The sequence below is a fragment of the Streptomyces sp. NPDC107765 genome, from assembly GCF_055657085.1.
The window spans coordinates 1-114945 of record NZ_JBVKBL010000002.1 but is presented as its reverse complement, the minus strand read 5'-3'; the positions used below and the strand labels follow the sequence as shown (position 1 = coordinate 114945).

General features: G+C 71.0%; 95 protein-coding genes, 1 tRNA gene and 2 pseudogenes. 60 read left to right on the top strand and 38 right to left on the bottom strand.

Features of this window, described 5'->3' with window-relative positions; translation table 11 throughout:
• The first annotated feature begins 31 nt into the window (after positions 1-31).
• A complete protein-coding gene (locus tag ACZ7MX_RS04980; protein ID WP_472130553.1) occupies positions 32-898 on the top strand; it encodes a rhomboid-like protein in 867 nt (288 codons plus the stop codon).
• Between the two features lie 307 nt (positions 899-1205).
• Here ACZ7MX_RS04980 and ACZ7MX_RS04975 read toward each other — a convergent pair whose 3' ends face one another.
• Complete coding sequence (locus ACZ7MX_RS04975) at positions 1206-1760, bottom strand: hypothetical protein (RefSeq protein WP_472129451.1); 555 nt, start codon at positions 1758-1760, stop codon at positions 1206-1208.
• 143 nt (positions 1761-1903) lie between these two features.
• A complete protein-coding gene (locus ACZ7MX_RS04970) occupies positions 1904-2407 on the bottom strand; it encodes a YfbM family protein (protein ID WP_472129449.1) in 504 nt (167 codons plus the stop codon).
• Between the two features lie 218 nt (positions 2408-2625).
• Here ACZ7MX_RS04970 and ACZ7MX_RS04965 point away from each other — a divergent pair, with 218 nt between their 5' ends.
• Both ACZ7MX_RS04965 and lon read left to right on the top strand, forming a co-directional pair.
• Positions 2626-3450: a pentapeptide repeat-containing protein gene (locus ACZ7MX_RS04965; RefSeq protein ID WP_472130551.1), complete on the top strand. Its 825-nt coding sequence runs from the start codon at positions 2626-2628 to the stop codon at positions 3448-3450.
• An 89-nt stretch (positions 3451-3539) separates the two neighbouring features.
• The gene (lon, locus tag ACZ7MX_RS04960) at positions 3540-5948 is read left to right on the top strand and encodes an endopeptidase La (protein WP_472129447.1); all 2409 of its coding nucleotides are present in this window, start codon (positions 3540-3542) and stop codon (positions 5946-5948) included.
• A 104-nt stretch (positions 5949-6052) separates the two neighbouring features.
• On the opposite strand, the gene ACZ7MX_RS04955 is transcribed toward lon, so the two are convergent.
• Positions 6053-6916, bottom strand: a complete 864-nt coding sequence (locus ACZ7MX_RS04955; RefSeq protein ID WP_472129446.1) for a lysozyme — start codon at positions 6914-6916, stop codon at positions 6053-6055.
• A gap of 335 nt (positions 6917-7251) precedes the next feature.
• Between ACZ7MX_RS04955 and ACZ7MX_RS04950 the strand changes: the two genes are divergently transcribed.
• Positions 7252-7719, top strand: a complete 468-nt coding sequence (locus ACZ7MX_RS04950) for a MarR family winged helix-turn-helix transcriptional regulator (protein ID WP_472130549.1) — start codon at positions 7252-7254, stop codon at positions 7717-7719.
• A 33-nt stretch (positions 7720-7752) separates the two neighbouring features.
• Here ACZ7MX_RS04950 and ACZ7MX_RS04945 read toward each other — a convergent pair whose 3' ends face one another.
• On the bottom strand, positions 7753-8598 hold the full coding sequence (locus tag ACZ7MX_RS04945; RefSeq protein ID WP_472129444.1) for a protein phosphatase 2C domain-containing protein: 846 nt from the start codon (positions 8596-8598) through the stop codon (positions 7753-7755).
• Between the two features lie 633 nt (positions 8599-9231).
• Here ACZ7MX_RS04945 and ACZ7MX_RS04940 point away from each other — a divergent pair.
• The 5 genes from ACZ7MX_RS04940 to ACZ7MX_RS04920 all read left to right on the top strand — a co-directional run bounded on the left by ACZ7MX_RS04940 (position 9232) and on the right by ACZ7MX_RS04920 (position 15189).
• Entirely contained in the window at positions 9232-12270 is a 3039-nt protein-coding gene (locus ACZ7MX_RS04940) for a sensor histidine kinase (protein WP_472129443.1), read from the top strand.
• Entirely contained in the window at positions 12267-12761 is a 495-nt protein-coding gene (locus tag ACZ7MX_RS04935) for a roadblock/LC7 domain-containing protein (RefSeq protein WP_472129441.1), read from the top strand. The genes ACZ7MX_RS04940 and ACZ7MX_RS04935 overlap by 4 nt, the downstream gene beginning before the upstream one ends.
• 2 nt (positions 12762-12763) lie before the next feature.
• Positions 12764-13159, top strand: coding sequence for a DUF742 domain-containing protein (locus ACZ7MX_RS04930; protein WP_472130547.1), 396 nt, complete (start codon positions 12764-12766; stop codon positions 13157-13159).
• A gap of 37 nt (positions 13160-13196) precedes the next feature.
• Entirely contained in the window at positions 13197-13814 is a 618-nt protein-coding gene (locus ACZ7MX_RS04925) for a GTP-binding protein (protein WP_472129439.1), read from the top strand.
• Between the two features lie 124 nt (positions 13815-13938).
• Entirely contained in the window at positions 13939-15189 is a 1251-nt protein-coding gene (locus tag ACZ7MX_RS04920; protein ID WP_472129437.1) for a styrene monooxygenase/indole monooxygenase family protein, read from the top strand.
• Positions 15190-15806: 617 nt separating this feature from the next.
• Here the strand turns inward: ACZ7MX_RS04920 and ACZ7MX_RS04915 are convergent.
• From ACZ7MX_RS04915 to ACZ7MX_RS04905, 3 genes are all read right to left on the bottom strand, one after another.
• The gene (locus ACZ7MX_RS04915; protein WP_472129436.1) at positions 15807-16034 is read right to left on the bottom strand and encodes a hypothetical protein; all 228 of its coding nucleotides are present in this window, start codon (positions 16032-16034) and stop codon (positions 15807-15809) included.
• A gap of 36 nt (positions 16035-16070) precedes the next feature.
• Positions 16071-16811: a TetR/AcrR family transcriptional regulator gene (locus tag ACZ7MX_RS04910; RefSeq protein ID WP_472129434.1), complete on the bottom strand. Its 741-nt coding sequence runs from the start codon at positions 16809-16811 to the stop codon at positions 16071-16073.
• A 74-nt stretch (positions 16812-16885) separates the two neighbouring features.
• Positions 16886-17833: an AurF N-oxygenase family protein gene (locus ACZ7MX_RS04905; protein WP_472129432.1), complete on the bottom strand. Its 948-nt coding sequence runs from the start codon at positions 17831-17833 to the stop codon at positions 16886-16888.
• 171 nt (positions 17834-18004) lie between these two features.
• Here ACZ7MX_RS04905 and ACZ7MX_RS04900 point away from each other — a divergent pair, with 171 nt between their 5' ends.
• Both ACZ7MX_RS04900 and ACZ7MX_RS04895 read left to right on the top strand, forming a co-directional pair.
• Positions 18005-19114 carry a ferritin-like domain-containing protein gene (locus tag ACZ7MX_RS04900; RefSeq protein ID WP_472129430.1) on the top strand — a complete coding sequence of 370 codons (1110 nt, stop codon included), beginning with the start codon at positions 18005-18007 and terminating at the stop codon, positions 19112-19114.
• Between the two features lie 46 nt (positions 19115-19160).
• The gene (locus ACZ7MX_RS04895) at positions 19161-20087 is read left to right on the top strand and encodes an ADP-ribosylglycohydrolase family protein (protein WP_472129428.1); all 927 of its coding nucleotides are present in this window, start codon (positions 19161-19163) and stop codon (positions 20085-20087) included.
• Here ACZ7MX_RS04895 and ACZ7MX_RS04890 read toward each other — a convergent pair.
• Entirely contained in the window at positions 19999-20919 is a 921-nt protein-coding gene (locus ACZ7MX_RS04890; RefSeq protein ID WP_472129427.1) for an alpha/beta fold hydrolase, read from the bottom strand. The two genes, ACZ7MX_RS04895 and ACZ7MX_RS04890, sit on opposite strands and share 89 nt — an antisense overlap.
• Before the next feature lie 97 nt (positions 20920-21016).
• Between ACZ7MX_RS04890 and ACZ7MX_RS04885 the strand changes: the two genes are divergently transcribed.
• The gene (locus tag ACZ7MX_RS04885; protein WP_472129425.1) at positions 21017-21469 is read left to right on the top strand and encodes a MarR family winged helix-turn-helix transcriptional regulator; all 453 of its coding nucleotides are present in this window, start codon (positions 21017-21019) and stop codon (positions 21467-21469) included.
• Positions 21470-21480: 11 nt separating this feature from the next.
• Here ACZ7MX_RS04885 and ACZ7MX_RS04880 read toward each other — a convergent pair whose 3' ends face one another.
• The 5 genes from ACZ7MX_RS04880 to ACZ7MX_RS04860 all read right to left on the bottom strand — a co-directional run bounded on the left by ACZ7MX_RS04880 (position 21481) and on the right by ACZ7MX_RS04860 (position 26383).
• Positions 21481-22311, bottom strand: coding sequence for an ABC transporter ATP-binding protein (locus tag ACZ7MX_RS04880; protein ID WP_472129423.1), 831 nt, complete (start codon positions 22309-22311; stop codon positions 21481-21483).
• A gap of 93 nt (positions 22312-22404) precedes the next feature.
• Positions 22405-22893, bottom strand: a complete 489-nt coding sequence (locus ACZ7MX_RS04875; protein WP_472129421.1) for an HD domain-containing protein — start codon at positions 22891-22893, stop codon at positions 22405-22407.
• Between the two features lie 62 nt (positions 22894-22955).
• A complete protein-coding gene (locus ACZ7MX_RS04870; RefSeq protein ID WP_472129419.1) occupies positions 22956-24407 on the bottom strand; it encodes a penicillin-binding transpeptidase domain-containing protein in 1452 nt (483 codons plus the stop codon).
• The gene (locus ACZ7MX_RS04865; RefSeq protein WP_472129417.1) at positions 24404-25867 is read right to left on the bottom strand and encodes an FtsW/RodA/SpoVE family cell cycle protein; all 1464 of its coding nucleotides are present in this window, start codon (positions 25865-25867) and stop codon (positions 24404-24406) included. Before ACZ7MX_RS04865 ends, ACZ7MX_RS04870 begins: the two co-directional genes overlap by 4 nt.
• Before the next feature lie 171 nt (positions 25868-26038).
• A complete protein-coding gene (locus ACZ7MX_RS04860; protein ID WP_472129415.1) occupies positions 26039-26383 on the bottom strand; it encodes a hypothetical protein in 345 nt (114 codons plus the stop codon).
• A gap of 980 nt (positions 26384-27363) precedes the next feature.
• Between ACZ7MX_RS04860 and ACZ7MX_RS04855 the strand changes: the two genes are divergently transcribed.
• The gene (locus ACZ7MX_RS04855; protein WP_472129413.1) at positions 27364-28650 is read left to right on the top strand and encodes a cytochrome P450; all 1287 of its coding nucleotides are present in this window, start codon (positions 27364-27366) and stop codon (positions 28648-28650) included.
• A 293-nt stretch (positions 28651-28943) separates the two neighbouring features.
• On the opposite strand, the gene ACZ7MX_RS04850 is transcribed toward ACZ7MX_RS04855, so the two are convergent.
• The 4 genes from ACZ7MX_RS04850 to ACZ7MX_RS04835 form a co-directional block, all read right to left on the bottom strand.
• Positions 28944-31037, bottom strand: a complete 2094-nt coding sequence (locus tag ACZ7MX_RS04850) for an Hsp70 family protein (protein ID WP_472129411.1) — start codon at positions 31035-31037, stop codon at positions 28944-28946.
• Positions 31034-31690, bottom strand: coding sequence for a hypothetical protein (locus tag ACZ7MX_RS04845; RefSeq protein WP_472129409.1), 657 nt, complete (start codon positions 31688-31690; stop codon positions 31034-31036). The genes ACZ7MX_RS04850 and ACZ7MX_RS04845 overlap by 4 nt, the downstream gene beginning before the upstream one ends.
• A gap of 65 nt (positions 31691-31755) precedes the next feature.
• The gene (locus ACZ7MX_RS04840) at positions 31756-33426 is read right to left on the bottom strand and encodes a hypothetical protein (RefSeq protein ID WP_472129408.1); all 1671 of its coding nucleotides are present in this window, start codon (positions 33424-33426) and stop codon (positions 31756-31758) included.
• A 116-nt stretch (positions 33427-33542) separates the two neighbouring features.
• Positions 33543-35225, bottom strand: coding sequence for a DUF6119 family protein (locus tag ACZ7MX_RS04835; RefSeq protein WP_472129407.1), 1683 nt, complete (start codon positions 35223-35225; stop codon positions 33543-33545).
• 146 nt (positions 35226-35371) lie between these two features.
• On the opposite strand from ACZ7MX_RS04835, the gene ACZ7MX_RS04830 reads away from it, so the two are divergent.
• The 4 genes from ACZ7MX_RS04830 (at position 35372) to ACZ7MX_RS04815 (ending at position 44098) form a co-directional block, all read left to right on the top strand.
• The gene (locus ACZ7MX_RS04830) at positions 35372-37525 is read left to right on the top strand and encodes an N-6 DNA methylase (RefSeq protein ID WP_472129405.1); all 2154 of its coding nucleotides are present in this window, start codon (positions 35372-35374) and stop codon (positions 37523-37525) included.
• Between the two features lie 89 nt (positions 37526-37614).
• Positions 37615-39606: a type I restriction-modification system subunit M gene (locus ACZ7MX_RS04825; RefSeq protein ID WP_472129404.1), complete on the top strand. Its 1992-nt coding sequence runs from the start codon at positions 37615-37617 to the stop codon at positions 39604-39606.
• The gene (locus ACZ7MX_RS04820; protein ID WP_472129402.1) at positions 39603-40898 is read left to right on the top strand and encodes a restriction endonuclease subunit S; all 1296 of its coding nucleotides are present in this window, start codon (positions 39603-39605) and stop codon (positions 40896-40898) included. Before ACZ7MX_RS04825 ends, ACZ7MX_RS04820 begins: the two co-directional genes overlap by 4 nt.
• On the top strand, positions 40895-44098 hold the full coding sequence (locus ACZ7MX_RS04815) for a type I restriction endonuclease subunit R (protein WP_472129400.1): 3204 nt from the start codon (positions 40895-40897) through the stop codon (positions 44096-44098). Before ACZ7MX_RS04820 ends, ACZ7MX_RS04815 begins: the two co-directional genes overlap by 4 nt.
• A 59-nt stretch (positions 44099-44157) precedes the next feature.
• Here ACZ7MX_RS04815 and ACZ7MX_RS04810 read toward each other — a convergent pair.
• Positions 44158-44298: pseudogene (locus ACZ7MX_RS04810) on the bottom strand (DUF397 domain-containing protein); the annotation flags it as partial.
• Between the two features lie 279 nt (positions 44299-44577).
• Between ACZ7MX_RS04810 and ACZ7MX_RS04805 the strand changes: the two are divergent.
• From ACZ7MX_RS04805 to ACZ7MX_RS04785, 5 genes and pseudogenes are all read left to right on the top strand, one after another.
• Positions 44578-45060 (top strand): annotated as a pseudogene (locus ACZ7MX_RS04805) (ATP-binding protein).
• A gap of 145 nt (positions 45061-45205) precedes the next feature.
• Positions 45206-46783 (top strand): serine/threonine-protein kinase, encoded by a 1578-nt coding sequence (locus ACZ7MX_RS04800; protein ID WP_472129398.1) that lies wholly within the window; start codon positions 45206-45208, stop codon positions 46781-46783.
• Positions 46784-46863: 80 nt separating this feature from the next.
• The gene (locus ACZ7MX_RS04795; RefSeq protein WP_472129396.1) at positions 46864-49062 is read left to right on the top strand and encodes an AIPR family protein; all 2199 of its coding nucleotides are present in this window, start codon (positions 46864-46866) and stop codon (positions 49060-49062) included.
• A 24-nt stretch (positions 49063-49086) separates the two neighbouring features.
• Positions 49087-51219 (top strand): UvrD-helicase domain-containing protein, encoded by a 2133-nt coding sequence (locus tag ACZ7MX_RS04790; protein ID WP_472129395.1) that lies wholly within the window; start codon positions 49087-49089, stop codon positions 51217-51219.
• A 1056-nt stretch (positions 51220-52275) separates the two neighbouring features.
• Positions 52276-52971 carry a hypothetical protein gene (locus ACZ7MX_RS04785; protein WP_472129394.1) on the top strand — a complete coding sequence of 232 codons (696 nt, stop codon included), beginning with the start codon at positions 52276-52278 and terminating at the stop codon, positions 52969-52971.
• Between the two features lie 345 nt (positions 52972-53316).
• Here the strand turns inward: ACZ7MX_RS04785 and ACZ7MX_RS04780 are convergent.
• Positions 53317-53388: transfer RNA gene (locus ACZ7MX_RS04780), tRNA-Arg, on the bottom strand.
• Positions 53389-53654: 266 nt separating this feature from the next.
• On the opposite strand from ACZ7MX_RS04780, the gene ACZ7MX_RS04775 reads away from it, so the two are divergent.
• The 25 genes from ACZ7MX_RS04775 to ACZ7MX_RS04655 all read left to right on the top strand — a co-directional run bounded on the left by ACZ7MX_RS04775 (position 53655) and on the right by ACZ7MX_RS04655 (position 80325).
• Positions 53655-54227 carry a response regulator gene (locus ACZ7MX_RS04775; RefSeq protein WP_472129392.1) on the top strand — a complete coding sequence of 191 codons (573 nt, stop codon included), beginning with the start codon at positions 53655-53657 and terminating at the stop codon, positions 54225-54227.
• A gap of 126 nt (positions 54228-54353) precedes the next feature.
• Complete coding sequence (gene nrtL / locus ACZ7MX_RS04770) at positions 54354-55424, top strand: ArgS-related anticodon-binding protein NrtL (RefSeq protein ID WP_472129390.1); 1071 nt, start codon at positions 54354-54356, stop codon at positions 55422-55424.
• Between the two features lie 31 nt (positions 55425-55455).
• Positions 55456-56847 carry a diaminopimelate decarboxylase gene (gene lysA, locus ACZ7MX_RS04765; protein WP_472129389.1) on the top strand — a complete coding sequence of 464 codons (1392 nt, stop codon included), beginning with the start codon at positions 55456-55458 and terminating at the stop codon, positions 56845-56847.
• A 149-nt stretch (positions 56848-56996) separates the two neighbouring features.
• A complete protein-coding gene (locus tag ACZ7MX_RS04760; RefSeq protein WP_030414154.1) occupies positions 56997-58289 on the top strand; it encodes a homoserine dehydrogenase in 1293 nt (430 codons plus the stop codon).
• Between the two features lie 8 nt (positions 58290-58297).
• Positions 58298-59383: a threonine synthase gene (thrC, locus tag ACZ7MX_RS04755; protein ID WP_472129388.1), complete on the top strand. Its 1086-nt coding sequence runs from the start codon at positions 58298-58300 to the stop codon at positions 59381-59383.
• Positions 59384-59720: 337 nt separating this feature from the next.
• Positions 59721-60638: a homoserine kinase gene (thrB, locus tag ACZ7MX_RS04750; RefSeq protein WP_472129386.1), complete on the top strand. Its 918-nt coding sequence runs from the start codon at positions 59721-59723 to the stop codon at positions 60636-60638.
• A 375-nt stretch (positions 60639-61013) separates the two neighbouring features.
• A complete protein-coding gene (gene rho / locus ACZ7MX_RS04745; RefSeq protein ID WP_472129384.1) occupies positions 61014-63080 on the top strand; it encodes a transcription termination factor Rho in 2067 nt (688 codons plus the stop codon).
• A 433-nt stretch (positions 63081-63513) separates the two neighbouring features.
• The gene (locus ACZ7MX_RS04740) at positions 63514-64641 is read left to right on the top strand and encodes an LCP family protein (RefSeq protein WP_472129383.1); all 1128 of its coding nucleotides are present in this window, start codon (positions 63514-63516) and stop codon (positions 64639-64641) included.
• A 175-nt stretch (positions 64642-64816) separates the two neighbouring features.
• Entirely contained in the window at positions 64817-65041 is a 225-nt protein-coding gene (gene rpmE / locus ACZ7MX_RS04735) for a 50S ribosomal protein L31 (protein WP_030414149.1), read from the top strand.
• Between the two features lie 120 nt (positions 65042-65161).
• Positions 65162-66241 (top strand): peptide chain release factor 1, encoded by a 1080-nt coding sequence (gene prfA, locus ACZ7MX_RS04730; protein ID WP_472129381.1) that lies wholly within the window; start codon positions 65162-65164, stop codon positions 66239-66241.
• 39 nt (positions 66242-66280) lie between these two features.
• A complete protein-coding gene (gene prmC / locus ACZ7MX_RS04725) occupies positions 66281-67126 on the top strand; it encodes a peptide chain release factor N(5)-glutamine methyltransferase (RefSeq protein WP_472129379.1) in 846 nt (281 codons plus the stop codon).
• A gap of 52 nt (positions 67127-67178) precedes the next feature.
• A complete protein-coding gene (locus ACZ7MX_RS04720) occupies positions 67179-67826 on the top strand; it encodes an L-threonylcarbamoyladenylate synthase (protein WP_030811023.1) in 648 nt (215 codons plus the stop codon).
• Positions 67823-68506, top strand: coding sequence for an arsenate reductase/protein-tyrosine-phosphatase family protein (locus ACZ7MX_RS04715; RefSeq protein WP_472129377.1), 684 nt, complete (start codon positions 67823-67825; stop codon positions 68504-68506). Before ACZ7MX_RS04720 ends, ACZ7MX_RS04715 begins: the two co-directional genes overlap by 4 nt.
• A gap of 144 nt (positions 68507-68650) precedes the next feature.
• On the top strand, positions 68651-70042 hold the full coding sequence (locus ACZ7MX_RS04710) for a serine hydroxymethyltransferase (protein WP_472129375.1): 1392 nt from the start codon (positions 68651-68653) through the stop codon (positions 70040-70042).
• A gap of 111 nt (positions 70043-70153) precedes the next feature.
• The gene (locus tag ACZ7MX_RS04705; protein ID WP_472129373.1) at positions 70154-71485 is read left to right on the top strand and encodes an MraY family glycosyltransferase; all 1332 of its coding nucleotides are present in this window, start codon (positions 70154-70156) and stop codon (positions 71483-71485) included.
• Positions 71486-71773: 288 nt separating this feature from the next.
• The gene (locus tag ACZ7MX_RS04700; RefSeq protein ID WP_030811005.1) at positions 71774-72211 is read left to right on the top strand and encodes a hypothetical protein; all 438 of its coding nucleotides are present in this window, start codon (positions 71774-71776) and stop codon (positions 72209-72211) included.
• A gap of 279 nt (positions 72212-72490) precedes the next feature.
• Positions 72491-73285 (top strand): F0F1 ATP synthase subunit A, encoded by a 795-nt coding sequence (atpB, locus tag ACZ7MX_RS04695; RefSeq protein WP_472130545.1) that lies wholly within the window; start codon positions 72491-72493, stop codon positions 73283-73285.
• A gap of 76 nt (positions 73286-73361) precedes the next feature.
• On the top strand, positions 73362-73613 hold the full coding sequence (atpE, locus tag ACZ7MX_RS04690; protein WP_030414140.1) for an ATP synthase F0 subunit C: 252 nt from the start codon (positions 73362-73364) through the stop codon (positions 73611-73613).
• Positions 73614-73652: 39 nt separating this feature from the next.
• Positions 73653-74219 carry a F0F1 ATP synthase subunit B gene (locus ACZ7MX_RS04685; RefSeq protein WP_472129371.1) on the top strand — a complete coding sequence of 189 codons (567 nt, stop codon included), beginning with the start codon at positions 73653-73655 and terminating at the stop codon, positions 74217-74219.
• On the top strand, positions 74216-75031 hold the full coding sequence (locus tag ACZ7MX_RS04680) for a F0F1 ATP synthase subunit delta (protein ID WP_472129369.1): 816 nt from the start codon (positions 74216-74218) through the stop codon (positions 75029-75031). The genes ACZ7MX_RS04685 and ACZ7MX_RS04680 overlap by 4 nt, the downstream gene beginning before the upstream one ends.
• A 210-nt stretch (positions 75032-75241) precedes the next feature.
• Entirely contained in the window at positions 75242-76834 is a 1593-nt protein-coding gene (gene atpA / locus ACZ7MX_RS04675) for a F0F1 ATP synthase subunit alpha (RefSeq protein ID WP_472129367.1), read from the top strand.
• 20 nt (positions 76835-76854) lie between these two features.
• Positions 76855-77775 carry a F0F1 ATP synthase subunit gamma gene (locus ACZ7MX_RS04670; RefSeq protein WP_472129365.1) on the top strand — a complete coding sequence of 307 codons (921 nt, stop codon included), beginning with the start codon at positions 76855-76857 and terminating at the stop codon, positions 77773-77775.
• Between the two features lie 5 nt (positions 77776-77780).
• A complete protein-coding gene (gene atpD / locus ACZ7MX_RS04665; protein WP_472129363.1) occupies positions 77781-79223 on the top strand; it encodes a F0F1 ATP synthase subunit beta in 1443 nt (480 codons plus the stop codon).
• 108 nt (positions 79224-79331) lie between these two features.
• Positions 79332-79715, top strand: coding sequence for a F0F1 ATP synthase subunit epsilon (locus ACZ7MX_RS04660; RefSeq protein ID WP_261955682.1), 384 nt, complete (start codon positions 79332-79334; stop codon positions 79713-79715).
• Positions 79716-79881: 166 nt separating this feature from the next.
• Positions 79882-80325, top strand: a complete 444-nt coding sequence (locus tag ACZ7MX_RS04655) for a DUF2550 domain-containing protein (RefSeq protein ID WP_030414133.1) — start codon at positions 79882-79884, stop codon at positions 80323-80325.
• 370 nt (positions 80326-80695) lie between these two features.
• Here ACZ7MX_RS04655 and ACZ7MX_RS04650 read toward each other — a convergent pair whose 3' ends face one another.
• Both ACZ7MX_RS04650 and ACZ7MX_RS04645 read right to left on the bottom strand, forming a co-directional pair.
• Positions 80696-81385: a response regulator gene (locus ACZ7MX_RS04650; protein ID WP_472129362.1), complete on the bottom strand. Its 690-nt coding sequence runs from the start codon at positions 81383-81385 to the stop codon at positions 80696-80698.
• Entirely contained in the window at positions 81382-82620 is a 1239-nt protein-coding gene (locus tag ACZ7MX_RS04645) for a sensor histidine kinase (protein ID WP_472129360.1), read from the bottom strand. The genes ACZ7MX_RS04650 and ACZ7MX_RS04645 overlap by 4 nt, the downstream gene beginning before the upstream one ends.
• Before the next feature lie 172 nt (positions 82621-82792).
• Here ACZ7MX_RS04645 and ACZ7MX_RS04640 point away from each other — a divergent pair, with 172 nt between their 5' ends.
• On the top strand, positions 82793-83386 hold the full coding sequence (locus tag ACZ7MX_RS04640) for a hypothetical protein (protein ID WP_472129358.1): 594 nt from the start codon (positions 82793-82795) through the stop codon (positions 83384-83386).
• A 209-nt stretch (positions 83387-83595) separates the two neighbouring features.
• Here the strand turns inward: ACZ7MX_RS04640 and ACZ7MX_RS04635 are convergent, their stop codons facing one another.
• From ACZ7MX_RS04635 to ACZ7MX_RS04625, 3 genes are read right to left on the bottom strand one after another with little or no spacing between them, the layout of a single operon-like run.
• Positions 83596-84168: a cob(I)yrinic acid a,c-diamide adenosyltransferase gene (locus ACZ7MX_RS04635; protein ID WP_472129357.1), complete on the bottom strand. Its 573-nt coding sequence runs from the start codon at positions 84166-84168 to the stop codon at positions 83596-83598.
• 10 nt (positions 84169-84178) lie between these two features.
• Positions 84179-84934 (bottom strand): ABC transporter permease, encoded by a 756-nt coding sequence (locus ACZ7MX_RS04630; RefSeq protein WP_472129355.1) that lies wholly within the window; start codon positions 84932-84934, stop codon positions 84179-84181.
• Between the two features lie 11 nt (positions 84935-84945).
• Positions 84946-85731, bottom strand: a complete 786-nt coding sequence (locus ACZ7MX_RS04625; RefSeq protein WP_472129354.1) for an ABC transporter ATP-binding protein — start codon at positions 85729-85731, stop codon at positions 84946-84948.
• A gap of 80 nt (positions 85732-85811) precedes the next feature.
• Between ACZ7MX_RS04625 and ACZ7MX_RS04620 the strand changes: the two genes are divergently transcribed.
• From ACZ7MX_RS04620 to ACZ7MX_RS04605, 4 genes are all read left to right on the top strand, one after another.
• Positions 85812-86453, top strand: a complete 642-nt coding sequence (locus ACZ7MX_RS04620) for a TetR/AcrR family transcriptional regulator (RefSeq protein ID WP_472129353.1) — start codon at positions 85812-85814, stop codon at positions 86451-86453.
• A 153-nt stretch (positions 86454-86606) separates the two neighbouring features.
• On the top strand, positions 86607-87455 hold the full coding sequence (locus tag ACZ7MX_RS04615) for a 3-hydroxyacyl-CoA dehydrogenase family protein (protein WP_472129352.1): 849 nt from the start codon (positions 86607-86609) through the stop codon (positions 87453-87455).
• 145 nt (positions 87456-87600) lie between these two features.
• Complete coding sequence (locus ACZ7MX_RS04610; protein WP_451110754.1) at positions 87601-87924, top strand: STAS domain-containing protein; 324 nt, start codon at positions 87601-87603, stop codon at positions 87922-87924.
• Positions 87925-88255: 331 nt separating this feature from the next.
• Positions 88256-90844 carry an ATP-binding protein gene (locus tag ACZ7MX_RS04605; RefSeq protein ID WP_472129351.1) on the top strand — a complete coding sequence of 863 codons (2589 nt, stop codon included), beginning with the start codon at positions 88256-88258 and terminating at the stop codon, positions 90842-90844.
• 94 nt (positions 90845-90938) lie between these two features.
• Here the strand turns inward: ACZ7MX_RS04605 and nucS are convergent, their stop codons facing one another.
• A complete protein-coding gene (nucS, locus tag ACZ7MX_RS04600; protein WP_030414122.1) occupies positions 90939-91601 on the bottom strand; it encodes an endonuclease NucS in 663 nt (220 codons plus the stop codon).
• 249 nt (positions 91602-91850) lie between these two features.
• On the opposite strand from nucS, the gene ACZ7MX_RS04595 reads away from it, so the two are divergent.
• Positions 91851-92243 carry an SCO5389 family protein gene (locus ACZ7MX_RS04595; protein ID WP_030414121.1) on the top strand — a complete coding sequence of 131 codons (393 nt, stop codon included), beginning with the start codon at positions 91851-91853 and terminating at the stop codon, positions 92241-92243.
• A 109-nt stretch (positions 92244-92352) separates the two neighbouring features.
• Here ACZ7MX_RS04595 and ACZ7MX_RS04590 read toward each other — a convergent pair whose 3' ends face one another.
• Positions 92353-93402: an LLM class flavin-dependent oxidoreductase gene (locus ACZ7MX_RS04590; RefSeq protein ID WP_472129350.1), complete on the bottom strand. Its 1050-nt coding sequence runs from the start codon at positions 93400-93402 to the stop codon at positions 92353-92355.
• A 192-nt stretch (positions 93403-93594) separates the two neighbouring features.
• Between ACZ7MX_RS04590 and ACZ7MX_RS04585 the strand changes: the two genes are divergently transcribed.
• On the top strand, positions 93595-93912 hold the full coding sequence (locus ACZ7MX_RS04585; protein WP_472129348.1) for an ATP/GTP-binding protein: 318 nt from the start codon (positions 93595-93597) through the stop codon (positions 93910-93912).
• Positions 93913-93944: 32 nt separating this feature from the next.
• On the opposite strand, the gene ACZ7MX_RS04580 is transcribed toward ACZ7MX_RS04585, so the two are convergent.
• From ACZ7MX_RS04580 to mce, 7 genes are all read right to left on the bottom strand, one after another.
• A complete protein-coding gene (locus ACZ7MX_RS04580; protein ID WP_472130543.1) occupies positions 93945-94982 on the bottom strand; it encodes an ABC transporter permease in 1038 nt (345 codons plus the stop codon).
• A gap of 284 nt (positions 94983-95266) precedes the next feature.
• Positions 95267-96463 (bottom strand): ABC transporter ATP-binding protein, encoded by a 1197-nt coding sequence (locus tag ACZ7MX_RS04575; protein WP_472129346.1) that lies wholly within the window; start codon positions 96461-96463, stop codon positions 95267-95269.
• 882 nt (positions 96464-97345) lie between these two features.
• The gene (locus ACZ7MX_RS04570; RefSeq protein WP_472129344.1) at positions 97346-98119 is read right to left on the bottom strand and encodes an ABC transporter permease; all 774 of its coding nucleotides are present in this window, start codon (positions 98117-98119) and stop codon (positions 97346-97348) included.
• Positions 98120-98121: 2 nt separating this feature from the next.
• Positions 98122-99144, bottom strand: a complete 1023-nt coding sequence (locus ACZ7MX_RS04565) for an ABC transporter ATP-binding protein (RefSeq protein ID WP_472129342.1) — start codon at positions 99142-99144, stop codon at positions 98122-98124.
• Between the two features lie 145 nt (positions 99145-99289).
• Positions 99290-100228 (bottom strand): cellulose-binding protein, encoded by a 939-nt coding sequence (locus tag ACZ7MX_RS04560; protein ID WP_472129341.1) that lies wholly within the window; start codon positions 100226-100228, stop codon positions 99290-99292.
• Positions 100229-100341: 113 nt separating this feature from the next.
• Positions 100342-104604: a polarized growth protein Scy gene (scy, locus tag ACZ7MX_RS04555; RefSeq protein WP_472129339.1), complete on the bottom strand. Its 4263-nt coding sequence runs from the start codon at positions 104602-104604 to the stop codon at positions 100342-100344.
• Positions 104605-104814: 210 nt separating this feature from the next.
• Entirely contained in the window at positions 104815-105255 is a 441-nt protein-coding gene (mce, locus tag ACZ7MX_RS04550; protein WP_472129337.1) for a methylmalonyl-CoA epimerase, read from the bottom strand.
• Positions 105256-105392: 137 nt separating this feature from the next.
• Here mce and ACZ7MX_RS04545 point away from each other — a divergent pair, with 137 nt between their 5' ends.
• Positions 105393-106604, top strand: a complete 1212-nt coding sequence (locus ACZ7MX_RS04545; RefSeq protein WP_472129335.1) for an acetyl-CoA C-acetyltransferase — start codon at positions 105393-105395, stop codon at positions 106602-106604.
• Positions 106605-106675: 71 nt separating this feature from the next.
• On the top strand, positions 106676-107635 hold the full coding sequence (gene meaB, locus ACZ7MX_RS04540; RefSeq protein WP_030815435.1) for a methylmalonyl Co-A mutase-associated GTPase MeaB: 960 nt from the start codon (positions 106676-106678) through the stop codon (positions 107633-107635).
• Between the two features lie 130 nt (positions 107636-107765).
• Here the strand turns inward: meaB and ACZ7MX_RS04535 are convergent, their stop codons facing one another.
• Positions 107766-108386: a PepSY domain-containing protein gene (locus ACZ7MX_RS04535; RefSeq protein ID WP_472129333.1), complete on the bottom strand. Its 621-nt coding sequence runs from the start codon at positions 108384-108386 to the stop codon at positions 107766-107768.
• 112 nt (positions 108387-108498) lie between these two features.
• Here ACZ7MX_RS04535 and ACZ7MX_RS04530 point away from each other — a divergent pair, with 112 nt between their 5' ends.
• Both ACZ7MX_RS04530 and ACZ7MX_RS04525 read left to right on the top strand, forming a co-directional pair.
• Entirely contained in the window at positions 108499-109215 is a 717-nt protein-coding gene (locus tag ACZ7MX_RS04530) for a response regulator transcription factor (protein ID WP_472129331.1), read from the top strand.
• Between the two features lie 16 nt (positions 109216-109231).
• Positions 109232-110647 (top strand): sensor histidine kinase, encoded by a 1416-nt coding sequence (locus ACZ7MX_RS04525; protein WP_472130541.1) that lies wholly within the window; start codon positions 109232-109234, stop codon positions 110645-110647.
• Positions 110648-110689: 42 nt separating this feature from the next.
• Here ACZ7MX_RS04525 and ACZ7MX_RS04520 read toward each other — a convergent pair whose 3' ends face one another.
• The 4 genes from ACZ7MX_RS04520 to ACZ7MX_RS04505 form a co-directional block, all read right to left on the bottom strand.
• Positions 110690-111166, bottom strand: a complete 477-nt coding sequence (locus tag ACZ7MX_RS04520; RefSeq protein ID WP_472129329.1) for a MarR family winged helix-turn-helix transcriptional regulator — start codon at positions 111164-111166, stop codon at positions 110690-110692.
• Positions 111167-111281: 115 nt separating this feature from the next.
• Entirely contained in the window at positions 111282-112055 is a 774-nt protein-coding gene (locus ACZ7MX_RS04515) for an AIM24 family protein (protein WP_030815426.1), read from the bottom strand.
• Positions 112052-112702, bottom strand: a complete 651-nt coding sequence (locus ACZ7MX_RS04510) for an AIM24 family protein (protein ID WP_472129327.1) — start codon at positions 112700-112702, stop codon at positions 112052-112054. The genes ACZ7MX_RS04515 and ACZ7MX_RS04510 overlap by 4 nt, the downstream gene beginning before the upstream one ends.
• Positions 112702-113340, bottom strand: coding sequence for an AIM24 family protein (locus tag ACZ7MX_RS04505; protein ID WP_472129325.1), 639 nt, complete (start codon positions 113338-113340; stop codon positions 112702-112704). Before ACZ7MX_RS04505 ends, ACZ7MX_RS04510 begins: the two co-directional genes overlap by 1 nt.
• A 429-nt stretch (positions 113341-113769) precedes the next feature.
• Here ACZ7MX_RS04505 and ACZ7MX_RS04500 point away from each other — a divergent pair, with 429 nt between their 5' ends.
• Positions 113770-114120, top strand: coding sequence for a DUF3817 domain-containing protein (locus tag ACZ7MX_RS04500; protein ID WP_472129323.1), 351 nt, complete (start codon positions 113770-113772; stop codon positions 114118-114120).
• On the top strand, positions 114117-114413 hold the full coding sequence (locus ACZ7MX_RS04495; RefSeq protein WP_030815414.1) for an MTH1187 family thiamine-binding protein: 297 nt from the start codon (positions 114117-114119) through the stop codon (positions 114411-114413). Before ACZ7MX_RS04500 ends, ACZ7MX_RS04495 begins: the two co-directional genes overlap by 4 nt.
• Positions 114414-114945 lie beyond the last annotated feature (532 nt).

Below are 114945 nucleotides of genomic sequence, written 5' to 3'. Positions count from 1 at the left end.
GATCGTGGGCAGGCTGGGAACCGTCGGGGGAATGCAGGGGGAGCGGACGTCGGGTGGCCGGGCGCCGGGGACGGCGGGGCGCCGGGCGCCGGCCGGGAGAACGGGAGCGGACGGACCGCCCGCCGTCCTGCCGGGCATCCCCCGGCAGCGCACCGGTCGGGAGGCCGCGGTACCTGTGGCCGCTGTACCCGTGGCCGCGGCGGAGTCCGGGCCCGGTCCGTCGCCCGCCCGCCCGCGGCCCTGGCGGCTGCTGCTCGGCACCCCTTTCTCCGTCGGCTACGGCCTGCTGCTCGTGGCCACCTCCCTCTTCGCCGAGCACGCCGACCCGACCCTGGTCTCCCAACTGCTCCAGGGCTCCAGCACGGACGTGGTGCACCTCGCGCAGGCCCCGCTGCTGGTGCTGGTCGCCAGCGCGTTGTGGGTCGCCGGCGGACTGACCTCCGGTTACGCCCTCGGTTTCCTCGTCGTCCTGCCCACGCTGGAACGGCGGATCGGCGGCCTGCGCACCGCCGCGGTCTTCTTCGGCGGGCACGCGCTGGCCACCCTCGCCACCGAGGTGCCGGTCGCCTTCACCGTCGCCGTCGGCGGACTGCCGGAGAGCTCGCTGCACCGCCTCGACTACGGCATCAGCTTCGGCGTGATGACCTGCATCGGCGCACTCGCCGGGGTGCTGCCGGCCTGGCTGCGCTGGCCGCTGCTGGGCGGCGTCGGCTGGCTCGCCGGCACCGCCCTGCTCGCCTACGCCGACCCGATGACGGACTGGGGCCATCTGCTCTCGCTCACCCTGGGCGTGGCGAGCTGGCCACTGCTCCGCCGCTGGCGGGCCGTGCGCACCGGCCCCACCCCGCTCCCCGGCGACCTGGGCCACCCGGCCCTGCGGGGCGCGGGCACCGTCTGAACGCCGGGGCGTGGGCACTGTCTGAGCCGGGGGCGTGGGCGCGTCTTGGACCGCGGGACGCGGGGGTGCCCTGAACTGCGGGACGTGGGCGCACCTTGCGTCGCGGGGTGCCGGCATGCCTTGTATCGCAGGGTGTCGGCACACCTGAACCGGCGGCGCGGGACACCCGTGCCGAACTCGGGGCGTGCGACCGCGACGAGCGGAGAGACGAACGGGGCTACGCCGTCCGCCGGGGCGCGACCACGCACCGGCGCGCCGTGCGCCTACCGCACCGCCTACCGCCCGGCCCCCGTCCGCCGGAGAACAACTACGGCCGTACGGTGGACCGGTAGGTCTGCGCGATGGCGTAGGCGCAGCCGCCCAGCAGGGCGACGCCGGACAGGACGCCGCTGACGAACGGCACCCACACCACGGCACGGGTCGCGGCCATACCGAGACCGGTCACGCCGAGCGCGGTCAGCGCCGTGCCCGGGACGGCGATCGAGCGCCGCTGCCAGACCGCGGCCAGCGCCATGAAGTGCAGGCCGACGATGAGCGCGATCCAGGCCACGGCGGTCTCGTCGGGGGCGCCGGCCGCACGCAGTGCGAGCCGGCCGCCGATCAGCAGCACCGCCTCGGCCGCCACCACGAACCCGAACTTCCCGCGGAACCAGTCCGCCCGGGGAGCCCCGTCCCCGTCCACCACGGCCCGGCCCCGGCGGCCCGCCAGCAGCGCCAGCGCCAGCAGGCCGGCGAAGGTGAGCACCGCGACCACGCGCAGGGTGACGCCGACGGCGGGGCTCAGCGGATCGTGTGCGTTGGCGACCACGAAAACCGTGCCGAACAGTGCACCGATGAACACCCCGGACATCCGCTGCAACATGCCGCGAACCTAGCATTCCTGACGGGCCGTGAGGACCGTCCGGGCCGGAGCCGAGGGGCCGTTGCGGCGGCCGTGGCTCCTGCCCCGTCGCGGCACGACCGGGCAGTCGCGGCGGCGAACCGTCTCCCTGGCTTCCGGTCCCCCTACCCCAGCCACATCAGCATCGCGTCCCCCTTCTCCGCCGCCGCGCCGAAGAACGGCCGCAGGAGTGCGTAGTAATCGGTGACGTAGTCCAGTGCTTCCCCCCGGTCCCACACGATCGTCGGGTAGACCTCCGCCTTGGCCAGGTCCTCCGGGCCGACACCGGCCGTCAGGCTCGCCGCGGGTATCTCCGCGAGCGCCTCGGCCGCCATCCGCACCCGCTCGGGGGTGAGGTAGCGCGGCGGGCCGTAGCCCCAGTCCTCGGCGTCCGGGACGGCTTCCTCGCCGTGCACGACATCCACCGGGAAGCCCGCGCGGCGCAGCAGGAATCCCAGCGCGTCCCAGCTCTTGTCGACGTCCAGGCAGCGCGCCTTCGCCGGCCCGGGCGCCGCTTGGGCCTCCGCCTCGCGCCGCCGGGCGACGAGCGTGAGCCCCCACTCCGGATCGCCCAGGACACGGGTGAGTTCGGCAGGTGTCACACGTGCGTACTCTCCGATCATGCTCATGTGACCGAGATTAGGGGCGACCACTGACAACGTCCCTGACCTCGCTGCCGGGTAGAGCCCGGAGCGCGGCCTGGAAGAATGGAACTCCTCTCCGGGCGCCGCCGCGTACCGCGCCCGCCGGCCGCAGGAGTACCCGCATCGTGTCCCGAGACCGCACCGCCCGTCCGCTTCCCGACGCCGACGCCGACGTCGTCGCCCCTGGCCGGCAGACCGCCGACCTGGGCCTCACACCTGCCGACCGCGGCCTGACCGCCGACTGTGGCAGCTGCTTCGGGCTCTGTTGCGTCGCGCTGCCGTTCGCGCGCTCGGCGGACTTCGCGATCGACAAGGACGCCGGCCGGCCCTGCCCCAACCTCCAGCGCGACTTCCGCTGCGGCATCCACCGCGACCTGCGGGACCGCGGCTTCTCCGGCTGCACGGTCTTCGACTGCTTCGGTGCCGGGCAGAAGGTCTCCCAGGTCACCTTCGGCGGCGAGGACTGGCGGCAGGCGCCCGGTACGGCCCGGCAGATGTTCGACGTCTTCCCCGTCATGCGGCAGCTGCACGAACTCCTCTGGTACCTGTCCGAGGCGCTGACCCTCCCGGCTGCCCGCCCGGCCCACGAGGACCTGCGCGCCGCGCTGGAGAAGACCGAGGCCCTCACCCGCGGCAGCGCGGAGGAGCTCGGCGCGCTGGACGTGGCCGCCCACCGGGCCGAGGTCAACGTCCTGCTGCTGCGCACCAGCGAGCTCGTCCGGGCCCAGGTGCCCGGCCGGAAGAAGGAGCGGCGCGGCGCCGACCTGATGGGGGCCCGCCTCAAGGGCGCGCGGCTCCAGGGCGCCAACCTCCGCGGGGCGTACCTGATCGCCGCCGACCTCACCGGGGCGGACCTGCGCCGGGCCGACCTGATCGGCGCCGACCTGCGGGACGCCGACCTCAGCGGCGCCGATCTGACGGGCGCGCTCTTCCTGACCCAGTCCCAACTGAACGCGGCCAAGGGCGATGCCGCCACCAAGCTCCCGTCCGGTCTGGCCCGCCCCGGCCACTGGCGGCCCGCCGCCTGATCGCTCACAGCGAACGCGCGGCGGGGAACATCTCCCCGGCTTCCAGCATTGAGTGGGTAAAGCTCAACTTGCTTGCCGAAGGGGAGATCATGGCTTCGACGTCCACACCGCTCACTCTGCCCGTGCTGCCCCTCGATGACGAGGTGGTGCTCCCCGGCATGGTGGTGCCCCTGGACCTGTCCGACACGGAGGTGCGCGCCGCGGTGGAGGCCGCGCAGGCCGCCGCCTCCTCGGGCAACAAACCGCGGGTGCTCCTTGTGCCCCGCGTCGACGGGAACTACGCCGGCATCGGCACGCTCGGGCGGATCGAGCAGGTCGGACGGCTGTCCGACGGCGATCCCGGAGCGCTGATCCGGGGCCTCGGCCGGGTGCGGATCGGCTCCGGCACGACCGGGCCCGGTGCCGCGCTGTGGGTGCAGGGCACCGCCGTCGAGGAGAAGGTCCCCGATCCCCTGCCCGGGGCCGTCACCGAACTCGTCACGGAATACAAGGCGCTGGCCACCAGCTGGCTGCGCAAGCGCGGCGCCTGGCAGGTCGTCGACCGCGTCCAGGGCATCGACGACGTCGGGACGCTGGCGGACAACTCCGGCTACTCGCCGTTCCTGACCACCGAGCAGAAGGTGCGCCTGCTGGAGACCACCGACCCGGTCGCCCGGCTGAAGCTCGCCACCGAGGCGCTGCGGGACCACCTCGCCGAGCAGGACGTCGCCGAGTCCATCGCCAAGGACGTCCAGGAGGGCGTCGACAAGCAGCAGCGGGAGTTCCTGCTGCGGCGCCAGCTGGAGGCGGTCCGCAAGGAGCTCGCCGAGCTCAACGGCGACCCCGAGGACGAGAGCGACGACTACCGCGCCCGGGTCGAGGCCGCCGACCTGCCCGAGGACGTCCGCAAGGCCGCCCTCAAGGAGGTCGACAAGCTGGAGCGGGCCAGCGACCAGAGCCCCGAGGGCTCCTGGATCCGCACCTGGCTCGACACCGTCCTGGAACTGCCGTGGAACGAACGGACCGAGGACGCCTACGACATCGCCGGCGCCAAGGAGGTCCTGGACGCCGACCACGCGGGCCTGGCGGACGTGAAGGAACGGATCACGGAATACCTGGCCGTCCGCAAGCGGCGGGCCGAGCGCGGCCTGGGCCTGGTCGGTGGCCGCCGGGGAGGCGCGGTGCTCGCGCTGGTCGGGCCGCCCGGTGTGGGCAAGACCTCACTGGGCGAGTCCGTGGCGCGCGCGATGGGCCGCAAGTTCGTCCGGGTCGCGCTCGGCGGCGTCCGGGACGAGGCGGAGATCCGCGGCCACCGCCGTACGTACGTCGGCGCGCTGCCGGGCCGTATCGTCCGGGCGATCAAGGAAGCCGGTTCGATGAATCCGGTCGTCCTGCTCGACGAGATCGACAAGGTGGGCTCCGACTTCCGGGGCGACCCGGCCGCGGCCCTCCTGGAGGTCCTGGACCCGGCACAGAACCACACCTTCCGCGACCACTACCTGGAGGTCGAACTCGACCTGAGCGATGTGGTCTTCCTGGCCACCGCCAACGTCCTGGAAGCCATCCCCGAGCCGCTGCTCGACCGTATGGAGCTGGTCCGGCTCGACGGCTACACCGAGGACGAGAAGGTCGTCATCGCCCGGGACCACCTGCTGCCGCGTCAGCTGGAACGGGCCGGTCTGGAGGCCGGCGAGGTGACGCTGGAGGAGGACGCGCTGCGCAAGCTGGCGGGCGAGTACACCCGCGAGGCGGGCGTGCGGAATCTGGAGCGGTCGATCGCCCGGCTGCTCCGCAAGATCGCCGCACAGCACGAAATCGGCGAGCGGGAGCTGCCGTTCGGCGTCGGAGCGGAGCAGCTGCGCCCGCTGATCGGGCGGCCGCACCACACCCCCGAGTCGGCCCAGGACCCGGCCGAGCGGCGGACGGCCGTGCCGGGCGTGGTGACGGGTCTCGCGGTCACCGGCGCGGGCGGTGACGTCCTCTACGTGGAGGCGTCGCTCGCCGATCCGGAAACCGGGGCCTCCGGTCTGACGCTGACCGGCCAGCTCGGCGACGTGATGAAGGAGTCGGCGCACATCGCGCTGTCGTTCCTGCGCTCGCACGGCGCGGAGCTGGAGCTTCCGGTCGGCGACCTGAAGGAGCGCGGGGTGCATCTGCACGTACCGGCCGGTGCGGTCCCCAAGGACGGGCCGAGCGCGGGCGTGACGATGACGACGGCGCTGGCCTCGCTGCTGTCGGGCCGGCAGGTCCGGCCGGACGTGGCGATGACCGGTGAGGTCTCGCTGACCGGGCGGGTGCTGCCGATCGGCGGCGTCAAGCAGAAGCTGCTCGCGGCGCACCGCGCGGGGATCACCACCGTGATCATCCCCAAGCGCAACGAACCGGACCTGGACGACGTGCCCGCCGAGGTCCTGGCGGCCCTGGAGGTGCACCCGGTCTCGGACGTCCGCCAGGTGCTGGAGCTCGCGCTGACCCCGGCCCGCAGCGGCGCGGCACCGGAGGTTCCGGTCGCGGCGTGACGGTCACGCGACCGGAGCGGAAGACCCCTCCCGCGGCAGGCGGGAGGGGTCTCGGGGTGCGGGCGGGCCGTCCGCCCGCCGGGCCGTCGGCGGCCGGCTGAGCGCTAGCCGTTGGCCAGCGCCTGGAGCCGGTCCATCGCCCCGTTGAAGCGGTTGTGGTCACCGACCGTGGGACCGGTCGAGGTGTACTGCCAGATGGTGTGGAAGCCCCAGCCGGCCGGGAGTTCGCCGACCGAGGAGCCGTAGCGCGGGACCCACAGCGGGTTGACCGCGCCGAAGGCGGACGCATTGCCGGTGCACTGCTTCCACCAGCTGGTCGAGGTGTAGATGACCGCGTCCCGGCCGGTGCGCGCCTTGTAGGTGGCGAACCAGTCCTTCATCCAGTTGACCAGGCCGGCCGCGCTGAGCCCGTAACAGGTCGCGCCGTAGGGGTTGTACTCCATGTCCAGCGCGCCGGGCAGCGTCCTGCCGTCCCGGGACCAGCCGCCGCCGTGGTCGACGAAGTAGTTGGCCTGGGCGGCGCCGCTGGAGGTGTTGGGCGTCGCGAAGTGGTAGGAGCCGCGGATCATGCCGGCGTTGTAGGAGCCGTTGTACTGCTGCGCGAAGTACGGGTTGGTGTAGCTGGTGGACTCCGTCGCCTTGACGTAGGCGAACCGGACGCCGCTGTTCCAGAGCGTCGACCAGGCGACGTTGCCGTTGTGACTGCTGACGTCCACGCCTTCGACGGACGCCGCGAGCGAGCCGGCCGGCGGGGCGGTGCGGCCGGCCGCGGTGCCCTCGTGCCGGGCGATCTGCGAGCCGGCCCAGTCCTGGCCGGGGTGGCTCGGCTCGGGTGCGCGCCGCACGGCCGTGGCACCGGCCGTGGCGGGCAGCGCCAGGAGCAGGGCGAGGAGGGTGAGGAGGGCCCCGGACACGGTCGCGAGCGAGCGTGCGGGGCGATGGGGGGAGCCGGATCTGAGCACGGACATACGTGTCTCCGGAGATCTCGGTGTGACCTGAGGGGGGATGCGTGCTGATCTGCGGGGGGTGAGGTGCCGGCATGGCGCGGGCGTGGCGGACACGGAGGTGCGGTGTGCGGGACGCGCGGCGGAACCTTTGGCGAACGGCCCGCCGTTTGGTGTGGCCATGCCATAAATGACGATACGCGCGTAGACCGGCGGGACAAAAGAGGGTCCCTGGGCTGCCGTTGGTCTATTCCTGCGAAATACTGGCCGAGCTGCGGCTTCGGCCGACGGGGGCGGAAACTTTCAGACCAGGAAATGCGGGAAGGGGCGCTGACGTGCACAACACCGGGGCCGACGGGATGGCGGCGGACGGCGAGCCGGCCGGTGTGGACCACGTATTCCTCGCCCTGGAACGCGAGTTGGCGGTGTTCCTCCGCCGGGCCCGGGCCTCGTCCGGCGAACTGGCCCGGGAGGTGCACCCCGACCTGGAGCCGTCCGCCTACGGCCTGCTGGTCCGGCTGGCCGACGCCGGCGCGCAGCGCGCCACCGACCTCGCCGGCTTCTTCGGCGTCGGCAAGGCCACGATGAGCCGCCAGCTGCACGCCCTGGAGCGGCTGGGCCTGGTCGCCCGGGCGCCGGACCCGGCCGACGGCCGCGCCGTCCTGGTGCGCCTGACCGACGAGGGCCGGGAGCGCTTCACCCGCGTCCGCAACGCCCGCCGCGCCCAGTACGCCCGCCGTCTCGCCGCCTGGGACCGCCACGAGGTGGCCGAACTCGCCCGGCTGCTGCACCGCTTGAACGCGGAGCAAGAGGGTGAAGAGGGGTGAAAGCCGCGTCGTGGGACGCCGCGGCCGGGTCCGTCACGGCATGACGAAGACCACCGCGGCGTCGTCCCGGACCTTGCCCCGCGGGTAGGCCGCGCACTCCGGGTCCGCCGCCTCCGCGGCCCGCACCCGGTCGATCAGGGCCTGCGGCCCGTGCTTGGCCACCAGGCCCGCGCAGTCCGCCCAGGAGCCCTCCCCGAAGACCTCGACCCAGCGGCCCGCGCCGTCGCTGAGGGCGGTCAGTGAACGGACCGCGGCCCGCGGGGTGGTGCCGGTGACCGCGCGGGCCGCCACCGCCGGATCCGCGGCCGCCGTGAAGAAGCCGCCCTCCACGTTGCGCAGCGCCTCGACGGCACGGACGTACTCCCGGCCCGCCGCGGCCCGTTCCGTCGACCCGCGGGGCAGCGCCCGTACGGCGGCCCGCTGGGCCCGGACCTCGGGCGGCAGTTCGTCCAGCCGCGGGTCCAGCACGGGGTGCACCGACCCGTCGGCGTGTTCCAGCAGGAGCACCGAATCGGACAGCACGAGGTGCTCGACGGTGTCCGTGGACCACCTGACGGCCACCACAGTTGCCTGCGGAGTGCGGGCGTGAGAAAGGTCACAGGTACCCCGGTGAACGGCGGCGGTCCGGGAGATGGCCGCCGCGAGCGCCTCAGTCAGCGTCATATCCCGGTGTGAAACCGACAGTTCGAGCATTGCGCCGCCCAGTCGCGCGGTGAACCACGGCACCGTGTGACGGCATCCGTGGTCCGCCTCGGGCGGGGTCACGCCGTCCAGCAGGACCAGGACACCGCCCTGGCCGGAGGCCGGCAGGGCGACCGATGCGTAGTCCTCGTTGGGGCGTTGGGGGTCGCCCGGCTCGGTGGCGAGTTCGATGCGCATGCCGGCAAGTCTGCCGGAGGGCGCGGAGGCGGCCGGGTGACCGGACACAGCGGGTCACGTGCGGTGTACGGGCAGGTCAGCGCCGTACGGAAGGTACGGACCGGCGCTCCGGCAGGGTGCGGGCGCGCATCCTGCCAGGACGGCGCGGCATCTCCAAACCCGTCCGGGCGGTGCGCGGGGGTGCGGCGAAAATCGATGCCGCGCGGAAGTTGATGGTCAAACTCCGATTGATGTTCACTCGTTCAGGTGGCCGGGCATGTGATGCCGAGCCACTGCGCGGGGCCGGTGGAATGGTCGTTGCCCGGATCACGGGGGGCCAGGACATTCGTCGCGACGCGCAGAGCCGGACCGTTCCCCCTCGCGGAAGTATGCGCTGCTGCGGAGTGCGCGCAGGTCCGCCCGCGAGCGGAGAGCGAGCCGGGTCCGCGACGCCATACGGCGTGGGCAGGCGAGACAGGAATGCGAGCAGCGGTGCGGAAGATACGGCTTCGGGGCGGCGCAGGGAAGCCGGGTTCACCGGCCGGTTCGGTCTCCGGACCGGGTACGGGTTCGGGTCCTGGCAAGAGCTCCGGTTCCGGTGCGGGACCGGGCGCGACCGGCGGTGCGGACCTCGCGGGGCACCGTCCCGCACGGGTGCGCAACCGGCTGGTCGGAGCGGTGGCCGTCGTCGCCGTCGCGGTCCTCGGAGCCGGCGCCCCCGGCCTGCTCGGCACGGCGGACGACGCCGGCAACAGCCAGCACCTGGTCGACCTGGCCGAACTCAACGCCCGTGCCATCGCGCTGGCGCACTCCCTCGCCGACGAGCGCGACGGGATGACCGGGTACGCCGCCGCGGGACGCAACGGCCGTACGGGCACCGGCAACAACGGCGTGGCCCCGGGGGCGCGCACGGGCTCCGCGAACGGCACGGCCGACGGAACCGGCGGCAGCGCGGGCACCGGCACGGTCAACGGCACCCGCACCGGCGGCGCGACCGGGACCGGCGGAAGGGCATCAACCGGCGGAACCCGCACGACCGGTGGAAGCGGAACGACCAGTACCACAACGGGCGGAACCGGAACCGGAGCGGGAACCAGCCTCCCCGGCGTCAACGGCACCCGGACGAACACCGCCGCGGCCGGCGCCGCCGTCACCAGCGGCCCCGGTGCCGACAACGCCGCCGTCGCCCGCCCCCAGCGCGCCCGCGTGGACCGGCAGATCGACGACCTGCGCACCGAGGCCCAGGACGCCTCCGGTGACAGCACGGTCTACGCGACCGCCGCCAAGCTGCTCAAGACCCTCCCGGAAACCCGTCAAAAGGCGCTGGCCCGGACGGAACCGGCCGAGCAGGTCTACCGCGCGTACACCGACATCATCCAGGCACTCGGGGCGATCAGCGACGACATCGCCCGCGGGCTGCCCGCCCGGGCGGACGCAGCGGACGCCGACACCCGGGCGCTGCCCGCGCTCGCCCGCGCCACCGACCAGGCGGCCGGCACCCGCGCCCTGCTGCTCGCCGGGCTCAACGCGGGCGGCAGCCAGCCCACGCTGACCGGCCTCGCACAGGTCGCGCGGGTCCGTGAGCAGGGCGCCCTGGGCGACTTCCGGGAGACCGCGGGCCAGGGCGCCCGGGACCGCTACGACCGCACCGTCACCGGCGGGGACGTCAGCACCGCCGAGCGCTATCTGACCCGGCTCACCGACCAGCCGCGCCTGGACGCCGCCGATCTGCGGCTCAGCCGCCAGCGGGTGGAGAACGCCCTCACCACCCGGATCGGCCTGATGCGGGGCGTCGAATCGGCCATGGCCACCGCCGACATCCAGCGTCTCGGCCAACTGCGCGACGACGACGTCACGGAGCTGGAGATCCGGATCGGCCTGGAGGGCCTCTGCCTGCTGCTGGCCGTCGGCGCCGGCATCTGGGCCGCCCGCTCGATGACCCAGCCGCTGGCCGCGCTGCGCATCGGCGCCCGCCGGCTGGCCGCCGACCCGGCGCACGAGGACCCCATCACGTACAAGGGCCGCAACGACGAATTCGCCGCCACCGTACGGTCGGTGAACGCGCTGCACACCCAGGTGGGCGAGCTGTCGCGGCGCACCACCGAACTGGAGGGCGAGCGCAAGCGGCTGATCGGCGGCCGGCAGCGGCTGGTCGCCGAGCGCGAGGTGCTCCAGGAGCAGGGCGAGGCGCTCAAGGAGGAGATCGCCGACCTCACCGAGCGGCTCAAGGCCGCCCACACCGGCGTACAGGGCCGGTTCGTCAACCTCGCGCTGCGCACCCTCGGCCTGGTGGAGCGCCAGCTCGGCGTCATCGAGGCGCTGGAGGAGACCGAGCAGGACCCGGAGCGGCTGGACACCCTCTTCAAGCTGGACCACTTCGCCGCGCGGATGCGCCGCAACAGCGAGAACCTCCTGGTCCTGGCGGGCGCCGAACAGCACGGCAACAACCACCCGGGCCCGGTCCCGCTGCTGGACGTGCTGCGCGCCGCGGTCAGTGAGATCGAACGCTACGACCGGGTGCGCATCGAGTCGCTCCCGCCGCACTCCCAGGTCGCCGGGTTCGCCGCGGACGATCTGAGCCACCTGATCGCCGAACTCCTGGAGAACGCCACCGCGTTCTCGCCGCCGGATGCCCACGTCGAGCTGTCCGGCTGGCTGCTGGAGAGCGGTGAGATCATGCTCTCCGTCCAGGACCAGGGCATCGGGATGACCGCGGAGCGGATGGCCGAGCTCAACGAGCGGCTGACGGACGCGGAGGCGGCCTCGACCGCCGAGAACATCGACGAGGCGCTCGGCCTCGGGCTGTACGTGGTCGTACGGCTGGCCGCCCGGCACGGCGTCCGGGTCCAGCTGCGGGACGCGAAGCAGGGCGGGGTCACCGCCGTCATCGTGCTGCCCGGCTCGATCCTGCCGACCCGTCCCGGCCCGGCGACCGCGCGGCCCGTCCCGCACGACGCGCACACCCCGGGGCTCCCCGGCTCGGTGGCCGAGGCGAACTCCAACGCCCTGCAGACGCGGGTGCCGCGGGTGGACCCGGCGGCGGCCCGCGGCGCGGTGGCGGCCGCACCGGCACCGGAACGGCCCGCCGATCCGGCACCCGGCCAGGACGGCCCCGCCGGCGGCCCGGAGGGCGACCCGTTCGTCGCCGCCGCGGAGCGCGCGATCGACGCGGCCGGGATCCCGGCCGGCGGGACCACCGAGCACACCCGGCCCCAGGACACGCCGGAGGAGCCCGCGCCGGCCACCGCCCCGGCCGCGCCGGACCCGTACGCCATCGGCCCCGACCAGCACGCCCGCGCCGAGGCGGCCACTACGGCCACGACCCCGGCACCCACGGCCACCACACCCGCGGAACAGGCGCCTTCCGGGACGGCGCCCGACGGCGGGGCGCCCGACGACGCGGCGCCCGCGGGCACCGAGGAGAAGCAGCGGACCAGCCTGGGCCTGCCCAAGCGCACACCCAAGATCGTGGCGCAGCAGCAGGCGCCCACCGCCCCGCGCAAGAGCGGCGCGGCCAACGCCGAGGCGCTGCGGCGCCGGCTCGGCGGATTCCAGCAGGGGGCACGGACCGGCCGGCGCGACGTGGCGGCCGAACTCGGCGAAGGCACGACGGAACAGACCACCCCACAGAACGACACCGACGGAGCGGGGGCCCCGGAAGAGAGCCACATTGTCGAGGAGGCACGCGAGTGAAGGCGCAAGCGCCCACTGCTTACGGACATGGACTGAGCAGCCAGGCCCGCAATCTCCACTGGTTGCTGAGCAACTTGGTGGAGGAGGTGCCGGGCATCCGCTCGGTCGCGGTGGTCTCCTCCGATGGACTGCTGCTGCTCAGCTCCGACCCTGACCAGGCGGACGAGGCGGCCCGCCCCGGCGGAGCCGGCGGGCCCCGCGGGTCCAGCGCCGACCTGGCCACCATCGTGTCCGGCCTCGGCAGCCTCACCCAGGGTGCCGCGAAGCTGATGGACGGCGGGGCCGTCAAGCAGACGATGATCACGATGGACGAGGCCAGCGTGTTCGTGATGTCGATCAGCGACGGTTCGCTGCTCGGCGTGCACGCCGCACCGGATTGCGACATGAACGTCATCGCCTATCACATGGCGCTGTTCGTCGGCCGGGCCGGCCATGTCCTCACCCCCGAACTCCGCACCGAACTCCGCAAGTCGATGGAGAGCGCCCAGTGAGTATGACCCCGAAACTCCCCGTGCGCGGCGGGGATCGCAAACCCTCGCGCGTACGGCCGTATTCGCTCACCGGCGGCCGCACGCGATTCGGCCACGTACTGCTCGTCGAGACCTTCGTGGCCGCGCTGGAAGCCCCCGAAGAACGGCGTGAGCTCACGTCCGGCGGCTGGGGTGACCGGGTGATGCCGGAGATGCGGGCGATCGTCGAGCTCTGCCGCCGGATGCGCTCGGTGGCGGAGATCTCCGCCCTCCTCAAGATGCCGCTGGGCGTGGTCCGCGTCCTGCTCAGCGACCTCGCCGACCAGGGAAAGATTCGCGTCTACGGCACCGGGCACGGCACCGGCCGGCCCGACCGCGCGCTGCTCGAAAGGGTGCTGAGTGGACTTCACAGGCTCTGACACGATATCGGCCGGGCCGACGGCGACCGCCGGTTCCGTGGGTCAGGCCGGCCCGGCGGCCACGGCCGCCGACGCGGGGCTGCAGAGCTGGCAGACGGACCGGTCGCGGGCGCCGATCGCCACCAAGATCGTGGTGGCCGGCGGCTTCGGCGTCGGCAAGACCACCTTCGTCGGTTCGGTCTCGGAGATCACCCCGCTGCAGACCGAGGCGGTGATGACCCAGGCCAGCGAGGGCACCGACGATCTGACCGCCACCCCGGAGAAGACCACGACCACGGTCGCGATGGACTTCGGGCGGATCACCCTCGACCAGGAACTGGTCCTGTACCTGTTCGGCACGCCCGGGCAGCAGCGGTTCTGGTTCATGTGGGACGACCTGGTGCGCGGCGCGATCGGCGCGATCGTCATGGCCGACACCCGGCGGCTGGAGGACTGCTTCCCGGCGCTCGACTACTTCGAGAGCTGCGGGCTGCCCTACATCGTCGCGGTCAACCACTTCGAGGGCACCGACAGTTACCAGGCCGAGGACGTCCGGGAGGCGCTGACCGTACCGGCGGAGGTGCCGATCGTGATCATGGACGCGCGCAAGCGGACCACCGTGATCCAGTCGCTGCTCGCCCTGGTCGGCCACGCCCTGGAAGCCGCGCCGGAATAACGGGCCGGCCCTCCGAGCCGGTCCTCCTACGGGCCCGCCCCCACGGGCCCGCCCCCTGAGGGGACACCCCTCGCACGACCCCACCCCTCACCCGAACATCGCAGTAGCAGAGAAGAGCACCGCCATGCGGAAGATACTCATCATCGGAGCCGGCCAGTCCGGTCTCCAGCTCGCCCTGGGCCTGCAGTCCAAGGGCTACGAGGTCACCCTCATGTCCAACCGCACCGCCGACGAGATCCGCTCCGGCCGGGTCATGTCGACGCAGTGCATGTTCCACACCGCCCTCCAGCACGAGCGCGACCTCGGCATCAACTTCTGGGAGAGCCAGGCCCCGCGCATCGAGGGCCTCGGCGTCTCCGTCGCCGCCCCCGGCAGCCACGAGAGCCCCGACGGCTCCCAGCGCGCCATCGACTGGGTCGGCATGCTCGACGGCTACGCCCAGTCCGTCGACCAGCGGGTGAAGATGGCCGGCTGGATGGAGACCTTCGCACAGCGCGGCGGCCAGCTCATCATCCACGGCGCCGCCGTCTCCGACCTGGACTTCTTCGCCAGCCGCTACGACCTGACGCTGGTCTCGGCCGGCAAGGGCGAGCTGGTCTCCATGTTCGGCCGGGACGCCTCCCGCTCGCCGTACGACGCCCCGCAGCGGGCCCTGGCCGTCTCCTACGTGCACGGCATGGGCCCGCGCCCCGAACACCCCGACTTCGACGCGGTGCGCTGCAACCTCGTCCCCGGTGTCGGCGAGCTCTTCGTGATGCCGACGCTCACCACCTCCGGCCGGGCCGACATCCTCTTCTGGGAGGGCATCCCCGGCGGCCCGCTGGACGCCTTCGGCACCATCAAGGACCCCGCCGAGCACCTGGCGGTCACCCTCGACCTGATGAAGACGTTCCTGCCGTGGGAGTACGACCGCTGCGCCAAGGTCGAACTGACCGACGCCAACGGCACGCTGGCCGGCCGCTACGCACCCACCGTGCGCAACCCGATCGGCCGGCTGCCCTCCGGCGGCCTGGTCCTCGGCGTCGCCGACGTGGTCGTCGCCAACGACCCGATCACCGGCCAGGGCTCCAACTCGGCCTCCAAGTGCGCCGCTGCCTACCTCGCCTCCATCGTGGAGCGCGGCGAGGAGCCGTTCGACGAGGCATGGATGCAGGCCACGTTCGACCGCTACTGGGACACCGCCCAGCACGTCACCAAGTGGACCAACGCGATGCTGGCCCCGCCGCCGGAGCACGTCCTGAACCTCATCGGCGCCGCCGGCCAGCTCCAGCCCGTCGCCGACCGCTTCGCCAACGGCTTCGACGACCCGTCCGACTTCGAAAACTTCTTCTTCGACCCGGACAAGACGACGGCGTACCTGGCGTCCCTGGGGTGAGCCCCACGTAGCTGGCCGTCCCGCCGCGGGGCTCGCTCGCCGTTGCGCTTTGCGGCGCCTCCCACGTACCTGTGCTTCCCGCCGCGGGTGTTGCTCGCCGTTGCGCCTGCGGCGGGCTGGGTGGGTGTCGGGTGCGGTGACAGCCCTACAGACTTCGTCCTCCGGTCTGTCCCCTCCCGTTGGGGGAGGGGAATGCGGTGGTGGGGGCGGGCGTTGGGGCATGCAAGGGGGCCTGGGTACCCCTACGGGACGGTCGAACAGAACCCGTAAGGGTCGCAAGGGCCCCCTGCAGGGCCACAACTGGAGGCGCGGGGCGAGGTATTCCCAACAGCCCACAACACCAGGTGCTCACTCAACGACGCGCGCCCCCACACACCCGCACACTCCCCCAACGGGAGGGGACGGGCCGGAGGGGCCTTGTTCGTGGACGTAAAGCGTCAGCAGTCCACGAACAAGGCCCCGGAGGTCCGTCACCGCACCCACCACAAACCCAGCCCGCCGCAGGCGCAACGGCGAGCGAGCCCCGCGGCGCGAGAGACGGGTACGTGCGGCGGCGCCGCAAAGCGCAACGGCGAGCGAGCCCCGCGGCGCGAGAGACGGGTACGTGGGGGAAAGAGCTACCGCAACCGCGTACCGTCGTACTCGTAGCGCCAGCCCCGTGGCAGGCCCAGGCGGCTCACGCGGTCCGGGGCCCGTCGGTAGACATGCAGCGTCGGGGGGCGGCCGTCGTCGTTCGGGACCGGGATCTCGTAGGTCTTCGGCGGCTGGCCGGTCATCCCGACCAGCACGGGCAGCACCCGGCCGTCGAGGGGCCCGCCGACGAAGGGCGTGTTCTCGCTTCGCACGTCCCCAGTCTCACACCACGGGGGTCGCCGTGCAGGTCACAGCAGGTGCCCGGCGTCACTCACGACCGGCAGGATGCGGCGGGCCAGATCGCCTACCGGGCCTTCGGCGGCCTCCATCCGCAGCGCTCCCCGGGTCACCCGCGCGGTCTGCGGATCGCGCGCCGCGGTCGCGGTGAGCAGGGCGACGAAGTGGTCGACCAGCCAGTCGCGCAGCTCGTCGAGCGGTGGCCGCTTGCCCTCGTCGAGCCAGATCAGCGAGGCGCCCTCGACGGCGGTGATCCACATCCGGACGGTCATCCGCAGCCGCAGTCCCGGTTCCGGTTCGCCCAGGTGGCGCAGGATCTGGTCGGCCGCGGCGCGCCGCACCTCGTCCACGATCGCGCTCGTACGGGACGTCTCCACGACGCTGCCGCCCTGGAGCAGCGCGCTGAAGCCGGCGTCGTGCTCGTCGACGAACGCCAGGTAGCGGTCCAGCGCACGGGACAGCCGCTGGGTGAGTGGCCCGGTCTCCGGCTCGGCGAAGCAGCGCTCCAGGATGTCCGCGGCACTGCGCAGCGCGGCCTCGTACAACTGCTGTTTGCCGCCGGGGAAGTAGCGGTAGACCAGCGGCCGTGAGACCTGGGCGGCGGTGGCCACGTCGTCCAGCGAGACGTCCTCCGGCGCGTGCTGGGCGAACAGCCCGAGGGCCGCCGCGAGCAGTTGGCTGCGGCGCTGCTCGACGCTCAGCCTGCGGTAGGCGGGTCGGGGTACTGCTGGGGCGGTGCCGCTGCCGTTCATGGGCAGCAGCGTAACCGTCCCGGATTCCGGCTCGTACAGGTGCTCGCCCCCAACGGTCGTCGCGGGCGGCCGCTTCACGCCAGCAGGCCCGAGCTGCGCCACAGCCGGCGGCCCACGCCGCGCAGTACGCCGATCTCGTCGAGGAAGTCGGTCAGCCGCCGGGCGCCGGACTGCATCACCTCGCGGCGGTGGCCGCTGGCCTTCACCTGGGCCACCGCCTCCCGCTTGTCCAGCCCGACATTGCGGTACACGTCCGGATTGACGAACGCCACGGAGAACACCCGGGCCGCCTCACCGCAGCTGACGCGGGTCAACTCGCGCTCCCAGCGCGGGGCGGTGACCATCTGGCGGCGCAGCTCCTCGCGGGCGTAGCGGACGTGCCGGGCCTCCTCGACGACGTGGATCCGGGTCACCCCGCGGACCAGGCTCTGCACCCGCTCGTCCGGGAAGGTCAGCCGCTGCATCCAGTCCAGGATCTCCTCGCCGAGCAGGGTGCAGGCGAACGAACCGGGGGTGGTGGAGACCGTCTTGAGGATCCGGGCGAGGTGGTGGTTGAGCCGCGAGACCGGGTACGCGGGCGCCCCGCCGCACTGGATCATGCGCGCGAACATCTTGGAGTGCCGGCACTCGTCGGCGATCTCGGTGAGTGCGTACCGGACGTGGGCGCTGGTCACCGGCTTGTCGTAGATGTGCCGGACCAGCAGCTGCATCAGGATGATCTCGAACCAGATGCCCAGCGAGGCGAGCGAGGCCGCCTCGTGGCGGGCGAGGTCCTGCTGCTGCTCCAGCGACATCTTCTTCCACAGGGGGGTGTCGTAGAGCGAGACCAGCTCCGGCGGCCAGAACCACTTGCCCTCTTCGAGGGGCGCGTCCCAGTCGAGTTCGGTGTCGGGGTCGAAGGAGTGCTTGGCGGAGGAGTCGAGCAGTCGCTCGGCGACCTGTTCCCGGTCCTTGAGCAGACCGAGGGCGTCCCGCAGGACTTCGGTGTCCGTCACGGTCAGTGCGGTGGGCGCGCTCGTCATGGCTGTGGCTACCTCGCTAGTGGCGTGTTACCCGCGGTCAGCTCTTATGAGACTGCTTGTCAGTAAGCTCGTCAATCCCTCCCGCACGAGTTATTGACCCGCCGGTAAGAAACGTGTGAGCCTGCCAACCACCGCCCATGACACGGCGGTTGGCGAGCGGAGGAGGCGTCCGTGTCCACCCGAGACCTGTACGTGCGCAACCCGGGCGACGACCTGTGGGCGGTGCCGGCCACCGGCGCGGCCCGGTTCAACTGGGAGTACGACGACGGGCGCGACCGGCTGCTCGCGCTCTACCAGAAGGGCAAGGACAAGCAGTGGGACGCCACCCTCCGGATCGACTGGGACCTGGAGGTCGACCCCAAGGACCCGCTCGGCACCCCTGACGAGTCGATGTCCCTGTACGGCACGAAGTACTGGGACAAGATGACCGAGAAGGACCGCGGTGATCTGCGCCAGCACTACACCGCCTGGCAGTTCAGCCAGTTCCTGCACGGCGAACAGGGCGCCATGGTCTGCGCGGCCCGGATCGTGGAATCCGTTCCGGACCTCGACGCGAAGTTCTATTCGGCGACCCAGACCATGGACGAGGCCCGGCACGCCGAGATATACAGCCGGTTCCTCCAGGAGAAGATCGGGATGCTCTACCCGATCAACGACAATCTCCAGGCGCTGCTCGCCGACACCCTGAGGGATTCCCGCTGGGACATGCCCTACCTCGGCATGCAGGTGCTGATCGAGGGCCTGGCGCTGGCCGCCTTCGGCATGATCCGGGACACCACCGACAAGCCGCTGCCCAAGCAGATCCTGGCCTACGTCATGCAGGACGAGGCCCGGCACGTGGCCTTCGGCCGGATGGCGCTGCGCGACTACTACCAGCAGCTCACCGACGCCGAACTGCGCGAACGCGAGGATTTCGTCATCGAGGGCTGCTATTTGATGCGCGACCGGCTGCGCGGCCTCGAAGTCCTGGAGAACTTCGGCATTCCGCCCAAGGAGGCCGCCGAATTCACCGAACGCTCCGAATTCCTGCACCTCTTCCGGAAACTGCTGTTCAGCCGGATCGTCCCGTGCGTCAAGGACATCGGCCTGTGGGGCGAGCGGCTCCAGCGCGCCTACGTGGACCTGGGCGTCTTCGAGCTGGGTGACGCCAACCTCGATCTGCTGATGGCCCAGGACGAGGAACTCGCCGAGAAACTGGACGCCGAGCGGTTCGCCGCCGAGGAGGCGGCCCGTACGGCCGAGGTCGCGGCGGCCATCGCACAGGGCGAGGCGGCCGGCTGACCGGGGCGCCGCCCACGGCGCGGGGACCGGGTGGCAGGATCCCGGCATGGACACGGACGACCGCCGGCGGGCCGCCCGCACCGCCCTCGAAGGGCTGGCGTACGGCGACGCCTTCGGGGAGCGCTTCTTCGGCCTCTTCCGCCCGCCGGAAGTGGCCCGGCAGCTGATCGCCACCCGCACCCCGCCCCCGGACCCGCGCTGGCACTGGACCGACGACACCGCCATGGCGCTCGACCTGCTCGCCGTCCTGGAGGAGCACGGCGAGGTCGTGGAGCGGCCGCTGGCCGAGCGGTTCGCCGCCACCTACCGGGCCGACCCCGGGCGGGGCTACGGCTCCGGCATGCACGCGCTGCTGCCCCGCGTCGCCGCCACCCCCGAGCAGTGGGAGGAACTCGCGGGCCTCCTCTTCGGCGGCGAGGGCAGTCTCGGCAACGGCGCGGCGATGCGCGTGGCCCCGCTCGGTGCCTGGTTCCACGACGACCTCGACCGCGCCGCCGACCAGGCCGCGCGCTCCGCCCGGGTCACCCACGCCCATCCGGAGGGCATCGCGGGCGCGGTCGCGGTGGCCGTCGCGGCCGCGCTCTCCGCCCGCGGCGAGGTGCCGTCCCTCGCCGCCGTCGCGGCCCGCACCCCCGACGGCCCGGTCCGCCGGGGCCTGCTCCGCGCCGCCGCCCTGCCGCCCGGGACGACCCCCGAAGAAGCCGCCGCCGCACTCGGCAGCGGCCGGCGCATCCGCGCCGACGACACCGTCCCGTTCGCCCTGTGGTGTGCGGCCGTCCCCCACGCTCCCGAAGGGCAGGGCGGGGCCCCCGCCTGCGACGACCTGGAATCCGCCCTCTGGGCCACCGCCGCCGGCTTCGGTGACGTGGACACCACCTGCGCCATCACGGGCGGTGTGGTGGCGGCCCGTACGGGTGTGGCGGCGCTGCCTGCGGAGTGGCGGGCGCGCCGGGAACCGCTGCCAGGAAACTGAGCACCCGCCGGGCGACTTCACCGTCCCCGTTCTCCGGCAGGGAGTGGTGGGCGGCGCCGGCCACGGTCTCGATCCGCGCGCCCGGCAGCGCCCGTGCGGCCCCGGCCGCCACCCGCCGGAGGTCGTGCGCCCGGCTGCGCCCCGCCAGCAGCACCAGCGCCGGCAGTCCGGCCGCCGCCGGCCCGGACAGGTCGGGCCGCGGACCCGTCACCACCTTCGCGCCCCGGAAGGCGACCGCGCCCACACCCTTCAGCCGCACCAACTCCGGCGCCGGCGGCGCGCCACCGGTCTCCCACTCCAGGAACCTGCGGGTGCTCCGCTCCCCGGGCCGTACGAACAGCGGGACCGCCCGCGCCAGATAGGACGGCCGGTAGGGGGCGAAACATCCGGTCGGATCGAGCAGCACCAGCCGGTCCACCCGCCGCGGCGCCCGGGCCGCGTAAGCCGCCGCGACCCAGCCGCCGTACGAGTGCCCGAGCAGCGTGGCCGAGGTCAGCCCGAGGTCGCCCCGCACCCCGTCGAGCCAGGCCATCAGGTCCGCCGGCCGCCGCACCGGGCGGCCGCCGGGCACGCTCAGTCCCGGGGTGCCCATCTGGTCCACCGCGTAGACCCGGTGCGTGTCGGCGAGCGCCGGGGCGAGCGCGTACCAGACGGCCGAGGTGTCCCCGCCGCCGTGCAGCAGCACCACCGGCGGGCCGTCGGCGGGCCCGCAGGCGTGGACGCGGGTGGTGCCGAACTCCGAGGGCAGGTCGAGTGGTTCCACGGCGATCGGCCAGCGCGCCATGGCCTGCGCGTAGGCGGCGGGAAAGGTGCTGGGGTCGGTGGTTGCCAATGCGGCCGTCCTCTCGGTCACCAAGTGCCTCGCTGGGCAAGTATCTCGCTCAGCGAGATATTAGAATACGGTGCGGGAACGGAAAGGCGGTTCGGACATGGTGCAGCGGCAGGAACCGGCGGAGATGGAGCTGATCCATCTGTTGCGCGAGGTGACCCTCCAACTCGACCTCGCGGGCGCCCGGTTCGCCGGCCGCAACGGTCTGCACCCCACCGACCTGCGGGCCCTGATCGGCCTGCTGGACGCGGCCCGGGCCGGCGTCCCCTCGACCCCCGGCCGGCTCGGCGCGCACCTCGGTCTGAACTCCGCCGGCACCACCGCGCTCGTCGACCGCCTGGAGCGGCTCGGCCTGATCCGCCGGGTCCGGGACACCGAGGACCGGCGCCGGGTCCTGCTGGAGGTGGACGAGCGGGCGGTCGCCCTGGGCCAGTCGTTCTTCGGCCCGCTGATCGACCGCACGCTCACCCTGCTCGCCACCTTCGACCCCGGCGAACGGGCCGCGATCCGGCGGTTCCTCGACGGCGTCCGCGAGGCGGCGGAGAACCCGTAGCGGAGCCTTGGTCAGCGGCGGCCCGAGCGGGCCAGCCAGCGGCCCTCGTGGCGGGACACCTCGATCGGGCGCCCGAAGCAGGCCGTCATCCGCTCCCCGGTCAGCACCTCGTCCACCGGCCCGCGCGCCTGCACCCGGCCGTCCCGCAGCAGCACCGCATGCCCGACGGCCGGGGACAGCTCCTCCAGATGATGGGTGACCGTCACCGTCGCCAACTCCGGCCGCCCGGTGGCGAGTCGGTGCAGGGCGTCGATCAGGTCCTCGCGGGACGGCAGGTCCAGCGCGTTGAACGGCTCGTCGAGCAGCAGCAGCGAAGGCTCGGCCATCAGGGCCCGGGCGATCAGCAGCCGGGCCCGCTGCCCGCCCGAACACACGCCGTACGGCCGGTCCGCCAGCTCCTTGCAGTCCAGCTCGGCGAGCAGGGCGTGGGCGCGCTCGCGGGTGGCCTCGTCGTACTTGCGCCACAGCGGCTGCACGGTCCCGGTCGCGCCGGTCAGCACGACGGTGTGCCCGGTGGCATCCTGCGGGACCTTCTGGGCGCCGGAGACCAGCCCGATCACCGCCCGCAGTTCCCGGACGTCCACCGAGCCGAGCCGGTGCCCGAGCACCTCGACGCTGCCGACCGTCGGGAACATCAGCGCACCGATGAGACGCAGCACGGTGGTCTTGCCGGCGCCGTTCGCGCCGAGCAGCGCCCAGTGCTCACCGGACCGCACGGTCCAGTCGATGCCGTCGAGGATGACCTGTCCGGTGGTGCAGCGGCGGACGCCGACGCCCTCCAGGGCGGCGATCACGCGCGCCGCCCGCGGGGCCGTGGGGTCCGAAGGCTGGGTGGGAGTCATCGCCGCAGACTAGCTGTGCATACCACCTTTCCGTGCGGGCGTCCGGGGTGTGGACCGGGGGAGCGGGACCCGGCCGAGGCCGGGGCCCCGCGCTCACGCCAGGCCCAACAGCCCCCGCACCCGCGCGTACTTCGCGGTCAGCCGCTCCCGGGTGGCCGCGTCCAGCACGGCCAGCCGGGCCGGATCGGCGTTGTGCGCCAGGTCCGCCTCCTTGACCAGCAGCGCACCCGGTGTGGCCAGGATGCGCGCGGTGTACTCCTCGACCGGCTCACCCGGCCGCTTGGTGACCGCCCGCACCATCGCCTTGGTCGCCCCGGTCAGTGCCGCCCCGGCCAGCCACTCCTCGCTCAGCGCCGCGTCCTCGACCGCGTCGTGCAGCCAGGCCGCCGCGATCTGCTCGTCGCTGCCGCCCCGTGCGCGGACGCCCGCGGCCACCGCGGCCAGGTGCTCGGCATACGGGCGGCCCGCCTTGTCGGTCTGCCCCTCGTGCGCGCGCCGGGCCAGCGCCTCCACTTCGGCGAGCGACAGGGGCGGACGGGACGGGGGACGGGACGAGGAAGGGGACGCGGTCGGATCAGCCATGCGGCCATTGTGGCCCGGGCCCGGCCGCGGTGGCGGGGGAGCGGTTCACCGCGCGACCGCCCTCACCGCGCGACCGCCATCACCGCCCGGGCGATCGGTGCGGCATGCCCCCCGCCGCTGATGTCCGCGCGCTCGGCCGCCGCGTCCTCGACGACCACGGCCACCGCCACCGTCGGTTCGTAGGTCTCCTTCGTCCGCGCCCAGGAGATGAACCAGGCGTACGGCGTGCCCTCGTTGTGCACCCCGTGCTGCGCGGTGCCCGTCTTGCCGCCGACGGTGAGGCCCTTGACGGCGGCGCGCCGGCCGCCGCCGTGCTCGACCACGTCGATCATCATCTCCTGGAGCTGCTCGGCGGTGCCCGGGTCGAGCACCTGGCGGGTGGCCGGATGCGGACCGGCCGAGACCATCACCCCGTCCGCGTCGGTCACCTCGTCGACGAGGTACGGCGGCGTCAGCTGCCCCCCGTTGGCGACCGCCGCCGAGACCATCGCCATCTGGAGCGGGGTCGCCGCGGTGTCGTACTGCCCGATGGCCGACAGCGCGACCTGCGCCGGATCCATGCGGGTGTCGAAACGGCTGGGAGCGACCGGCGACGGAATGCGCAGCCCGCGGTCGTTGAAGCCGAACCGCCGCGCCATCGCGGCCATCCCGTGCAGCCCGACGTCGACGCCCAGCCGCGCGAACACGGTGTTGCAGGAGGCCCGGAACGCCTCCCTCAGCGAGGCGTCCGCACAGTCCTTCGCCGCATTGCCGAGCCGGGTGGCGGTCCCCGGCAGGACGTACGGATCCGGAGAGTCCGTCGGCGCGTCGATGTCGGTGACCCGGCCGCTCTCCAGCGCGGCGGCCGCGGTGACGACCTTGAAGGTCGAACCGGGCGGATAGGTCTCCGCCAGCGCCCGGTTGAGCATCGGCCGGTCCGCGGCGGCGTTCAGGCGGCGCCAGGCATCGTCGACCGCGGGCCCGTTGCCGGACAGCACCCCCGGTTCGTACGACGGGGAGCTGACCAGCGCCAGGATCCGCCCGGTGCGCGGCTCGATCGCGGCCACCGCGCCCTTCCGGCCGCCCAGCCCGGCGAACGCGGCGCGCTGCATCCGCGGATCGATGGTGGTGTGGACCTGGCCGCCCGGTTGGTGCGACCGGGTCAGCCGGTCCCACCAGGGGAAGGTGGCGAGCCGCGGGTCCGTGCCGGCGAGCACGGCGTCCTCGGCGCGTTCCAGCAGCGACGTCCCGTAGGTCTGCGAGGAGTAGCCGGTGACCGGTGCGTACAGCGGCCCGTCGGCATACGCGCGCTCGTAGCGCAGCCGCCCACCGCTGTCCCGCGAGCCGGTCACCGGCCGGCCCGCGACGAGTACGGCGCCCCGCGGCTGCGCGTACCGGGCGATCGCCGCGCGCCGGTTGGCCGGGCTCGCGTCGTACCTCCCGGCCTCGTACACCTGCACCCGGGCGGCGTTGACCAGCAGCGCGACGAGGAGCAGGAAGGAGAACGCGGCGGTGTGCCGGATACCGCGGATCAACGCCCGGCCTCCGGGGCGGGCGCGCCACCGGCCGCGTCCCGGGCCCGCACCGGCGTCATGAACCCCACCACCCAGCTCCCGCCCCCGGCCGGCAGCCGCCCCGCCGGCCGCGGCGCCCGCGCCCGGTCGCTGACCTTCAGCAGCAGCGCGACGATGATCCAGTTCGTCACCACCGACGACCCTCCCTGGGCGAGGAACGGCATCGCCATCCCGGTCAGCGGGATCAGCCCCATCACCCCGCCCGCGATGACGAACACCTGGATCGCCGGCAGCGCCGCCAGCCCCACGGCCAGCAGACTGCCGAACGGATCGGGCTGCCCCAGCGCGGCCCGGTAACCGCGGCCCACCAGCAGCGCGTACAGCACGAACAGCGCCGACAGCCCGGCCAGCCCCAGCTCCTCACCGCACGTCGCCAGGATGAAGTCGGACTTCATGGCGAACCCGATCAGATACGAGTGGCCCTGCCCGAGACCGGTGCCGAACATCCCGCCCGCGGCGAACGCGAACAGCGACTGGGCGAGCTGCCCGGCCCCCTTCCCGGCCGCGATCCCGGCGAACGGATGCTGCCAGTCCTCGACCCGGCTGTGCACATGCGGCTCCAACGTCCCCACCGCGGCCGCCCCGACGGCCGCGAGCAGCAGCCCGACCGCGATCCAGCCGGTCCGCCCGGTCGCCACGTACAGCAGCACCACGAAGATCCCGAAGAACAGCAGCGAGGTGCCCAGATCGCGTTCGAGGACCAGCACGGCCACGCTGACCAGCCAGACCGCCACCACCGGCCCCAGCACCCGCCCGGCCGGCAGCCGCAGCCGCCCCACCGTGCGGCCGGTGTGCGCCAGCGCGCCGCCGTTGGCGGCCAGGTACGCCGCGAAGAACACCGTGATCAGCACCTTGGCGAACTCACCGGGCTGAAGGGAAAAACCGGCCAGCCGGATCCAGATCTTCGCGCCGTTCACGGCGGGGAACAGGATCGGCGCGACCATCAGCAGCAGCGCGAGCGCCGCACACACATACGCGTACCGCTGCAGCACGCGGTGGTCGCGCAGCAGCAGCACCACCGCGATGCACAGCGCCACCCCGACCGTCGACCACATCAGCTGGGCGGGCGCGGCCCGGTCCCCGGGCGTCTCCAGATCGAGCCGGAAGATCAGCACCAGCCCGAGCCCGTTGAGCAGCACGGCCGTGGGCAGCAGCAGGGGATCGGCGTACGGCGCGCGGAAGCGCACCACGAGATGCGCGAGCAGCGCCAGCCCGCCGAGCCCCGCGCCGTACCGGACCGCCCCGCCCGGCACCGCATGCCAACGCGCCAGACCGACGACGACGTACCCGCAGACGCTGATCAGCACGGCGCCTACGAGGAGGGCCAGTTCGACACCGCGCTGCTTGGCCCCCGGCGGCAGCACGGGCGAAGGGTCCGCCGGATACCGTCCGGCGGCGCCCGCCCTTGCCCTCGCCGTCATGCCTGGCAACGTAGCAAGCAGCGGCCGTTATTTCCGTTATGTCGGATGTGGCGGCCGGGAGGTCCGCACGTCCGGGGGCGGACGGGCGTGCTTGCGGGGGTGGGCGGCTGTGGGTGCGGGGTGCGAGTGCGGGGTGTGCGACGTCGGGTCGTCCGGGGGTGGTGCCGCCGATCAGCACCAGCGGGGGTTCATCCCCTCGCTCACGATCCCGCGCTCCGAAGACCAGGCGTACGAGGCGTCGCTGAGCCGGTACCAGACCGGGTTCCCCCTGACCCGCTGCCCGTTGACCCGGCAGGCGATCCCCACCACGGTCCCGTACCGCTTCGCCCCGACGGCCCGGTACCGGTCGCTCGGCCCCGTCCGCACCACCAGCCCCTCCTTGGCCACCACCCGCCCAGTCGGCCGGGCCGGGCTGCCCGGGTGGTCGCCCGCCGCAGCCACGGCCGGTTCCGCCAGGGATATCGGCCCCGCCACGACGGCCCCACCCACCGCACCGGAAACGACCCAGAGACCCACCCGGCCGGCCTTCCTCCGCCACGCACGCGAATCCCACGCACGCGAATGCCGAGCGGGCGAATGCCGTGCGAGCGAATGCCAGGAGCGCGAATGCCACGAGTGCGAACGCTGCGGAAACATGCGCTTCCTCCCACGGAGAAGAGATCCCGAGCAAGACCGCGAACAAGCCCCCCGAGCGAGACGCCGGGCAATATCCCGAATCCCGAGCAAGACCCCCGAGAACCTCTTCCTCACGCTAAGGAGACCCCGTAGCGTCCGCAACCGCTTACGCTACGTAGCGTAAATGCCTCCCCCTTACTCGCCGGCTCCCGCAAAACCTCCGGACGTCGACCGGCCGAACGTCGCCGCAGGCACGCGTTTTCACGGCATCGACGCCGTCCTCACCTACTGGAGGCGTCAGTTCGCCGTGGCCCACCCCCTCGTACGGATGGAGGGCATGGCCCGCGGAGCCCGACGGCCGGATCGCCGTCCGCGTACGCACCGGCCTGCGGGACGCCACCGGTGACCACTGGTCCGACACCACCCTCCACCACGTCCACGCCTTCGCCTGCCGCCCGACTCCCGAAGGCTGTCGCCGACCAAGGCCCCGAAGGGCGTACCCCGCACCCGGTGCGGGACGGTGCAGGGTGGCGCGGGGGCTCATCCCGCCCCACTCCGGCCTACCCCTAAGGGAAGAATCACCGAGACCTCAGGGTCATCCCAGGGGCTTCCCGGGTTGTTCCGCGAACGCACCCAATGACAGTTTGTAAACTCCTCTCGAACGAACAGACCGAAAAGCAGAAGGCCGAGCTCGTCACGCTGAAGCGGACGACCGAACACCGGTCGACGGCATGGACCCGCGCCATGACCACCGCGAGCGAGGGGCTATGGCGTACGTCACCTCCGAGCACGCCGAGTGGAGGGTCCGCGCTGCTCCGGCCGCCCTGTGCGGCCGGGCGCGCGGGTGACCGTCCCCCTCGACGAAAGGCAGTATTAGCGTCATGACGACTCTCCGTTCCCGGATCATCGCCTGGGCCGGCCGTATGTATCTGTCGAGAACGCGCAAGAAGGGATTCGATCTGTCTCGAATGTCTTTCTTGCCCGAGTCCGTCCTGATGCCGCTGCGGCGCGAAGGGCTCGACCCCGTAGGCGATTTGGCGGCTGTCCGTGAACGCGAGCCCATCAGCAAGCTCCCGGTGCCGATAGCCGCCAACGTATGGCTGGTGACGGGTTACGACGAGGCCAAGGCCGTGCTCGGAAAGGCCAACGCCTTCAGCTCGGACTTCACCAATCTCGTCGGCAAGGCGGGCGCCGGCGCCGAACAGAACCCGGGTGGCCTGGGATTCGCGGACCCGCCGGTCCACACCCGCCTCCGCCGCCTCCTCACGCCCGAATTCACCATGCGCCGCCTTGGCCGGCTCACCCCGCGCATCCACGAAATCGTCGAAGAACGCCTCGACGCGATGGAAGCCGCGGGCAAAAACGGCGACCCGGTCGACATCGTCCACGCCTTCGCCCTGCCCATTCCGTCGCTCGTCATTTGCGAACTCCTCGGCGTCCCTTACGAGGACCGCGAAGACTTCGAACGACTCAGCGCCGCCCGCTTCGACCTTTTCAGCGGAGCGAACGCGTCCTTCGGCGCCATATCCGAATCCCTTTCCTACTTCCGGGACATCGTCAAGAAGCAGCGGGAAAACCCGGGCGACGGTCTCCTCGGCATGATCGTCAAGGAACACGGCGACACGGTCAGCGACGAAGAACTGGCGGGCCTGGCCGACGGCGTCCTCACCGGCGGCTTCGAAACCACCGCCAGCATGCTGGCGCTCGGCGCCCTGGTCCTCCTCCAGGACCCGAAGCACTTCGCCGCCCTCAACGACGGCGACGACGCGGTCGACCGCTACGTCGAGGAACTCCTGCGTTATCTCACCGTCGTCCAGGTCGCCTTCCCGCGCTTCGCCCGCGAGGACCTGGAAATCGCCGGCGTCCAGATCAGTGCGGGTGACGTCGTCCTCTGCTCCCTCAGCGGCGCCGACCGCGACGGCAATCTGGGCCCGGACATGGAGGTCTTCGACCCCTCCCGCAACGTCCCCTCCCACCTGGCCTTCGGCTACGGAATCCACCGCTGCGTAGGCGCCGAACTCGCCCGCATGGAACTCCGCACCGCCTACCCGGCCCTGGCCCGCCGCTTCCCCCACATGCGCCTCGCCACCACCCCCGACACCCTCGACTTCCGCAAACTCTCCATCGTCTACGGCGTCGAGTCCTTGCCGGTGTACCTGAACGGCTGACGCCTACGTGAACCGCTGAGACCGAACGCCTCGCCCGCGCCACTGGGCACTTGACTTCTGCCAAGTGCCCAGGAGGGTTGCCCGCCGCCTGGCGCGACCGGCACTTCTCCGCCTCGACAAGGTTCTAACCTGCGCACAGGGCTTCGGTGGCCAGGCCGTTCCCAGAGGTTTCCGCAGGTCATACGCTTTGTCGGCCACTACGTCAGCATTTCCCCTGCCAGGCCGTTGCCCACCGCATTCAATGTCAAGGAGTGCACAGGTGGCCGTGGCGCAGCCACGGTGGAGGTATGTCCTTATCGCCGGCGGGCCATGGAAGGTGCCAGGTTCGGGGTCCTCGGGGTGAAGACCCAGATGCCCTGTGAGCGGGTGGCCCCGATCACACGGCCGGGACTCCGCAGCCACGGGTTGGCCTTTTGGAAAGGGGCGAAGTTGTCGTTCGAGACGATGATGCCGCCCAGTTCCTCAGCGAGGGTGATGACCAGAGTGTCGCCACGCCCCTCCGTACCGGCGGGAGGCTGGACCACGGTGTTCGATGCGATGGCGGCCTCCACGAGTGACCGCTCGGCGTCCGACACGTCATGGCGCAGTGTCGCATCGATGACCACGTGGATGTCCCGGTCGCGGTGTTTGAACCTCAACGACTTGATGGCGGCCTCAAGGGCAGCGAAGCTCGGCTTTCCGCCTGCCGTGCGTGGTGGGCATCCGTTCCAGGCCAGGTTCGAACCGTCGACGACCAGCGGCGCCGCTGGTGCCCGTACCCCAGCCTGCTTGGGCATATCTGAAGGCTTCGGCCCGGCTGCTCGGTTGGCCGTGTGGCCGCTTTCCGGACGCAAGGTCTTGTCAGCGCGCTGTAGCTGGGGATGCGTCGGCTTCGGCGGGTACTGCGTCGTAGTGCTCAGTGAGATCAGGCGCTCAAGTTCCCGGCGCAGTTCCGGTGGGGCCGTTCCATCGCCGAAGACCTTGACCTCACCGTCGAGTATCACCTGCCCGGTACTCTGCAGGGTGGCTCGGACGGCCAGCAGGCCCTCCTTGCTGTAGGAGTACTCCAGATCGAAAATCCCGTCCTTCACCGCACACCGCTCGGGGTACTTGAGGACCAGCTCAGTGAGCTTGACGTTGTCAGGATGGTCCACCGGGCGGTCCGGATCGCCTTCCCATACTTCGACGGTCAGCTGTGACACCCGGTCCTGGGTGGGCTGGTACGACTTCGTACGCTGCTGCGGCAGCCGCTGATTCCGGTCGATGAGCGAGCTGAACCGGCGATTCCCGTGCTGATCCTTGGTCACCGTACCGAGGGCGTGAGTGTTCACCACTCGGATGATGCTTTCCAGCTCGCCGTTCATCGCTGCGGCGCTGATCGCCGCGCCCTTGGCGACCGCGGTCAGCGGGTCGCACAGAGCGGTACCGACGAGTTCGCAGTCGAGCGCCTCGGCCACGGCTGCCCGGACGGCGGGGATCTGGCTGCATCCCCCGATCATCAGTACCGCAGTCAGATCCTCGGGGTCGATCCTGGCTTGATCGAGGCACTCCTCGACCGGATCGAGTGCCTGGTTGATCAGGTCCTGGATCTCCGCGGAGAACTCCCGCTGGCTGATCTCGACGAGGACGGAGTCCGGGGTGAGGATCTCCGCGGAGTCCTCCAGGGAGAGCCGGATCTTGTTGCGCTCGATCTCCAGACGGAACTGCCGCTCCTCGGACTCGCTCCACCTGCGGCGTGCCGGGGCCCGGTCCAGCACCATGCGACGCAGCCGGTCGTCGATCTCCAGGCCGCCCAATCGGCTGACTCCCCGGCTCGCCTTTTCGTCGAAGAAACCGTCCTCGTGCAACAGCAGGGTGGCGTCCATCGTGCCGCCGCCCCAGTCGAATACCAGGAACTCGCCGTCGATCTTCGTCGCGTGCGCATAGGCGATCGCCGCGGCGGTCGGTTCGTTGAGCAAGGTCTTCACCTTGATCCCGGCAGCGCGAGCGGCCTCACGAGTACGGAAGCGGGCCGCGCCGGTCGCGTTGGCCGGAACGGTGATGACCGCCTCGTTGATCTCCGTGGCCGCTTCCTCCTCGGCAGCGCCGGCCATGGCACGGAACACCCCGGCGGCGGCCGTGGTCGCAGCGAACCTCTCGCCGCCGATCTTGACCAGGGGCTGGTCGCGCAGCATCCGCTTGCACGCGTCCACGGCATGCTCGGAGCGCAGCTTGGCTTCCCATCCGAAGAGTGTTCCCGAACGCAGGGAGCTTGTGCCGACCACCGACGGGTAGAGGCACGTGAAGCCTGGCCGCAACCAGTCCGCTTCGAGCCCCTGGCCGCCGATCTCCAGCACTTCGACATAATCGCCGTTCCATTGGGCGGCTACGGAGTTCGTCGTACCGAAGTCAATGCCCGTCGCGGTCATGATCGACCCTCCTCCGTCGTGTGCCTGGGCCGATCCACGCGCCTGAGCTGTCCTGACAGGACGGTCTTCCCGGTCAGTTCGTCGATGTAGCCGGGGCGCAGCAGTTCGAACAGCTCACCCTCGCCCTCGGTCACCACGAATCGATCGTTCTCCTCGGGTTCCGTGAGCCTGAGCAACCGCAGTTCGCGCAGGTGCGTTTCCACGGCCGCGCTCACCACGTCACCTCGGTGCTCGGGCTGCGACCAGAGCAATGCATCGATCTCGGCCAGTCGGCCGACGAACTGAGCGCGAGTGCGGAACTCCTCCAGGACTGCCTTGCGTACCGCGGTGTTCAGGGCCGAGGTGGGCGGGGCATCGGTTCGGGAGGCGCTTTCCAGGCCCTCTTGTATCCGTTCGACGATCCCCTTGATGACCGTCACGGCGTCGAGGGGAGCGGGTGTCGCCTCGTCGGCCGCGGCCGACGAGGCTGTCGGCGTGTCGGGCTCCGGGCGCTTCGCTCTGCGGCGCTTCAATCCTCCCGGTCTGTGCGGGGGCTGGTCCGCGCCGTGCTTGACGTGACCACAGTGCGGGCAGGGCCGGTGCGCGCGGGAACCTTTCGGGATCTTGGCGGGCTTCTTGGCCCGGGAATGGGGCTTTGCCTTCTTCGGTGTCATGGGATCGCTCAGCCTCGTGCTGCGGTCGGGTGGGAACGGGCGGTGCCCCTGCTGTCTCGGCGTCGTCAGAGGGCTGTGCTGTGCCGATCCAGGTGGGGGGCAGTGGTCCGGAAGTCGTCGAGAAGTTCCACGGCCGCCCGGGCACGGATGGATTCCAGATCCGCCCTGCTCGTCAGGTGTGTTCGACGCGGTAGCGGCTCCAGAGGCGGGACGAGTTTCCGCGGAACCGCTTTCGGCATCGTGAACCGGGAATGGTCGAGCGGGATGCGGAAAAAGACGTCGAAGCCCGCGTCATGGCGTTGAGCTGCGCGGATTCGGTCCTCGGCGAGGTTGAGCCGGGACTGTCCTTCGAAATCTCCCTGGCACAGCCTGAAGACCTCGCGGCAGTGCGGTTCCCACGCCGTCGATCCGTGGTCCAGGCCTACTTCGAGGAAGGGATTGGTGACGGGGCCGCGGTTGTTGCGCGTCGCTCCTTGCCAAGCACGGACGAGGCGAAGGTTGCGCTGGGCCACGCCGTCCGAGGTGGTTGCCGCCTCGGCGGCGTACTCCTCCGCCGTGTCGAGCTTTCCGTTCACGGCGGCCACGTAGGCGGCGATGGTGTACGCCTCCGGGACCAGCGGTGCGGGGATGGCACGTCGTCGGCCAGTGCCGGGGAGGAAGGACATGGCCTGCCGGGCGGACGCCTCCAGGTCGCCTGCTTTCAGCAGGTCGTACGCGCGGTTCAGAGCCATCAGTGCGTGGAATTCGCTGCGTCCTGGATCGACTTGCTCACGGGGCGGCCATAACTCGGACATCAGCACCCACAGCCCGCGGTCCTCAAGGGTGCCCGGTGCCCACTGCCCGCTCAGCGCCCCCGACCTGAGATCGCGGAGCTCGATCTGTTGAGTACGGGGAAGAGCCGAGTCGAGGGCCTCGATGGAGGACAGGTCACCGTCCACGAGTACGTCGTAAAGCAGGTCCCAGACGTCCTCTGGCTCCCGCCTCAGAAGGGTGCCGCCTTCGAGGAAGGCATGTCTCCGGAGGTAGAACTCCCAGCCCAGTTGCTCGGCCTCGGCTGGTGTGACGCTTTCCGGAACCATGCGCGCCCTGAGGTACGTGCTCTCCGCCGCGACCCGAGCCGCCCACGGCTCGTCGTCAGGGAGCAGGCCCCCGTGATCGACGAGGTCGTCCAGGACGGAGAGAGGTGCCCAGGGCAGTAGGTCAGGCAGGAACCTGGTGGGCACGGGTATGGCGCCGCGCGTGGCCGCCGAGGTGAAGAGGGAGAAGGCGGGCCCTCCGGAAACCGCATGGGAGCGTCCCGCGACCAGCTCCATGCCAGGGGCGGTCGAGCACAGTATCCGGCACCTGTCGAGCCCTGCCGCAGTGAGCCACCGCACCCCTGCGAACCACAGCTCCCGCAGATGAAGGAGAACGGTGTCGGCGGGAAGCCTGCTTAGTCCCGCCTGAACCGCAGGGAGGAGAGCCTCCCGGTCGGGGGAGTCTTCCAATGCTCGCTCGACCGTGGTGTGTTGTTCCTCGGTGAGCCGGCCGGTCGTGACGAGGTCCGTCAGCAGGCTGCGTACCGCTTCGATTGCCTCGTCGCCGCCTACGCCGAGCCAGCGCCACTTGCGTCGGGCGAAGCCGCTTGCGGCACCGGACCCGCGGTTGCGTCGTTGCTCTTCCTGACGCGCCAGACGTTCGTTCTCGGCGGCTATCGCCGCCTGTTCGGCGGCGACCGGATCCGTCACTTCGTACACCCCTCAAAGATTAACTGCGTTGTGCGGTACAGCCGTTGCGTATGGCCGATCCACCTGACGGAAAGTTGTGGCGGGGGTCGTGCGTGGTGCGAGTGCACGGGCGTCACTGACGCGACTCAGAGGCCGTAACGGACGGACGGAACGCCCACCACCGCCACGTCGATGCCCTGCGCACGCAGGGCGCGGGCTGCCTGGAGGAGAGACACCTGGGCGAAGGTGAACAGGTTCTTCGTCGTCAGGGCCTTGCCGCTCCTGAGCGAGATCGCGTAGACGACCTTGCGCGGGGTGAAGTCCTCGCCCACCGGGTGTCCCGGATGCTGTTCGCGCACGCGCCGGAAGAATTCGGTGCGCGCCTCTGCATCAAAGCGCAAGGCCTCGGCGGAGACCCTGCCCTGGGCGAAGAGGTGGCTCAGCGGCGCGGAGGAGGCGGCCCGCTTCACGTGAACCAGGGTCCCGTCCTCGGCGAGGAGGTCTGCGGCCTCGAAACCGTGCGGATGCTGGGCGGTCTTGATCAGCCGACGGTCCAGGCAGAGGTAACCGTGCTTCGCCGCCTCCCGGTTGTAGTCCTCTTCCGCCGCGAGGCCGGCCGTCCAGGGCGGCAGCGGACAGCCGGCCGGTGTGGTGAGCAAGGCGTCGACCTCGTTCCGGATGCCCTCCAGGTACTGGTCCCCGATCTCGAACCAGCGCCCCTCGTGGTGGAAGTAGCGGCTGGCGTCGAGCGGGATCTCGGCCGTGACCCACTTGTGGGCCTTTACCCGGGGGCTCACCGGGTCGGTGCCCTCCTCGTCCCGGTGCATCTGTATGTAGCCCGCGGACAGGGCTTCGAGGCGCCTGCCGGGCGGGACACCGTCGAGCAATGCCGTGACGTCGTCGATCGTCGGAGAGGACATGAGGCGGCGGACGGATCCGAGTTTCACTCGGTAGGAGAGCGCGGCGTCCTCCTGATCGAGGTAGGCCGTGGGGACGGCCAGCGCCAGGGTTCCGGTGTCCGCCGAGGCCCCCAGTAGATCGTCAAGTCGCGCTTCCAGGACGCTGCGTCGAGGGCCGCTCTTGAGCGGCCGGACACGGGCGATGGCCTCGAACTCCGGCGCAGGGGACCGGCGGGCAAGGATCGCCCGGATCTGCATGAGGTCTTGGAGCAGGTCCTCCGGCTGCGCACCGAGATGGATCTTCAGCGCGTCCGTACCCGCCACCTGCGCCGTTCGCCGGCGGCGCTTCCCGATCGTGAGTTCCGTCGAGCCCAGGATGCCGACCAGTCGGCTCACCACTTCTCCGTACTCCTCGATGGGGAACGCCCGGATGTGCTGTCCTTGGGCGGCGGAGCTCCGATCCGTGCGGCCTCGGGCGTCCATCAGGCTGTGCGTGACCTGGCGGATGGCATCGGGCTGTGCGGCCCGCAGGACGAAGTCGAAGCCGAAGCCGGGGGAGATCCTGTTCTGATCGAGCAGGAGGTGTCCCATGCCGAAGGTGAGGGCGAAGACCTCGTCGGCGACGGGAAGAAGCAGGACGCACGCCGATGTGCGGTTCTTCACGGGCAGCTTCCGCCCGGTGAGGGTGTTCACGGTCGAGGTCCAGTCGGGCGGCCGGTGGCGGCCGATCACACCGTGACACAGGAGCGCGGGCGTGCCCCTGGTTGTCACGTCCTCGACGACGAAGGCGTGATCGCGTTCGTACCGGGGGTTGAGCGCGGCGCGCAGGTCCGCAGGGGACGGGCCGGTGTCCCGGAGCAGGTACAGAGTGCTGCGCCGGGTCTTGGGGCCGGTGGCGGGAGGACGGGCGGCTGTCGGGGCGAGCGCCATGGGGACTCCTTGGGGTGGTGAGATGACCGGACGATGAAAGCGATACTCAGTAAATGCTTGCGTGAAAGCGTTGTCAAACAGGATTCGCGAGATGAGGTATGGTCTACGGTGTTAACCACATCTCAAGGGGGAGGGGGCGCCCGGTCATGCCCGAGCTCACCGCCCATGTGACAGCCGCGGAGATTTCCCGCATCGCCGGCGTCACTCGGGCCACCGTCAGCAACTGGCGCCGACGGCACGCGGACTTCCCCGCCCCGTCCGGCGGCACCGAGACCAGCCCGCTCTACGACCTCGGGGCCGTTCAGACCTGGCTCGGCTCGCGCGGCCGCGCGCAGGTCGCCGATCCTCGGGAGGAACTGCGCACAGCGGTCCGTTTTCAGGCGCCCGATCCGAGCCGGGCAACCGTTCGCATCGGATTCGTCCTCGCGCTCGCCCGCCGCTCTCCCGACGAGATGGCGGCGCTGGCCGACCTCTCGGACGCCGGGCTCGTCGCCCGGGCCACCGAAGAGGTGGCCGAGCTCCTGGCATCCCTCCCTGGACAGGCGCCCTCGCACCCCCTGTTCTCGGCCGCTGACGGCACCACACTGCGCGCGCTGCTCCGCTGTGTACGTGAGGAAGGCGGGCCGGCCGCGCTCGCGGTACTCGCGGAACGGGAACTGGAGGACAGTGCCGCGACCGGCGTCTACGGGACTCCCGAACCCTTGGCGCAGCTCGTCGCGAGGCTGCTTCCGGCCGGGGCCGCGCGGGTGCTGGACCCGGCCTGCGGCAGCGGTGCGCTGCTGGCCGCCGCCGCCGGGCGCGGCGCCACCACGCTCCTCGGCCAGGACTCCGTGCCCGTACAGGCCCAGCGCGCCGCGGTCGGTCTGCGCCTCGCCGCACCACGGGCAGAGGTCACCGTACGCATCGGGGACAGCCTGCGCGCGGACGCCTTCCCCGGACGAACGGTGGACGTGGTGCTGTGCAACCCCCCGTACGGAGACCGTGACTGGGGCCACGATGAGCTCGCCTACGACCCGCGCTGGGCGTACGGCGTACCCGGGCGGGCCGAGTCCGAGCTCGCCTGGACGCAGCACTGCCTCGCGCACCTCGCCCCGGCAGGCTGGGCCGTGTTGATCCTGCCGCCCGCCACCTCGTCCCGCCCCTCCGGGCGCCGCGTCCGGGCGGAGCTGGTGCGCAGCGGCGCCGTACGGGCCGTACTGGCCCTGCCGGCCGGGGCTGCGCCGCCGCTGCACGTGGGCCTGCAGCTCTGGGTCCTGCAACGGCCCGAGCCGGGCGGCCCGGAGCGCAAGTCGGTGCTGTTCGTCGACGCGACCGGGTCGCTCTCGCCGGGGGCCGGGAAGCAGGAGACGGGCTCGCCGCGTACCGGCTCCTCCCGCGCCCCGCTCGACTGGGCCGACTTGACGGCTCGGACTCTCGCCCACTGGGATGCCTTCACCGCAGATCCGGACGGATTCGTTGCAGAGCCCGGCGCCGCACGCACCGTGCCGGTCGTCGACCTTCTCGACGATCTCGTCGACCTCACCCCGGCCCGACAGGTCCGCATCTCCCGGGCGGACGTCGACCCCGCCGAGCTGTCCGCGCGCACGGACACGGGCCGCCGCGAGCTGACCGAAGCCGCCCGCTCCCTCCTCAACGCGGCGGACCTCACCGTCTGGACCGAGCCCGGTACCTCGGCCCGGGAATGGCGTACGGCCACCGCCTCCGACCTCGCCCGAGGCGGCGCGCTGACCCTGCTCCGCACCGTGCCGGACCCCAAGGGTCCGGAGCCGGAAGGGGCCCCCTCCGCACCGGCGCCGCCGGTCCTCACAGGAGCGGACATCGCGCAGGGGACGGGCCCGACCGGCGACCCGGCGGAGCTCCGCTCCGAAGCCGCGCCCGTGATCGCCGTCGGCGACGTCCTGGTACGGGCGATCGCGGGCGGCACCGGCCCGATGGCTCGGGTTGCGGACGCGGCGGACGCGGGCGCGCTCCTGGGCTCCCAGGTTCACCTCCTGCGCCCCGATCCGGCGCGCCTGGACTCCTGGTTCCTGGCCGGCTTCATCGGCGCGGAGGAGAACGTCGCGGGAGCCTCGACCGGCAGCACCGTCCTGCACGTCGCCCCGGGCCGGTTGCGCGTCCCGCTCCTGCCGCTGGACGAGCAGCGCCGCTACGGCGAGGCGTTCCGGCAGGTCCACGAGCTGCGTACGCGAGCACGGCGGGCCGCGCAGCTCGCGGAGGAGACAGCCGCTCTGCTGGCCGACGGCCTCACAGGCGGCGCGCTGCTCCCGGCCGCGGACGCGGGCGATACCGGCCCGGCCTGAACCACACCCGAACTTCTCAGCCATCTACCACACTTGTCCGCACCCGCTCCGGTTGGGCGGGACGGTCCGGAAGGAAACCGGGGAATCCTTTGAACAGCAGTAAGCACACGGAACTGGCGAACCACGCCTGGTCCGTCGCCGACCTCCTGCGCGGCGACTACAAGCAGTCCGACTACGGCAAGGTCATCCTGCCGTTCACGGTGCTGCGCCGGCTGGAGTGCGTGCTGGAGCCGACCCGAGAGCAGGTCGCGGAGACCGCGGCCCAGTACGAGGGCCAGGACATCGACCCGGACCACTGGCTGCGCAAGGCCTCGGGGCACTCCTTCTACAACAAGAGCGCCCTGACCCTGAAGAAGATCGCCGCCGACCCGCAGAACGCGGCGAAGAACCTTCAGGTGTACGTCGGCGCCTTCTCGGACAACGCCCGCGAGGTCCTCGACAAGTACGAGTTCTCCCAGCAGATCAAGCGGCTGGCCGGCGCCGACCTGCTCTACAAGGTCATCGGCAAGTTCACGGACCTGGACCTGCACCCCGAGGTCGTGCCCAATCACAACATGGGTTATGTCTTCGAGGAGTTGATCCGTCGCTTCGCGGAACAGTCCAACGAGACAGCGGGTGAGCACTTCACCCCCCGTGAGGTCATCAAGCTGATGGTGAACCTGCTGATCGAGCCGGACGGTGACGCGCTCACCGTCCCGGGCGTGGTCCGCACGGTCATGGACCCGGCCTGCGGCACGGGCGGCATGCTCTCCGCGGCCGAGGAGCACATCAGGGAGTACAACGAGGATGCCACGGTGGAGGTGTACGGCCAGGAGCTCAACCCGGAGTCCTGGGCCATTTGCCGGTCCGACCTGATGATCAAGGGTCAGGACCCGGAGAACATCGCCTTCGGCAACTCCTTCAGCGACCCTGCTCACCGGCGCGAGAGGTTCGACTACCTCCTGGCCAACCCGCCGTTCGGCGTGGAGTGGAAGAAGGTCAAGGAGGAGGTGGAATACGAGCACAAGCACCTGGGCGACGCCGGCCGCTTCGCCGCGGGCCTGCCGCGCATCAACGACGGCTCGCTCCTCTTCCTCCAGCACATGATCTCGATGATGAAGCCGGTGGACGCGAAGGGCGGCGGCGGCTCCCGCATCGCCATCGTCTTCAACGGATCGCCGCTCTTCACGGGCGCGGCAGGCTCGGGCGAATCGGAGATCCGCCGCTGGATCCTGGAGAACGACTGGCTGGAGGCGATCGTGGCCCTCCCGGACCAGCTCTTCTACAACACGGGCATCTCCACGTACTTCTGGATCCTCACCAACCGCAAGTCCCCGGACCGCAAGGGCAAGGTCATCCTGCTGGACGCGCGCGACCAGTTCCAGAAGATGCGCAAGTCGCTCGGCGACAAGCGCAAGCAACTGGGCAAGCAGCACATCGCGGACGTGACGCGTCTGTACGCGGACGCGATCCAGGTCGCGGCGGACCCCGAGCATCCGCTCCACGCCAAGGTCAAGGTCTTCGACAACGAGGCGTTCGGCTACCAGCGCATCACGGTCGAGCGGCCGTTGAAGCTCCGCTTCGAGGTCACGGAGGAGACGCTTGCCGCTCTCGCCGCGGCGAAGCCGGTCCAGAAGCTGGCGGAGACGGAGGAGTTCGTGGCCGCCGTCCGTACGCTGCTGGGCTCGTCGTGGCCTACCAAGTCCGAAGCGCTGATTGCCCTGAAGGACGCGGTGGTCGGCGCCGGCCTGCTCTGGCCCACGGGCGCGCCCTTCGCCAAGGCGGTCCGCGACACGATCGGCGTCCGCGACCCCGAGGGCGAAGTTCAGCTTCTCAAGGGCGAACCGGAGCCTGACGCGGGGCTTCGCGACTACGAGAACGTCCCGCTGGGCGAGGACGTCGAGGACTACCTGAAGCGCGAGGTCCACCCGCACGTTCCAGATGCGTGGATCGACCACACGAAGACGAAGATCGGCTACGAAATTCCGTTCACGCGGCACTTCTATGTGTACGAGCCGCCGAGGCCGCTGGCGGAGATCAATCGAGAACTGAAGATGCTGGAGGCTGAAATTCAGGTTCTGTTGGGTGAGGTGGCTGAATGACAACGGTGCGTCTTCGTCACCTAGCTCAGGTTAACCCGCTCACCCCAGCGTTCGACCGTCTTGCCGAAGAAGACGAGTTGACCTTTCTGCCCATGGAGGCCGTGTGGCCGGGCAGCCGACTAGACCTCTCAAGGCGTCGCCGCAAGGCGTCCGTGGCCATGGGGTATACGCGATTTCAGGACGGCGACGTCCTGGTCCCGAAGATTACGCCGACCTTCGAAGCGGGTCGTGCAGTATTGATCAGCGGGCTTCTCGGCGGAGTTGGAGCCGGTACTACTGAACTTCACGTCCTTCGCCCTGGTCCGCGAATCGATGCCCGCTTCCTCCTGTACGTGGTAAACACCCACAGCTTCCTCAAGCTTGGCGAAGCCGAGATGTACGGTGTCGCGGGGCAGCAGCGGGTCCCCGACTGCTTTCTACGGGACATGTTGGTGGAGCTGCCCTCCCTTGAGGAGCAGCGTCGCATCGCCGACTTCCTTGACTCGGAGACCTCGCGCATTGAAAAAATCACCCTGGCGGCGATGAGGGGGCGCAGGCTCCTCGATGAGCGCCGTTGGGCCACGGTGCATTCCTTGAGTACAGGTGCAGACCGCCCAGGTGCGCACTGTGATGTTGGCCTCGGTTGGGCTCCGAAGATTCCGGAGAGCTGGCCGGTGGTGCCGCTAAAGTTCGTTGCAACCTTGGGAAGTGGTCACACTCCCAGTCGAAGTAGGCCAGAGTTCTGGGAGAACTGCGAGATTCCTTGGATCTCCCTCTTCGATGTAGGTCGCATGCGCAACGTCCGGCAGACCGAACTCGCCGTGACGGCACAGCGGATCAGCAAGTTGGGATTGGCTAATTCTTCGGCTACCGTGCATCCGGCGGGAACGGTGGTTCTTTCCCGTACTGCTTCGGTCGGTTTCTCGACAATTATGGGTGTTGATATGGCGGTGAGTCAGCACTTTGCGACCTGGACGTGTGGGAAGTTTCTGATTCCGCAATACTTGCTCATGCTGTTGCGTTCCATGCGGCAGTATTTTGAGAGCGTCCAAGTTGGCACTACTAATGTGACTGTCTTCATGCCTGATTTGTGCGCGATCAGGATCCCCCTGCCTCCCTTGAGGGAGCAGAAGGGCATCATTGAGCGCATTCAGCGAGTTACCGACGGTATTGATGCTCTCGCTGAGCGCTTCGATCGCCAGGTGTCCCTACTCAAGGAACGTCGGCAGTCCCTCATCACCGCCGCCGTAACCGGCCAGTTCGACGTATCCACCGCCAGCGGGCGCAACGTAACGGAGGGAATCACCGTATGAGCCCCGTCCACGACGAGTCCGCCTTCGGCTCCGCGATAGTCGCGGCCCTTACCCGCCCTGCGAGCGACGGCACCCGCCCCTGGCGCGAGGTCAGCCCCGCCGGCTATCAGCCCGACCTCGGGCTGGACACGCAGGAGCTGTTCGAGTTCATCGGCAAGACTCAGGGCGAGGAGTGGCACGAGCTCCGCACCATCTACGGCGACCCCAACGAGGCCCAGCGCGGCTTCGCGCGCCGCCTCGATCAGGCCATCGCCAACGACGGCCTGCTCACCGTCCTCCGCAACGGCGTCAAGGATCGCGGCGTACTCATCCGCGTCGCCTATTTCAAGCCAAACCTCGTCGCCGACGACTCCGTCCTCGACGGCTACCGCGCCAACCGCCTCACCGTCGTCCGCGAGCTCCCCTACGCCACCAAGCAGCTCGACTGGAACAACCGGCTCGACCTCACCCTGTTCCTCAACGGCATCCCGATCGCCACCGCGGAGCTCAAGAACCCGCTCACCGGCCAGGGCGTCGAGCACGCCAAGGAGCAGTACCGCAACGACCGCGACCCCACCGAGCTGATCTTCACCCGCCGGGTCATCGCCAACTTTGCCGTGGACCCGGACTTGGTGTTCGTCGCCACTCAACTCAAGGGAAAGAACACCCACTTCCTCCCCTTCAACACCGGTTCGGAGGGGCCCGGCCGCCCCGGTGGTGCCGGCAACCCCGCGCCCGCAGCCTTCGGCCAGTACGCCACCTCGTACCTCTGGGAGCAGGTCTGGGAGCGCGAGAACTGGCTGGACCTCCTCCAGCGCTTCGTTCACCAGCAGAAGTCCAAGACCCCCGGCGGCGCCACCACCCGTACCACGATCTTCCCGCGCTACCACCAGTGGGACGTGGTCAAGAAGCTCACCGCCCACGCCGCCACACACGGTGCCGGCCAGAACTACCTGATCATGGCCTCGGCCGGATCCGGAAAGTCCAACACCATCGGCTGGCTCGTCCACCGCCTCTCCGACCTGCACGCGGACAACGACCCCCGCACCCTCGACACCGAGGCGCTGTCCGCGGGTTTCATCGAGCCCAGGACACCCGTCTTCGACAAGGTCATCGTCATCACCGACCGCCGGAACCTGGACGCCCAGCTCCGCGAGACGGTCGGCAGCTTCTCCCAGACCGACGGCCTGGTCGTCAAGATCGACGAAAAGTCCGGCGCCAAGAGCGAACAGCTCGCCCGCGCCCTCTCCCGTGACACGGGCAAGATCGTCACGGTCACACTGCACTCGTTCCCCGCGCTCATCGACTACCTCCAGCGCAACCCGACCGAGATCAAGGGCACCACCTTCGCCATCGTCATCGACGAGGCCCACTCCTCCCAGTCCGGTGACGCGGCCACCTCCGTCCGTGCCGCCCTCCGCGAGCTCGGTCTCGACTCCGACTCCGAGGATGCCGGCGCGACCAGCGTCACCGTCACCGAGAAGCTCAAGAAGAAGGCGCTGGAGCGTTCCCGGGCCGCCAACCTCTCCTACTTCGCCTTCACCGCCACCCCCAAGTCCAAGACCCTGGAACTCTTCGGCACGCCCGACCAGGTCAACGGCAAGGAGGCCTATCGCCCCTTCCACACGTACTCCATGCGTCAGGCCATCGAGGAAGGGTTCATCCTCGACCCCTTGCGGAACTACGTCACGTACGGCACGTACTGGAAACTGGTGAACCAGAACCGCGACGAACTGGAGGTCGACCCCGCCAAGGCGAACTCCCTCCTCGCCCGGTACGCCCTCACCCACGACTCGACGGTCTCCCAGCACGCCCAGGTGATCGTGGAGCACTTCGTCACCCACACCCGCGGCCGGCTCGGCGGGCGCGCCAAGTCCATGGTGGTGACCGCCTCCCGGCATTCCGCCGTTCAGATGGCCCGCGCCATCAGGAGCTACATCCAGGACCGGGACTACCACACCAAGTACCCGGACCTCGGCGTCCTGGTCGCCTTCTCGGGTTCCCTGACCATCGACGGCGAGGAGACCACGGAGCCCAAGGAGAACGGCGGCCTTTCCGAGACCGCGCTGCCCAAGGCGTTCGCCTACACCCGCGCCGACGACAAGGCCGTCAAGGCCGGAGCGAAGGGGCAGCAGGAGTACAAGATCCTGGTGGTTGCGGAGAAGTACCAGACCGGCTTCGACCAGCCCTTGTTGACGACCATGTACGTCAACAAGAAGCTGACGGGCATCTCGGCCGTCCAGACCCTCTCCCGCCTGAACCGCACCGCCGAACGCAAGACGCAGGCGGACCTCGCCGTCCTGGACTTCACCAACGACGCCGAGGACATCAAGGAAGCCTTCCGCCCGTACTTCGAGGAGGCGAACACCTTCCCCTCGGACCCGAACCTGCTCTACACCGCCCAGAGCCGGGTCATGTCCGCGCCGATCATCTCCGAAGCGGAGATGGACGAGTTCGCCGCCGCCTACTTCGAGGCGAAGGAGAAGGCCGCCGGCTCACCGTCCAAGTGGGAAAGGCTGCACGCCGAGCTGTACCGTCTCCTCTCGCCCGCTGTCACCCGCTACGAGGCCCTGCGCGACAACGATGAGGACGAGGACGAGGTCAAGACGGCCGAGGACTTCCGCGCCGACCTCCACGACTACGTACGCAAGTACGGCTTCCTCGCCCAGATCGTGCCCTATCACGACCCGGATCTGGAGCGTCTGCACCTCTACGGTCGTTACCTCCTCACCCGGCTGCGCGGGCGTACGGACGGCGGCGTGGACATCGGTGAGGTGGACCTCAGCCACCTGCGCGTCCAGAAGACCGGCGAACATGACGTCTCCCTCAGCCCCGAGGGGCCGGCGACGATGCCCGGCTTCGGCGACGGCGCCGGCGGCGCCAAAGAAGCCGAGAAGTCGCTGCTGTCCGAATTGATTGAGAAGTTCAACGCCAAGTTCGGCACGGACTTCACGGAGCAGGACGTCATTCGGCCCTTCGAGGAAGCCAAGGCCGACGCCAAGGTACGGGCCGCGGCCGTCGTCAATGACGAGGACAACTTCGGGAAGGTCTTCGACAAGGTCTTCGCGGACAAGATGGCCGACCACATCGACACCATCGCCGGTCTCGGGCGCCAGTACTTCGGCCCCGACCGCAACTTCAGGTCGAGCCTGGACCGCAGTGCCCGCCGTGCCGCGTGGCGGATGATCCGCCGCGAGGAGGGCCTGGACGACGCGGCGTAGCGCGTCGCTGGGGGTCGCGTACACCGGCTCGGTGTACGCGCGACGCCCACCGCGTTCGGCTACGCCTTGTGCCCGGCCGCCAGCTCCACGAACCCGGCCCAGGCGGCGGGGCCGACGGTCAGGACGGGGCCGCCTAGGCGCTTGGAGTCACGGATGTGGATGGCACCGGGGGTCGCGGCCACCTCGACGCACTGTCCGCCCTCGGCTCCGCTGCAACCTCCCGAACTCCGCCCGCTCCAGCCCCTCCCGGATGCGCAACAGTCTCAACCGGCGCCCGAAGGCGGTCACCACGCCCTGCCCCGGCTCGTCCTCCGGCCGGTACCCCACCTGCTCCGGCTCCCGCCCGGTGGCCCGTCATCGTCCCGCATCGCCGTCACCCTTCAGCGCCCGTACACCGCGCCGGTCTCCCGCCTACAAGCCGAACGCGACGGCGCGTCACCGCTGATCACGCTAGGCCACTCTGGCCCACCGTGGGGGCCATGACGAACAACCCCACCGGCGTCCTCCCGACCATCCAATCACCCTGTCTCACATACCACTTCGAGATGCGCTTCAGCTCGACCCCGCGAGGTGCCCGCCTCGCTCGCCGCCTGTGCGGCGAGCGGCTGCACGCTTGAGGCATCCCGTACGGCACGGAGACACACGACACGGTCGTCCTGCTCGTGGCCGAACTCGCCGCGAACGCGGTCCGCCACGGGCGCGTCCCCGGCCGGGACTTCCAGGTACGGCTCACCACCGCGCCCGATGCGACGGTACGTCGAGGTCACCGACACCCGGGGCGAGCGCGACCCCGAGCCGGCTGCCCACCACCCCGGCCCCGACCGCACCGACGGTCGCGGACTGCTCCTGGTGGCCGCCCTCGCGAGTCGGTGGGCTGGTACCCCTAGCCCGGCGGAGGTCCGGGCAAGAGCGTGTGGGCGGAGTACGAGCTCGACAGAGAGAGGCTCAACTCAACGGCATAGGCACTTCTCGGCCATAGCTGCAAACTCGGCCAACCTCACTGGACGGAAGATCTCCGCACCACCCAGACTGGCGCTGACATGTCGGGCCGGCCGACACCACCTTGGTACGCACGCCGGCGCACGGACGCGACGGGGGCGGGGCGCGGTGCCGCAGCAGGTGATCGCCGGACGGTACGAACTCCTGGAGGAACTCAGCCACGGCGGCATGGGCGATGTCTGGCGTGGTTATGACGCCGTACTGGACCGGCCCGTGGCCGTGAAGCTCATCCGGCAGCAGTCCGTCACGTCACCACAGCTCGCGGACGAGTTCGCCAAGAGGTTCCGCCGCGAGGCCCGGATCACCGCTCGCATCCAACATCCAGGCGTCCCGCAGGTGTACGACGCGGTCCTCGACGACACGCACGAGCGGCTGTTCCTCGTGATGGAGCTCGTAGAGGGCGTGCAGCTGTCCACGTACGTGGACCCCGCCAGACCACTGCCGGTGAGTTGGGCGGCGGCTGTCGCCGCCCAGGTCGCCACGGTGCTGTCGCACGCCCACGAGGTGCCGGCCATCCACCGCGACCTCAAGCCGGGCAACATCCTCGTCGCCCGCGACGGGACGGTGAAGGTCCTCGACTTCGGCATCGCGGCGATCCTGCGCACCGACGCGACCAAGCTGACCGCGACCGGCACGCCCATCGGGACCTCCCAGTACATGGCGCCCGAACAGGTTCGCGGCGGCCGCATCACCCCGCAGACGGACCTGTACGCGCTCGGGTGCGTCCTCCACGAACTGCTCAGCGGGCGGGTCCTCTTCCATGCGGACAGCGAGTTCGCCCTCATGTACCAGCACGTCAGCGCCGCACCCACGCCGCTCCGGCAGCTGCGCCCCGAGGTCCCGGCCGCGCTGGAGGAGCTCGTCCTGCATCTGCTGCGCAAGGCCCCGGAGGCGCGGCCCGCCGATGTCCAGGAGGTGTACGAGCGGCTGCGTCCCTTCCTCCCTGCGGTGGGCCGGACACCGGTGTCCGGCGAGGTGGGCCCGGCCGGCGCCCCGGACCCCACGGGGCTGTTCCGCCACCCGTACGCGCCGCGCTCCCGCCCACGGCCGACAGCCATGCCGGCGCCTCCGGAGGCGCTGGTTGCCGCGCCCCTCCCCGTGCCGGCCCAACTCCGCGCGGAGATCAAGGAGGCGTACGCGCACTCCGACGCCCTCTTGGAGGAGGAGCGGTTCGCGCAGGCCGCCGAGGTGCTGAGCGAGGTCATCGAGCCGGCCGCCCACGCCCTCGGCGCGGAGAACCGGCAGGTGCTGGAGCTGCGTACCCAGCGGGCCGCGGTCCGGTTGCTCGGTGGCGACTACCGGGCCGCGCTGCCCGAGTTCACCGCACTCGCCGATGCTTACGGCCGCATCGCCGGGCCCACCAGCGAACGGGCCCGCGCCTGCCGGGCCCAGGCCGCCCGCTGCCGCGCCGAACTCGGCCAGGTGACGGAGGCGCTCACGGTTCTGGAATCGGTTCTGGCCGTCGTCCGGTCCGTGGACAGCGACGTCAGCGAGGAAGCCATCGAACTGCGGCGTGACATCGGCATGCTGCTGCTCGCCAAGGGCCGTGCGGCCGATGCCCGGGTCGTGCTGGAACCGCTGCACGCCGACCTCGACGTCGTCTACGGGCCCGCTGACGAGCTGACCGCGGAGGTCGGCGAGGCCCTGGCGCTCATCCGGCTGGATATCGACGGCCAGGAGCCCTGAACGCCGTTTCAGCGGGACGATCCAGGCCGCCGGTAAGACGGTCGGGCCGGACGGCTCGGCCACGGGGAGGGAAGAAGTACGTGAACGCACAGCGGGCCAAGGACGGACAGCCCGATCTGAACACCACGGTTCGACAGGTGGGCAACGCCCTCCAGAAGGTCTATGCCGACGTTCTGGACACCAGCGACCTGGCGGCCAAGTACACAGGTGACGACTTCGAGAAGCGCTGCACCTCCAGGGCGCTGGCCGCCCAGGCGGTGCGGATCGTCACCGGATTCAGCCCGGAAGAGGCCGCCGCCACCGTCATCGACGGAGACCTTGATCAGGGCATCGACGCGATCGCCGTGGTCGAGGGGGCCAGGCCCCACGTCTATCTCGTCCAGAGCAAGTGGAGCCCCGAGGGCAAGGCCAAGGGGGACCGGCAGGCCGTGCTGGAACTCCTCGCCGGTCTCCGGCTCATCGACGAGGAGAACTTCGCCCCGTTCAACCCGCGGGGCCGGAGGCTGGCCGAGTACGCCAAGTCCGTCATGGACCAGGGGACCGTCCCCGTCACCCAGGTCGTGGTGATGATGCGGCCCGACATGCCCGGCGAGGGCTTCATGCAGGCGATCAAGAACGGGGAGGTCGAGTTCAACCGGTTCGGCCCGGTACTGGATCACCGGATCATCCTGGCTCCCGAGGTGTGGACCTCCGTACGCGCCGACCAGGCGCCCGAGCCGGTGGTCCTGACCGCGGAGCTGTTCCCCTGGTTCGGCATGGGCTCCGACGCACTGTACGAGTCCTACCAGGGAGTCGTCGACGCCGAGCAGGTTGCCGACTGGGCGGAGCAGCACGGGTCGAACCTGTTCAACCTCAACATCCGCAAGCCCCTGGGCAGGACGCCCATCAACAACTCGCTGATCGCCACCCTCACCGAGGAGCCGGCCAACTTCTGGTACTACAACAACGGCATCACCGTCCTCTGTGACCGCGTGGAGAAGGTCGAGCGGTCGGCGCGCGCTCCCCAGCAGAAGCCGCTGATGCTGACACTGCACAATGCCAGTGTGGTGAACGGCGCCCAGACCGTGCGGGCGGTGGCGGAGGCGCTGGAGAAGGAGGACGCTGCGGCCGAGGCCAAGATCGGCGTGCGGATCATCGTCACGCACGCGGCCAAGGAGTTCGCCAGCGACACTACGCGCGCCACCAATCGCCAGAACAGCGTGGGCGACCGCGACTTCGTGGCCCTCGACCCGGTCCAGGGCGACATCCTGGACGAGATGCGGGCGGAGCTCGGCCTGGAGTACGGGGTTCAGCGCAGTGAGGTCGACCTCCCCGAGGAGTCCGGCTGCACGGTGGTCGAGGCAGCCGTCGCCCTGGCCTGTGCACATGCCGACAGTCAGTACGCCGCCCGGATCGCGCTCGCGCTCGACCCTCTGTGGGAGCGCGGCCCACAAGGGGTCTACGACGTGCTGTTCCGCCCGAGGCCGGGTGTCTACCTGATGTGGAACGCCGTCCAGGTGGTCCGAGAGGTGCGGCGTTGTCTCCTCGACCTCCGGAAGCGCTACGAAGGCCGGGCCGCCGCGCTGACGGAACACGGCACTTACCTGCTCGCCCATCTGGTGTTCCGGCTCCTCGACACCGAGGGGATCGACGAGCCCGACACCAAGCTGACCTGGTCCGACGAAGCCAAGGCGAAGACCAAGGAGATCGTCGATCGGCTGCTGCCCGTCACCATCCAGGTCATTGACGGGCTCTCTGAGCGGCGCCCGCAGATCCGGGCCGTGTGCTCGGATGTCGACCGCTGCCGGGAGGTCACCGAACGGGTCATCGAGGCCATGACGGAGGGCAAGGACGGCTCCGCTCCGGACACGTACCGTCGCGTGCGACCGACGCGCAAGCGCCGCCGCCCCAACGCCGTCCAGGTCCTGGTCGACAAGCGGGTCCTGGACGAAGGCGAGCCGCTCACGCTCAGCACCGCCTACCCGCTGGAGGTCGAAGCGCTCAAGGACTGGCTCGCGGAGGACCCGCGGCGCTCTCGGGCCACCTGGACGAACCACCGGACGAAGCCGGTCGTCTGGGCCGCGGACGGCCGGCAGTACTCGCCTTCGGGGCTGATCACCCTCATGTGGGAACGTGCCGCCTGGGCGGACCGGCCCGTGGCCAATCAAGGTACGGCTCGCTGGGTCACGTCCTCGGGCGACACTCTCGCCGACCTCGCCTGGCGGACGCTGGGGGACCTGGAAGAGCCGGACGAGCCCGACGAACCGGGCCGCCGGGATGAGGACCGGTCCGACCGGTAGAACATCGGGAGACGACTGCCCACCATGCCCCGCCTCGCCTTTGACATCGGCTTCTGCGCCCAGCTCCCCAAGCTCCAGGGGACGGTTCGGAAGGGGGTGTTCGATGCCTGGGAGAAGTTCGACCGCCTCACCATAGACCAGCTGTTCAGGGATCCCGGCCTGAAGCTGGAGTCGCTCAAGGGCGCGCGCGACCCGCACATCCGGACCATCCGGATCGACCGGGGGACGCGCGGCGTCGTTCTGGCACCCGACATTGGGGACACTTACGTCCTGCTGCGGGTGCTGCCGCACGACGCCGCGAACGCCTGGGCCGTCAAACAGAAGGCGAGCATCAACGCGGTCACCCGGGCCGTCGAGATCCGTGACATCGCCGTCTTGGAGGAGCTCACGCCCGCCTACGAGCGAGTCGCGCCACAGCCCGAGCAGCGGCTCTTCGCCAGGTTCTCGGACGGGGACCTGGCGGCCCTCGGGATCGACGGGACCACGTTGCGCCAGGCACGGGTGCTGACGACCGCGGAGCAGCTGGAGGCGTTCGCGCCCCACTTCCCACAGGACCAGCGCGAGGTCTTGGAGTACCTCGCGGCCGGCTTCACTGTCGAGGAGGTGTGGCGCGATGTGGTGGCGGTGAGCCTGGCAGCCAAGGACACCACGCGGCCTCTTGATCCGGCCGACTACGACACCGCCATCCGGCACACCCGTACCCGCATCGCGTTGGTCACCGGAGAGGAGGAGCTCCGGGAGATCCTGGACAAGCCGTTTGCCGCGTGGCGCGTCTTCCTCCATCCTTCCCAGCACAAGGTGGCGTACCGTCCCTCGTACTCCGGACCCGCCCAGGTCACGGGAGGTCCGGGCACGGGCAAGACGGTCGTCGCGCTCCACCGAGTACGGCACCTGCTCGGACATCTGCGCGACGGTGACCGCATCCTGCTCACCACCTACACGAACGCTCTGGTCGCCGCACTTCGCGCCGGGCTCGGCGAGCTCGTCGACGACGAGACGCTCAGGGAACGGGTGGACATCATGACCGTCGATGCGTTTGCCGGGAGTGTGGTGTCCACGTCACGCCGCCCCCTGCGCGCCGACGAAGAGCTGGCCCGCTGGCAAAAGGCGGCTCAGGACGTCGGGTTCACTGGCAGCCCACAGTTTCTCGCTCAGGAGTACAAGCACGTCATCCTCGCCCAGAACCTGCGCACGTACGACCAGTACGAGGCCGCCGAGCGCAGGGGGCGCGGAAGCGCACTGCCGACCATCTCTCGGCCCGCGGTCTGGCGCGCCGTCGAAGAGTTCACCGGGCGGCTCGTCGCCGACGGGCTGCGCACCTACCTCGGCACCTGTGCCGAGGCCGCGGATCTGCTTGAGCGGTCCGGGCCTCGCTACCGGCACGTCGTGGTGGACGAGGCCCAGGACCTGCACCCGGTGCAGTGGCGGCTCCTGCGGGCTGCCGCACCGGCACGTCCGGACGACCTGTTCATAGCGGGTGACCCGCATCAGCGCATCTACGACAGCAAAGTCTCGTTGAAGGCGCTCGGGATCAAGGTCGCGGGCAGGTCCACGAAGATGCGGAAGAACTATCGCTCCACCCACGAGATTCTGAGCTGGTCCACGGCGCTTCTCGTCGGCCGTCCCTTTGCGGAGCTGGAGGACGACGCCCGCCACGACACTCTGGTCGGCTACCGCTCGGCCTTGCACGGAAACGGCCCCGAGACACACGCGGCCAATTCCCCGGAAGGGGAGCTGGACGCGCTCGCCAGACGAGTCCGGATGTGGTTGGACGCCGGCATCACCCCGGGTGACATCGGCGTGAGCGCCCGTTTCAATCGGACCTGCGATCAGGTCGCGGAGCGCCTGACTTCAGCTGGAATCCCGGTGCAACGCCTGAGAGCAGACCGGCCGGTAACGGTCGAAGCCGTCAACGTGGGCACGATGCACTCGTTCAAGGGCCTTGAATACCGCTGTGTCGCAGTAGTCGGTGTCCATGCCGGCGCCCTCCCCTTTCCTAAAGCCGTGACGCCGCTGGCGGTCGACCGCCTCCAGCACGAGGCCGATCTTCTGGCGGAACGCTGTCTGTTGTTCGTTGCCTGCACCCGGGCACGCGACGAGCTCTATGTCTCTTGGGCAGGAGAGCCCAGTTCATTCCTATCCGCCACAAAAACATGACTGAAACGGGATGAGTAAAAGGGAGACGATGGGCGGACTTCCTCTTGCGGTGGTTCGAGTTTTGCGGGAAGTACGGGATCGGGCGGTGGCGTAAGGGCGTCGCGAAGACCCGTGAGGTATGGCGGACGGCCTTGCGGCCGTAACACTCAACATGGTCAAGCGCGGTGATGACGTTTCCGACGAGGAGACGCGGCGACTGGCCCTCACGTGGGGGCTGTGCTCGCGTACGAGGGGGAGGAACCGCCGGCCAGGGTTAAGGCAGCGTACGACTGGGGCACGACGGCCGACCGGCCGCTGGGCGACCAACGCCGTCCACGCCCAACAGAATGCTCACGGCCGTCTTCTTCATTCGGACCGCCAAGGAGGATGTGTCTTCGACGACGAGCCCGGGCGAGTGACAAATGTGTCGTCTCCCCCACCACACTCGTTTCCAAGACGACAGCCCCGCGCGCTTCTATCGCCTGCCGACGCATCGAGAATCTGCTCCGTGAGTACGAGCGACCTTGTCGTCTTGCGTTGGAGGCTCCGGGCAGATACTCGCCCAACAGCCTCTCCGCAGCTGTGCGTGGCGTCACCAGATCCGGCCCGCGATCCCGTCGGCGCTGCATCCGCTCGCGATTCAGCCCAGAAGCCGTACTCCCTCCGTGCCACATGCATCACGAACGGGCTCCGGGCAGGCCTCCCGATAGTTGAGGGCCCGGGGCGCCGGCAACCCGCCCGAGGTCAGTCACCGTCGCTACGCAGGCTGCCTCGACGACAGCGAGGCCGACAACACCAAAAGGATTGAGATGGCCATGGAGGGATGCCCTGACCCCGCCCGATCGCTCCGCTGGCGCGATGCCGCTTGAGGTGGGTCAGAAGTTGGATCCGACGACGCCGCTCCTGCCCCGGCCCGTCGCGACGAGCGGGGCCCTCGGGGCGCTCCCTGTGACTGAGGTGCGTCCTGCGCCGCACGTTGCGGCGCAGGACGAGTGAACGCACTGGCTCGCGTCGATTCTGCCGACCATATGGAGCAGTGCACGGGGGGAGGGCTGCGATCTTGGCCAAGGTAAGAGCATGGTCGACAGCGATGACGCGGCGACGACGTCCTGGAGGGGTCGTTTCGACGCCGTGCACAAATGGGTTGCTACAGCCGCCGGTGTAGTCGCCCTAGCCTTTTCATTGTATAACTTCGCTGAACTTCAAAAGAAACCGGAAATCGATCTAGCGCTTCCTCATCTCATGCGAATTGGACTGGTTGGCAAGGACACTCATTTCTATCTTCAGCCGACAGTGTCCACCAGGGTCAAGACCCAGGACGTCGAGGTCATCCGTGACGCACGTTTCCAACTGACTCCCGTCGGCTCGATTTTCTCTTCCAAAAGGCCAGTTTTCTACTGGAAAGAGGTGGGCACATGGAACTTCGACCCCGCCGCTGAATGGATCTCCTATAGATGGTCAGGTGATCCTGCCCCACTCCTCGTCAGTCAGGAAAAACCTCAGCAGCCCATCTTCTTGTTCCAGGCTGATGCCTGGAGCTTTCAACCCGGCCGGTATGAGGGTTCGCTTCGGCTGATTCGATCTGGGAATCACAGCCCACTGATTAAGAATTTCTGCCTGATTATTTCAAAGAAAGCCGTTGATGAAATCCGTGGAGGAGCAAGCCGGGAGGACATCTTTTACTGGCGCAATGACATGCCCAAGGCTATGTCCTCTAGTAAATATTCAGGCTGCTACGTAAGGGAAGCGGAGTGGCGGGGCCAGGCCGGCTGATTGGTGATCGCGTCAGTGGGAGATGCCTCGTTGCCAGGTGTAGGTGCCGCGACCAGTGGGGTGGGAGGTGGATTCGTCTGGCAGACAGAAGCAGGCGGGTGGCTGGTAACTGAAAACGCTGTCGGCGTCGGCCACCCGGTTCGGATCCGGGGCGGCACCCAAAGGCATGGTCGGCGGCGGGGCCCGCCGGCAAGCAGCGTGCACGCATCGCCTGTTGGCTCACACGCCTCTCACACGCGATCAGTGCGCAACAACGAGAAAGAGCGGGAGACAGTTAGACCGTCTCTCGCTCTTTCGTGTCGGCATCCGCCCTGATCACATACAACTTGGTACGTCTTGGGCGAGTGCCCCCGGCAGGATTCGAACCTGCGCACACGGCTCCGGAGGCCGTTGCTCTATCCCCTGAGCTACGGGGGCGTTGCCGCTGTGTTTTGCGGCGACGGGTAGAACCCTACCAGCTCTGATGGGGTGTTCATGAACAGGTTTGGGGAGGGGTGGGGGAGCGGTGTTCCCGGGCCCGACTCGGGTCGGTGGAGGGGGGCCTTAGCGCATGGCGATGGCGTGGTGGTGGCGGTCGGGGAAAGGTCCCCCGCATGGGGGCGGAAGTGGGCAAAACCGGGACGGCGCCGCAGGTGGGCCCCTAGTCTCATGGTGTGCCTGGCTTGTCCGGTCGGATCCTTGTTGTGGACGACAACAAGGTGATCCGGCAGTTGATCAGGGTCAACCTTGAGCTGGAGGGCTTCGAGGTCGTGACCGCGGCTGATGGTGCCGAATGTCTGGATGTCGTGCACCACGTGAAACCTGATGTCGTGACCCTTGATGTCGTGATGCCGCGGCTCAACGGTCTGCACACCGCGGCGCGCCTGCGGTCCGATCCGCGGACCTGGGACATTCCGATCGCCATCGTCAGCGCCTGCACGGAGGGCGAGGTCGACAACGGCGAGTCGGTGGGGGTGGATGCGTTCCTGGCGAAGCCGTTCGAGCCGACGGAGCTGGTGCGGACGGTGGGGAAGCTGGTGCGTGAGGGGCGGCAGCAGCGCGAGCGTGGGCCGGGGGAGCGCTCCGGAGGGAGTCCGGTCGGGCCCGAGGGTGGGGGCGGGGAGTCGGAGTACGGCGGGGGCCGGGGGGCCGGGGGAGCCGGATCCGGGTCCGAGGGGGAGGGCGCACCGGCCGGTGGGCACGTCGGCGCGGGGGAGGGCGCCCCGTCCTCGTCCCGCGGGCATGTCGGTACGGGCGGGGAGCAGGGGGCGGGGTAGTTGAGCCGCGCGGCCGCCTCGTGTCCCAGGGTGACTGCCGTGCGGGCCCGCAGGGACGCAGCGCCTCGGTGTCCACAGGGCGAAACCGGTCGCGTCGGTGTCCCCGTTCTCCCCTACGCTTGTCCCGTGACCCCGGCTGAGCTCTCCCGTACCGTCCTGCGCTCCGTGCGCGGTGCCGTTGAGGATCGGGAGCTCTCCGTGCCGGTGCCGGCGCGGATCGTGGTGCGGCCGCCCAAGCGGCCCGGCTCCGGGGACTACGCGTCGAACGTTGCGTTGCAGCTCGCCAAGCCCGCGGGCCGGCCGGCCCGGGAGGTCGCCGAGATCCTGCGGAAGCGGCTGGCGGGGAGCCCGGGGATCGACCGGGTCGAGATCGCCGGGCCGGGTTTTCTGAACTTCACGCTGGGGGACGGGGCGCTGGTCGACCTCGTGCGCCAGATCCTGACGCAGGGCGGCTCGTACGGCGTCTCGTACGGTGTCTCTCACGGCGTCTCGAACGGTGCCCCTCACGGCGTCCATCCGTACGCCATGTCTCGCTCGGGCACCGTGGAGCGCGGTGCCCGGGACGTCGTCGTCGCCGAGGCGCTGGCAAGGATCGATGCGGCGGTGGGGGACGGCGTCCGGCCCCCCGCCCGGCAGCGGCCCGACGAGCCCGACGAGCTGGCCGCGCTGGTCGCCCGGCTCGGGAGTGACGAAGCCCGGTGGGTGTTGTTGCGGCCCGCCGCGCATGATCCGGTGCGGGTGCCCGAGCGGCCGGTGCAGCGGGAGGGGAATCCGCGGTTCCTGGTGCAGTACGCGTACGCGCGGGTGCGGGCGCTGGTCCGGAACGCCGATGACCTGGGCTTCGCGTCCCGGCCGGGGGAGGTCCTCGGGGACGAACCAGCTGCCGCCCCCGCCTCCCGGCCCGACCGGCTCGCCGTGCTTCGTGACCGGATCCGGGAGCTGCACGGTCTGCTCGCCACCTACCCCTCCGTCATCGAGGCCGCCGCGCGGCTGCGGGCGCCGGACCGGGTGGTGCGGCATCTGGAGGCGACGGCGGAGGCGTTCTTCCGGTGGCACGACGTGTGTCCGCCGCTGCCCGTCGGGGAGCAGAAACCCTTGGCCGTGCACCGTGCCCGGCTGGCCCTTGCCGAGGCCGCCGGGACGGTGCTCGCCAACGGCCTGCGCCTGCTCGGCATCTCCGCACCCGAACACCTCTGAGCTTGTGAATTCTTGAGGGGAACTTCCTGTTATGAGCCGCTCCGCGCACCCCGCCGGGCCCCGGCACGCCGACGTCCTTCCCGAGGGGCACTACGCCGGGCCGCCCGCCGACCTCAACACCCTTGACCCGCAGGTCTGGTCGCGTACGGTCCGGCGCAACGCCGACGGCGCGGTGACCGTCGGCGGGCTGGACGTCCGTGCGCTGGCCGAGGAATTCGGTACGCCGGCGTACTTCCTGGACGAGGAGGACTTCCGGGCGCGCTGCCGGGCCTGGCGCGACGCCTTCGGTCCGGACGCCGACGTATTCTACGCCGGGAAGGCGTTCCTGTCCCGGGCCGTCGTGCGGTGGCTGCACGAGGAGGGGCTCAACCTCGATGTGTGTTCGGGGGGTGAGCTCGCCACCGCCCTCTCGGCCGGGATGCCCGCCGAGCGGATCGCGCTGCACGGCAACAACAAGAGCACCGAGGAGATCACCCGGGCCGTGGAGGCCGGGGTGGGGCGGATCGTGCTCGACTCGTTCCAGGAGATCGTGCGGGTCGCGCACATCGCCGAGCGGCTCGGCAAGCGGCAGCGGGTGCAGATCCGGGTCACGGTCGGTGTCGAGGCGCATACGCACGAGTTCATCGCGACCGCGCACGAGGACCAGAAGTTCGGCATCGCGCTGGCCGGCGGGCAGGCCGCGGAGGCCGTGCGGCGGGCGCTGAAGCTGGACGGGCTCGAACTGATCGGCATCCACAGCCACATCGGGTCGCAGATCTTCGACATGGCGGGCTTCGAGGTGTCCGCGCGGCGGGTCGTGCAGCTGCTGACGGAGGTGCGCGACGAGCACGGGATCGAGCTGCCGGAGATCGACCTCGGTGGCGGCCTCGGGATCGCGTACACCTCCGAGGACGATCCGCGCGAGCCGCACGAGATCGCCAGGGCGCTGAACGAGATCGTGACGAAGGAGTGCGAGGCGGCGGGCCTGCGCGTGCCGCGGCTGTCGGTCGAGCCGGGCCGGGCGATCGTCGGGCCCACGGCCTTCACGCTCTACGAGGTCGGCACGGTCAAGGAGCTGGAGGGGCTGCGGACGTACGTGTCCGTGGACGGCGGGATGTCGGACAACATCCGCACCGCCCTGTACGACGCCGAGTACAGCGTGGCCCTGGTCTCCCGGACCTCGGACGCCGAGCCGATGCTCTCGCGGGTGGTCGGCAAGCACTGCGAGAGCGGCGACATCGTCGTCCGCGACGCCTTCCTGCCGGCCGATGTCGCGCCGGGGGACCTGCTCGCGGTGCCGGCGACCGGGGCGTACTGCCGGTCCATGGCGAGCAATTACAACCACGCGCTGCGGCCGCCGGTCGTGGCCGTGCAGGACGGTGCGGCCCGGGTCGTCGTCCGGCGCGAGACGGAGGAAGATCTCCTGCGCCTGGATGTCGGGTAGGGCCGGATCGCCGGGGCCCGGCCCCGGATGAAATAAATGTCTCGGTATCCGGACGACGGACGGAAACCGACGTCCGGTGCGTGAGACTGGTGCATGAGTCTTGCGCGGAGCAAGACGGAAATCGCTGATCGATGAGAAGCAGGGGTCGAATGATGCGTACGCGTCCGCTGAAGGTGGCGCTGCTGGGCTGTGGTGTTGTCGGCTCAGAGGTGGCGCGCATCATGACGACGCACGCGGACGACCTCACGGCCCGGATCGGCGCGCCCGTGGAGCTGGCCGGGATCGCGGTACGCCGCCCCGACCGGGTGCGCGAGGGCGTGCCGGCCGAGTTGGTCACCACCGACGCCACCGCGCTGGTGAAACGGGGCGACATCGACGTCGTCATCGAGGTCATCGGCGGCATCGAGCCCGCGCGGACGCTGATCACCACCGCCTTCGAGCACGGCGCGAGCGTGGTCTCCGCCAACAAGGCGCTGGTCGCCGCGGACGGCGCGGCGCTGCACGCCGCCGCCGAGGCCAACGGCGCGGACCTGTACTACGAGGCCGCCGTCGCCGGCGCGATCCCGCTGGTCCGGCCGCTGCGCGAATCGCTGGCCGGCGACAAGGTCAACCGGGTCCTCGGCATCGTCAACGGCACCACCAACTTCATCCTCGACCGGATGGCGTCGACCGGCGCCGGGTACAGCGAGGCGCTGGACGAGGCGACCGCCCTCGGTTACGCGGAGGCCGACCCGACCGCCGACGTGGAGGGCTTCGACGCCGCCGCCAAGGCCGCGATCCTCGCCGGGATCGCCTTCCACACCCGCGTCACCATCGACGACGTGCACCGCGAGGGGCTGACCGAGGTCACCGCCGCCGACATCGCCTCCGCCCGGCGCATGGGCTGCACGGTCAAGCTGCTGGCGATCTGCGAGCGGGCGGCGGACGGGGCGTCGGTGACCGCCCGGGTGCACCCGGCGATGATCCCGCTGACGCATCCGCTGGCCTCCGTCCGGGAGGCGTACAACGCCGTCTTCGTGGAGGCCGACGCGGCCGGCCAGCTGATGTTCTACGGGCCCGGCGCGGGCGGTGCGCCGACCGCCTCCGCGGTGCTCGGCGACCTGGTCGCGGTCTGCCGCAACAAGCTCGCCGGCGCCACCGGCCCCGGGGAGTCCGCCTACACCGCGCTGCCGGTCAGCCCGATGGGCGAGGTCGTCACGCGCTACCACATCAGTCTCGACGTGGCCGACAAGCCCGGCGTTCTCGCGCAGGTCGCGACGGTCTTCGCCGAACACGGCGTATCGATCGATACGGTCCGCCAGCAGGGCAAGGACGGCGAGGCCGACCTTGTCGTCGTCACCCACCGGGCCGCCGACGCGGCCCTGTCGTCGACCGTTGAAGCGCTGCGCGAGCTGGACACCGTACGCGGCGTCGCCAGCATCATGCGGGTCGAAGGGGAGTAAAGGAACCCATGTCTGCCAATCCCACCGTGACCACCACCAGCCGTCAGTGGCGCGGCATCATCGAGGAATACCGCGACCGGCTGCCGGTCAGCGACACGACCGAGGTCGTCACCCTCCGCGAGGGCGGTACGCCGCTGGTGCCGGCCCAGGTGCTCTCCGAGCGCACCGGCTGTGAGGTACATCTCAAGGTCGAGGGTGCCAACCCCACCGGTTCCTTCAAGGACCGCGGCATGACGATGGCGATCACCCGCGCCAAGGAGGAGGGTGCCAAGGCGGTCATCTGCGCCTCCACCGGCAACACCTCCGCCTCGGCCGCCGCGTACGCGGTGCGGGCCGGCATGGTCTGCGCGGTGCTCGTCCCGCAGGGCAAGATCGCGCTCGGCAAGATGGGCCAGGCGCTGGTGCACGGCGCGAAGATCCTGCAGATCGACGGAAATTTCGACGACTGCCTGACGCTGGCCCGCGGCCTGTCCGACAACTACCCGGTCGCACTTGTGAACTCCGTCAACCCGGTGCGCATCGAGGGCCAGAAGACCGCCGCCTTCGAAATCGTCGACATGCTCGACGACGCGCCGGACATCCATGTGCTGCCGGTCGGCAACGCCGGCAACATCACCGCGTACTGGAAGGGCTACCAGGAGTACGCGGCCGACGGCATCGCCTCGCACACCCCGCGGATGTGGGGCTTCCAGGCCTCCGGCTCCGCGCCGATCGTGCGCGGCGAGCCCGTCAAGGACCCGCACACCATCGCCACCGCGATCCGCATCGGCAACCCCGCCTCGTGGGCGTACGCCGAGCGCGCGCGGGACGAGTCGGGCGGCTTCATCGACGAGGTGACCGACCGTCAAATCCTGGCCGCCTACCGTCTGTTGGCCGCGCAGGAGGGCGTCTTCGTGGAGCCCGCCTCGGCCGCTTCGGTGGCCGGTCTGCTCAAGGCCGCCGAGCAGGGCAAGGTCGACCCGGGCCAGCGCATCGTCTGCACGGTCACCGGCAACGGCCTGAAGGACCCGGACTGGGCGGTCGCCGGTGCGCCGCAGCCGGTCACGGTCCCGATCGACGCGGACGCGGCGGCCGAGCGGCTCGGCCTCGCCTAGGACGCCGCCGTACGGACCGGCGGCCCGTACGGCGCCCGGTGACCGGACCCCGCCGTCCGGTCACCGCCCGCACAGCAAACTGTGCAAAGACTGCAAAGCCCGAGGCTGCAGCCGCCGGGGCACGGGAAGGCGCGCGACACGCATCGTGCGCCTCCTGTGCGCCCTATGTCGCGGCAGAACCTTCCTTCGATAGGCTGGCAGCCAACTCCCCTCCCCACGGCATAACGCAGTGGTGTTCAGGGCAGGTCAGAACAGACCCCACGAGCCGGCCGGGCACCTCGGTGCCGCGGCGCTCCGGGTCAGTACCGCAGCATCAATCAAGGAGAGTCATCGAGCGATGGCCGGTCCCGCGTTCCGCGCCGCCGCCGTCCGGGTGCGCACCCCCGCTACCAGCGCCAATCTCGGTCCCGGCTTCGATGCCCTGGGTCTTTCCCTGGGCCTGTACGACGATGTCGTGGTGCGCGTCGCCGACTCCGGGCTGCATATCGACATCGCAGGTGAGGGCGCCGACACCCTCCCGCGCGACGAGAGCCACCTGCTCGTCCGGTCGATGCGCACCGCCTTCGAGCTGCTCGGCGGACAGCCGCGCGGCCTGGAAATCGTCTGCGCCAACCGCATCCCGCACGGTCGCGGCCTGGGCTCCTCGTCGGCCGCCATCTGCGCCGGCATCGTCGCCGCCCGCGCCGTGACGATAGGCGGCGAGCAGAAGCTCGACGACGCCGCTCTGCTGGAGCTGGCCACCGAGATCGAGGGCCACCCCGACAACGTCGCCGCCTGTCTGCTCGGCGGCTTCACGCTCGCCTGGATGGACACCGGCACCGCACGGGCGATCCGGATGGATCCCGCCGATTCCATCGTTCCGGTGGTCTTCGTGCCCGGGAAGCCGGTGCTCACCGAGACCGCCCGCGGACTGCTGCCGCGCACCGTCCCGCACGTGGACGCCGCGGCCAACGCCGGCCGCGCCGCACTGCTCGTCGAGGCCCTGACCAGGCGCCCCGAGCTGCTGCTCGCCGCGACGGAGGACCGACTTCACCAGGAGTACCGCGCCCCGGCGATGCCGGAGAGCGTGGCCCTGGTGAACCGACTGCGCTCGGACGGCGTCCCCGCAGTCGTGTCCGGTGCGGGCCCGACGGTGCTCGCGCTGGTCGACGACGCGGCGGCCGAGAAGGTCGCGGCACTGGCGGGCGAGGGGTGGGCGGCGAACCGGCTGACCCTCGACGCGGCAGGGACCGGTGTACTGCCGCTCGCCGGGTGATCACGCAGCTGATCGACGATTGCCGGTCTTTGAGAGGGGGAATGTTTGTTGGATCCGGTAGTGTTAACCTCAAGTGAGTACGAGCCGCCGCAGTGGCGCTGTGCTTCGTGTCCCCCATCGGGACCACCTTTCTTCCGGGAGCCTCCCAAACTGCTTGGAGCAGTTGCCTGAAGCAGTAGCGAGCATGCTCCGGAATCGGCGTGACGACATGAGTCACTCTGCATCTCTTCGCGCCGGAATCATGAACTGATCTCTCCGCCACTTCCGGCGGGACCACCGCCCCGGCCCGGTCCGCGAGACCTGAGGACCCAGCCGGACAGCACAACCGGTCGCCGAGCCAGACAGGCCGACGCCCGCTCCAGGGAAGGACCCTTCGTGAGCGACACCACCGATCTGATGGGCGCGCGCACCGATGGCAGTGCCACCACGCCCGCCACGGACGCTCCCGCCGCGCCTGCCACCACCCGGCGCCGCCGTTCCGGCACCGGCCTTGAGGGCATGGTCCTGGCCGAGCTGCAGCAGGTGGCCTCCGGCCTCGGTATCAAGGGCACCGCGCGGATGCGCAAGAGCCAGCTGATCGAGGTCATCAAGGAGCGCCAGGCCCAAGGCTCGGGCACCGCGGCCAAGGCCGACGCGTCCACCGAGGCCGAGGCCAAGCCCAAGCGCCGTACGACCTCCAAGGCCCGCACCGGCGAGGAGGCCGCGGAGCCGGCCGCCAAGGCCGACAAGACCGGGCGCGCCGCCAAGGACAAGGCCGACAAGGCCGGCGCCCAGCAGCAGATCGACATCCCCGGCCAGCCGGTCAGCGACGAGCAGCCGGCCGGTGAGCGGCGCCGCCGCCGGGCCACCGCCGCCGCGGGCAGCCCCGAGGCCGACGGCGGCCTCAAGACCGACACCAAGGTCGAGGCGAAGACCGACATCAAGACCGAGGCGCGCACCGACACCGCCACCGCCCCGCAGGAGACCGGCGACGGCCGGCCCGCCAAGGGCGGCGAGCGCCAGGAGCGCGGCGACCGCCAGGACCGGGGCCAGAAGGGCGACCGCGGCGACCGCCGCCAGCGCGACCGCGGTGACCGTGGTGACCGCGGTGACCGCGGTGACCGCCGCAAGGGCGACGCCGGCGACGGCGGCCAGGGCGGCCAGCGCCAGGGCCGGGACCGCGACCGGGACCGGGACCGCCGGGACGACGACGACGACTTCGAGGGCGGCCGGCGCGGCCGGCGCGGCCGCTACCGCGACCGCCGCGGCCGCCGCGGTGGCCGCGAGGAATTCGGCAACGAGCCGCAGATCGCCGAGGACGACGTCCTGATCCCGGTCGCGGGCATCCTGGACATCCTCGACAACTACGCGTTCATCCGGACCTCCGGCTACCTGCCCGGCCCGAACGACGTCTACGTCTCGCTCGCCCAGGTCCGCAAGAACGGTCTGCGCAAGGGTGACCACGTCACCGGCGCGGTCCGGCAGCCCAAGGACGGCGAGCGGCGCGAGAAGTTCAACGCGCTGGTCCGGCTCGACACCGTCAACAGCATGGCGCCCGAACAGGGCCGCGGGCGGCCGGACTTCGGCAAGCTGACGCCCCTTTACCCGCAGGAGCGGCTGCGCCTGGAGGGCGAGTCCGGTGCGCTGACGACCCGGATCATCGACCTGGTCTCGCCGATCGGCAAGGGCCAGCGCGGTCTGATCGTGGCCCCGCCGAAGACCGGCAAGACCATGATCATGCAGGCCATCGCCAACGCGATCACCCGCAACAACCCCGAGTGCCACCTGATGGTCGTCCTCGTCGACGAGCGTCCCGAAGAGGTCACCGACATGCAGCGGTCGGTCAAGGGCGAGGTCATCTCCTCGACCTTCGACCGCCCGGCCGAGGACCACACCACCGTCGCCGAACTCGCCATCGAGCGGGCCAAGCGCCTGGTGGAGCTGGGCCACGACGTCGTCGTCCTGCTGGACTCGATCACCCGTCTGGGCCGGGCGTACAACCTCGCCGCCCCGGCCTCGGGCCGCATCCTGTCCGGTGGTGTCGACTCCACCGCCCTCTACCCGCCGAAGAAGTTCTTCGGTGCGGCGCGCAACATCGAGGACGGCGGCTCGCTGACCATCCTGGCCACCGCGCTGGTCGAGACCGGCTCGCGGATGGACGAGGTGATCTTCGAGGAGTTCAAGGGCACCGGCAACATGGAGCTCAAGCTCGACCGGAAGCTCGCCGACAAGCGCATCTTCCCGGCGGTGGACGTGGACGCGTCCGGCACCCGTAAGGAAGAGATCCTGATGGGCAGCGACGAGCTGGCCATCGTCTGGAAGCTCCGCCGGGTGCTGCACGCCCTGGACCAGCAGCAGGCCATCGAGCTGCTGCTGGACAAGATGAAGCAGACGAAGTCCAACGCGGAGTTCCTGCTGCAGATCCAGAAGACGACGCCGACCGCGGGCAACGGCAACGACTGACGCCCCGGAGCGCTCCGGCGCCGTCCGCACCGCCCCCCTCGCCCTTACGGGTGAGGGGGGCGTCGTGCTGAGCGGCCCAGTGGCCCGTACGGCATCCCGGGCCGGTGGCCCCCGGCACGGCTGCGCGCCCGGTGGTCGTGTGACCTGCGCCGCGCACCGGGAGCCGGCGAAGTGTCCGATCTGAGACGTTCCGCACAGATCACCGCCGGACGCAACGTTCCAGCCAGGACCGAAGCCGGGACGAAAGACCAGGTGAGGACGGCGGAGCCGGCGCACGGCCGGACCCGGCCCGCGGCGTTTTCTAAGAATCCGCTCATCACTTGCTGTGCAACCCTTCCCGTCAGCCTCCCGTCTGACAAGGCGCGACGGACCGTGACAGCAGGCAGCACGGTGACGGCGAGGGGCAGCGACGGCGACAAGGACTGAGGAGCAGATGGCGGACAGCAGTGGGACCGTGCAGACGGCCGAAAGCCGTGCGCGCGGCATACGTGCCACCGGCCGCCGGCGCAAGGGCCCGACCCGGCGCCGCCGGGCACTCACCATCACGCTGTGCGCGCTGGTCAGCGTCGTACTGCTCGGTGGTGCCGGACTCGGCTACGTCTACTTCAAGCTCAACGGCAATCTGAAGGGCGTCGACATCAACGCCGCCCTCGGCCACGACCGGCCCCAGAACGTCGACGACGGCTCGATGGACATCCTCGTGATGGGCTCCGACTCGCGGGCCGGCAAGAACGGCGAGTACGGCAAGGACGAGGGCGGGGCGCGCTCGGACACCGCGATGGTCGTGCACGTCTTCAAGGGCCACAAGAAGGCCAGTGTCGTCAGCATCCCCCGGGACACCCTGATCAGCCGGCCCGGCTGCACCACCAAGGACGGCAAGAACGTCCCCGGTGAGCGGCGGGCGATGTTCAACACCGCCTTCGAGGTCGGCGGCCCCGCGTGCGCCGTCAAGACCGTCGAGTCGATCAGCGGGATCCGGATGGACCACTTCATCGAGGTCGACTTCACCGGCTTCAAGAAGCTCATCGACGCGCTGGGCGGCGTCGACATCACCACCACCAAGGCGATCGACGACCACAACAGCCACCTGCACCTGAAGGCCGGCCACCACACGCTCGACGGCGAGCAGTCGCTCGGCCTGGTCCGCACCCGGCACGGCGTGCCCGGCGGCGACGGCAGCGACCTGGGCCGCATCCAGCTCCAGCAGACGTTCGTCAAGGCCCTGATGAACCAGGTCAAGAACGTCGGCGTGCTGACCAACCCCACCAAGCTCTACGACATCGCCGACACGGCCACCAAGGCCATCACCACCGACACCGATCTGAACTCGGTCAGCGAACTGACCGGCCTGGCCAAGAGCCTGGGCTCGATCGGCTCGGAGAACATCGACATGGTGACGCTGCCGGTGACGTACGACACCGCCAACCCGGACCGTGTGGTGCCGCTGACCCGGCAGGGCAAGCAGGTCTGGAACGCGCTGCGCAACGACCGGGACATCCCGAAGTCCGCGATCAAGGGCTCGGCCGGTGACACCGGAGGCACCAGCCGCTACGTGAAGTAGCCGCGGTGCGCGGGTTCCGGGGCCCGCGCGGTCCCGGAACCGGGCGGGGAATAGTTGCGCACCTACCCCGGTTTTGGGAGATACGGCTAGTCCTGGCAGACTGGACCGTCGGCCCCGGTTCACGTGACGCAACCCGCGACACGACCCGGTGCACTCCCGAACCTAGGAGAATCCCTTGAAGCGCGACATCCACCCGGAGTACGTCGAGACCCAGGTCAGCTGCACCTGTGGCGCGTCCTTCACCACCCGCAGCACCGTTGCCGGCGGCAGCATCCGCGCCGACATCTGCTCCGAGTGCCACCCGTTCTACACCGGTAAGCAGAAGATCCTGGACACGGGCGGTCGTGTGGCCCGCTTCGAGGCCCGCTTCGGCAAGAACGCCGGGTCCGCCAAGAAGTAGCGACCCACAAGGCGCCGGTCTCCGGTCGCCCCTGCCCAGGGGTGGCCGGACCGGCGCCTTTTTTGGCGGGGGACGCCCCCCGGGTAGAGACAGTCAGCCAGCCAGCAGAGGAACCCCACGATGTTCGAGGCGGTCGAGGAACTGATCGGTGAGCACGCCGATCTCGAAAAGCGGCTGGCCGACCCCGCGGTCCACGCCGACCAGCGCGAAGCCATGCGGCTCAACAAGCGCTACGCCGAGCTGACCCCGATCATCGCGACGTACCGCGACTGGAAGCGGACCGGCGAGGACATCGAGACCGCGCGCGAACTGGCCGCGGACGACCCGGACTTCGCCGACGAGGTCAAGGAGCTCGACGCCAGCCGCGAGGAGCTGACCGAGAAGCTGCGGCTGCTGCTCGTCCCGCGCGACCCCAGCGACGACAAGGACGTCATCCTGGAGGTCAAGGCCGGCGAGGGCGGCGAGGAGTCCGCGCTGTTCGCCGGCGACCTGCTGCGGATGTACCTGCGCTACGCCGAGCGGGTCGGCTGGAAGACCGAGATCCTCGACGCCAACGAGTCCGACCTCGGCGGCTACAAGGACGTCCAGGTCGCCGTGAAGACCAAGGGCGGCAACGGCGCGGTCGAGCCCGGCCAGGGCGTCTGGGCGCGGCTGAAGTACGAGGGCGGGGTGCACCGCGTCCAGCGCGTGCCCGCCACCGAGTCGCAGGGCCGGATCCACACCTCCGCGGCCGGCGTGCTGGTCACGCCCGAGGCCGAGGAGGTCGAGGTCGAGATCGTGGCCAACGACCTGCGGATCGACGTCTACCGCTCCTCCGGGCCCGGCGGCCAGTCCGTCAACACCACCGACTCCGCGGTGCGCATCACCCACCTGCCCACCGGCATCGTCGTCTCCTGCCAGAACGAGAAGAGCCAGCTCCAGAACAAGGAGCAGGCGATGCGCATCCTGCGCTCCCGGCTGCTGGCCGCCGCCCAGGAGGAGGCCGAGCGCGAGGCGTCGGACGCCCGGCGCAGCCAGGTCCGCACGGTCGACCGCTCCGAGCGCATCCGCACGTACAACTTCCCCGAAAACCGCATTTCGGACCACCGCGTCGGCTTCAAGGCGTACAACTTGGACCAGGTGCTCGACGGCGAGCTCGACCCGGTCATCCAGGCGTGCGTCGACGCCGATTCGGCCGCCAAGCTCGCCGCCGCCCAGTAAGCCCCCCGCTCGACCCGTCCGCACGGCTGGAGGACCCCCGTGAACCTGCTGCTCGCCGAGGTGGCCCAGGCCACCCAGCGGCTGGCCGACGCCGGCGTGCCCTCACCCCGCTTCGACGCCGAGGAGCTCGCCGCGCACGTGCACGGCGTCAAGCGGAGCCAGCTGCACACGGTCCCCGACGCGGACTTCGACGCCCGCTACTGGGAGGCCGTCGCCCGCCGCGAGGCCCGTGAGCCGCTCCAGCACATCACCGGCCGGGCCTTCTTCCGCTACCTCGAACTCAGCGTCGGACCCGGGGTGTTCGTGCCCCGGCCGGAGACCGAGTCGGTGGTCGGCTGGGCGATAGACGCCGTGCGGGCCATGGACGTCGTCGAGCCGCTCATCGTCGACCTGTGCACCGGCTCCGGGGCGATCGCACTCGCCCTGGCGCAGGAGGTGCCGCGCTCCCGGGTGCACGCCGTGGAGCTGTCCGAGGAAGCCCTGGCGTACGCCCGCAAGAACGTCGAGGGGTCCCGCGTCGTTCTCCATCACGGCGACGCGCTGACCGCGCTTCCCGAGCTGGACGGCCAGGTCGACCTGGTCGTCTCCAACCCGCCGTACATCCCGCTGACCGAGTGGGAGTACGTCGCACCCGAGGCACGCGACCACGACCCCGAGCTCGCGCTGTTCTCGGGCCCGGACGGCCTGGACACCATCCGCGGCATCGAGCGGACCGCACACCGCCTGCTGCGGCCCGGCGGCGTGGTCGTCATCGAGCACGCGGACACCCAGGGCGGGCAGGTGCCGTGGATCTTCACCGAGGAGCGGGGCTGGGCCGACGCGGCCGACCATCCCGACCTCAACAACAGGCCCCGTTTCGCCACCGCGCGCCGGGCGATGCCATGACGCCCACCGCCTTGATGAACCCCCCAACCGTTCGGCACCAGGAGGACCGCTAATGGCACGGCGATACGACTGCAGCGACGCGACCGACCGCGCGACCGGTCTGCGCGAGGCCGCCTCGGCCGTCCGCCGCGGTGAGCTGGTCGTGCTGCCGACCGACACCGTCTACGGCATCGGCGCGGACGCCTTCAGCGCGGAGGCCGTCGGCGACCTGCTGGAGGCCAAGGGCCGCGGCCGCGGCATGCCCTCCCCGGTCCTCGTCGGCTCGCCCAACACCCTGCACGGCCTGGTCACCGACTTCTCCGAGCTGGCCTGGGAGCTCGTCGACGCCTTCTGGCCCGGCGCGCTCACCCTCGTCGCCCGGCACCAGCCGTCGCTGACCTGGGACCTGGGCGAGACCCGCGGCACGGTCGCGGTCCGCATGCCGCTGCACCCGGTCGCGATCGAGCTGCTGACCGACGTCGGCCCGATGGCCGTCTCCAGCGCCAACCTCACCGGCCACCCCTCCCCGCAGGACTGCGACGCCGCACAGGAGATGCTGGGCGACGCGGTGTCCGTCTACCTCGACGGCGGCCCGACGCCCGCCGCCGTGCCGTCCTCGATCGTCGATGTCACCGGCAAGATCCCGGTGCTGCTGCGCGAGGGCGCACTCGGCGCCGACGAGCTGCGCAAGGTGGTACCCGAGCTCAAGGTGGCCAATTGATGGCGCCCCTGGGGCGTGGCATAGCGGGACCAGGCGACGACACCGACCCCCCGGTACCCTCTCCGCCCCCTTTCCGGATCCTCCACGTCAGCACCGGCAACGTCTGCCGCTCGCCCATCACCGAGCGGCTGCACCGCCATGCCCTGGAGCGGCGGCTCGGCGGCGCCCACTGCGGCGGGCTGATCGTGGAGAGCGCCGGCACCTGGGGCCATGAGGGCGCCCCGATGGAGGCGCACGCCGCCACGGTGCTGACCGACTACGGCGCGGACCCGGCCGGCTTCATCGGCCGGGAACTCCTCGACGAGCACGTCATCCGCGCCGACCTGGTCCTGACCGCGACCCGCGACCACCGCGCGCAGGTCATCTCGATGGGCCACTCCGCGGGGCTGCGCACCTTCACCCTCAAGGAGTTCAACCGGCTGGTGCGGGCCATAGACCCCGCCACGCTGCCCGAACCGGACCCGGACCTGCCGGACGGCGGGCTGGTCGAGCGGGCCCGGGCGCTGGTCGGCGCGGCCGCCGCGCTGCGCGGCTGGCTGCTCGCGCCCAACCCGGAGTCGGACGAGGTCTACGACCCCTACGGCGCCCCCATCACGTTCTTCCGCTCCATCGGCGACGAGATCAACCAGGCCCTCGACCCGGTCGTCACCGCCCTCACCGGGGTCCCCGCCCGGGCCTGACCCGGTGCCGCGCCCGCGGGCCGTGGCGGCGGGCCGTGTCGGGCCACCGGGCCGGCCGCGCCCCCCGGGCGGCCCGCACACCGCGCCCGATCGGGCCGCCGCGCCTACATTGGGACTACGTCCCGACGAGGCCCGGAGCACGCCATGCCCGCCACCACCGCGTCACCCCGCAGCGAGACCCCGGCCGACCGCGCGCCGGCCGACGGGACCGGCGGCGGGACCGCTGCCGGCACCGCCGACGAGACGCTCCAGGACCGGGCCCGGGCCGCCGCCCGCGAAGGGGTCACGCACCCCGCCGGCGCCCCGGACTTCGGCGCGCTGCTGCGACAGGACCCGGAGATCGCCGGCGTCCTGCTCGGCGAGAGCGCCCGGCAGAGCGACGGGCTGCAGCTCATCGCCGCGGAGAACTTCACCTCACCGGCCGTCCTGGCGGCCCTCGGCTCCCCGCTGGGCAACAAGTACGCCGAGGGGTACCCCGGCGCGCGGCACCACGGCGGCTGCGAGATCGTCGACCTCGCCGAGCGGATCGCCGTGGAGCGCGCCAAGGCCCTTTTCGGCGCCGAACACGCCAACGTCCAGGCCCACTCCGGGTCTTCGGCCGTTCTGGCCGCCTACGCCGCCCTGCTGCGCCCCGGAGACACCGTCCTGGCCATGTCCCTGCCGCACGGCGGACACCTCACCCACGGATCGCCCGCCAACTTCTCCGGCCGCTGGTTCGACTTCGCCGGCTACGGGGTCGACGAGGAGACCGGGCTGCTGGACTACGACGCGATCCGCGAGCTGGCCCGGGCCCGCCGGCCCAAGGCGATCGTCTGCGGCTCGATCTCCTACCCCCGGCACCTCGACTACGCCGCCTTCCGCGACATCGCCGACGAGACCGGCGCCTACCTGATCGCGGACGTCGCGCACCCGATGGGGCTGATCGCCGGGGGAGTGGCGCCGAGCCCCGTGCCGTACGCGCATGTGGTGTGCGGCACCACTCACAAGGTGCTGCGCGGGCCCCGCGGCGGGATGCTGCTGTGCGGCGCAAAACTGGCCGAGCGGATCGACCGTGCGGTGTTCCCCTTCACCCAGGGGGGCGCACAGATGAACTCGGTCGCCGCCAAGGCCGTCGCCTTCGCGGAGGCCGCCGGCCCGGCCTTCGCCGCGTACACCCGACAGGTCGTCGCCAATGCCCGGGCGCTCGCCGCGGCGCTCGAGGATCAGGGGCTGACGATCACCACCGGCGGCACCGACACCCATCTGATCACCGCCGACCCCACGCCGCTGGGCCTGGACGCACGCACCGCCCGGGGCCGGCTGGCGGCCGCCGGGATCGTGCTGGACACCTGCGCGCTGCCGTGCGCGGAGGGCGCCGCGGCCCGCCGTACGGGGCTGCGGCTGGGTACCGCCGCGGTCACCACCCAGGGGATGACCGAAACGGAGATGACGCAGGTCGCGGGGCTGATCGCGGCGGCGCTGCGGGAGGACGGCACGGCCCGCCGGGAGACCGTCGCGTTGGTCCACCGATTTCCGCCTTATCCCCCACAAGGGTGACGGCCGGAACCGCACGCTGACACCAGGCGTCTTCTCCTGTATTCACGGCCAGGGGGCGGACCCGCATAGGGTGTGGGGCTGTGATGGCCAGCTATACCTCTGGGGCAGCCCGTGCGTGAATACCTGCTGACGCTGTGCGTCACGGCCGCGATCACCTATCTGCTGACCGGGCCGGTGCGGAAGTTCGCGATCGCGGCCGGCGCGATGCCGGAGATCCGCGCGCGTGATGTGCACCGCGAGCCGACGCCGCGGCTCGGCGGCATCGCCATGTTCGGCGGGCTGTGCGCCGGTCTGCTGGTCGCCTCGCACCTGACCAACCTCAAGAGCGTCTTCGAGAACTCCGACGAGCCGCGGGCACTGCTGTCGGGCGCCGCGCTGATCTGGATCCTCGGCGTGCTCGACGACAAGTGGGGCGTGGACGCGCTGGTCAAGCTGGGCGGCCAGATGATCGCCGCGGGCGTGATGGTGCTGCAGGGCCTGACGATCCTGTGGATCCCGATCCCGGGCGTCGGCACGGTCTCGCTCACGCCGATGCAGGGCACGCTGCTGACCGTCGCCCTGGTGGTGATCACCATCAACGCGGTGAACTTCGTCGACGGCCTGGACGGGCTGGCCTCCGGCATGGTGTGCATCGCCGCGGCGGCGTTCTTCATGTACGCGTACCGGATGTGGTTCGGCTACGGCATCGAGGCCGCCGCGCCCGCAACGCTGTTCTCGGTCGTTCTGATGGGCATGTGCCTGGGCTTCCTGCCGCACAACATGCACCCGGCGCGGATCTTCATGGGCGACTCCGGGTCGATGCTGATCGGCCTGGTGATGGCGGCCGGCGCGGTCTCGGTGACCGGCCAGGTCGACCCGGACCTGCTCAACCAGAAGGCGGGCGGTCTGCGCGAGGCCACCCACGCGATGGTGCCGGTCTACATCCCGCTGCTGCTGCCGCTGACCGTCATCGCGGTGCCGGTCGCCGACCTGATTCTGGCCATCGTGCGGCGCACCTGGAAGGGGCAGTCGCCGTTCGCCGCGGACCGCGGGCACCTGCACCACCGGCTGCTGGAGATCGGCCACTCGCACAGCCGCGCGGTGCTGATCATGTACTTCTGGTCGGCGCTGATCGCGTTCGGCGCGGTGGCCTACTCGGCGAACAACGCCAGCATGTGGATCGTGCTGGGCATCGTGCTGCTCAGCGCGGTGGGCCTGGTGCTGCTCCTGCTGCCGCGCTTCACGCCGCGGGCGCCGCGCTGGGCGGAGCGGATGGTGCCGCCGCGCTACCGCAGGGTGGTCCGTACGGTGCTGGCGCCGGCGGGCGACGGCATGGGCGCGGGAGTGGCCGACGGGGTGCCGGCGGAGGAGCCGGAGCCGGTCCCGGCGGGGATCAACGGGGCCACCGCGATCGGCGACCGGTCACGCTTCGTGGACCGGCGGAAGGCGGGTAGTCACCGCTGATCCCGGGGTGAGGTCGCCCGAACGGGCACCGGAAACCGGGACGGTTGACTCCATACCAGACAAAAAACCGGCTGTCAGTGCACCAACGCGCAGGTTCACGCTCAGGTGTGACAGGGTCCACACGAACCAGGTAAAGACCTCATCAAATAGTTTGTGATACCGTTCACGAAACCCGGCGACAGAGCCGAAGGACCGTAGTGCGACGGTCCTCTGGCCTCAGGTTCCGCCTCAGGCCGGGTCTACGCTCGTCCCTGACGACACACCCCCACCCCATGCCGGAGCGCCGCCATGCAGTCGAATGACGCCCGACTACTCCTTCACGCCGTTGTGCCCACGCTCGCCGCCGGCGTCGTCGCCGTTGCCGTGAGCGCGGTGGTCGCAGGCGCGACAGGAGCGATCGGTGCTGTCGTCGGCACCGTGCTGGTGCTGCTCGTCATGGGCGCGGGCCTGGTGGTCCTGCAGAAAACCGCGAAGAACCTGCCGCAGCTGTTCCAGATGATGGGGCTGCTGCTTTACACGACGCAGATCCTGTTCGTGCTCGTCTTCCTGATCGCCTTCAAGGACACAACGCTCTTTGACACAAAGGCGTTTGCGTTCACCCTGCTCGGCACCACCCTCGTGTGGATCGCAGCGCAGACCCGCGGTCATATGAAGGCAAAGATTCTGTACGTGGATCCCGACTCCGCCGAGCACAAGAAGGCGGAGACGGCGGGGTCGCCGACGTGACACGTAGGGCCGAGATAAATGGCCTCATGCGGGCCTGCTATCGTCCGGTGCCAACTGCGGCACAGTTGGCGCAGGCGGCTGAGCTCCCGAGTCCTACGGGACGGAACGGGAAGTTCTCGCGGCCGATGCCTGCGATCCGGCCCGGCCCAGAGCCGGCCAGCTGCCCCCTAATCCGTAAGACCAGTCCAGTGCCGCTCCGTGGCTCAACGCCGCGCCGACACAACGAGGTTGCCGTACCCATGCGCCACGCTGAAGGAGCTCGCGGTGAGTGCTGAAACGATGCTCGCCTTCGAGACCGACTGCCACATCTTTTCCGGGTGCGGCTTTGATGCTCCCGGGCTTCATTCGTTCGTCTTCAAGCCGCTCTTCACCGTCGGTGGCTTCGAGTTCAACAAGCCGATGCTGCTGGCTCTGCTCAGCACGGTCGTCGTTGTCGGCTTCTTCTGGGCCGCATTCGGCAAGGCGAAGGTGGTCCCCGGAAAGCTGCAGATGATCGGCGAGGCGGGTTACGACTTCGTACGCCGCGGACTCGTCTATGACGCGCTCGGGAAGAAGGAGGGCGACAAATACGTCCCCTTCATGGTCGCGCTGTTCTTCTTCGTGTGGATCATGAACCTGTGGTCGATCATCCCGGTCGCCGCCTTCCCGGTCACGTCGGTCATCGCCTTCCCGGTGGGCCTCGCGGCGATGGTCTACATCCTGTGGGTCTTCCTGACCTTCAAGAAGCACGGGTTCGTCGGCGCCCTGAAGAACATCACCGGCTATGACAAGTCGCTCGGCTGGGTGCTGCCGCTGATCGTCGTCATCGAGTTCCTCTCGAACATGATCATCCGGCCGTTCACGCACGCGGTCCGGCTCTTCGCGAACATGTTCGCGGGCCACCTGCTGATCCTGATGTTCACCATCGCCAGCTGGTACCTGCTGAACGGCATCGGCATCGTCTACGCCGGCGCCTCGTTCCTCATGACTCTCGCGATGACGGCCTTCGAGCTCTTCATCCAGGCCGTCCAGGCGTACGTCTTCGTGCTCCTGGCCTGCAACTACGTCCAGGGCGCGCTCGCCGAGCACCACTGAGCACCCCGCCTCCCAGCCCAACAGCTGTCCGGTGGCCAACCCCCACCGGTACGTGAAATGAGAAGGAAGTAACGGCATGTCCGCTGCTCTCGAGACCGTCAACCTCGCCTCCGCGACCGCCTTCACCGGCAGCGCCAGCGCGATCGGCTACGGCCTTGCGGCCATCGGCCCCGGCGTCGGCGTCGGCATCATCTTCGGTAACGGCACCCAGGCCCTGGCCCGCCAGCCCGAGGCTGCCGGCCTGATCCGCACCAACCAGATCATGGGTTTCGCCTTCTGTGAGGCGCTCGCCCTCATCGGCATCGTCATGGGCTTCGTTTTCAAGTAAACGAAACCCTCGACATCCATTCAGACGGAAGGCACTGATGTGAACGCCCTGGTCACCATGGCGGTGGAGGTTCCCGAGAACCCCCTGATCCCGCCGATTCCAGAGCTGGTCATCGGCCTGATCGCTTTCTTCATCGTCTTCGGCATCCTCGCCAAGAAGCTCCTCCCGAACATCAACAGGGTTCTGGACGAGCGCCGGAAGCAGATCGAAGGCCGGATGGAGGAAGCCGAGGCGCTCCAGGCCGAGGCCCAGCAGGTGCTCGCGGACTACCGGGCGCAGCTGGCCGACGCCCGCCACGAGGCCGCGCGTCTGCGCCAGGAGGCGCAGGAGCAGGGCGCGACTCTCATCGCGGAGATGCGCGCCGAAGGCCAGCGGCAGCGTGAGGAGATCATCGCTGCCGGTCACGCCCAGATCGAGGCGGACCGCAAGCAGGCCGCGCAGTCGCTGCGTCAGGACGTGGGCAAGCTCGCCACCGACCTGGCCGGCAAGCTCGTCGGCGAGTCCCTCGAGGACCACGCCCGGCAGAGCCGGACCATCGACCGCTTCCTCGACGAGCTCGAGGCCAATGCGGCGTCGGACGCGACGAAGGCTGAGGCCGGCCGATGAACGGAGCGAGCCGCGAGGCACTTGCCTCCGCACGCGAGCAGCTCGACGCGCTGACGGACAACACTGCCGTCGACGCCGCGAAGCTCGCCGAGGAGCTGGCTGCCGTCACCGCTCTGCTCGACCGCGAGGTGTCGCTGCGTCGGGTCCTGACCGACCCGGCGCAGGCCGGCGAGGCCCGGGCCGAACTGGCCGGACGGCTGCTCGGCGGCCGGATCGGCGGCCCGGCCACCGACCTGGTGACCGGCATGGTCCGCTCGCGCTGGTCGCGCTCGCGTGACCTGGCGGACGCGCTCGAGGAGCTGGCCTTCACCGCCGACCTCGTCGCCGCCCAGCGGGCCGGTGGCCTCGACGACGTCGAGGACGAGCTGTTCCGGTTCGGCCGGATCGTCGGCGCCAACCCCGAGCTGCGCCGTGCGCTGACCGACCGCAACGCGGCGGCGTCGGCCAAGACGGAGCTGCTGCGTTCGCTGCTGGGCGGCCGGGCCAACCCGGTCACCGAGCGGGTCGTGATCCGTCTTGTCGTACAGCCGCGGGGCCGTAGCCTGGAAGCGGGGCTCGACGCCCTCTCCAAGCTGGCGGCGCACCGCCGGGACCGGATGGTCGCGGTGGTCACCTCCGCGGTGCCCCTCAGCGAAGGACAGCGGGAGCGGCTGAGCGCCTCCCTGACCGCGCTGTACGGACGGCAGATCCACCTGAACCTCGACGTGGACCCCGAGGTCCTCGGCGGCGTCCAGGTACGGATCGGCGACGAGGTCATCAACGGGACCATCGCGGAGCGCCTCGACGAGGCGAACCGGCGGATGGCCGGCTGACCCAGCCACCAACTCAAGAGCTGCGCAACCGGCGGCCAGACACCGGACCAGCCGGCCGGACCGAGAGGTCCGGCTGCGGTCCGGAAGAAGCCCCGGGGACCAGCACAAGCATGACGGCGGCCCGAGTTGGGCCGTAAGCGGAAAGCCCCTGGGGACCACCCCAGACCCCGCAAGTAACTTCGGGCCCAACAAGGAGAGCAGGGAACCCAGATGGCGGAGCTCACGATCCGGCCGGAGGAGATCCGGGACGCGCTGGAGAACTTCGTCCAGGCGTACAAGCCGGACGCGGCCTCGCGCGAGGAGGTCGGCACGGTAAGCGAGGCCGGAGACGGCATCGCGAAGGTCGAGGGCCTTCCCTCGGCGATGGCGAACGAGCTGCTGAAGTTCGAGGACGGCACGCTCGGTCTGGCGCTGAACCTGGAAGAGCGCGAGATCGGTGCGGTGGTCCTCGGCGAGTTCGGCGGTATCGAGGAGGGCCAGCCGGTGCAGCGCACCGGTGAGGTGCTCTCGGTCGCCGTGGGCGAGGGCTACCTCGGCCGCGTCGTCGACCCGCTGGGCAACCCGATCGACGGCCTCGGCGAGATCGAGACCGAGGGTCGCCGTGCCCTGGAGCTGCAGGCTCCGGGCGTCATGGTCCGCAAGTCGGTCCACGAGCCGATGCAGACCGGCTACAAGGCCGTCGACTCGATGGTGCCGATCGGCCGCGGCCAGCGTCAGCTGATCATCGGTGACCGCCAGACCGGCAAGACCGCCCTGGCCGTCGACACGATCATCAACCAGCGCGACAACTGGCGCTCGGGCGACCCCAAGAAGCAGGTCCGCTGCATCTACGTCGCCATCGGCCAGAAGGGCTCCACCATCGCGTCCGTGCGCGGCGCGCTGGAGGAGGCCGGCGCCCTGGAGTACACCACCATCGTCGCCGCCCCGGCGTCCGACCCGGCGGGCTTCAAGTACCTCGCGCCCTACACCGGCTCGGCCATCGGCCAGCACTGGATGTACCAGGGCAAGCACGTCCTGATCATCTTCGACGACCTCTCGAAGCAGGCCGACGCCTACCGCGCCGTGTCCCTGCTCCTGCGCCGTCCGCCGGGCCGCGAGGCCTACCCGGGCGACGTCTTCTACCTGCACTCGCGTCTGCTGGAGCGCTGCGCCAAGCTCTCCGACGACATGGGCGCCGGCTCCATGACCGGTCTCCCGATCGTCGAGACCAAGGCGAACGACGTGTCGGCGTTCATCCCGACCAACGTCATCTCCATCACCGACGGCCAGTGCTTCCTGGAGTCCGACCTGTTCAACGCCGGTCAGCGTCCGGCCCTGAACGTCGGTATCTCGGTCTCCCGTGTCGGTGGCTCCGCCCAGCACAAGGCCATGCGCCAGGTGTCCGGCCGGCTCCGCGTGGACCTCGCCCAGTACCGCGAGCTGGAGGCGTTCGCCGCCTTCGGTTCCGACCTGGACGCGGCCTCCAAGGCGCAGCTGGAGCGCGGTAAGCGCATGACCGAGCTGCTCAAGCAGAGCCAGTACAACCCGTACCCGGTCGAGGACCAGGTCGTCTCCATCTGGGCCGGCACCAACGGCAAGATGGACGACGTGCCGGTCGAGGACATCCGCCGCTTCGAGCGGGAGCTCCTGGACCACCTGCACCGGGACAAGAAGGAGCTGCTCACGAGCATCCGTGAGGGCGCCAAGATGTCCGACGACACCATCGGTGCGATCTCCGAGGCCGTCGAGGGCTTCAAGCGGCAGTTCGAGACCTCGACCGGCAAGCTGCTCGGCGAGGACACCCCGGCCGGCACCGCCAAGTGACGACGGAAGGGACCTGATCCATGGGAGCCAAGCTCCGGGTCTACAAGCGTCGCATCCGCTCCGTCTCCGCGACCAAGAAGATCACCAAGGCGATGGAGATGATCGCCGCCTCGCGCGTCGTCAAGGCGCAGCGCCAGGTGGCGGCATCGACGCCGTACGCGAGTGAACTGACCCGCGCGGTGACGGCGGTTGCCACCGGCTCGAACACCCAGCACCCGCTGACGACCGAGGCGGAGCGCCCGGTCCGGGCCGCACTGCTGCTCATCACGAGCGACCGCGGTCTGGCCGGCGGTTACTCCTCCAACGTCATCAAGGCCGCCGAGCAGCTCACCGAGCGGCTCAAGGCCGAGGGCAAAGAGGTCGACGCCTACATCGTCGGCCGCAAGGGTGTGTCGTACTACAGCTTCCGCGAGCGCAAGGTCGTGGAGTCGTGGACCGGCTTCACCGACAGCCCGACGTATGCGGACGCCAAGGCGGTCGCCGCACCGCTCATCGCGGCGGTCCAGAAGGACACCGCCGAGGGTGGTGTGGACGAACTCCACATCGTCACCACCGAGTTCATCTCGATGATGACGCAGACGGCGATCGACGACCGGCTGCTGCCGCTGTCCCTGGACAAGGCGGCCGAGGAGTCGGCCGAGGCGTCCAAGGGGGAGATCCTTCCGCTGTTCGACTTCGAGCCGTCGGCCGAGGACGTCCTCGACGCCCTGCTTCCGCGGTACGTCGAGTCGCGGATCTACAACGCGCTGCTGCAGGCCGCCGCCTCCAAGCACGCCGCCACCCGGCGCGCGATGAAGTCGGCGACCGACAACGCAGAAGAGCTCATCAAGTCGCTCTCGCGGCTTGCCAACGCGGCCCGACAGGCCGAAATCACCCAGGAAATCAGCGAGATCGTCGGTGGCGCCAGTGCTCTGGCCGACGCGACCGCGGGGAGTGACTGACCACTATGACCACCACTGTTGAAACGGCCACGGCAACGGGCCGCGTCGCCCGGGTCATCGGCCCGGTCGTCGACGTGGAGTTCCCCGTCGACGCGATGCCGGAGATCTACAACGCGCTGACCGTCGAGGTCGCCGACCCGGCCGAGGCCGGAGCGCTCAAGGTCCTGACCCTCGAGGTTGCCCAGCACCTGGGCGAGGGCCTGGTCCGTGCCATCTCGATGCAGCCCACCGACGGTCTGGTCCGCCAGGCCGCGGTGACCGACACCGGCGCCGGGATCACCGTCCCGGTCGGTGACGTCACCAAGGGCAAGGTGTTCAACACCCTCGGCGAGATCCTGAACGTGGACCCGTCCACGGTCGAGGTCACCGAGCGCTGGCCCATCCACCGCAAGGCCCCGTCCTTCGACCAGCTCGAGTCCAAGACCGAGATGTTCGAGACCGGCGTCAAGGTCATCGACCTGCTGACCCCGTACGTCAAGGGCGGCAAGATCGGTCTGTTCGGTGGCGCCGGTGTCGGCAAGACCGTTCTGATCCAGGAAATGATCTACCGCGTGGCCAACAACCACGACGGTGTGTCGGTGTTCGCCGGTGTCGGTGAGCGCACCCGTGAGGGCAACGACCTCATCGAGGAGATGACGGACTCCGGCGTCATCGACAAGACCGCACTGGTCTTCGGCCAGATGGACGAGCCCCCGGGCACCCGTCTGCGCGTCGCCCTGGCGGGTCTGACCATGGCGGAGTACTTCCGCGATGTGCAGAAGCAGGACGTGCTCTTCTTCATCGACAACATCTTCCGCTACACCCAGGCGGGTTCCGAGGTCTCCACGCTGCTCGGCCGTATGCCGTCCGCGGTGGGTTACCAGCCGAACCTGGCGGACGAGATGGGTCTGCTGCAGGAGCGCATCACCTCGACCCGTGGTCACTCGATCACCTCGATGCAGGCGATCTACGTCCCCGCGGACGACCTGACCGACCCGGCGCCGGCGACGACCTTCGCGCACCTCGACGCGACGACGGTTCTCTCCCGTCCGATCTCGGAGAAGGGCATCTACCCGGCGGTCGACCCGCTGGACTCGACGTCCCGCATCCTGGACCCGCGCTACATCACGCAGGAGCACTACGACTGCGCGTCGCGCGTCAAGACGATCCTGCAGAAGTACAAGGACCTCCAGGACATCATCGCGATTCTGGGTATCGACGAGCTGGGCGAGGAGGACAAGCTCACCGTCCACCGCGCCCGTCGGATCGAGCGGTTCCTGTCGCAGAACACCCACGTGGCGAAGCAGTTCACCGGTGTCGACGGCTCGGACGTGCCGCTGGACGAGTCCATCGCCGCGTTCAACGCCATTGCCGACGGTGACTACGACCACTTCCCCGAGCAGGCCTTCTTCATGTGCGGCGGTCTCGAGGACCTGAAGAAGAACGCCAAGGAGCTGGGCGTCTCCTGACCCCCGTAACGGTCCCGGGGGCGGCCCTGGCCGCCCCCGGTCCGTACGACCACTAGTATTTGACCCAACATCTGCCACACCAGGCAGGTGGAGACCCGAGGAGCCATCGTGGCTGAGCTGCACGTCGAGTTGGTCGCCGCCGACCGTCAGGTCTGGTCCGGCAAGGCCAGCCTGGTCGTCGCGCGCACCTCGTCGGGCGACATCGGCGTCATGCCCGGACACCAGCCGCTGCTCGGCGTGCTGCAGTCGGGCCCGGTGACGATTCGTACGACCGGCGAGAGCGGGGACGGCACCGTCGTCGCCGCCGTGCACGGCGGCTTCATCTCGTTCGCCGACAACAAGCTGTCCCTGCTCGCAGAGGTGGCCGAGCTGTCGGACGAGATCGATGTCCAGCGCGCGGAGCGGGCCCTGGAGCGAGCGAAGTCGGACGCTGACGCGGCCGCCGAGCGTCGCGCCGATGTCCGGCTGCGTGCGGTGACGGGCGTTCACTGAGCCCCGCCACCGACGAGATCGATCCTCAGCCGCGGGCTGCCCGGAATTCTCCGGAGCGGCCCGCGGCTGAGGCAATGCAGGTGCGTTTCCTCCCCCGCAAGCGGGAGGTACTCCCACCCCCGGGTTCCGTCCGGGGGCACCCAACGAGGCGAGGAGGTCGGTCGAGATGGTCCTCGCTCTGCTTGTGAGCGGCGCGGTCGTGGTGCTGGTGCTGCTGGGGTTGTTCGTCTTCGGACTGAGGCGGCGGCTCATCCAGCGGTCCGGCGGCACCTTCGACTGCAGTCTGCGCTGGAACGTGCCGGAGAACGAGCCCAGCGGCAAGGGCTGGATCTACGGCGTGGCGCGCTACAACGGCGACCGGATCGAGTGGTTCCGGGTCTTCTCGTACGCGCCCCGGCCCCGCCGCCTGCTGGAGCGCTCCGCCATCGAGGTGCTGGAGCGCCGCACCCCGCAGGGTGAGGAGGAGCTCGCCCTGCTCTCCGACTCCATCGTGCTGGCCTGCCGGCACCGCGGCACCCGCCTGGAACTGGCCATGAGCGAGGACGCGCTCACGGGCTTCCTGGCCTGGCTGGAGGCGGCCCCGCCGGGACAACGAGTCAATGTGGCGTAATTAAGGGGCCTCGTTGGGTGGGGGTGCCTCCCGGACGGAGTCTGGGGGAGAGTCAATGTGGCGTAATTAAGGGGCCTCGTTGGATGGGGGTGCCCCGGGACTGCCCCGGACGGAGTCTGGGGGAGCGTCACGGTGGCCTGTGGCCTGAGGGCTGATGCGGGTGCCGGTGGCTTGACGGCTGATGCGGGCGCCGCCCGTGCGTGTGCGGGGGTGCGGGGGACGGCTCCGGTCCCCTACGGGCGGGTCGAACGGATCCCCTAAGGGTCGCGCGGGCCCCCTGCGGGGCCACAACGCGTAGGTGGGGGAGGGTATTCCCTTGTGCATACCCCGGGGCCGGGGAAGGCGTTCTCCACGGCCGGAGGGGGGTTCCCTACGGCCCGTCGACTCCCAACTCCTGGGCCAGTACTGCCGCTTGGACCCGGCTGCGCAGGTCGAGTTTGGCCAGCAGGCGGCTGACGTGGGTCTTGACGGTGGCCTCGGCCATGGCCAGCCGTAAGGCGATGTCGGCGTTGGAGAGGCCGCGGCCCAGACAGCCCAGTACCTCGCGTTCGCGCGGCGTCAGTGCGTCCAGGACCGCCGGATCGGGGGCGTCCGCGTCCCGCGCCGCCCGTGCCGCCGTACGGGGGCTGGCGAATTCCGCGATCAGCCGCCGGGTGACCGCGGGCGCGATCAGGCCCTCGCCGGACGCCACCGTGCGCACCGCGGTCAGGAGCGCAGCCGCATCGCTGTCCTTGAGCAGGAAGCCGGCGGCGCCCGCCCGCAGCGCCCCGAAGACGTACTCGTCCAGGTCGAAGGTGGTCAGCACCAGGACGTCCGCCAGCTTCTCGGCGACCACCTGACGGGTGGCGGAGACGCCGTCCAGCCGCGGCATCTGAATGTCCATCAGGACGAGGTCGGGCCGCAGCTCCCGCGCCAGCCGGACCGCCTCCTCACCGTCCGCCGCCTCCCCGACCACCTCGATGTCGGGGGCGGAGCGCAGGATGAGGACCAGCCCGGCCCGTACGGCGGACTGGTCCTCGGCGACGAGAACCCGGATCGGCTGCGCGTCGGCGCCTGTCATCGTTGCTCTTCCTCCTCGGCCGCGGGCAGCGCTGCCCGCACCAGCCAGACTCTGCCGGCCGGCCCGCTCTCCGGGCCGGCCTCGAATGCCCCGCCCAGCAGGGCGGTCCGCTCGCGCATCCCGACCAGGCCGGTGCCCGACCCCGGGGCCCGGGGTCCGGGCCGGTCGGCGAACGGGCTGCGGACGGTGACGGTGAGCGCCCCGCCGCGGTCGCGGGCGATCCGCACCCGGACCTCGCCGGGCGCGGCGTGCTTGAGCGCGTTGGTCAGGGACTCCTGGACGATGCGGTAGACCGCCAGCTCGAACGGGGCGGCGGTGCGGGGCCCGGGCCCGGTGCCGTCCGGGTGGCGGGCGTCGTCCAGGACGAAGGTCAGCCCGCTGCTCGCGCCGTTCGTGCGGGCCTGGGCGATCAGCGCGTCCAGCCCGTCGAGGGTGGGGGTGGCGGCCGGCTCCTCGGCGTACTCGGCGGTGGCCTTCGGGTCGCGCAACAGGCCGATCAGCCGGCGCATTTCGGACAGGCCCTGCACGCTGTTCTCCCGGATGACGCCGAGCGCCTCGCGGGTCGCGGACGGGTCGTCGATGGACTGGGCGGCGGTGGCGTGGATCGCGATCGCGGACAGGTGGTTGGCGACCATGTCGTGGAGTTCCCGGGCCATCCGCGCGCGTTCGCCCGCCACCGCCTGGGTGCGGTCCATCTCGGCCAGCAGCGCGGTCTGCTCGGCCCGCAGTCGGGCGGCCTCGGCGGCGTCGCGGTGGTTGCGGGTGATCAGGCCGGTCCAGGCCGGTGCGACGGTGATCACCGCGATGCCGATGACGACCATCACGACCTGCGGGTCCGGCCACGCCGCGGTCAGTGCGACGGCCGCCACGACCGTGCCCAGCACCGAGTGCGGGGGGATCCGGCGGGCCGCGGCGGCCGGGCCGTAGAGCACCGCCGCGTAGACGACGTCGGTGAACATCAGCACGGTGGCGACGAGCGTGCCGGCGCAGATGTCCAGCGCCAGTGCGGGCACCGCGATGCCCAGGGCCGCCATCGGGGCGGTCCGGCGCAGCAGTTCCGCGCCGGACATCGCGGTGAGCGAGAGCAGGGTGAGCCAGGGCGGCAGTCCCAGCTGCGGTGGTCCGCCGTGCAGGTTCAGCGCCCACAGCAGCAGTCCGCCGAGCAGCCCGCCGCCCGCGATGAGCAGATCGAGTCGGTGCGGCCGGCCGACGGCGGCGGGGGAGCTGGCGGTCACCCCTCCATCAAACACGGCGACGGCGCCCGCTGCCTCCACGTCGCGGTCATCCCCGCGTTCCGCCGGCTACATCGAAAGATGCAGCGCGGGATCGTCGCAGGTGACGACGTTTCGGGCGGCCGCCGCTGGGAGGCTTGAGATGTTCGGTGGAAGATCCTGAGAGGAGGCGGCCGTGGTCGTCACGCTGATCATCGCCTGTGAAGTCGGCTTCTGGGTGCTGTTGGCGGGGGGCCTGGCCCTGCGCTACCTGGCGCGGATGCCACGGACCGGGGCGGCGGTGCTCCTGCTGGAACCGCTGCTGGAGCTGGTGCTGCTGATCGTCACCGCGATCGACCTGAAGAACGGCGCCTCCGCCGACTGGAAACACGGACTGGCCGCGCTCTACATCGGCTACACGGTCGCCTACGGGCACTACACGATCAAGTGGGTCGACGGGCACTTCGCGCACCGCTTCGCGGGCGGCCCGCGGCCCCCGAAGCATTACGGCATGGACCGCGCGAAGCACGAGGGGATGCTCTGGCTGCGCACGGTGGTGTGGGTGGCCATCGCGGTCGGGCTGCTGCAGCTGGCGATCTGGTACGTCGGTACGGACGGCGACACGGCGTCGCTGCGCGGCTGGCAGGGCACCTCGCTGCGCATCCTGATGATCCACGGCGTGATCGCCCTGACCTACCTCGTCTGGCCGAAGAAGGCCCCGAGGGACACCCCCGCCGCCACCCCCACCACCGAAGCGCCCCCCACCCCGCAGCAGAAAACCCTGCGCTGACGGCGCCTGCCGCCGGGTCCCGGCGTCCCAGCCAGCCCCGCCGCCCGGTCCCGGGCCCCAGCCGGGCCCCGCCGCCGCCCGCTGGTCAGCGTTCGCCGCCCGGGACCCATAGGACGTCGCCGATCTCCTTGTTGGCCGTGCGGGCCAGGATGCTGTGTCTTCCCGGGGGATGACCCCCGGGCCCCCAGCCGGGCCCCGCCGCCCGCGGGTCAGCGTTCGCCGCCCGGGACCCACAGGACGTCGCCGATCTCCTTGTTGGCCGTGCGGGCCAGGATGAAGAGGAGGTCGGAGAGGCGGTTGAGGTAGGTGGCGGTGAGGGGGTTCATGGTGTCGCCGTGTTCCTCGAAGGCGGCCCAGGTGGAGCGTTCGGCGCGGCGGACGACGGTGCAGGCCTGGTGCAGCAGGGCCGCGCCGGGGGTGCCGCCCGGGAGGATGAAGCTGCGCAGCTTGTCGAGTTCGGCGAGGAAGCGGTCGCAGTCGGCCTCCAGCTTGTCGATGTAGCTCTGCTCGACGCGCAGCGGGGGGAATTCGGGGTTCTCGGCCACCGGGGTCGACAGGTCCGCGCCCACGTCGAACAGGTCGTTCTGCACGCGGGTGAGGACCTTGACGACCTCGGTGTCGAGCTGTCCCAGGGCGATGGCGGTCCCGATCACCGCATTCGCCTCATTGGCGTCGGCGTACGCCGCGATCCGCGAATCGGTCTTGGCGGTGCGGCTCATGTCGCCCAGGGCCGTGGTGCCCTTGTCGCCGGTGCGGGTGTAGATGCGCGTCAGATTCACCATACGGGCGAGACTACGCCGCGGCCCTCCGGAAGGCCCGGGTGCCGAGCACCAGGGAGACCGCGGCGAGGGCGAGTGCCACGAGCGTCCCGTACAGGACCGCCGAGGACGCGTAGTCGCCGACGAACGCCGCCCGTACCGCGTCCACGAGGTAGCGGAACGGCATGGCGTGCGAGAGGACGTCCAGCCACGTCGGCGCCAGCGTCATCGGCAGCATCAGCCCGGACAGCAGCATCGAGGGCATGGTGACCGAGTTGATCACCGGCCCGAATTCCTGCGGCGAGTTCACCCGCAGCGCCAGCGCGTACGACAGCGAGGCCAGCGCCACGGTCAGGACGGCGACGAACGCGAAGCCGATGAGGATGCCGGGCAACGGTGCCCGCAGCCCCATCACCAGCGCCGCCAGCACCAGCAGCACCGCCTGGAAGACGAACAGCGCGGCGTCCCGCAGCACCCGCCCCAGCAGCAGCGCGGACCGGCTCACCGCCGTCACCCGCATCCGCTCGACGACGCCGAACTGCTTCTCGACGATGATGCCGAAGCCGCAGAACGAGGCGCCGAACAGCCCGAGTTGGAGCAGCAGGCCGGGCACCAGCACCTGCCAGGAACTGCCGGCCGAGGGCAGCGGCAGCCCGGTCAGCAAGGGGCCGAAGAAGAGCAGGTACAGCAGCGGCATCAGCACGCCGAAGAGCATCTGGAGCTTCGAGCGCAGGGTCTGCCGGGCGTAGCGGCCGAAGACCAGCGCGGTGTCGGACAGGAGGGAGGGCATGGGGTCGGCTCCTAGACGGCGAGGGGGGTGGTGTCCCGGGGCGGGATACCGCCCCGGCCGGTGATGGCGAGGAAGGTGTCCTGGAGGGACGCGTCGGGGGAGCCGCCGTGGGCGCGTTTGAGGGCGTCCGGCGTGCCGTCGGCGGCCACCACTCCCTTGTCGATGATCACCAGCCGGTCGGCGAGCGCATCGGCCTCGTCGAGGTAGTGGGTGGTGAGGAACACGGTCGTGTCGTGCTCGGCGCGGATCCGGCGGACCAGGTCCCACAGGTCGGCGCGGCTGCCCGGATCGAGGCCGGTGGTCGGCTCGTCGAGGAAGAGGACCTCGGGGCGGTGGGTGAGGCCCATGGCGACGTCCAGCCGGCGCCGCTGGCCGCCGGAGAGGGTCGCGGTCTTGCGGTCCAGGAGGTCGGTCAGGCCCAGGTCGGCGGCCAACTCCTCGGCGCGGTCCCGGGCTTCGGCCTTGCCCAGGCGGTAGAGGCGGGCCTGGGTGACGAGTTCCTCGCGGACCGAGACGTTCGGGTCGACGCCGCCGGACTGGGCGACGTATCCGGAGGCGCGGCGCACCCCGGCCGGATCGCGGGCCAGATCGCAGCCGGCGACGGTCGCGGTGCCGCCGGTGGGGGCGAGGAGGGTGGTGAGCATCCGCAGGGTGGTGGTCTTGCCGGCGCCGTTGGGGCCGAGGAAGCCGAGGATCTCGCCGCGCTCGACGGTGAGGTCGATACCGCGGACGGCCTCGACGGGGCCGCGTTTGGTGGGGAAGGTCCGGGCGAGTCCGGACGCGCTGAGTACGGGCATGCCGCAAGAAAAACAGAGAGACTGAAAAATTGCAACGCCCCCAAAATTTCAGTGGCACCAGTCAGGGGTAGCCTGAGGGCATGGCAGAGGGACTCAGGGAGCGGAAGAAGCGGCAGACCCGCCAGTACATCTCGGACGTGGCGACCGGTCTCTTCCTGGAGCGCGGCTTCGACGCGGTGACCATCGCGGAGATCGCCGAGGCCGCCGACGTCTCCGTCAACACCGTGTACAACTACTTCCCGGCGAAGGAGGACCTCTTCTTCGACCGCAGCAAGGGGGTCGTCGACCGGCTGTCGCGGTTCGTACGGGGCAGGCGCGCGGGGGAGTCCGCCGCCCTCGCCGTCCTGCGGGAGCTGCGCGAAGAGGTGGAGAGCGTTTCGCCCAAGGTGGGGCTCATCGAGGGCTATGAGCGCTTCATGAAGGTCGTCCACGGCTCGCCGGCCCTCCAGGCCCGCCTGTGGCACCTCCAGCGCGAGCAGTACGAGGACCTGGAGGCCACCCTCCGGGAGGAGACCGGGGCGGCGGTCGGCGACCCGATGCCCGCCCTGATGGCCGGCCAGATCAACTGGGTGCACCAGACGTTGATGACGACCATCGCCCACGAGATGATCGCCGGCCGCAAGCCGGCGGTGGTCTCGCGCGAGGCGCTGGTCCTGCTGGACGAGATGGAGGAGCTGCTGAGCGAGCGGGTCCTCAACTACGGGGTGCGGGCGGCGGGCTGAGCGGCGCGGCCTCGCAGGAGGGCCGCCCCGGATGTGATGTCCGTCATGTGAGACGTGACGCGCATCTCTTACCCACCAATGGATCGCCAACGACCGCTAACGTCACCCGAAGACCGACAGACTTTCAAATGCACAGGGTGTGAGGGGACAGTAGTGGCAAAGAAGCTCGCCGTCATCGGCGCCGGACTCATGGGGTCCGGTATCGCGCAGGTCTCCGCCCAGGCGGGCTGGGACGTGGTTCTCCGCGATGTGACGGACGAGGCCCTGGCCCGCGGCAAGGGCGGCATCGAGGCCTCGTACGAGAAGTTCGTCACCAAGGGGAAGCTGGCCGCGGCCGACGCCGAGCAGGCGCTGGCGCGCATCACCACCACGACCGACCTGGAAGCCGTCGCCGACGCGGACATCGTCGTCGAGGCGGTCTTCGAGCGGATCGACGTCAAGCGGGAGATCTTCCAGGCGCTGGACAAGCTCGTCAAGGACGAGGCGGTGCTGGCCTCCAACACCTCCGCCATCCCGATCACCAAGATCGCCGCGGCCACCTCCCGCCCCGAGCGGGTCGTCGGGACGCACTTCTTCTCGCCGGTGCCGATGATGCAGCTCTGCGAACTCGTCCGCGGTTACAAGACCAGCGACGAAACCCTCGCCACGGCCCGGGAGTTCGCCGAGTCCGTCGGCAAGACCTGCGTCGTCGTCAACCGCGACGTGGCCGGCTTCGTCACCACCCGGCTGATCTCGGCGCTGGTCGTCGAGGCCGCCAAGCTCTACGAGTCCGGCGTGGCCAGCGCCGAGGACATCGACACCGCCTGCAAGCTGGGCTTCGGACACGCGATGGGCCCGCTGGCCACCGCCGACCTGACCGGCATCGACATCCTGCTGCACGCCACCGACAACATCTACACCGAGTCCCAGGACGAGAAGTTCGCGCCGCCGGAGATCATGCGACGCATGGTCGACGCGGGCGACATCGGACGCAAGAGTGGGCAGGGCTTCTACGAGCACTGATACCGCGTCAGGTCATTGGGCCTGATGGGGTCACCCCATGGGGTGAATTCGGTATCGGTTCGCTTACAGGCGGCAACTTCGCCGCATGAGAGGCAGTCAGATCTGTAGACGTCCATGCATGAACCCATGACACAGGGGAGCGCATATGCACATCAGGGGCGACCACGCCGAGCTGGTCGTCGAGGGCCGCCTCGACGTCCGCAGCGCGGCGGACGCCCGGACGGCGCTGCACGCGGCCGTCGACTCCGGTCGGGGTGACCTGGTGCTGGACCTCACCGCGCTGGATTCCTGGGACGCCACCGGCCTCGGTGTGATCATGGGCGCACACCGCCGGGCCGGCCGGGTCAACCGGCGGCTGGTACTGCGCGGGGTGCCGCCCCAGATGCAGCGCCTGCTGGTCGCCACCCGGCTCCACCGCATCCTCGCCATCGAGGGCGGCATCGAAGCTGAATCGCTTCCCCGGGTGTGACAGCCCGGGCACGGGAAAAGGGGAGCGCGCCGGAGGAACGGGGAACCGGCGCACTCCCGGAAGCCCTGTGCACCCTCTCCGGAAGCCCGCGCACGCTCCCGGAGAGGGCACGCACAGAACGCACCACAACGGCTGAACCGGGAGCTTTCGGGCAGTGCCCGCCCCCGCCGGTGCAAGAGGCCGCGCTGCGGGTCTAAGGTTCGGTTCCCGCCCGTATGCCATCATCCGCGGCGGACACCGGACCGGACGCGACGGCGGGGGCCACCTACCGCGGCAGACGCGCGCGGACGGCCGGAGCGCATTCGGCACGGTACACGTGGGAGCTTGCAGCATGGACCCGAACACTCACCGGGGACCTGAGGAATACGGCGAGCAGGGCACTCCTGCCGATCCGCCGGCCCCCGCGTTCGGCGGCGCGAAGGGCAGCCACGGCGGCCCGGCCCGCGTCGTCCGGCTCGTCTCGGGCAACTACCTCGTCACCGTCAACCCCGTCGACGGCAGCGAGATAGAGCCCTGCCCGCCCGGGGAACGCCCCGCCGAACCCGTCAGGCTCAGCGCCCAGGAGCGCGCCGCGGCCGCCCGCGCCGCCGCACCCCCGGTGCCCCCGGGACCGCCCGGATCCGCCGGGCACGGCACCACGCTCGAAGAGCGCACCGAGGACATCGAGCGCCTGGTCCGGCTGCTCTCCCGCGGCCGCTCGGTACGCCTCACCGGCCCGGCGGGCTCCGGCCGCACCCGCCTGCTGGACGCCGTCGCCACCGAGTGCGCCGACCTCGCCCCCGACGGCGTGGTCCGGCTCTCCGGCTACCACCGCACCGCCACCGACCTGCTGTACGCCCTGTTCGCCGCGGTCCACAGCGCCCCGCAGCACCGCCCGGACCGGCCCGAACTGCTGCGCCTGGTCGCCGAGATCGGCGCCATCGTCGTCCTCGACGACCTCGAATTCGGCGGCGCGGCGCTCGACGAACTGCTCGACGCCACCCCCGAGTGCGCCTTCCTGATCGCCACCACCCCCGACATCGCCGCGCCCAGCGCCGCATCGCACCTCGAAGAGGTCTTCCTCGGCGGCATCGGCCGGGCCGGCTGCGTACGGATGCTGGAACGCGCCGTGGACCGGCCGCTCACCGACGACGAGGCGGCCTGGGCCGCCGACCTGTGGTTCGAGTCCGAGGGGCTGCCGCTGCGGTTCGTGCAGGCCGCCGCCCTCCTCCGGCAGCGCGACCGGCGCCGCAACCGCGCCGGCGCCCTCGACGACGGCTACGGCCTCTTCCCGGCCGAGCGGCCCGGGACGACGGACGGCGGCCGGGACACCGCCGGTACGGACGGCACAGACGGCACAGACGACACCGAGAACGCTTCCGAGGCCCCGCTGCCCTCCCTCGGCGAGGCCGCCGCGCCCGCCCCGCTGCTCGCCGAGGGGCTGAGCGACGCCGCCCGGGAGACCCTGCGGTTCGCCGTCGCGCTCGGCGGCGAACTGCCGCACCAGGCGCACCTGCCGGCCCTCACCGAGGACACCCACGCCGACGCCGCCCTCGGCGAACTGCTCGCCTGCGGACTGATCACCCCCGTCGCCGGCCACTACCGGCTCGCCGCCACCGTCCTGGACCAGCTCACCGCGGCCGGCTACGCCGAGGACGCCACCGCCCGGGCGCACACCGCCGCCCAGCACTACGCCTGGTGGGCCGGCCACCCCTCGGTCACTCCCGAGCGGGCCGCCGCCGAGTCCGACGCCGCGCTGGCCACGATGGCCGTACTGACCGGCAGCCGGGAGAGCGGACACGCCAGCGCGGCCGTGCTGCTCGCCCGTACCGCCGCCCCCGCCTTCGCTGCCGCGCTGCACTGGAGCGCCTGGGAACGCGCCCTGCGGCACGGCCAGGAGGCCGCCCGGCTGGCCGGCGAGGTCGCCGAGGAGGCGTACTTCCACCACGAGCTGGGCGTCCTCGCGCTCTGCACCGGCAGCCTCGACCGGGCCCGCGCCGAACTGGAGGCGTCCATCGGACTGCGCGGGGTGCTCTCCGACCGCAACGGCGCGGTGGCCGGACGGCGCGCGCTGGCACTGGTCACCGACCGGTCCCGGGCCGCCTCCGCGGCCACCACGGCCGTCCCGCAGCTCCCGCCGGCCGGCTCCGGCGGCAAGCAGCCCGCCGGGCCCCGCGCGGGCGGACCCGCCTCGCCCGACGCGGTGTCCACCGCCAAGCTGCGGCTGCCGTCCGCCGCCGGGGCGACCTCGGCGACCGTGGCCTCCCGCAACGTCTCCTCGACGGCGGCCACCACGGCCCTCCCGGCCACCGCGGCCACCGGCGGCGGCAAGGGCGTCAAGGCACTCCTCGGTGCCCGCCGCAACCTCGTCGCGGCCGGCGCCGGAGCCCTGCTGGTGGCCGTCTTCGGCACCGTCATCACCCTCGGCATGACCTCCGGCGGCGAGGACGCCCCCGACAACAAGGTCAGCACCGAGCAGTCCACCGACGACGGCAGCAGCCCCGACCTGCCGGCCGCGGACCCCAGCACCGGCACCGGCCTGCCGCCCACCGGCCACGGCGCCAAGCCCGCCCGTACCGGCCGCCCCGGCAGCCCGGCCCCGTCGACCAGCGGCTCCGCCACCACCGGCGAGCCCACCGACCCCGGCACCGGCCCGGCCGACCCGACCGCCGACCCCACCACCCCGACGGACCGGCCCACCACGCCCACCGGCCGGCCGACCCGGACCACGCACCCGCCGACCGACGAGCCCAGCACCTCCACGCCGACCGGTCCCACCGGCCGGCCGACAAACACCCCGACCGACCCGACGACCGACCCGGCGACCGAGAAGCCCTCCCAGAGCACCGCCGCCTCCGCCTCCGCGCCCACGGGCAGCGCCCCGGCGGCCACGGACGGCACGGCCTCGTCCACCGGCACACAGAGCGCCCCGGCCGCATAACGCCCCCGTACGACACGGCGCGACGGCCCGGTACCGAGAGGACCGGGCCGTCGCGCCGTGTGCCGTATGCGGGTCTGTTTTCGCCGGGGCCGGGTCAGAACAGCCGGAGCTTGTCGTCCTCGATGCCGCGCAGGGCGTCGTAGTCCAGCACCACGCAGCCGATGCCGCGGTCGGTGGCCAGTACCCGCGCCTGCGGCTTGATCTCCTGCGCCGCGAAGACGCCCTTCACCGGCGCCAGGTGCGGGTCGCGGTTGAGGAGTTCGAGATAACGGGTGAGCTGCTCGACCCCGTCGATCTCGCCGCGCCGCTTGATCTCGACGGCCACGGTCTGCCCATCGGCGTCCCGGCACAAGATATCCACCGGCCCGATGGCAGTGGGGTATTCACGCCGAATCAGCGAATAGCCCTCGCCGAGGGTTTCGATCCGGTCCGCGAGGAGTTCCTGGAGGTGCGCCTCCACACCGTCCTTGATGAGACCCGGGTCGACGCCCAGCTCGTGCGAGGAGTCGTGCATGACCTCTTCGAGGGTGATGATGAGCTTCTCGCCCCCCTTGTTCTCCACCGTCCACACGTCCCCGTCGCCCTCCTTGAGAGTGCAGGGCGGGGACATCCAGTTGAGGGGTTTGTAGGCCCGGTCGTCCGCGTGGATGGAGACCGAACCGTCCGCCTTCACCAAAATGAGGCGCGGTGCGGAGGGAAGGTGGGCGGTGAGCCGGCCCGCGTAGTCCACGGAGCAGCGGGCAATGACGAGACGCATGGTGCGCCACGCTACTCGACCGAGGGCCGGCTACGCGATTCGCCCTGGACCGGGGTGCCTTTACGGGGGAAACCCCCGCACCCCAGGCGCTCACCAATGGCCGGTTGTATGTGCAATCTCCTGGTGCGGGCCTCTTGCGCGGCATACCGTTGAAGCGGGGGGTCGTGAGGCGAACACGCTCCGTCGCGGAACCCCTTGTCCCAGCCCTAGGCCCCGCCCGTCCCGGCGGAGCCGCGAGAGGAGAACCTCATGTCGCTCGACGTCTCACCGGCCCTCCTCGAACAGGCCGAGCGAGGCGAGGTCGACGAAGCCGCTTTTGTCGACTGCGTCCGGAACTCCCTCCCCTACGCATGGGGGATGATCAGCTCCCTGGTGGCCCAGCTGAAGGTCGACGGCGGAGAGTTCGCCGACAACCAGACGCCGCCGCCGGACGAGCAGGCGCGCGGTCAGCTGCTGCGCGCACTGGCGAGTGACGCGATCCGTGGTTCGCTGGAGCGCCACTTCGGGGTGCGCCTCGCCTTCCAGAACTGCCACCGGGTGGCGGTCTTCCCGCTCGACCCTGCGGTGGACGACCGGCTGGCCCGGTTCACCTCCGTCCGGGGCCAGCTGCTCAATCAGTCGCCCGAACTCCGCGACTGCTGAACGGAGTTGCTGCCGCTGCCGTACGCGGGGTTGGGCGCGCCCCGCAGACGGTGCGCCAGCGGCAGCACCACCGCACGACGACGGCAACCGCACGCCGCCGCCCCACGGATCACACCAGTTGCGGCAGGACCTCCGTGCCCAGCCGGCGGACGTTCTCCTCCGTCGCCGCGAGATCACCGGAGCCCTCGACGAGCAGCGCGAAGCGGGTGATGCCGGTGCGCTCCGACGTCGCCGCCAGGCGGTCCGCGCACCACTGCGGCGGGCCGACCGGATGCAGCCCGCACAGCAACTCCGTGTACGCCAGCGGATCACGCATCGACCGGTAGCGGCCGTCGACCGTCACATGCGCGCCCAGCCCCTGGCGCAGCCAGCCGGGCATCGCCTTCATCAGGGTCTCCGTCGCGGCCTCACGGGCATCGGCGATCTGCACCACACCCGCCGAGACGTGTGCGGCCGCGGCGATCTCCTCCGGGTCCCGGCCGGCCTCACGCGCGGCCGCCCGCCACAGCGCGATCATCTCCGCCTTCTCCTCGTCCCCGCAGTGCATGCCCAGCAGCATGGGCAGCCCGCGCGCGGCGGCCATCCGCACCGACGACGGGGAGGTGCAGGCCACCACCACGGGCGGGCCCGGCGGCCCGGCCCCCGGCTCGTCCGGATCGATCAGCGCCTGATCCGGCCGCGGCACCACCGCCACCTCGCGGAAGGCGTACCGCTCGCCCTGCGCACCGACCCGGGGCTCGCGCAGCCAGCGCAGCAGCAGATCGAGCGACTCGGGGAAGCCGTGGTCGTACGCGGCGAGCCCGGAGCCGAAGACCTCCAGATCCACCCACGGGCCGCCCCGGCCGACGCCGAGCGTGAACCGCCCCTCGGACGTCAGGTGCAGCAGCGCCGCGGACTCGCCGAGCGCCACCGGATGCTGGGTCGGCAGCACGCTCACCGCCGTCCCGACACCGATCCGACGGGTCCGGCCCAGCAGCAGCGCGGCCAGCGTCACCGCATTCGGGCAGACGCCGTAAGGTACGAAGTGGTGCTCCGCCAGCCAGACCGCATCGAGGCCGGCCTTCTCCGCGACCACGGCGGAACGCACCGCCCGGTGCAGTGCTTCCCCCTGTCCCTGACCGGGGAATTGAGCGGCCAGGATGAAAGCTCCGACACGCATCGCTCTCTGCCTCCTCGCAGCCGACGCGGCTCCCCCCTTACAGGCAACAACGCCTGACACGTGCCAAGGGCACGGCCCCGCCGGGAATTTCCCGATGATCACAGAAACCTGCCGTCCGGAACGGGTCGTGCCGAGTGCCGCGTACGCTGGTGACAGCCCGTGACCCCGTTTCCCCCCTTATGAGGTGTGCCCGTGTCCCCGCGTCGAAACCGTCAGCAGGGCGGTGCGAAGCCCATCGACCGCACGGGCGGCGACCGTTACGGGCTCGAACGGACCGAGGAATGGCGCGGCGAGGAGTGGGTCGTACGGCAGGTCGGGGGCGGCGGCGCGGCCAAGCACTACCGCTGCCCCGGCTGCGACCAGGAGATCCCGCCCGGCGTCCCGCACGTCGTCGCCTGGCCGCAGTACGGCGACGTCGACGACCGCCGCCACTGGCACCGGGCCTGCTGGAACGCACGGGACCGCCGGAGCGCACGGCTCCAGCGGTCCCGTAATGCGCCTCGCTACTGAGGCATTGCCCGGTTCACCCGGTCCGGGGCGTCCTAGACATCGCGCTGGGCGATGGCCGCGTAGGCACCGCCCAGCACCACCGTGGTGAGCCCGGCCAGGATCCACAGCGGGGTCCAGCCCGAGGGGCCGCTGGACAGGAACGGAATGTCGTAGAGCGTCGCCAGCGCGCTGGGTACCGAGTACTCGATCAGCGCCTTCTGGAGCTCCTTCACGCTCTCGCCCTGGAGGAACAGCGCCAGCAGCATCGGCAGCAGCACCAGGCCCATCATGGCGCTGATGGCACCCGCCGAGTGCCGCAGCAGCGTGCCCACACTCAGTGCCAGCAGACCGAGCAGCGCGACGTACAGACCCGCGCCCACGGTGGCGCGCAGCCACTGGTCGGTGGTCGGCGCCGGGCCGTTGAGCATCCCGAAGTCGAGCAGCGCGACCAGCGTGGTGGCGATCGTGGTGATCACCAGCGCCAGCCCGAAGAACACGATCGCCTTCGCGGTCAGCACCCGCACCCGGCTGGGGCAGGCGGTCAGCGTCGTACGGATCATGCCGGTGCCGTACTCCGAGGAGATCGACAGCACGCCCAGGGTGATCACGCAGAGGCTGCCGAGCAGCACGCCGACGAACCCGACGGCGAGCAGCGGGTCCATCTCGCGCTCCGAGCCGGCGGCGAGGGTCGCGAGCAGACCGATGCCGACGATCAGCAGCAGCATCACGCCCAGCGTCCAGATCGTCGAGCGCACCGAGCGGATCTTGGTCCACTCCGAGGCCAGCGCATGGCCGAGATGGGCGGGCCGCACCGGAATGGGCGAGACGTAACCGGCTCCCATGGGGGCGGGCGGCGCGACCGGCGGCTGCGCCTGGGCCTGCGGCTGCCCCTGCGGCGCGGGCGCCGGTACGGGCGGCTGCGCCTGGAGGATCATCGTGCCGCCCCCGTTGGCCGGAGGCTGCGCCTGCGGGGCGGCGGCCTGCGGGGCCTGGGCGGGCGGCGCGACCGGCGGCTGCTGCTGGGCCTGCTGCTGGGGCTGCTGCGGCTGGGGCTGCTGGGGCTGGGCCTGCTGCGGCTGGGCCTGGAGCATCATCGTGCCGGCGTCCTTGCCCTTGCCGGGCCCGTGCGCGGCGAGCGGCCGCGGCTCGGGCATCGGCTGCGCCTGGAGCATCATCGTGCCGCCCTCCTTGGCCGGAGGCTGGGCGGGGGACTGGGCCTGGAGCATCATCGTGCCCGCTTCCTTGGCGGGCGCGGGCTGCTCCGGCGCGGGCGGTGCGGCAGGCGGCACGGGAGGCGCGGCGGGCGGCACCGGCGGCTGGGCGGCGGCTTCCTGCGGGGCGCGCTCAGGCTGGGACTGCGGCTGCTGAGGGCTGGTCATCGGGCTTCCTCGGTGTGGGGCACGGTCTGGTCGACGGGGGCGGCGGGCGGCATCGGCGCGGCGGGCGGCTGCCCGTAAGGGTGGGGCGCCCCGTACGGTGCGGAGGCCCCGTACGGGTGACCCTGAGCCGGCGCGGGCGGCGGGTACCCCGGCCCGGGAACGGCGCCGGCCGCCTGCTGGGCGTACGGGTTGGGCAGCTGGCCGGGAACCCCCGGGCCGCCGTACCCCGGCGGGGCGTACCCCGCCGGGACCTCCTGCAGACCGGCCCGCGGGTCGCTGGTCGAGCGGTAGTCCACGGCACCCTGCGTCATCCGCATGTACGCCTCTTCCAGGGACGCCTGGTGCGGCGACAGCTCCCACAGCCGGACGTCGGCCTCGTGCGCGAGGTCACTGATCCGCGGCAGCGGCAGCCCCGTCACCCGCAGCGCACCGTCCGGCTCCGGCGTAGCCCGACCGCCCGCCTCGCCGATGGCCGCGGTCAGCTTCTCGCGCTGTTCCGGCTCGGAGTCGGGCGTCCGCACCCGGGCGAAATCGGCCGAGTTGGCCGAGATGAAGTCCTTGACCGACATGTCCGCGAGCAGCTGCCCGCGGCCGATCACGATCAAGTGCTCGGCGGTCAGCGCCATTTCGCTCATCAGGTGCGAGGAGACGAAGACGGTACGTCCCTCGGACGCGAGCTGCTTCATCAGGTTCCTGACCCAGAGGATGCCCTCCGGGTCCAGGCCGTTCACAGGCTCGTCGAAGAGCAGCACCTGGGGATCGCCGAGCAGCGCCGAGGCGATGCCGAGCCGCTGGCCCATGCCCAGCGAGAAGCCCTTGGACCGTCGCCCGGCGACGTCCTGGAGACCGACCACGCCCAGCACCTCGTCGACCCGCCGGGCCGGAATGCCCGACAGCTGCGCCAGCGACAGCAGATGCGCGCGCGCACTGCGGCCGCCGTGCACGGCCTTGGCGTCGAGCAGCGCGCCCACCTGGCGTGGGGCGTTCGGAAGGCTGCGGAACGGGCGGCCGGCGATGGTGGCGGTCCCCGACGTCGGTGCGTCGAGCCCCAGAATCATCCGCATGGTGGTCGACTTCCCGGACCCGTTGGGCCCCAGGAAGCCGGTCACCGTGCCCGGCCGCACCTGGAACGACAGGTTGTACACGGCCGTCTTGGCGCCGTAGCGCTTCGTCAGGCCGACTGCCTCGATCATTCTCCGCCCCTCGCAGATGGTCGGGGCAGAGGCGCCCTCGTGCCCCCGTGAGGATTAGGAGGCTATCGGTGCGTTGACGGTTCCGGTAATCCCGTCCGCTGCGCTTTGCGGTGCCGCCCACGTACTTGGCTGTCCCGCCGCGGTGGTTGCTCGCCGTTGCGCTTTGCGGCGCGCCGCACGTACCTGTCTTTCCCGGCGCGGGGCTTGGTCGCCGTTGTGCTTTGCGGCGCCGCGTACGTACTTGGCCGTCCCGCCGCGGGGCGTCTCGTCGTTGCGCCTGCGGCGGGCTGGGTTTGTGGTGGGTGCGGTGACGGGCCTGCGGGGCCGGTTGTGTGGACTGCTGACGCTTTACGTCCACACAACCGGCCCCTCCGGCCCGTCCCCTCCCGTGAGGGGATGGGAATGCGGTGCGTGGGGGCGGGCGTTGAGGCATGCAAGGGGGCCTGGCTACCCCTACGGGATGCTCGAACAGAACCCGTAAGGGTTACGAGCGCCCCTTGCAGGGCCTCAACCCAACGGCCCGGGGAGGTATTCCCGACACCCACCACCCCTTCCCACGACGCGAGGTACAGCCGGAACGACGACGCCCGCCCCCACCGGCCTTCCAACCCCCACTCACGGGAGGGGCTGGACCGGAGGACGAAGTCTGGAGGGCCGGCACCGCACCCGACAACACCACGCCCGCCGCCAGGCGCAACGGCGAGAAGCAACCACGGCGGGACAGCCGACAACGTACGCGGCGCCGCAAAGCGCAACGGCGAGCAAGCCCCGCGGCGAGAAAGCCAGCTACGTGCGGGGCGCCGCAAAGCGCGCAACGGCGAACAACACCCGCGGCGGGAAAGCCAGGTACGTGGGGAGAACAGCCAAGCGCAGCGTCACGCGTCACGCGTCGCGGCGTTTCAAGAGGACGTAGCCGCCGGCAAGGGCCACCAGCGTCCAAGCGATCATGATGCCGAGGCCGCCCCACGGTCCGTAAGGGACGTCCTCGCCCGCGCGGGGGACAACCTGCATGATCTTCGAGCCGGCCTGGTCGGGCAGGAAGCGGCCGATCTTCCTGGTGGCGGAGACGTTGCCGAGGATGTTGGAGATCAGGAAGAAGAACGGCATCAGGATGCCCAGCGACAGCATCGGGCTGCGCAGCATCGTGGCGACCGCCATCGAGAACAGGGCGATCAGCGTCATGTAGAGGCCGCCGCCGATCACGGCGCGCAGGACGCCCGGGTCGCCGAGGTGGGCGCGCAGATCGCCCAGCATCGCCTGGCCGGCGAAGAACGTCACGAAGCTGGTGGCCAGGCCGACGACGAAGACCAGCGCGGTGGCGACCAGCAGTTTGCAGAACAGGAACGTGCCGCGCTGCGGTACCGCGGCGAGCGAGGCGCGGATCATGCCGGTGCTGTACTCGTTGGAGACCACCAGCACGCCGAAGACGATCATCGCGAGCTGGCCCAGTCCCATACCGGCGAAGCTGATGTTGGTGGCGTCGAACGACAGCCGGTCCCGGGGCGGCATGGAGTTGAAGTCGTGGTTGGCCAGGGTGCAGATCAGCATGCCCAGCCCGACGGTGACCAGGACGGCGATGCCCAGCGTCCACACCGTCGACCGCACCGATCTGATCTTGGTCCACTCGGACCGGATGACCTGCCCGACCGCCGCCATGGTCAGCTCCTCTTCTTCTGCCAGTCCGCGCCCCAGCCGGTCGGCTGCGGCTCGCCCGGCCGTGCCCCGGCCGGCTGGGGGGTTCCCGGAACGGCGGCGGCCCGCACCGGCACCGGCTCGCCGTTGTGCGCGTGGTACTCGACCGATCCGGCCGTCAGCCGCATGAACGCCTCTTCCAGGGACGCCTGCTGGGGGCTCAGCTCGTGCAGGGTCACCTGGTGGGCGGCGGCCAGTTCGCCTAGCCGCTCGGCCGGTACCCCGTCGATCTCCAGCGCACCGCCCCCGGCCGCCACCGCGTGGATGCCCTCGGCGCGCAGCACGTCGAACAGCTTCTGCTGTTCCGGGGAGCGCATCCGGACGTACGAGCGCGAGTTCTGGTGGATGAAGTCCTTCATGGACGTGTCCGCCATCAGCCGGCCCTGGCCGATGACCACCAGGTGGTCGGCGGTCAGCGCCATCTCGCTCATCAGGTGGGAGGAGACGAAGACCGTACGGCCCTGGGCCGCGAGGTGCTTCATCAGGTTGCGGATCCAGTGGATGCCCTCCGGGTCGAGGCCGTTGACCGGCTCGTCGAAGAGCAGCACCTGCGGATCGCCGAGCAGGGCGGCGGCGATGCCCAGCCGCTGGCCCATGCCGAGGGAGAAGCCCTTCGCGCGTTTCCTGGCGACCGAGCTGAGCCCGACCATTTCGAGGACCTCGCCGACCCGGCTGCGCGGGATGCCGTTGCTCTGCGCCAGGCACAGCAGGTGGTTGGCGGCGCTCCGGCCGCCGTGCACCGCCTTGGCCTCCAGCAGTGCGCCGATGTACGTCAGGGGGTCTTCGAGCTGGCGGTAGTGCTTGCCGTCGATCCGGACCGTGCCCGACGTCGGGTTGTCGAGATCCAGCATCATCCGCATGGTGGTCGACTTGCCCGCGCCGTTGGGGCCGAGGAAGCCGGTGATGATGCCGGGCCGCACCGTGAAGGTGAGGTGGTCCACCGCGACCTTGTCGCCGTAGTGCTTGGTCAGCCCCTCAAGCTCGATCATGTACAGCACGCTAGGCGCGCCTGGATGGCCCGGCCACCGGGGCGGGGCCGGCTGGCTGACCCCCTGTACGACCGGGCCCCCGCCACCGCCTCACAGGGCGGTACGGGGGCTCGGTGGAATCCGGCGAAACCTTCCGACGGATGGTTCAGCGCGTCTGCTGGGCCGGGACGCCGCGGGAGACCGCCTCGTCGTCGCCGGGGGCGCCGGCCGCGGCCACCGCCGCACCGGTCAGCGTGGCCAGCATCTCGCGGACGTTGGTCAGCTGGGCGTTGATGGAGTCGCGGCGGTTGGTCAGCGCCGCCAGCTCGCGCTCGGATTCGCTGCGGATACGGTCCGCCTTGGCGTTGGCGTCCGCCACGATGTCCTCGGCCTGGCGCTGCGCGGTCTCCACCGTCTGGCGGGCCCGGCGCTCGGCGTCCGTACGCAGCTTCTCGGCCTCCAGGCGGAGCTGCTCGGCGCGGTGCTCGATCTCGGCGAGCCGCTTCTCGGCCTTGGCCTGACGGGAGGCGAGGTCGCGCTCGGACTGCTCGCGGCGCTTGGCGAGGTTGGTCTCGAAGTCGGCGGCGGCCTGGGCGGCCTTGGCGCGGGTCTCCTCGAAGAGGGAGTCCGCCTCCTCCCGCTTGGACTGGGCGTCCTTCTGGGCCTCGGCGCGCAGCGTGGACGCCTCACCCTTGGCCTTCTCGACGATCCGGGCGCCCTCGTCCTCCGCCTTCGCCTTGCGGTCGGCGGCGAACGCCTCCGCGTCGTTGCGGACCTGCTGGGCGGCCGACTCGGCCAGCTCACGGTGCTGCTCGGCGGCCCGGCGGGCCTCCTCGCGCAGATCCTTGGCCTCCTCCTCGGCAAGCCGGAGGATCTTCTCGACGCGCGCTCCGAGGCCCGCGTAGGACGGTTCGGCGTCATTGACCTGCGCCTGGGCGTTCTGCGTCTCGAGGTGGAGTTCCTCGATCCGCTTTTCCAGCGACGTGATGCGGGCCAGCGCGCTGTCGCGGTCGGCGACGAGCTTCGTGATGCGGTCATCCACCTGACCGCGGTCGTACCCACGCCGCACGAGCTCGAAGCCGAAGGGGGAGGAAGTGTCGCTCATGGGGTTCCTGTCGAAGAGACCGGTGAGGTGATAAGGAGAATCCTAGGGGTCACAACGGCGTGTCATCGAGTCATTGCCCGTTTGATCTGGAGAATGACCCCTCATTTGAGTGGCTACCCTTCAGACTGCTTGCCACTCGAACGAGTTGCTCCGGCGCCCGCGCCCGCTTTCACCCCGTTGCCCTTGTTTTCGCCCCCTCCACCGGGTGTCTCGAAGGACTCCAAAGCCTCCAGAACGTCCTGGACGCGGGAGATTTCGGCGTTGATGTCCTCCCGCCGGCGGACCAGGGTCTCCAGCTCGCGCTTCCCCTCGTCCACGATGCGGACGGCCTCCTCCCGGGCCTCCTCGCGCATCCGCTCCGCGTCGCGCACCGCCTCGGCCTTCTTGTTCTCGGCCTCCTTGATCAGGCTCTCGGCCTTCTTGACCGCCGCGATCCGGACCTTGCTCGCCTCGCTGTTGGCGTCCGCCATCATCCGGTCGGCCTTCTCCTCGGCCTCCACCTGCTGCGCGGTGGCCTGCGCGATGAGCTTGTCGACCCGCTCGCCGGCGTTCTTCATGGTCTCCGCCGACTCCCGGCGGGCCCGCTCGTGCAGCTCCTCGACCTCGGACTCGATCCGCTGCCGCAGCTCCTCGGCGCGCTCCCTTATGGCGGTGGCGTCCCCACGGGCCTCCTCCAGCAGCGCGTTGGCGTCCGTACGGGACTTCTCCACCCGGGCGTTGCTGTCCGCGGTCGCCTCCGCGACCAGCCGCTCGGCCTCCTTGCGGGCCGCCCCGACCATCGTGTCGGCCTGCTCCTCCGCCTGGGTGGCGACCTTCAGCGCCTCCTCCTGGGCCTTGGCGATCAGCTGGTCAGCCTGCTCCGCGGCGTCCCCGCGGCGCTTGGCGGCGTCCTTGCGGGCCTCGTCGAGCAGCCGGTCGGCCTCCTCCTGGGCCTTTGCCCGCTGCCGCTCGGCGGCCGCCTCCGCGTCCTCCTTGATTTTGGCCGATTCGTTACGGGTGCGGCCGGCGTGCTCCTGCGCCGCGGTGACCGTCTCGGCCGCCTCGGCCCGCAGCCGGTCCGCCTCCGCGGTGGCGGTGGCGATCATCCGGTCCGCCTGCTCGCGGGCGTCGGCCCGGGTACGGTCCGCCTCCCGCTCGGCGTCCGCGGTGGCCTCCGCCGCCTCGGTGCGCAGCCGCTGCGCCTCCGCCGCGGCCTCCGACACCAGCGTGTCGGCCTGCTCCGCGGCGTCCGCGCGGGCCTTGTTGGCGTCCGCGCGCGCCTGGTCGCCGGTGCGCTCGGCATCCCGGCGCGCCTGCTCCAGCACCTCGGCCGCCTCGGCGCGCAGCCGCTCGGCCGTACCGGTCGCCTCGGCCACCAGGGACCGCGCCTGCTGCTCGCCCTCCGCGCGCAGCCGCTCGGCGGCCTCCTGGGCCTCCCGGACCGTACGGTCCGCGTCGTCCTGCGCCGAAGACGTCAGCTCGGTCGCCTCGGTGACGATCCGTTCGGCCTCCGAACGGGCCTCGGTGATCAGGCGGTCGGCCTGCTCCGCGGCGTCCGACCGCATCCGGTTCGCGTCCTCGCGCGCCTCGGCGCGGGCCCGCGCGGCGTCCTGCTCGCCGGCCGCCAGCGCGTTGGAGGCGTCGGTGCGCAGCTGCTGCGCCTTCGCCGAGGCGTCCGTGACCAGCTTCTCGGCCTGCGCGGTCGCCTCCGCGACCAGCCGGTCGGCCTGCTCGGCGGCCTCCGTACGCGCCGTGTTGGCGTCCCGGCGGGCCTCGTCGAGCACCCCGGCCGCCTCCGTGCGCAGCCGCTCGGCCTCCTCGATGGCCTCCGCAACGGCCCGCTCGGCAAGCGTCTTGGCGGCCTCCGACGCCTCCTGCGCCTCGCGCCGGACGCGCGCCGCGTCCTCCGAGGCCCGCTCCCGCTCCTCGTAGGCGTCCTTGCGGACCCGGTCGGCCTCCTCCTGAGCCTCCGACGTCGTGCGCTCCGCGGCGTGTTCGGCCGCCGACCGCAGTCCGGCGATCTCCTCGGCGGCCTGCTCGTGCAGCCCCGCGACCGAGTCCCGCACCTGCTGCGCGGTCTGCTCGGCCGCCGCCATCAGCTCGCCGGCCCGCCGGTCCGCCTCCTCGACCAGCCGCTCGGCCTCCTCCTGCGCCTCGGCCACCCGGGTACGGGCCGAGGCCAGCAGCTCCTCGCTCTGCTCGCGGGCCGCGGTGCGCTCCTGGTGGGCCTCCTCGCGGGCCTCGCCCAGCAGTTGCTCGGCCTCCCGGCGGCGCCGCGCGGCCTCCTCCTGCGCCTCGGCCAGGGCCTCGGCCGCCTCGGCGCCGGTGCGCTCCGCGGCGGCCGCGGCCTCCGCGCGCACCCGGTCCGCGGTCTCCTGCGCCTCCGACTTGAGCCGTTCGGCCTCGGCCGCCGCCTCGCTGCGGAGCCGTACGGCCACCGACTCGCCCTCGGAGCGCGCCGCGGCGGCGTCCGCGGCGGCCTCCGTGCGCAGCCGCTCGGCCTCCTCCTCGGCCTCCTGCTGGAGCGTGCGGCGCCGCTCGGCGGCCTCGGCCTTGAGCCGTGCGGCCTCCTCCTGGGTCTCGCGGCGCAGCCGTTCGGCCTCCGTGCGGGCCTCGCGCAGCGACTCCTCGGCGGCCGCGAGCCGCTCCTCGGCCTCGGTACGCAGCCGGTCCAGTTCCGCCTGGGCGTCGGTGCGCAGCTGCCCGGCGGCCTCCTCGGCCTCCGCGCGCAGCTTCGCGGCGCTCTTCTCGGCCTCCGACGTCAGCTCCTCGGCGGCCTGGGTGCCCTCCAGCAGCAGCTGTTCGGCCTCCGCACGCGCCCGCTCCAGCGCGTCGTCGGCCTGCCGGCGCAGCGCCGAGGCCCGCTCGATGGCCTCCGTCCGGACCCGCTCGCTCTCCGCGACGGCACCCGAACGGGTCTCCTCCGCATCGGACTTGGCCTTGGCCAGCAGCTCCTCGGCGGTACCGGCCGCCTCCTCGATCTGCTGGACCGCCTCGCGCCGGGCCTCGCCGCGGATCCGCTCGCCCTCGGCGACCGCGTCGGCCCGCAGCTGCTCCGCCTCGCCGCGCAGCCGCCGCGCCTCCTCCTGGAGTTCGACGGTCTTGGCGCGGTACTCCTTGGTGTCGTCCTTCGCCGCGCCCTTGAGCTGCGCCGCGGTGTCGTGCGCCTCCTCGCGCAGCCGGTCGGCCTCGGCCTCGGCCTCCTTGCGCAGCCGTTCGGCCTCCTCGGCGGCGGCCTTGGTCGCGGCCTTGGCGTCCTCGGACGCCTTGGTCAGCATCTCCTCGGCGGCCCGCGCGGCCTTCGCCAGCTGCGCCGCGGAGTCCTCGGCCGCCTTCGACCGCGCGGCCTCCTGCGCCTCGGCGAGCAGCCGCTCGGTCTCCGCACGGGCGTCGGCGCGCAGTTGCTCGGCCTCGGCCTTGAGCGCCTCGGCCTCCTTGGTGGCCTCGCCGACCAGCCGGGCGATCTCCGCCTTGGCCGTACGGGTGCGCTGTTCGTTCTCCGACTCGGCGGCCGACAGCCGCTTCCCGGCGCTCTGCTGCGCCTCCTCGACCAGCTTCTCGGCCTCGGCGCGCGCCTCGCGCAGCGCCGTGTCCGCCTCCTGCAGCCGGGCCTCGGCGGTACGGGTCAGCTCGGCGGCCGCACGGCGCGCCTCCTCCGACTCCGTGCCGGCCGCGGTGCGCAGCTGCTCGGCCTGATCGGTGGCCTCCTGGGCCTGGTTGGACGCGGCGGTCAGCAGCCGCTCGGCGTCCGCGCGGGCCCGGCGCAGGAGGGCATCGGCCTCGGCGCGGGCCGCTTCGGCCTCCGAACCGAGCCGGGCCCGGGACTGCTCGATCAGCCGCTGGGCCTCGGCGCGCGCGGACGCCAGGGCCGCTTCGGCCTCCGCCCGGGACTCCTCCATCAGCCGGCGGGCCTGCGACTCCGTGCGGGCGCGCAGCTGTTCGGCCCAGGCGACGTTCTCGTTGACGTGCGATTCGACGGTCTGCCGGCGCTCGTTGAGCTCCTCGTCGAGCCGCTGGCGGCGGCTGACCGCCTCGGCGTGCAGCTCGGCCTCCAACCGGGCCTGCCGCTCGGCCTGCTCCTGCAGCAGCCGCTGGGTCTGCGCCCGTGCCTCACGCAGCTCCCGCTCGGCGTCCGACCGCAGCTGATCGGCCTGGATCTGCGCATTGCGCAGCAGTTGTTCGGCCTGGTGACTGATGTTGTCGTAGGCAGGACGGGTCGCCAGATTGCGACGCGCCTCGTGCAGCTTGGCGCGCAGCACCTCGACCTGGTAGCCGAGGTCGTCGGCGTGCTGGACGGCCTTGTCCCGCTCGGTCTTCAGCCGCTCCATCTCGGCTTCGAACTGCGAGAGGTGGTCGTCCTCAGCCCACTTACGCTCCTGGCGCTCGTTGCCCCGCACTGCGCGGTCCCATCCGTCCCCTGGTCATGGTGGCGGCCGGCTCCGGTCCTGCGGTGCTGGTCCCGTACACGTCACGTCGTACCCGACTGGCACCCATTGGAGCTGACCCTTCTCCGAAGAAATGGTGTCAGATCATCGGCAGAGTATGGACCGAGCCCCACTCCCGTACCCCGGCCGAAGCTGCACTCTACCGGCCGGGGAACGTGAAGGTCAGTGGTCCGTGGTCGCGGAGGGTGCGGCGGTGACGAGTTCGGTGAGCACGCCGTGGCAGTCCTTGGGGTGCAGGAAGGTGATCCGCGAGCCCATCGAACCCGTCCGGGGCTCGTCGTAGAGCACCCGGACGCCCTTGCCGCGGATGGCCTCGGAATCCCCGTCGACGTCCGCGGTGCCGAAGGCGATGTGGTGCACGCCCTCGCCGTTCTTGGCCAGCCATTTGCCCACCGCGGAGTCCTCGCGGGTGGGCTCCAGGAGCTGGAGGTAGGAGGCCCCGCCGTCCGAGGTCTCGTTGATCTTCAGCATGGCTTCCCGGACACCCTGCTCCTCGTTGACCTCGGTGTGGAACACCTCGAAGCCGTACGTGGCACGGTAGAACTCGACAGTCTTGTCGAGGTCGAAACAGGCGATCCCGATGTGGTCGATTCGCGTCAGCATGGTTCCAGTGCACCCCTCTCACGACTGGTTACGCAACGTGCGCGCGATCACACCTGCTGGCCGGTGACCCGGCGGGTACCGCTCAGTACATTGACGGGAACCCTCGTTAACTTCCCTGCAAAGGAAGGCCGCATCGCATGTCTGACACCAACGGCACGAACGGCACCACCTCAGTAATCGTGGCGGGAGCCCGTACCCCGATGGGGCGGCTCCTCGGATCCCTGCGGACCTTCTCAGGCGCCGACCTGGGCGGCTTCGCCATCAAGGCGGCGCTGGACCGGGCGGGCATCGGCGGTGACCAGGTGCAGTACGTGATCATGGGCCAGGTGCTGCAGGCCGGAGCGGGGCAGATCCCGGCGCGCCAGGCCGCCGTCAAGGCCGGCATCCCCATGAACGTCCCCGCGCTCACCGTCAACAAGGTGTGCCTCTCCGGACTGGACGCGATCGCGCTGGCCGACCAGCTGATCCGTGCGGGTGAGTTCGACATCGTCGTCGCCGGCGGCCAGGAGTCCATGAGCAACGCGCCGCACCTCCTCCCCAAGTCCCGGGAGGGCTACAAGTACGGCGCCGTCGAGATGCTCGACGCGATGGCCCACGACGGCCTGACCGACTCGTTCGAGGGCATCGCCATGGGCGAGTCGACCGAGAAGCACAACACCCGGCTGGGAATCGCCCGTCCGGAGCAGGACGAGATCGCCGCGGCCTCGCACCAGCGGGCCGCCGCCGCCCAGAAGAACGGCCTCTTCGAGGCCGAGATCACCCCCGTGGAGATCCCGCAGCGCAAGGGCGACCCGGTCCTCTTCAGCAAGGACGAGGGCATCCGGGCGGAGACCACCGCGGAGTCGCTGGGCAAGCTGCGCCCGGCGTTCGCCAAGGACGGCACGATCACCGCCGGCACGTCCTCGCAGATCTCGGACGGCGCGGCCGCCGTCGTCGTGATGAGCAAGGCCAAGGCCCAGGAACTCGGCCTGGAATGGATCGCGGAGATCGGCGCGCACGGCAACGTCGCCGGCCCCGACAACTCGCTGCAGTCCCAGCCGTCCAACGCCATCAACCACGCCCTGGGCAAGGAGGGCCTGACCGTCGCCGACCTCGACCTGATCGAGATCAACGAGGCGTTCGCGGCGGTCGCCGTGCAGTCAATGAAGGATCTGGGGGTCTCCCCGGAAAAGGTGAATGTCAACGGCGGCGCGATTGCCCTGGGTCACCCGATCGGGATGTCCGGCGCCCGCATCGTGCTGCACCTGGCCCTGGAACTGCGCCGGCGCGGCGGCGGGACCGGCGCGGCCGCGCTGTGCGGTGGCGGCGGTCAGGGCGACGCGCTGATCATCCGCGTACCGGGTAAGTAAGCGGCAGCCCGTACGCGTGTGCGTACGGGCTGCCGAGTCGCGTACCAGCGAGCCGAAGGAGCCGAGCAGCGATGGTGGACGTCCCCCAGCTGGTGGAACAGGCACGGCAGGGCCGGCCGAGGGCGGTGGCCCGGCTGATCTCCCTCGTGGAGGGGGCGGCGCCGGAGCTGCGCGAGGTGATGGCGGCGCTGGCGCCGCTCACCGGCAACGCCTACGTGGTCGGGCTGACCGGCTCACCCGGCGTGGGCAAGTCCACCACCACCTCGGCCCTGGTCACCGCGTACCGCAGGACGGGCAAGCGGGTCGGCGTGCTCGCCGTCGACCCGTCCTCGCCGTTCTCCGGCGGCGCGCTGCTCGGCGACCGGGTCCGGATGAGCGAGCACGCCTCCGACCCCGGCGTCTACATCCGCTCGATGGCCACCCGCGGCCATCTGGGCGGACTGGCCTGGGCCGCTCCGCAGGCCATCCGGGTCCTCGACGGGGCCGGCTGCGACGTGATCCTCGTCGAGACGGTCGGGGTCGGCCAGTCCGAGGTGGAGATCGCCTCCCAGGCGGACACCTCCGTGGTGCTGCTCGCGCCGGGCATGGGCGACGGCATCCAGGCGGCCAAGGCCGGAATCCTGGAGATCGGCGACGTCTACGTGGTCAACAAGGCCGACCGGGACGGCGCCGACGCCACCGCCCGGGAGCTCAACCACATGCTGGGCCTCGGCGAATCCCGGGCGCCCGGGGACTGGCGGCCGCCCATCGTGAAGACGGTCGCCGCCCGCTCCGAAGGCGTCGACGAGGTCGTCGAGGCGCTGGAGAAGCACCGGGCCTGGATGGAGGAGCACGGCGTCCTGGCCGAGCGGCGCCGCGCCCGGGCCGCCCACGAGGTCGAGACGATCGCGGTCACGGCGCTGCGCGAACGGATCGGCGACCTGAGCGGCGACCGCCGGCTGGAGGCGCTGGCCGAGCGGATAGTGGCCGGCGAGACGGACCCGTACCGGGCGGCGGACGAACTGGTCGAGGGCGTGACGAACGGGGGGTGACTTCCCCCGTACTTGGCCGTCCCGCCGCGGGGCTTCCTGCCGGTGCCCCTCCGGCCCGTCCCCTCCCGTTGGGGAAAGGGTGCGAGTCGGTGGGGGCGGACGCCGGTGGTCCCCCGATCGGTCACTCGGCTCAGTCGTCGTCGCCGTCGTTGTCGTCGTCCCCGTCATGGGCCGGGGCGGTGCTCACGGCGCCGGTGTGCGGGTCGACGAGCAGGTGGTGTTCGGTGCCGTCCTTGGTGACGGTCTCGACCTCCCAGACGGCCTGGGTGCGGTGGTCGTCGTCCAGTTCGACGGAGGTGACCGTGCCGTGCCCCGCGGCGGACTCGCGGGCCGCGGTGGCGGCGTCCGTGCGGGCGTTCTTCAGGGCGGCGCGCTCCCTGGCGTGATCGTCGTCGGCCTCGCGGTCGACGTGCTGGTTCCGTACCCGTGCCGTCCGCGCGTCGAGGGTGACCTCGTGCCACTTTCCGTCCTTGCCCAGGACGTCGGCGTCCCAGACCAGGCCCGGGCGGTCCTGGTCGAGGTCCAGGCCGGAGATCTCGCCCGGGACGGCCTTCAGGGCGGCGGCCGCGGCCTGGGGAGCGGTCACCCGGGCGGCGCCGGCCTCGCGGAGGTCCTCGGTGTCCTGGTGGGCGTGCGCGGCCGCCGGTGCCGCGGCCGGGGCGCCGTTGCCGCTCACCGCGACGGCGGTGACCGTACCGCCCGCCAGCAGGGCGGCCGCGGCGGCGGTGGCGATGACGAGGTGGCGCTTCATGTGCTCTCCTCCGTAGGGGCGAATGCTGTGCCGCCACAGTGGCCGACCGCACCTGAAGCCGAGCTGAAGCCGGCTGAAGGGCTCTTCAGGTTCCGGATGGCAGGCTTCGTCCATGCTCCCGCCCGTCACCCACCACCGCCCCGACCGAGGCGCTGCGCGCCGCCCCTTTCGACTGTTGATCGTGGAGGACGAGCAGCGGCTGGCCCTGTCGCTGGCCAGGGGCCTGCGGGCCGAGGGGTACGCGGTCGACGTGGTGCACGACGGCCTCGAAGGGCTGCACCGTGCCGGCGAGGGCGCCTACGACCTGGTCGTGCTGGACATCATGCTGCCCGGCATGAACGGCTACCGCGTCTGCGCCGCGCTGCGGGCGGCCGGGAACGAGGTGCCGATCCTGATGCTGACCGCGAAGGACGGCGAGTACGACGAGGCCGAGGGGCTGGACACCGGCGCCGACGACTACCTGACCAAGCCGTTCTCGTACGTGGTGCTGGTGGCCCGGGTGAAGGCGCTGCTGCGGCGGCGGGGGCCGAGCGCCGCGCCGGTGCTGCGGGTGGGGGCGCTCGCCGTCGACCAGGGGGCGCGCCGGGTCGAACGGGACGGTACCGAGGTCGCGCTGACCGCGAAGGAGTTCGCCGTACTGGAGCAACTGGCCCTGCGGGCGGGGGAGGTGGTGTCCAAGGCGGAGATCCTGGAGCACGTGTGGGACTTCGCCTACGACGGCGACGTCAACATCATCGAGGTGTATGTGAGCGCGCTGCGGCGCAAGCTCGGCGCCGGGCACATCGTGACGGTGCGCGGCGCGGGATACCGGCTGGTGGCCGGTGCGTAGGGCGGCGGGCCGGGTCCTGGGCCCGGTACGGGTCCGGGCGGCGGCCGGCGCGACCGTGGTGGTGGCGGTGGCGCTGATCGCGGCCGGTACGGCGGTGCTGCTGGTGCTGCGCGGCAATCTGCAGGACCAGGCCGGGCTGCAGGCGGAGGTCGCGGCGCGCGAGGTGGCCGCGCAGATCGCCACCGGCACGGCGTACCCGAAGCTCGATCTGCCGGACGGCGAGGACCATCCGGTGGTGGTCACCGGTGAGGACGGGCGGGTGCTGGCGGCCGGCGAGGACGTACGGGCCGTCGACGGCAGGCCGGTCAAGGGCGCGGCGGCGGGCGGCGGGAGTGTGGGATCCGGCCGGTCGGGTGACGATGACGGGGACGACGGGGACGACGACCGGGGCGGGCTGCGGCCCGGCGAGGTCGATCAGGACGTGCACCACCGGGACGGGACCGCCGACGTCGACGGGACGGTGGCGGCCTACCGGTTCGCGGTGGTCGAGGCCGAGGACGGCCGGGGCGAGAAGGCCGTGGTGCGGGCGGGGTCGGCGCTGGCACCGGAGCGGGCCGCGGTCGGCTCGGTGCGGACCGCCATGCTGACCGGGCTGCCGCTGCTGCTCGTGGTGGTGGCGGGGGTGACCTGGCTGGTCACCCGGCGGGCGCTGCGGCCGGTCGAGGGCATCCGGTCGGAGATGGCGGCGATCACGGCCAGTACGGATCTGAGCCGGCGGGTGCCGGTGCCGTCGTCCCGGGACGAGATCGGCCGGCTGGCGCGTACCACCAACGAGACGCTGGCCGCGCTGGAGACGAGCGTGGAGCGGCAGCGGCGGTTCGTCGCGGACGCCTCGCACGAGCTGCGCAGTCCGATCGCCAGCCTGCGCACCCAGCTGGAAGTGGGGGTGGCGCACCCCGAGTTGCTGGACGTGCCGGGCGCGGTGGCGGACACCGTGCGGCTGCAGCGGCTGGCGGCGGATCTGCTGCTGCTGGCACGGCTGGACGCGGGGGAGCGGCCGGCCGCTGCCCGGGTGGACCTCGCGGCGCTGGTGCGGGAGGAGCTCTCGCAGCGGGCCGGGGAACGCATCCCGGTCAGCGCCGGTGAGCTGGGGGGCGTCGAAGTGGCCGGTTCGCGCGGCCAGTTGGGGCGGGTGCTGGGGAACCTGCTGGACAATGCGCAGCGGCATGCGGCCGGCGAGGTACGGGTGGCGGTGGTGCGCGCGGGGGAGTGGGCGGTGCTGCGGGTCGAGGACGACGGGCCCGGGGTGCCGGCGGCGGACCGGGAGCGGATCTTCGAGCGGTTCGTCCGGCTCGACGACGCGCGGGCGCGGGACGACGGCGGGGCCGGGCTGGGACTGGCCATCGCACGGGACGTGGCGGTCCGGCACGGCGGCACGCTGGCCGTACGGGACCGGGCGGTCTTCGAGCTGCGGCTGCCGGTGGCCGGCTGAACCGGGGCGGCCGCGGCCCCGGGCGGGGCCGCGGCCGGGCGGTCAGATCGAGCCGCGCTGGGCGCGGAGGTGTTCGGCCACCGGGGTGAGCGAGGTCCGGAGCGCCTGGAGGTCCTCGGCGGCGAAGAGGTCGATGAAGTGCTTGCGGACCGAGGCGACATGGTGCGGGGCGACCCGGCGCATGGTGTCCCAGCCCTCCTCCGTCAGCACGGCGTAGAGGCCACGGCGGTCCGATTCGCAACTCTCGCGGCGTACCAGGCCGGCGTTCTCCATCCGGGTGATCTGGTGGGAGAGACGGCTCTTGGACTGCAGGGTGCTGGCGGCCAGGTCGCTCATCCGGAGGCGGTGGTCCTCGGCCTCGGAGAGGTTGACGAGGATCTCGTAATCGTTGTTCGTCAGGCCGAACGGTTGCAGATCGCGCTCCAGTTGGTGCATCAGCAGTCTGCTGACGTCCAGATGAGTGCGCCAGGCACGCTGCTCCTGGTCGGTCAGCCAGGGAGTGTCGCTGTCGGTCGTCATGGATGAATTCTACCTGTTAAAAGTTGAATAGTGAATTAATCCCCGTGGGGTGACGACGACCGGCCGGAGCCGGGTGTGGGTCAGACGTTCGAGGTCACCGTCCGCAGACTACCGCTCACAGCCCGAAGCGGCGCTGGAGGCTCCCGAGGTTGCCGGGCAGCTGGGGCAGTTGTGAGCCACTTTGCGGAACGTGTCCGCCACCGCCCGGAACGCCTTCCTCCACCGGGACCGCGCCGGTCGCCAGTTCCGGCATCAGCTGCTCCGTCGACTGCAGCAGGACCGTGCCGGCCCCCACGAACTCGAACTGGTGCTCCTCGCCCGAGGCCCCTCCGATACCGGTGTGCGCCCGCAGCCCGCCGAGGAATCCCCGCAGGTACTGGTGGTCGTAGTGGTGGCACGGCGACGGGCAGTCGGCCCAGCCGACGAGCGCCTGCGGGTCCACCCGGATCGGCGGCTCCATGAAGACCACCGGCCCGTTGGACGCGGCCACGAACTTCCCCGTCCCGATCAGCGTGAGGAACCCCGGGATGATCGACTGCTTCAACGACAGAGATGGCTGAAACGCGAGCAGATTGCCCGAGCGAATAGTGAGGTTGCCCTCATCGAGATCGTAGGAATTCACATCGAAGGCACGGTCCGCGAGCAGCATCTTTCCCCGGCCCTCGGCAACGACCCAGTCCGCGGCGTGCAGTGGCGAATGGAAACTTCCGGCGATCAGTCGGTCCAGCCGGCCGTGCCCGATGCCCTGGAAGTCGATCTGCCCGTAGTAGGCGATCATCTTCCCCTTCTGCAGGAACCACTGGCCGTTCAGATCGACGCTGAAGGCGTACGGATTGACGTTGTCATCGGCGGGGAGCGAGGCGACGTCGTGCACAACGGGACCGGTCACAGCTTCTCCTCCGAGGCCTGGACGTAGACGGTGCCCTGGCCCGACAGCTCCAGTTGGAAGGCCTCGCCCGAGCCGCGGCCGACCATGTCGCGCCAGCCGAGCGCGGTGGACAGTTTGTTGCGGACCTCGCCGCGGTGCGCGACGTACGCCTGGGGATCGACGTGCACCGGGCGCTGCGGGGTGATCGGCAGCTCCAGCACGCCACCGTGGGCCATCACCGCGGCCGAGCCGACGCCCGAGAGCGTCGTCGTGAACAGGCCCTGGCCGGTGACCTGGCCGCGGACCATGCCCATCACACCGCCCTGCGCGCCCATGAACATCGTGCCCTGCTGGAGCGAGCCGTCGAAGGCCAGCAGCCGGTCGGCCTCGACGTAGAGCGTCTCGCCGGTCAGGTCCACGACATGGACGTGATGACCGCCGTGGCCGAACATCACGGTGCCGCTTCCTTCCACGGTCATCAGCGGGGTCGCCTCACCGGCGATCCGCCGCCCGATCATCGAGCCGATACCGCCCTGGCCGCCCTGGATGTTCGGGGTGAACGTGACCTCACCGCGGTACGCGAGCATCGCCCCGCGCTGGCTGAACATCCGCTGCCCGGGCGTGATCGCCGCCTGCACCATGCGGGAGTTGAGCGCTGTGAACGGCATCAGACCTCACCGCCCACGGTGTTGCGCTCGCTGGGCTGGACGTAGACCAGACCCTCGCCCTCGAAGCGGATCTGGAACGCCTCGCCCGAGCCCTCCCCCATGAACGTGCGGAAATTCACGCCCGACTGGAAGTGCTGGTGCAGCTCGCCGGTGTGCGCCACATAGGCGCCCGGGTCGACCTGGAGCGGGTATTGCTTGGTGACCCGCAGCACCACCGCGGGTCCGTCCGAGGTGATCGCCGCCTGCCCGCTGCCCTCGACGGTGGTGGTGAACAGGCCGTTGCCCTGGGAGGCACCGCGCAGGCCGGTGAACGTCGTGCCGGTGCGCAGCGCCGCGTCCGTGCAGAGCAGATTGCTGGCCTCCACGTACAGCTTCTCGCCGTGCAGCTGCACCAGATTGATCTCGCTGGCGCGGTCGGCGAAATAGCAGGTGCCGTGCCCCTTCACCTCCATCACGGCCATCTGCTCACCCGTGAGCCGCCGGGTGACCATGCCGCGCAGACCCTCGCCACCGCCGGTCATCTTCTTGAAGGACATCTGGCCGTCGTACGCGACCATCGCCCCGTTTTTCGCCTTGACGGCATCGCCCGTCATGTCGACGGCGAGCACCTTGCTCCCCTGGAGCCGAAACTGAGCCACGCGTCAGACGGTAACGGCCACCGGCCGCGCGGGGCAGGCCCTTTGCGTCTGACATGGGCCGGATTGCGCCTGGGACATGGGCCGGATTGCGCCTGGGAGGGCGCGGAGGTCTCGCTGACATCGGGCTGGGGGTCGGGGGCCGGGGCCCCGGGGCGGGGCTCGCTGCCGGGTTCTTCCTGCCGACCCGCTGCCGGCTCGGGGCGTGTGCCGGTCAGTCCCGGGGCGGCCGTCCGGGTCAGTTCCGAGGGGCATCCCGGTCAGTCGCGAGGGGCCTCACAGTCAGTTCCGAGGGGCGTCCCGGTCAGTTTCGGGGTGGTCCGGCTCACGTCCCCCCGGCGCGGTGATCGCGGGCGCGGCTGTAACAATGGGGCGACGCTTGTGAACCCTTGCACAAGCCTGCTCCTCCTCCGCCACCCGAACGAGGTTCCCGTGGACATCAAGACCGCCGCCGCCCTGCACCGCCTGCGCCTGGCCTCCGTTCCGGAGGCCATCTCCTTCCCCGCGCTGCTGATCTTCGGCACCGGTTTCCGGCTCGCGTTCGACTACGACGCCCTGGTGATGCCGCTCGGCCTGATCCACGGCCTGCTGTTCATCACCTACGTGGTGATGCTGCTGGACGTGTGGAACCGCACCAAGTGGCCCTTCAAGCGCGTCGCGTTCTTCTTCCTGCTGGCGATCCTCCCGTTCGGCGGCCTCTACGGCGACAGGGTGCTCAAGCGCGAGGAGGAGGCCGGCGTGATCGCCGCCCGCGCCCGCAAGGAAGGGATCGTCAACGCATGATCGTCGCCTTCTCGGTGAGCCCGCTGGGCGTCGGCGAGGACGTCGGCGCCTACGTCGCCGACGCGGTCCGGGTCGTCCGCGAGTCCGGCCTGCCGAACCGGACGGATGCGATGTTCACGTCCATCGAGGGCGAGTGGGACGAGGTCATGGACGTCGTCAAACGAGCCGTCGCGGCCGTCGAGGCACGAGCCGGACGGGTCTCGCTGGTCCTCAAGGCGGACATCCGCCCCGGGGTCACGGATGGTTTGACGTCAAAGGTGGCAACAGTCGAAAGGCACCTTGCCGGGGGCTGACGCTTTGCGGCGCCCCGCACGTACCCGTCTGTGGCGCCGCGGGTCGTCTCGCCGTTGCGCTTTGCGGCGCCCCGCACGTAGTTGTCTGTCCCGCCGTCGGGGTTGCTCGCCGTTGCGCCTGCGGCGGGCTGGGTGGGTGTCGGGTGCGGTGACGGGCCTCCGGGGCCGGTTGTGTGGACTGCTGACGCTTTACGTCCACACAACCGGCCCCTCCGGCCCGTCCCCTCCCGTTGGGGGGAAGGGAATGCGGTGCGTGGGGGTGGACGTTGGGGCATGCAAGGGAGCCTGAGGACCCCTACGGGATGGTCGAACAGATCCCGTAAGGGTCGCGAGGGCCCCCTGCGGGGCCACAACCAACCGGGCCGGGCGAGGCATTCCCAAAACCTCACGACAACAGGTGCTCGATCAGCGACGCGCGCCCCCACTCATCCGCACACTCCCCCAACGGGAGGGGACGGGCCGGAGGGGCCTTGTTCGTGGACGTAAAGCGTCAGCAGTCCACGAACAAGGCCCCGCAGGCCCGTCACCGCAC

Excerpts from the sequence above, each read along its gene's own strand:
- ACZ7MX_RS04980 (WP_472130553.1), top strand. The coding sequence starts at position 32 with ATGCAGGGGGAGCGGACGTCGGGTGGCCGGGCGCCGGGGACGGCGGGG.
- ACZ7MX_RS04545 (WP_472129335.1), top strand. The coding sequence starts at position 105,393 with ATGTCTGACACCAACGGCACGAACGGCACCACCTCAGTAATCGTGGCG.
- ACZ7MX_RS04785 (WP_472129394.1), top strand. The coding sequence starts at position 52,276 with ATGGTCGACAGCGATGACGCGGCGACGACGTCCTGGAGGGGTCGTTTC.
- thrB (WP_472129386.1), top strand. The coding sequence starts at position 59,721 with ATGGCCGGTCCCGCGTTCCGCGCCGCCGCCGTCCGGGTGCGCACCCCC.
- ACZ7MX_RS04655 (WP_030414133.1), top strand. The coding sequence starts at position 79,882 with ATGGTCCTCGCTCTGCTTGTGAGCGGCGCGGTCGTGGTGCTGGTGCTG.
- ACZ7MX_RS04845 (WP_472129409.1), bottom strand. The coding sequence starts at position 31,690 with ATGACACCGAAGAAGGCAAAGCCCCATTCCCGGGCCAAGAAGCCCGCC.
- meaB (WP_030815435.1), top strand. The coding sequence starts at position 106,676 with ATGGTGGACGTCCCCCAGCTGGTGGAACAGGCACGGCAGGGCCGGCCG.
- ACZ7MX_RS04920 (WP_472129437.1), top strand. The coding sequence starts at position 13,939 with ATGCGGAAGATACTCATCATCGGAGCCGGCCAGTCCGGTCTCCAGCTC.
- mce (WP_472129337.1), bottom strand. The coding sequence starts at position 105,255 with ATGCTGACGCGAATCGACCACATCGGGATCGCCTGTTTCGACCTCGAC.
- ACZ7MX_RS04760 (WP_030414154.1), top strand. The coding sequence starts at position 56,997 with ATGATGCGTACGCGTCCGCTGAAGGTGGCGCTGCTGGGCTGTGGTGTT.
- atpB (WP_472130545.1), top strand. The coding sequence starts at position 72,491 with ATGCTCGCCTTCGAGACCGACTGCCACATCTTTTCCGGGTGCGGCTTT.
- ACZ7MX_RS04970 (WP_472129449.1), bottom strand. The coding sequence starts at position 2,407 with ATGAGCATGATCGGAGAGTACGCACGTGTGACACCTGCCGAACTCACC.
- ACZ7MX_RS04790 (WP_472129395.1), top strand. The coding sequence starts at position 49,087 with ATGCCCCGCCTCGCCTTTGACATCGGCTTCTGCGCCCAGCTCCCCAAG.
- ACZ7MX_RS04580 (WP_472130543.1), bottom strand. The coding sequence starts at position 94,982 with ATGCTCCAGGCCCAGCCGCAGCAGGCCCAGCCCCAGCAGCCCCAGCCG.
- thrC (WP_472129388.1), top strand. The coding sequence starts at position 58,298 with ATGTCTGCCAATCCCACCGTGACCACCACCAGCCGTCAGTGGCGCGGC.
- nucS (WP_030414122.1), bottom strand. The coding sequence starts at position 91,601 with ATGCGTCTCGTCATTGCCCGCTGCTCCGTGGACTACGCGGGCCGGCTC.
- ACZ7MX_RS04495 (WP_030815414.1), top strand. The coding sequence starts at position 114,117 with ATGATCGTCGCCTTCTCGGTGAGCCCGCTGGGCGTCGGCGAGGACGTC.
- ACZ7MX_RS04595 (WP_030414121.1), top strand. The coding sequence starts at position 91,851 with ATGTCGCTCGACGTCTCACCGGCCCTCCTCGAACAGGCCGAGCGAGGC.
- ACZ7MX_RS04520 (WP_472129329.1), bottom strand. The coding sequence starts at position 111,166 with ATGACGACCGACAGCGACACTCCCTGGCTGACCGACCAGGAGCAGCGT.
- ACZ7MX_RS04850 (WP_472129411.1), bottom strand. The coding sequence starts at position 31,037 with ATGACCGCGACGGGCATTGACTTCGGTACGACGAACTCCGTAGCCGCC.
- ACZ7MX_RS04720 (WP_030811023.1), top strand. The coding sequence starts at position 67,179 with ATGGCACGGCGATACGACTGCAGCGACGCGACCGACCGCGCGACCGGT.
- ACZ7MX_RS04955 (WP_472129446.1), bottom strand. The coding sequence starts at position 6,916 with ATGTCCGTGCTCAGATCCGGCTCCCCCCATCGCCCCGCACGCTCGCTC.
- atpE (WP_030414140.1), top strand. The coding sequence starts at position 73,362 with ATGTCCGCTGCTCTCGAGACCGTCAACCTCGCCTCCGCGACCGCCTTC.
- ACZ7MX_RS04910 (WP_472129434.1), bottom strand. The coding sequence starts at position 16,811 with ATGAACGGCAGCGGCACCGCCCCAGCAGTACCCCGACCCGCCTACCGC.
- ACZ7MX_RS04875 (WP_472129421.1), bottom strand. The coding sequence starts at position 22,893 with ATGGCTGATCCGACCGCGTCCCCTTCCTCGTCCCGTCCCCCGTCCCGT.
- ACZ7MX_RS04710 (WP_472129375.1), top strand. The coding sequence starts at position 68,651 with ATGCCCGCCACCACCGCGTCACCCCGCAGCGAGACCCCGGCCGACCGC.
- ACZ7MX_RS04815 (WP_472129400.1), top strand. The coding sequence starts at position 40,895 with ATGAGCCCCGTCCACGACGAGTCCGCCTTCGGCTCCGCGATAGTCGCG.
- ACZ7MX_RS04620 (WP_472129353.1), top strand. The coding sequence starts at position 85,812 with ATGGCAGAGGGACTCAGGGAGCGGAAGAAGCGGCAGACCCGCCAGTAC.
- ACZ7MX_RS04830 (WP_472129405.1), top strand. The coding sequence starts at position 35,372 with ATGCCCGAGCTCACCGCCCATGTGACAGCCGCGGAGATTTCCCGCATC.
- ACZ7MX_RS04630 (WP_472129355.1), bottom strand. The coding sequence starts at position 84,934 with ATGCCCTCCCTCCTGTCCGACACCGCGCTGGTCTTCGGCCGCTACGCC.
- ACZ7MX_RS04885 (WP_472129425.1), top strand. The coding sequence starts at position 21,017 with ATGGTGCAGCGGCAGGAACCGGCGGAGATGGAGCTGATCCATCTGTTG.
- ACZ7MX_RS04565 (WP_472129342.1), bottom strand. The coding sequence starts at position 99,144 with ATGATCGAGCTTGAGGGGCTGACCAAGCACTACGGCGACAAGGTCGCG.
- ACZ7MX_RS04680 (WP_472129369.1), top strand. The coding sequence starts at position 74,216 with ATGAACGGAGCGAGCCGCGAGGCACTTGCCTCCGCACGCGAGCAGCTC.
- lon (WP_472129447.1), top strand. The coding sequence starts at position 3,540 with ATGGCTTCGACGTCCACACCGCTCACTCTGCCCGTGCTGCCCCTCGAT.
- ACZ7MX_RS04560 (WP_472129341.1), bottom strand. The coding sequence starts at position 100,228 with ATGAGCGACACTTCCTCCCCCTTCGGCTTCGAGCTCGTGCGGCGTGGG.
- ACZ7MX_RS04865 (WP_472129417.1), bottom strand. The coding sequence starts at position 25,867 with ATGACGGCGAGGGCAAGGGCGGGCGCCGCCGGACGGTATCCGGCGGAC.
- ACZ7MX_RS04535 (WP_472129333.1), bottom strand. The coding sequence starts at position 108,386 with ATGAAGCGCCACCTCGTCATCGCCACCGCCGCCGCGGCCGCCCTGCTG.
- atpD (WP_472129363.1), top strand. The coding sequence starts at position 77,781 with ATGACCACCACTGTTGAAACGGCCACGGCAACGGGCCGCGTCGCCCGG.
- ACZ7MX_RS04835 (WP_472129407.1), bottom strand. The coding sequence starts at position 35,225 with ATGGCGCTCGCCCCGACAGCCGCCCGTCCTCCCGCCACCGGCCCCAAG.
- lysA (WP_472129389.1), top strand. The coding sequence starts at position 55,456 with ATGAGCCGCTCCGCGCACCCCGCCGGGCCCCGGCACGCCGACGTCCTT.
- ACZ7MX_RS04590 (WP_472129350.1), bottom strand. The coding sequence starts at position 93,402 with ATGCGTGTCGGAGCTTTCATCCTGGCCGCTCAATTCCCCGGTCAGGGA.
- ACZ7MX_RS04740 (WP_472129383.1), top strand. The coding sequence starts at position 63,514 with ATGGCGGACAGCAGTGGGACCGTGCAGACGGCCGAAAGCCGTGCGCGC.
- ACZ7MX_RS04905 (WP_472129432.1), bottom strand. The coding sequence starts at position 17,833 with ATGACGAGCGCGCCCACCGCACTGACCGTGACGGACACCGAAGTCCTG.
- ACZ7MX_RS04650 (WP_472129362.1), bottom strand. The coding sequence starts at position 81,385 with ATGACAGGCGCCGACGCGCAGCCGATCCGGGTTCTCGTCGCCGAGGAC.
- ACZ7MX_RS04700 (WP_030811005.1), top strand. The coding sequence starts at position 71,774 with ATGCAGTCGAATGACGCCCGACTACTCCTTCACGCCGTTGTGCCCACG.
- ACZ7MX_RS04510 (WP_472129327.1), bottom strand. The coding sequence starts at position 112,702 with ATGCCGTTCACAGCGCTCAACTCCCGCATGGTGCAGGCGGCGATCACG.
- ACZ7MX_RS04930 (WP_472130547.1), top strand. The coding sequence starts at position 12,764 with ATGACCCCGAAACTCCCCGTGCGCGGCGGGGATCGCAAACCCTCGCGC.
- ACZ7MX_RS04530 (WP_472129331.1), top strand. The coding sequence starts at position 108,499 with ATGCTCCCGCCCGTCACCCACCACCGCCCCGACCGAGGCGCTGCGCGC.
- ACZ7MX_RS04635 (WP_472129357.1), bottom strand. The coding sequence starts at position 84,168 with ATGGTGAATCTGACGCGCATCTACACCCGCACCGGCGACAAGGGCACC.
- ACZ7MX_RS04975 (WP_472129451.1), bottom strand. The coding sequence starts at position 1,760 with ATGTTGCAGCGGATGTCCGGGGTGTTCATCGGTGCACTGTTCGGCACG.
- ACZ7MX_RS04625 (WP_472129354.1), bottom strand. The coding sequence starts at position 85,731 with ATGCCCGTACTCAGCGCGTCCGGACTCGCCCGGACCTTCCCCACCAAA.
- ACZ7MX_RS04820 (WP_472129402.1), top strand. The coding sequence starts at position 39,603 with ATGACAACGGTGCGTCTTCGTCACCTAGCTCAGGTTAACCCGCTCACC.
- prfA (WP_472129381.1), top strand. The coding sequence starts at position 65,162 with ATGTTCGAGGCGGTCGAGGAACTGATCGGTGAGCACGCCGATCTCGAA.
- atpA (WP_472129367.1), top strand. The coding sequence starts at position 75,242 with ATGGCGGAGCTCACGATCCGGCCGGAGGAGATCCGGGACGCGCTGGAG.
- ACZ7MX_RS04855 (WP_472129413.1), top strand. The coding sequence starts at position 27,364 with ATGACGACTCTCCGTTCCCGGATCATCGCCTGGGCCGGCCGTATGTAT.
- ACZ7MX_RS04610 (WP_451110754.1), top strand. The coding sequence starts at position 87,601 with ATGCACATCAGGGGCGACCACGCCGAGCTGGTCGTCGAGGGCCGCCTC.
- ACZ7MX_RS04605 (WP_472129351.1), top strand. The coding sequence starts at position 88,256 with ATGGACCCGAACACTCACCGGGGACCTGAGGAATACGGCGAGCAGGGC.
- ACZ7MX_RS04570 (WP_472129344.1), bottom strand. The coding sequence starts at position 98,119 with ATGGCGGCGGTCGGGCAGGTCATCCGGTCCGAGTGGACCAAGATCAGA.
- ACZ7MX_RS04895 (WP_472129428.1), top strand. The coding sequence starts at position 19,161 with ATGGACACGGACGACCGCCGGCGGGCCGCCCGCACCGCCCTCGAAGGG.
- ACZ7MX_RS04880 (WP_472129423.1), bottom strand. The coding sequence starts at position 22,311 with ATGACTCCCACCCAGCCTTCGGACCCCACGGCCCCGCGGGCGGCGCGC.
- ACZ7MX_RS04950 (WP_472130549.1), top strand. The coding sequence starts at position 7,252 with ATGGCGGCGGACGGCGAGCCGGCCGGTGTGGACCACGTATTCCTCGCC.
- ACZ7MX_RS04945 (WP_472129444.1), bottom strand. The coding sequence starts at position 8,598 with ATGCGCATCGAACTCGCCACCGAGCCGGGCGACCCCCAACGCCCCAAC.
- ACZ7MX_RS04670 (WP_472129365.1), top strand. The coding sequence starts at position 76,855 with ATGGGAGCCAAGCTCCGGGTCTACAAGCGTCGCATCCGCTCCGTCTCC.
- ACZ7MX_RS04575 (WP_472129346.1), bottom strand. The coding sequence starts at position 96,463 with ATGATCGAGGCAGTCGGCCTGACGAAGCGCTACGGCGCCAAGACGGCC.